Here is a 112,141-nt window from a genome sequence, read left to right as displayed (position 1 = left end):
TGATCCACCTGCTCATAAACAGGCGGGCGGCCATATTGGGCAAAGCGGCGGTTGTCGTCGCTGCGGATGACGATCTGGCCACCGTAATCCATCACCTCGCGGTCATCGTCGAAGCTGCGCTCGACGCGGACATCGTCAGGGTAGGTGAATTGCGGCTGATCGCGCAGACGGCGGCCCTGATATTGATCGATGGATTCGATGCGGATATCCGGGCGCGGACGGTTGCCGTAATAGTCCTGTTGAGCCTGAGCATCGCTTTCGGGGATAGCGTAGCGATCCTGGTCATCGGCCTGCTGACGCAGACGGCGCAACTGATCTTCGGACATGCCACGACGCCAGTTATTATCCTTGTCGCTGTCGAGCACGGGCGCACCGCGATCCACCGGCAGGATGATAGTTTCATCGGTCTGCGACGGCTTGTCAGCCAAAGCCCGCAGACGCTGCAATTCCTTCGGCGTAAACGGTGCCTGTTCCTGCGGTGGCAATTGCGGACGCAATTGCTGATCACTCACGGCATTATCAGGCGCTCCCGGAGCTCCCTGAGCTCCCGGCCGACCGGGTTGTCCAGGCTGACCCGGCTGTCCATTCTGCCCGGCTTGACCACCCAGACCAGGAGCCCCGCCCTTTCCGCCTTGGCCAGGAAGACCACCTTGCTCACGAGACTGTGTGGCGTTCATTGGCGGCAACAGCGCCGGGCGAGGCTTACCAGCCTCATCATTGCCGGGACCGGGCGGTGGTGGCATTGGAGCATCGGCGCGTGGTGCGGCAGGCGTGCCAGGCTGAACGGGCGGTTGCGGCGCCTTCGGTGCGCCCGGCGCCTCGGCAGGCGGCTTCGGCCCACCCGGCAACGGCGGCTCGGCTACCGGAGGCGCTGGAGGCTTGCCTGCTGGCGGATTGCCCGAAGGGGGCTCAGCGGGCGCGTTAGGCGCAACCGGCTTTACTTGAGGTTCAGGTGTCGTTTTGGGTTCGGGCTTGGCTTGCGGTTCCGGTTCGGCTGGCCGTGGAGCTTGCGGCTTTTGGCCTTCCTGTGGTTGGCCTACCGGTGCTTGACCTACTGGGGCTTGACCTTCCGCTTGCGGATTTGGACGCTTCTGGCCTTCCGGGGCTTTTCCAGCCGGAACTTGTTCAGCCGGATTTTGAGCAGCAGGGTTCGCAACGGGCTTCTTGCCAGCCGGTCTCTGGTCTTCCGGTTTCACGGGCTGCGCTTCGCCCTTTGGCGTACCGGGCTGCGGCGTACCAGGCTGAGGTACGATGCTGCGATCACCAACGGGCGGCGTAGGTGCGCCTTTCGGCTCACCGGCAGGAGGCATAGGCGGCTGAGCTTCGTTCTTCTTCGGCTTCACCGGTTTTTCTTGCGGTTCAGCTGGAGGCTCAGCCATTTTCGGCGGCGGGGGAGCCTTTTGTGGCTCTATCGCTGGCTCCATCGGCTTTTCATGTTTTTTCTGCGGTGGCGGCTCAGCGGAAGGAGCTTCCATTGCTGCCGGAGGCTTTGGCCTGGTCTGTTGAGCAGGCGCTTCTTCTCGGGCAGGCGGCGGGGCTTCGTTGCGAGCGGGTGGCGCTTCAGGGCGTTTCTCTTCTTTCGGCGGTTTTGCGGCCTCAGGTGGGCGCTCCTCACCCGGCTTGCCTTCTTCCGGCGGCCCCTTCTTTTTCTGCTTCGGCAGCTCTTCCGGCGGCGGCTCGGCCTGGGCCATCAGCACGATCCCGTGACCGTCAAGTGTTGTGCCAGCCGACATAGCCCGCATCCGGCCGGCAATATCCTGGCCTTGTGCGAGAGTGTCGGAAGTATAAGAGACGGCAAAGGATGGTGCGGCAACGAGATTTGCAAGTGCAATCAGCACCGATGCCGTTATCCTGGATTGTACTGCCATGGGTTTTCCTCGCAGTTGAGGCATTTTGCCTCGTTGTTCTTGAATTCGATTCTTTAACGACGTGCTTTTACGCGCCGGATTCTAGGCAGGAAGATGGCTGGATTGGAATGAACGAAGGGTGAATAGCATGTTCACGATATGAGGCGGGGAGTGGCTAGCATTAGCAGTTGCAATTTCCGCAAAAACGGAAAAACTGGCGAAACGTTCCGGCGAAAATTCAAAGAAATGGCCGGCACCTGCGCCAGCGGGACATTCCCATCCCACATGGCAACCAACAGAGAGGATCTCATGCGTATCTCGACCCGTTTTCTGGCCGCCGCCTCCCTTACTGCCCTGTCATTGTTTGCCGGTGGCGCCATGGCTGAAGAAAAGCTCGTTATCGGTACGGAAGGCGCCTATCCGCCCTTCAACAGCCTGGAAGCCGACGGTTCGCTGACCGGTTTCGACATCGATATCGCCAAGGCGCTTTGCGAAGAAATGAAGGTGACATGCACCTTCAAGACCAATGATTGGGACGGTATCATCCCGGCCTTGCAGGCGAAGAAATTCGACGCCATCGTCGCGTCGATGTCGATCACCCCCGAGCGTCTGGAAAAGGTGGATTTCTCCAAGAAATACTACAATACTCCTCCAGCCATCGCCGTGCCGAAGGATTCGCCTGCCAAGAGCGTCGAAGACCTGAAGGGCAAGACCATCGGCGCGCAAACCTCCACATCCCATGCCAATTATGCCGAAAAGCATATGCCTGATTCGCAGCTGAAGCTTTACCCGACAGCCGACGAATACAAGCTGGACATCACCAATGGCCGTATCGATGCTGTCATCGACGATGTCGTGGTGCTGACGCAATGGATCAAAAGCGATGCGGGCACCTGCTGCAAGATCCTGACGCCACTGCCAATCGATCCTGTGATCAACGGCGAGGGTGCTGGCATTGCCGTTCGCAAGGGCGAAACCGCTCTGGCTGACCGCTTCACCAAGGCCATCGCCGCTATTCGCGCCAATGGCACCTACCAGAAGATCAATGCCAAATATTTCGATTTTGACGTTTACGGCGACAAATAAATCGGTTTAAGACGGCGTGATCCGGGCCTACCCGGATCACGCACAACAGACAAAACAAAAACATGCGGCAAAGACCGCAAGGGGAATTGGCTAAATGGGCGGACTTGCTTCCGCGCTCGACGCCTTCTGGGCGCTCGTTTCGCAGATTTTCGATCCCTTTTGCGGCAGCGCCGGGATCTTCACCTGGTTTGCATCCGGGACACTTCTGGCCTGCGGCGACGCGGGCTGGGGCGACGAAATCGGTTTCGGCTTCAAGGTAACAGTCACGCTGGCCGCAGCCACGCTGCCTTTCGGCCTGCTGATCGGCTTCCTGATGGCCCTTGCCACCCAAAGCAGCGAGCGCATGCTGCGCCAGGCCGCAGCAATCTACACGACGATCTTTCGCGGCCTGCCCGAACTCCTGACGCTGTTCATCGTCTATTACGGCTCACAGATCCTGATCCAAGCCGTCCTCGCCTCCATGGGCTTTGAGGAGCGGATTGAAATCAACGCCTTTTTCGCGGGCATGATCGCGCTGGCCCTGGTGTTTTCCTCCTATTGCGCCGAGGTGCTGCAATCGGCCTTCCGGGCCATTCCCTCCGGTCAATATGAGGCGGGCTTTGCCATCGGCCTGTCGCGCACCAAAACCATGTTGCTGGTGATCGTGCCTCAATTGATACGCATCGCCCTGCCCGGCATTGTCAATCTTTGGATGAACCTTTTGAAGGATACCGCGCTGGTCTCGGTCATCGGCCTTTCCGATATTATCCGCCAGACCGGTATTGCCGCCCGTGTCACCAAGGAAGCCTTCCTGTTTTATACGATTGCCTGTGCGCTTTATCTGGTGCTGGCAATCCTCTCCTCCATCGCCGTCGGCTATATCGAAAACTGGACGAAACAGTCGGGGGCGAACCGATGAGCCACAGCCTCGAACTGATCCCGCCGCGCCCTGCCCCGCCAAGACATGAGCATCGCGTTACCCCTGGCAGGGTGTTGGGCGGTTCCTTGCTGCTGGTCTGGGGATTGCTTGGCCTTGGCCTGCTGGCGATGATGATCGGCAATTGGGACCAGGAGAAATTCGTCAAATACGGCCCGCGTTTTCTTTCGGGCCTTGGGACGACGCTCAGCATCGTCGCCATCTCGATTGCCGCAGGCGCGGTCCTCTCTATCCCGATCGCCTTTGGGCGGATGTCGAAAAACCGTCTGGCCAATGCCGCGACCTATGCCTATGTCTATGTTTTTCGCGGTACGCCGCTGCTGGCGCAGGTGTTTCTGGTCTATTACGGCCTGGGCGGGTTCCGGGCAGAATTCGAGGCTGTCGGTCTCTGGTGGTTCTTCCGCGACGCCTGGTATTGCGGCTTGCTGGCATTGTCGCTGAACACGGCAGCCTATCAGGCAGAGATCCTGCGCGGCGCGATCCGCAGCGTTGGACGCGGCCAGCATGAAGGTGCCGCTTCGCTGGGCCTGCCGCGCACCGTCACCTTCTGGAAAATCATTCTGCCGCAGGCGCTGATCGTCGCGCTCCGGCCCTATGGCAATGAAATCATCCTGATGGTCAAGGGCTCGGCCATCCTGTCGATCATCACCGTTCTCGATATGATGGGCGAGACCCGCTACGCCTTCTCGCGCACCTTCGACTACCAGACCTATCTCTGGGCGGCGATCTTCTATCTCGCCATTGTCGAGATCCTGCGCCATGGCTGGGCCGCCATCGAGACACGGCTGACGCGCCATCTCAAACGATGATAAAATCTGGCAGCACTCAACGCAACATGCTGCTAACTATATGATTTTTATTTCGAAATACCGAATATGACAGTTTTGTTAAGCCTCGATTAAGCCTCGCATGGAACCATTCTTGTATCGGACGAACCGATGCGCGACGGGCAGGTGAACCTGTTCGCCGGGATCAGAATGGGAACGAAACGAGGTTGCCATGAACACTGACATCAGGAATGACGACACACATAAATCTGGCATGACTTCCGATATGGAAATGATGCTAAAGGGCTATGGCATGACCACAGCGCAAATTCTCTACCGCATGCCCGATCACCAAAACCTGCTGCAAACCTTCATCTGGCAGAATTACGATCTGGCCCCGGATTTTCCGGAAATGCGCGGCTTTCTGAAATTCTGGCAGGAAAAGCTGGATGGACCGCTGCATTCGGTACGCTATGTGCATCGCAAACTGATTGCCGCCAATGAATGGCGGGCGCTGAAAGGCGAATTCATCCTGCATTGACAGCCGATCACGGCGCGCACGCTGGCAATATTGCCAAACGCGCCATGAGCCGGTAGACCCTCACGCCAAACGCCTGTTCTTGGCGCCTCCCATTGACTTTCAATGCCGGGCCGAGATCATGCGACTGGATTGAAATTTACGCCAGAGCCTGAGGCGCCGGTCCGGTGCGCAGCGGCGTGATGTGAGGGTAACGCAATGGCGAAAATCGATGAAGAGAAGCTGTCCGAGGCTTATAACCGGGCCTTGGCGCTTGAAAAGGCAGGCGATATCGACGCTGCGGTGAAGGCCTATCACGAGGTTCTGGAAATCGACCCGGAAGACCATGGCGGCGCTGCCGTCCGCCTTGCCTCGCTTGGCCGTGGTGAGACGCCGCCGCGTGCCTCCGATGCCTATGTGGAAACGCTGTTCGACCAGCATGCCGAGGATTTCGAGGATATTCTCGTTGAGCAGCTTGGCTACGCCGTGCCGGTTATCGTGCGCCAGCGCTTGCAGGAACTGAAGCTTGGCCCGTTCAAGCGCCTGCTGGATCTCGGCTGCGGCACCGGCCTGACCGGCGGCACCCTGCGTGACATGGTGGACGACATCACCGGCATCGATCTTTCGGAAAACATGGTCGAGATCGCCCATGAGAAAGACCTTTACGACACGCTTTACGTGGCCGAAGTCGAGGACTTCCTGGAGGACAATGACGAGGATCTGTTCGACCTGATCACCGCCACCGATGTTCTGCCCTATCTCGGCGCGCTTGAGCCGCTGTTTTTCGGCGTGTCCGAAAATCTGATGCTGGGCGGCTATTTCATCTTCTCTTCGGAAACCATGGGCGAAGATGTCCCCTACAAGGTCGGCCCGCATCAGCGCTTCGTCCATGCCCAGACCTATATCCGCGAGCGGCTGGCCGCCACCGGCTTCGAGGTCATTGAAGTCACCGACATCAATGTGCGGATGCAGGATGGTGAGCCTTCGCCCGGCCATCTGGTTATCGCACAATTGAAAACCTTGAACTGATCGAAACCAAGCGAGGGCGAGATGACCGGACCAGATCTTCATCCGCCCTTGCCGCCCTACCGAACCGGCCATCTACCGGTCAGCGACGGCCACCGGATCTATTTCGAATGCAGCGGCAACCGTAAGGGCATCCCGGCCCTCATTCTGCATGGCGGCCCCGGTTCCGGCCTGTCAGAAACCACACGGCGATTCTTCGATCCCGCGCACTATAACATCGTCCAATTCGACCAGCGCCATTGCGGCCGCAGTCTTCCCTTTGCCGGCGATTCGGTGGTCGATCTCAGCACCAACACGCTGCCGCATCTGCTTGAGGATATCGAAGCCTTACGCCTCCATCTCGGCATTGAGCGCTGGTTGCTGATGGGTGGCTCCTGGGGGTCGACGCTGGCGCTCGCCTATGCCCAAGCGCACCGGGAGCAGGTTCTCGGCCTGTTGCTAACCATGGTCGTTACGACAAGTGCTGCCGAAATCGAATGGATCACCCGCGGCGTCGGACAGTTTTTTCCTGCAGAACATGCGCGCTTTCTCAGCCATCTTCCAGACGATCAACGAGACGGCGACCTTGCTACGGCCTATCACCGGCTGCTGATCAATCCTGACAAACAGATTCATGAAAAGGCCGCAAGTGCCTGGTGCGCATGGGAATCTGCCATTCTTGCCGTAAAGCCGGACTATAGTCCTCATCCCAGATGGTTGGATGCCCGGTTTCGGCTGTGTTTTGCCCGGCTCGTCACCCATTACTGGTCGCATCGTGCCTGGTTCGCTGACGGAGACATTCGTCAAGGAATCAAACTGTTGGACGGCATTCCTGCCATATTGATTCACGGTCGCCTCGATTTCGGCAGTCCGCTCAAGACCGCCTATGACCTGCATCAGGCCTGGCCGGGCAGTCGGTTGATTATTGTTGAGGATGGCGAACACAATATCAGCGTGCCGGGCATGACGGCTAAGGTCATCGAAACCCTGAAATTCCTTGCCCGCGAATTGAAAGCCTGAGCCATCACGCGGCCATCAGAAGATGGTTTCGCCCAAAAATACCTTTTCCTACAGGACGGGCTGCGATACCTCTTGCCGCACGCAATAAGCAAAGGAGTCTTAAAACATGGCCAAGGTGGCATTCATCGGATTGGGCGTCATGGGCTATCCCATGGCCGGACACCTGAAGGCGAAGGGCGGCCATGATGTGACGGTCTATAACCGCACCACGGCCAAGGCCGAAAGCTGGGTAGCCCAGTATGGCGGGGCGCTGGGGCTGACACCAGCCGAGGCTGCGAAGGGTGCTGATTTCGTCTTCACCTGCGTCGGCAATGACGATGATCTGCGTGCCGTCACCATTGGCGCCGATGGCGTTTTCGCTGGCATGAAAGCCGGTGCGATCTTGATCGACAATACCACCGCCTCAGCGGACGTGGCCCGTGAACTTTATGAGGCTGCGAAAGCCAAAGACCTCGGCTTCATCGATGCGCCAGTGTCTGGCGGCCAGGCTGGAGCGGAAAACGGTGTGCTGACGGTAATGTGCGGTGGAGACGAGCCGGTGTTCGAACAGGCCCGCCCGGTGATCGACGCCTATGCACGAATGATCGGACTGATGGGGCCAGCGGGTTCCGGCCAGTTGACCAAGATGATCAACCAGATCTGCATTGCCGGTATCGTGCAGGGGTTGGCTGAAGGCGTGCATTTCGGCAAGCGGGCCGGTCTCGACATCGAAAAAGTCATCGAGGTGATTGCCAAGGGCGCTGCTGGCTCCTGGCAGATGGAAAACCGCCACAAGACCATGGCCGTCGGCAAATATGATTTCGGCTTTGCCGTCGATTGGATGCGCAAGGATCTGGGCATCGTGCTGAACGAAGCCAAGACCAATGGTGCCACCCTGCCGCTTACAGCTCTCGTCGATCAGTTCTATGGGGACGTGCAGAAGCTTGGAGGCAATCGCTGGGACACATCATCCCTGCTGGCCCGGCTGGAAAAATAACAAGTTCGAGGGAGCCTGTCTGTCAGGCTCCCCAACCCTTATTCCTCACCCGATTTGTTATTATCGAGCATCATATAATCAAGCGGCAATTCGGTCGTGTATTTGATCTGCTCCATGGCGAAGGCAGAGGATACGTCGCGAATCTCGATCTTGGCGATCAGCCGCTTGTAAAAGGCATCATAGGCACCGATGTCAGGCACTACGACCCGCAGCAGATAATCGACGTCACCACTCATGCGATAGAATTCCACCACTTCGGGAAATTCCCCCACCACTTCGGAAAAGCGCTTCAGCCATTCAATCGAATGGGTATTGGTGCGCACCGAGACGAACACCGTCACCTTGGTATTGACCTTGACCGGATCAAGCAGCGCTACACGGCGCTTGATCACGCCATCTTCTTCCATCTTCTGGATACGCCGCCAACAGGGCGTAGTAGAAAGACCGACCTTCTTGGCGAGGTCAGCAACGGCAAGAGTGGAATCCTCCTGCAAAATACGCAGAATTTTACGGTCCAGACGATCCATGAGCGACACCATTGAAATTTTTTTCCGGTATAGCGCAATTTGGAGCAAACGAAAGCAAAATGCTTTCACCGCAGACAGTGATCCACTTGCTTTTTCAACACAGGTAGCAATTCCGCCTCAAACCACGGATTGCGGCGCAGCCAACCGCTGTTTCGCCAGCTGGGATGCGGCAGCGGCAAAATCTTCGGACCTGGACGGTTGGTAAAAAACGATTCGCGCCAGCTTTCCACCGTGGCATGCAAGGTTGGTTTTCGCAGGTCGCCCATATGCCAGCGTTGCGCATATTGGCCGATGGCAAGCACCAGTTCCACTTGAGGCATGACCTCCATGGCCGCTTCCCGCCAATGCGGCGCGCATTCGCGCCGGGGCGGCAGGTCGTAGCCGCTGGCGTCGTATCCCGGAAAGCAGAAACCCATCGGCAGGATGGCAAAGTTGCCGCTATCGTAAAACGCCTCTCGGTCCACGCCCAGCCATTGCCGCAGCCGATCGCCGGAGGCATCATTGAAAGGCAGTCCGGTTTCATGCACCCGCTTGCCCGGTGCCTGCCCGGCAATCAGAATGCGGGCTGTCGACGACAGGACAACAACGGGCCTGGGCTCATGCGGCAGGGCCGTTACCTGCGTCGGACAATCTCGACAGATCCGGCAGGCGTGAATGGCGGCGCGCAATCCTCGGAGATCCCTCGGCAAGCTCACGGTCAATTTTCGTCCTGCCTGCGGATAATATCATTGCGAGGATGCAGCCTTCGCCATTCTTCCGGTCGGTCGAACGCGCCTGCCCAAAGCCCCACTTTGTCGGCCTGGGCCTGCTTTTCCTCATTCTCATAGCCGCCCGCATTCAAAACAAGACCGGAGCGAACCATCTCGGCGCCGACATCGCGGCCCATGACATTACAGGTCACAAGAATACGGTCGTTGTCGATGCGGTCCGACCCCTGGCAGAGGACGCCAGCCTGAGCCATACGCTGGGCCAGACCGAATCGCGCCTGCGCACCGCAAAGCTGGACCACGCCATCCTCGCCCCGGCACCGCTGACCAATTTCGGGTGAATCAAGGCCTTTGAGTTGCAGGCGTTGACCATTTGTCACCAATGTTTCACCATCGGCAATCACGAAAGGGCCATCGAAAGACGGCACCTTGCGGGGCCAGAAGGCGGCGGCAATCATCGTGCCGATGACCAGGCAGACGAAGGCGGCAGCAATGATCCGATGCATGCGTGACACAATCTGGCCCTTTTCAATAACAGCCGGTATCCGAGAATGGCAAATAAAACCTTTCCAGAAAGTAACTCTTAAGACTTCATGGCTAGTCTGAGACGGACCGCGGAAAAAATGCAACCACATCATGGGTAACGGCGTTTCAAACTCTACTGACAAGAATATTGTCGACCTATCGCGTAGCCACCGCAACAAGGCGACGGCAAAAGCCTTGCGCGTGACCAGAGAACGCCTGCATTCCACCCATGGCGGCACACCGGCTTTCGAAAAAGACCTGCTGTCCATGCATACCCAGGCCAGCCTGCAGGGCGCGGCCATCACACCCTTCATCACGATATTGACCGCGGGCCTGACGGCCTACCTGTCGGGAAGCCCAATTTATATCCTCTGGGCGCTGCTGACGCTGAGCATTCACGCCCTGAACATTCTGCTCATCCGCAAGGCTGCCAAGCGCATTCCGGTCACCCATCGCCAGGAACATTGGCGCCATGTGCTGTTGGCCGGGCATCTGGCCATGGGATGCTGCTGGGCGGCCTTTACCTTCCAGACCTGCGATGCATGCGGCCCGACAAGCGACCTGCTGGTGAAAGGCTCCGTGCTGCTGGTGGTGCTCTGCACCACGGCCATGACCAATATACTGCTGCGTCAGGCCGTACTCTATGCGTTTACCCCACCGATCATTGCGCTTTCCGCCCAGGCGTTTTTCTCGCAGCGTGTCGATGACGCGACGCTGGCTTTGGCCTTTACCGTGTCCGTGCTGTTCTTCATCTATATCACCGGCAGGCTCTATGTCTCCAACCTCAAGCTGATATCCTTCCAGAGCGAGAAGGACGACCTGATCGCCGAGCTGGAAGTGGCCAAATCCATGTCGGATGAGGCCCGCCGCCGGGCGGAAGAAGCCAACATGGCAAAATCGCGTTTTCTCGCATCGATGTCGCATGAGTTGCGCACACCATTGAATGCCATTCTCGGCTTTTCCGAGGTCATGGCCCAGGAAGTGCTGGGACCGCTCAACAATCCGCTTTACCGGGAATATTCCGGCGATATTCACAGATCCGGCCAGCACCTGCTCAATCTGATCAACGAAATCCTCGATCTGTCCCGAATCGAGGCTGGAAAATACGATCTTTCGGAAGAATCGATCTCGTTGCTTGAAGTCGCCGAGGACTGCGTCGGCATGGTGCAATTGCGCGCCAAGGCCAAGGACATCAAGATATCCCAGCAATATGAGATCAACCTGCCCGCCCTTTGGGCCGATGAAAAAGCGCTTCGGCAAGTGGTGCTGAACCTCTTGTCAAATGCCGTGAAATTCACGCCGCCGGGCGGAGAAATCCTCGTCAAGGTCGGCTGGACAGTCGGCGGCGGGCAATATGTCTCCATCAAAGACAATGGTCCCGGCATCGCCGAAGAGGAAATCCCCGTGGTGCTCTCTGCCTTCGGCCAAGGCTCCATCGCCATCAAGAGCGCCGAACAGGGGACGGGCCTCGGCCTTCCCATCGTCCAGGCGATCCTTGCCAAGCATGGCGGCGAATTCAAGCTGAAATCAAAACTGCGCGAAGGGACGGAAGTGATTGCCATCCTGCCCGCCAAGCGCGTCCTGCAAACGATTCCCGCCGTACAGGGCACCCAGGCCGTGGAACCGAAGCGGCGTTATTTCGCCTGAACAAACGAGTTCTGACCCCTCACCGCTGCATATGGGGCCGACGTTTGCGCCCCAGTTTCCAACCATTTTTTTGCGCCCTGGCAAATTTCAGCCCGGCCCTTCGGCGAAACCGCCGAACTGGCGCAACATCGTGGGATAGGACCAACACGCCAAGCGGCACCATCCAGAAGCCAAGCACGGGTAGAAAGCCCAGGCAGCCGCCAACCACCAGAAGGCTGCCAACCGTGATCCGCCCGCCGCGAGACTGCGGGATCGGCAGGTTGAAACGCCCCAGATGCAGGCGGCCCTTCTCGGTATCCATATGATAGGTCTTGGTTTTCTTTTCCGTCACGGTCGTCCTTCAAGGCCGCTTGAGGCCAGTTTTCCCACAGACATCAGATGGGAAAGAGGGGAAAACAAAACAAGAGGCACTTTTTTTTCAAAAAGGGACTTGGCAAACCATCAAAGCCTGAGTAGAAGCCCACTCACACCAACGGACGCGGTTCACACCGCTTCAAACGGTACATTCCCTGGTAGCTCAGCGGTAGAGCATTCGACTGTTAATCGACAGGTCGCCGGTTCGAATCCGGCCCGGGGAGCCATATTCCAGCTGAATAGCTGACATTATAAAGCCGGATCATTTCTGATCCGGCTTTTTTTCTATCGAGTTCAAGCTGATTGGCTTAACGGCAAACAGTGGTGGTCTTGTAGACCCAGCGGCCATGATGACGGAACTTGACCTTTTTGGTCCGGCAGTTATCGCGGTAGGCGTGATGACGCCGCTCGAAATTGCGATGATGCGGACGGCGATCGTCACGGCTGTAGTAGCGATCAGGATTATGACCGCGATCATACACCATAACCCTGACATCATCCGCCAGAGACGGCGCAGCCGTTGCTGTGATGCTTCCCAGACCGATCAGACATGCGACCAAAAATTTCTTCATCTTCTATCTCCTGATGCGTTTCACTGGAAACGATGGCTGGAGATTAAGCGAACCAAGATGAACGCAATCTGATCCTGTTGTTCATGTTGAGGACGGGTATTTTCAGCGGTCACATGCCTCCGGTTACTCAGGCACCACGCATTCAAAAAATTGAAAAGGCCGACCTTTGTATTCGCGCTGCTCCGTCTCCGTAAGGCCGATCTTGCGCAGCACGGCCTGCGAGGCGGTATTGTCGATATGGGCAAAGGCGATGAAGGCGGTCCCGATGCCTTGCTCAAAGAACCAGTGCTTCAAACCATCAGCGATTTCCGTTGCAAAGCCCTTGCCCCATTCACTCTGGCAAATGGAATAGCCCAATTCGTAATGCCCACTGTCCTTCGACCATGAGAAACCGGCACGTCCGATGAAGCGGCCATCGTCGCGTGCAATCAGCTTGAGTTTGCCAATGCCGCCTGCCTCATAGTCATCCATCCAGCCATCGATGCGCTCAGCCGCATAGGGCAGGCTCCAGGGCGCTCCCGTGCTAACAAAGCGGCTGGTTTCCGGGGTGGAATGCAGGTCGGACAGCAATGTCTCGTCACCCGCCCGCCATGGGGTCAGCAAAAGCCGCTCCGTCTCGCAGACCAGCGGCATCTGATGGACACCGCCCGACACGGCCTGACGCACGCCGGTCGTGCCGGGAAAGGTCAGTGGCAGACCTTTCAATGATCGTACCGCCAGATAGGCCCAGGCCTCCGCCTCCATCGCATCACCATCAAGCGCCAGATCATCGGCATTGACGATATCAGCCCCTTCCCGCGCCGCCATGTCGTGCAAATCCGCCATGATAACCGCATTCAACCGGCCACCGCCGCAGATCACATAGGTCTTCGGCTTTTGCGGCAAATGCCTCGCGGAGGCGAAAATCGATACCGCCGCCACATGCGCCAGCGTGCGAGCACCATCTTCAAGGCTGATATCCCCAGCCTTGGGTGGAATGAAGTCATTGCGGTCCAGTGAGCGGCGCAGATTGGAGTTGAAAAAACCATGACCGAGATATCGATCCGCCAACGCCTTCACCACCCTGCCCTTGGCAGCAATCCCGCCTCCGGCATCGAAAGCAAGGCCGGTATGGGTCTCGACCCATTGGTCAATCAAGGTATTGCCGGGACCACTGTCAAAGGCTGCGATTTCGCCGTCAGCACCGATATAGGTCAGGTTGGAAATGCCGCCGATATTGACGAAACAGGCCGGAAGGCGTTCCGCTCCCAATCCGCCAGCCAGCGCGGCATGATAGGCAGGCACCAGCGGAGCGCCCTGCCCGCCACGCACCATATCGTTGGCTCGCATATCGTAGACAACATCAATACCGGTTTCGCGGGCCAGCAGCGCGCCATCGCCAAGCTGCACTGTCAAAGCCTGATCCGGCCTGTGCAGCACCGTCTGTCCATGAAAGCCGATGACATCGATATCGCGGGCGCGAAGCCCTTTCTGCATCAGGAAGGCCTTGACCGCCTCCGCATGACGCAGCGTCAACTCCCTCTCCAGCGCGGCCAGGCTTTCTGGGCGCTGACGGCGGTCGGTGATCGCCTTGGCATCCTCCAACCCCTGCTTCAGCCGCTGGCGAAATGCATCGTCATAGGCGACCGCCAGAAACGGGCCGCGCTCTACCAATGCCTCGCCATCCGTGGTGACAAGGGCAACATCGATTCCGTCCATGGAGGTGCCACTCATCAGGCCGATTGCTTGCAGCGTTTTGGTCACGACTCGATGTTCCTTTTGCGGGCGGTCAGAAAGAGCGTCATTGATGGCTGAAATTGATGCACTTTTCAAAAAACAATGATAAAGCCGCCTCGAATTCCAAATTCACAAGACCAAAGTCCGATACCAGAAGGCGTGACGATCATGTCCAAGTTCAAGTCCGATTTCCTCCGTACAATGCATGAGCGCGGTTTTATTCATCAGATTTCCGATGAAACCGGCCTCGATGACCTGTTGTCCAAGGAAACCGTGACCGCCTATATCGGCTATGATCCGACAGCATCGTCGCTTCATGCTGGCTCGCTCATTCAAATCATGATGTTGCACTGGTTTCAGGCAACCGGCCATCAGCCGATTTCCCTGATGGGTGGCGGCACTGGCATGGTGGGTGATCCATCCTTCAAGGAAGAAGCCCGCCAATTGATGACCGTAGACAAGATCGAGGACAATATTGCCTCGATCAAGCGCTGCTTCGCGCATTACCTCGATTACGATAACGGCCCCAAGGGCGGCGCGTTGATGCTGAACAACGCCGAATGGCTGCGTGGGCTGAACTACCTCGAATTCCTGCGCGACGTGGGCCGCCATTTCTCGGTCAACCGCATGCTGTCGTTTGATAGCGTCAAGACCCGCCTCGACCGCGAACAGTCCTTGTCCTTCCTGGAATTCAACTACATGATTCTCCAGGCCTATGATTATGTTGAGTTGAACAAGCGCTACGGCTGCCGCCTGCAAATGGGTGGCTCTGACCAATGGGGCAATATCATCAACGGTATTGACCTTGGCCACCGCATGGGCACACCACAGCTCTACGCACTGACCTCGCCGCTATTGACCACATCATCCGGTGCCAAGATGGGCAAATCGGCAACGGGCGCTGTGTGGCTGAATGCCGATCTACTGTCGGCCTATGAGTTCTGGCAATATTGGCGCAACACGGAAGATGCTGACGTCAGCCGCTTCCTGAAGCTCTACACAACGCTGCCAATGGATGAGATTTCCAAGCTGTCTGCGCTGGGCGGTGCGGAAATCAACGAGGTCAAGAAAATCCTCGCCACCGAAATCACCGCCATCCTGCACGGCCGCGCAGCCGCCGAGGAAGCGGCTGAAACCGCCCGCAAAACCTTTGAAGAAGGCGCACTGGCCGACAACCTGCCCTCCATCGAGGTCGCAAGCGCCGAGCTTGAATCCGGCATTGGCCTTCTGGCCCTGATCGTCAAAGCTGGCCTCGCCGCCTCCAACGGCGAAGCCCGCCGCCATGTGCAAGGCGGAGCCGTGAAGATCAATGATCAGAGCGTGTCAGATGAGCGCATGAGCATTGGGGCGGGTGAAGTGACGGCGGATGGGGTGATCAAGCTGTCATTGGGTAAGAAGAAGCATATTCTGGTGCGGCCGGTTTGAGGTAAGAACCTTCTGCACTTTGATTGGTGCAGAAGGCTTTTTAGCGTTGCGAAAATCGGGTTCAAAATTGATACTTTAACTGGAAATTTTGCGAAATCATTTATCCGCATTCCGTCAGAAGGTAATGGTTAAAGTGAACATGACTTCTGTAACAGGTAAGCTATTGAGACTGCAGCGGCAAAAAAACTGTGCATAATTCTTGATTTATGCACGATTGACGTTTTGGATAGAAGACAAGAGCATGGTTTAATGCAGACCTTCTTTTTCCCAATACAATGGTGGATTCCTGAATTCGATGCGGACGTATGCGGGGACGCCATACGGGTTCATAAACGCAAGTGGGACGTGTCGATTTTCGATCTTTACAGCTTGATTGCGCAAAACCATCCGACGCGCCTTCCGGCAGAGTTGCTTCACATATTTTTGCAGAACGTAAACCTGGAAATAGAAATACCCGCTTCCTCTGTTGAGCAGGCAATCGACAAAATGGATTGCTATCGAGCGATGCTGTATTTACGCGGCACAAGCCCGACGGTAGCTCCGTTCGGATGTAATATGTCCTTAAATGCCTATGCCGGCATCAATGACCGCTCATCAGACCGGCAAGCTGTCATGCATGAAGGCCTTCGCGAGGGCATCACGCATAAGACGGCAAGGGTTGAAATCTGGCCGCACCAGCTATCGTTTGCCTGCATCCAGGGTGCGCCTGGTGAGTTTGTTCGGAAAGTTGGGAGTGGGGTTGTAACAGGCGCTACGGAAGACCTTGAGCGGTGGCTTGAGTATGAAAGGAAAACTCCAGTACTACGAGCTGCTAGGAGGGCGTTGGTACAGGCTCCGCTAATGCCTGATCTATCCAGTTCAATTCTCCATTGTTGGCAGGGCATTGAAAGCCTATTTCCATCGATCAGTACCGAAATTACTTTTAGGACATCCCTCCTGCTAGCCGAGCTTCTGGAACCTCTTCGTCCGAGGCAAGAGACCTATGACACCTCTAAAAAAAGCTATGGAGACAGAAGCAAAATCGCCCATGGCTCGCAGCATCAATTCGGTATTGAGAAATGGTCCCGTGCATGGGTTTTGCTACGCGATGCAATACAGGCAATTCTCATAAACAGAGGCTTGCCTTCTGAAGAAGAGTTGACACGAAACCTGCTTGAAAGATGAGTGGATATGACATTCAAAGCACTTAAGCAAGAAGCAATCGTTCTGGGTGCCGTGATGGGCATATGCCTGATATTTATTCCATAATGGTACTTTTTATCTGATCGGTGTCCTGCAGGCTCGAATTGTGCTGCGTATAGCAGAAATTCTAGAATTACGATAGAATCAAAGGCTCAGGCTTCAAACCTAAAATCCAACCACAAAACTCAGTCGCAAATATCGAAGCTCAGCACTCTATATTTGCGACAGCAATTGCCTCCGTTCAGCCGACCAAAGAGATCACGGCCAGCCTTACTCGACACTCTTCCACTCTTCCTCAAACACCAAATCCTCCAGCGCAAGCCGCTTGCGCCACCCCTTCACCTGCAATTCCGGCTCGTCGTAAAGCTCGGCTACATGGCCAAGGCACAGCCAGCCCACAATCTCGATCCGGTCTGGAATATTGAGAATGGCGCGCAAATCGGCATCGTGAAAAATGCTGACCCAGCCGACGCCGATGCCTTCCGCGCGGGCGGCGAGCCAGAGGTTTTGGATGGCGCAGACGGTGGAATAGCTGTCCATGCGGGGGTTGTGGGTTCGGCCTAGCACTACAGGGCCTGCGCGGTCTGGATCGCAGGTGACGCAAATGCCGAGTGGGGCTTTGAGAATGCCTTCCAGCTTCAGATTGCGGTAGAGCGTGGCTTTTTCGCCCTCGAACAGGTGTGCTGCCTCGTCATTGGCCTTGGAGAAGGCTTGCCAGACGGCTTGTCGCCGTGCTGCGTCGCGCACCAGCACGAAGTTCCAGGGCTGCATGAAGCCAACGGAGGGGGCGTGGTGGGCGGCGGTGAGGATGCGCCAGAGCGTATCATTGTCGATTGGGTCGGGCAGAAATTCATCGCGCACGTCGCGGCGGGTCATGATGGCCCGGTAGACGGTGGCGCGTTCTTCGGCAGAAAAAGCCCCGGCGGAAACCAGAGCGTCGTTTGGCGTGTCTTGCATCGTTTGGTCCCCAACAATGCGCCTTTACGCGATTTTTCACGAATCGCGGTCCGGCAAAACGCGCCTGCCGTCCGCGCAAGCACCGTCTATCATGTCAGGCCGGTCTTCTGACTGGGCTTCATTTGGTTGCCGCACCTTCCCGGTTTTCACCAGTGGCAAAAGCAACAACCATCCACCTCACAGCGTTGGGCACGTTGCGGAATTTCACCGCATTCCCGATTCTCCCGCAAACATGGGGGCACCTGACAGAGGGCTGGTAATGATAGACTGCGGCGATGCTTAGGCGGTCGCCGGAAAATACCGCACATAGGCAAATTCCTGGCCGCCCGGCGACCAGCTTGGCACATTGATCGTCCCCTGCCCGCCAAACAGCTCAAACAGGGTTTCGACATTGCCGCCATCCATGTCCATCAGGCGCATACGCACATAGAGATCGCGTGGGTGGTCAAACACATCGGCGTCATAGGAAATGAACGCGACCTTGCGGTTATTGGGGCATGGATGGGGAAACCAGTCGCCCTGCTCGTCATCCGTCAGGCGCTGCACATCCGTGCCATCCGGGCGAATACGCCAGATCTGCATCGTGCCGCTGCGGCTGGAGTTGAAATAAATCCATTCCCCATCCGCCGACCAGTCCGGCCCATCATTGCGGCCCTCACCATGGGTCAGGCGCTGCTCGTCGCTGCCGTCAACCGAGATCGTATAAATATCGAAGACCTGATCGCGGATGCCGCAGTAACACACCCGTTGGCCATCCGGCGACCAGCCATGCCAGTAGGAGGGCAGGTTCTCGGTGATCTGGATCGGCGTGCCGCCTTCGGCTGGCAGGATGTAGAGGCAGGTTTTGCCGTGCTCCACCTTGTCGCAGATCGCCAGCCATTGGCCATCCGGCGAAAGCCCATGGTCATTGTTGCAGCGAGTGGCAAAGCCGGTGTCGATCTTCTCCGGCACCTTCTGCCCGACCAGAGGCAGGCGATACATCAACCCGTCATCGTTGAGGATCAGTGAAGCACCATCTCGCGACCAGTTCGGCGCCTCCACCAGCCGTTCCGTTTGCCAGAGAATGCGGCTCTGCCGGGTCTCGATATTGTAGATCTCCACAGAGCTTCGCATCAGCACTCTACCTATCTCGGAACCGATTGGTGATCGGATAGCGCCGGTCGCGGCCAAAGTTCTTCTTGGTGATCTTCACGCCCGGAGCCGACTGGCGGCGCTTGTATTCGGCCAGATAAAGCAGATGTTCAACACGATGCACGGTGGCGATATCATGGCCGCGGGCCAAAATCTCGTCCACCGACATTTCCTTTTCCACCAGGCATTCCAAGATGTCATCCAGCACCGGATAGGGCGGCAGGCTGTCCTGGTCCTTTTGGTCGGGGCGCAGTTCGGCGGACGGGGCCTTGGCGATGATGTTGGCCGGAATGACCTCGCCTGCCGGGCCAAGCGCGCCAATTGGCACATGGGCATTGCGCCAAGCCGACAGCGCATAGACCTGCATCTTGTAGAGGTCCTTGATCGGATTGAAGCCGCCGTTCATGTCGCCATAGAGCGTCGCATAGCCCACCGACATTTCCGATTTATTGCCTGTTGTCACCACCATCGAGCCGAACTTGTTCGATACCGCCATCAGGATGGTGCCGCGGGTGCGGCTTTGCAGGTTTTCCTCGGTAATGCCGCTTTCCGTGCCTTCAAACATATCGGCGAGGCTGGCAAGGAAGCCCTCCACCGGCTCTGAAATCGGCACGATGTCGTAATGGCAGCCGAGCGCCTTGGCGCAATCGGCAGCATCCTTGAAGCTTTCTTCGGATGTGTAGCGATAGGGTAGCATGATGGTGCGCACCCGCTCATGCCCCAGGGCATCGACGGCCATTGCCGCACAAATCGCCGAATCAATGCCGCCGGACAGGCCGAGCACCACGCTCTTGAAGCCGTTCTTGTTCACGTAATCGCGAAAGCCCAACATGCAGGCGCGATAATCAGCCTCTTCGCCCTCGGGAATAGCTGAGACCTCGCCGGGCGCACAGCGCCAGCCATCGGCTTCCCGCGTCCAGGTGGTCAGCACGATGCTTTCCTCGAACTGCGGCATCTGGAAGGCCAGCGTCTTATCCGCATTGAAGCAGAAGCTGGCACCATCAAACACCAGTTCGTCCTGGCCGCCAACCTGATTGGCGAAGACCAGCGGCAAGCCGCTTTCGATCACCTGCCGCAGAACGACCTGATACCGAACCTCAAGCTTACCGTGATAGTAGGGCGACCCATTGGGAACCAGTAGAATTTCCGCACCGCTTTCGGCCAGCGTCTCGCAAACGCCGAGATCGTTCCAGATCTCCTCGCAGATCGGCACACCCAGCCGCACGCCCCGGAAGTTCACCGGTCCCGGCATATCGCCTTCGACAAACACCCGCTTCTCATCGAATTCACCGTAATTGGGCAGATCGATCTTGTCGCGCAGACCGAGGATTTTGCCGCCGTCGATGATCGCCACCGAATTGTGCCGGCCTTTTTCACCCTGGCGTGGAAAGCCGACGATGACGCCCGGCCCGCCATCGGCGGTATCTGCGGCCAGTTCCTCCACAGCCGCCTTGCATGCCTGAAGAAAGGCGGGTTTCAGCACAAGATCTTCCGGCGGATAGCCGGAAATGAACAGTTCGGACAGCAAGAGAAGATCAGCCCCCAGCGAGGCCGCCTTGGCGCGGGCGGTGCGGGCAAGGCTTAGATTGCCTACCACATCGCCCACGGTCGGATTGAACTGGGCCACGGCGATGCGCAGCGTTTCGGGTCTTTGGACTGTGTCGCTCATGGCTCAAGGTTTAACCCGGCCATCGGTGGACTGCAACGGCCCAAAACACCCCGCTGAAACGAAAAATTGTGCGTTCCTGTTTCCTCAAAAGAGCATGGAGGGCGCGGCTCTATTTCGGGCAACAAACCGAGAAGATGGATTTTCGCCGCACGTCCCACCTGATATAATTGACAGCAAGGGTCATCTTGCTCGCGTGAATGCCAATCAAATATGCTTGAAACTATTTCGAAATATTCAAGTTCTCGAGGGTCCGCACCGTCCCTGATATCGGCAGGAGAATAACCAAAGACAGTTTGTTAAACAGGAATTTTTATTCCCATATATTTTATGGGACAAAGCACGTATGTTTTGAGCATGCTCGTTGCATCGGCATCGCAATGAAAATACAAGGTAGCACGATGATCTTGGATGAAGATTAACCGGAAGTTTCCTGGCTTACCGCTATTCTTGTTGCCATAGAGCGTTCACTAACAGTCTGTTCAAGAATTGCTGCTGGCCTGGCGAAAATGGTGATTTCGAGAACCGGAACGGAGCGTACTTAATGTACGTGAGTACCGGAAGCGCAGAAAGTGCCATTTGCAGACGGCCAGCGGCAATTCTTGGATAGACTGTAAGACAGCCGTCAAAAAACACCTATTGCTCTTTCGTCATTGTCGGGTTCAACACAGATGTTGTCATCTCCGCGTTCACAAATCTCATCCCCATCCCTTCTAAGCCGTGAGGCAATCGCTGCTCATCCGGCTTTTCCGGAAATCGAGCGGGAAATCGCCCGGCACCTGATCGGGATACATCTTAAGACACCGCGCCTTTCACGCCTCAAGGCCTGTCACCGCAAATGGTTGATGTCGCATTCCATGTATGCACTCGCCTTGCAACGTGTGCCAGAAGATCCTCTGTCGGGCCTGACGGCCTCTCGCTTCATGGACGTGGCTATGCAATTGGGCGCGGCAAGCCGCAATACCGCAGCGTCATTTCTGGCCGAACTGTCCGCCTATAAATTTATCGAGGAAATAGAAAACCCAGCCGATCGCCGAATGCGCATCCTGGTGCCAACGGCAGCAACCGAGGCCGCAATGATCTCCTGGTTTCTGGGCCATCTGGATTGCCTTGACCGGCTGGACGACGGAGGCCGCCGCGCGCTGGCTGATGCCAATCCGCTTATTTTCAGGATTGCTCAGCCGATGATTGCCCAGGCTTTGGTGGTGGACCCCGATTGGCGCATACCGCGTGAAACGATTGCTCCCTTTCTCAATTCGGATATGGGGGGCATGGTGCTGCACGGCATGATCAGCCAGATCCCGGATCATGCCGATGCCGATGGGCTCTATCGGCTGGGACCAATCAGCCTCGCCGCGCTTGGAGAGACCTATCTGATCTCGATCACCAACCTGAAGCGGATGTTCAAGAAGCCGCAGGAAGAAGAACTGCTGGGCTGGGAATTGCCGCGGCGGCGCGGCAATGTCTGGCTGTCACAGCGTTTTGTTGATGATTACTTCCATTGGCAATCGACCAAGTTCGAAGCCATCAACACTGCCTTTTGGAACGCTGCCGCACAGGTCAACGTTTTTACGCCGCATCAAACCGAACAAACGAGAGCTGAGTTGTCCCAAGCTGAAAAGGCCAGAGCGGACTTCAAAGTGTTTTCTTGATATTCCAGCGGTCGTGATACCAAAGCCACTGCTCGGGATATTCGCGCACCCAGCTCTCCACCTTGTCATTCAGCATTTGCGCGGTCGCCTGGACATTGACACGGCCTTGACCATCCTTGGGTATGTCCACCTTCGGTTCGATTTCCAGCCGGTAACGATTGCTGGGCAGACGGATACAGCGGGCCGGATAGATATCGCAGCCGAACTGTCGCACCAGCTTGGCCAGTAGCGGATTGGTGCGCACTTCGCTGCCGAAGAACGTCGTGGGCTGGCCCTTCTTGAACTTCTGATCGACCAGCACGCCGACCCCCTTGCCTGCTTCCAGCTGGCGGGCCAAATGAAAGGACGAACCGGCATGGGAGGGCACGAGATTGCCCATCCGCGCCCGGCGGAAATCGAACACCATCTCGGCAATATAGGGGTTATTGGGCGGGCGAAACAGCACCGTCACGTAAAGACCGAAGGCAGCGCCCGCCACCGGCAGCATTTCGAAATTGCCGGTATGGCCGGTAAAAACGATGAACGGGCGCGGATTTTTCAGCAGGTCCATAAAGATCGGAATGCCGGAAACCTCGACGCGGCCCTCTCCCAGCTTTTCCGGGTCGAAATCGAACAACTCGTCGAGAAACACATATTCGGCGATCTGCCGGCCCATATGTCCCCAGGCGGCCAGCGCGATGGTCTCGATTTCCGCCTCGGATTTTTCCGGAAAGGCATTGCGCAGATTGGTCAGCATCAACCGGTGGCGCTTCAGCTTCGGCCCGATAAACCGCACCAGCCGATCGGCACCATTCAAGGCAGTATCGGCAGGAAACAGTTTCAGCAGCGTCAGCAAGACCAGGATGAACTTGGCCACCAGCCATTGCGGAAATCTCCGCAGGCCCAGCACGACCTTTGTCAGAACCCGACGGAGCATGATCAATCCATTTTCAGGATGATTTTGCCAAAGATCTGGCGGCTTTCCATCCGGGTCAGCGCCACATCGATATCCTCAAACGTCACCTGCGTATCAATGACCGGATGAACGAGGCCACGAGCCATTTTCTGCATGGCATTGGCCATGTTTTCCATCCGGCAGCCAAACGAGCCGAGCAGTTTCAATTGCTGCTGGAACAACATCATCAGGTTCAGGTCGGTCGAAACGCCTGATGTCGAGCCACAGGTCACGAGGCGCCCGCCGCGCTTCATGCACAGCATGGAGCCAGCCCAGGTATCCTTGCCGACGTGCTCGAACACGACATCAACACCCTTCTTCTTGGTCAGCTTGCGCACCACGCCTTCAAACCGGTCCGTGCGGTAATTGATGACATGATCGGCGCCCAGCGCCCGCGCCCGTTCAATCTTGTCGTCCGAGCCGACGGTGGTGATCACGGTGCAGCCGATCTTCTTGGCCAACTGTATAGCCGCAGTACCGATGCCGGAGCCGCCAGCATGAACGAGAATGGTTTCACCCGGCTCGAGCTTGGCATTGTCGAATAGCATGTGTTCAACGGTGCCGAAGGTGACTGGCGCAAGCGCTGCGGCGATGGCATCGACGCCCGGAGGTGCCGGCACCAGCAGACGGGCCGGAATATTGATCTTTTCCTGAGCAAAGCCGTCGAGGTGGAAGCCATGCACACCGCCGACATGTTCGCAGAGATTGTCGCGGCCTTCACGGCAGGGCTTGCAGAGACCGCAGGTGCGTGCGCCGTAAACCGCCGCCAGCTGGCCGGGCAGGATATTGCCGACGCCGGGACCGATAGCCTCGACCACGCCGGAGGCTTCCGCACCGATCACCAGCGGCATCTTGCGCTTGGCAAACGCCATGCCGCGCCAACCCCAGACATCGATATGGTTCAGCGCCACCGCCTTGACCCGCAGCGTCACTTCACCGGGACCGGGCGCATCCGGCTCCGGCAGGTCGGTGATTTCAAGCTTACGGTCTTCGATCAATTGCAATGCGCGCATGGCTATCTTCCTTCGCCCGAGGGCTTATCTTCTTGTCTTTCCTGTCCCGGTGACGCCCGGGCCGGGTGAGGCCTTATCAGGCAGGTTCAAGGGTCATGACAAGGCTGGCATTCTGCCCACCAAAGCCGAAGCTGTTGGACAGCACAGCCGAAACCTGTGCGTCGCGCTTGACGTTCGGCACCACGTCCAGCTCCACGGTCGGATCGGGATTGGTATAGTTGATGGTCGGCGGCAGCGTTCCGGTCAGCATGGTCTGGATCGAAAACACCGCTTCGACCGCACCGGCCGCCGTCAGCGTATGGCCGATCATCGACTTGTTGGACGAGACCGGAATCTGGTCCTTCAAACGCTCACCAAACACCGACAGCATGGCACCATATTCCATCTTGTCGTTTTCCGGCGTCGATGTGCCATGCGCATTGATATAGCCAATGCCGTCATCGGAAAGACCGGCGTCATCAAGGGCTGCGCGGATGGTGGCAATGGCCGGGCCGCCGTCCGGCGAGGAACGGGTGCGGTGGAAATGGTCGGCCTTTTCGCCACAGCCCTTCATGATGCCAAGCACTTTGGCGCCACGGGCAATGGCGGCTTCGAGCGATTCCAGCACCAGCGTTGCCGCACCTTCGGCGATGACGAAACCGTCGCGATCCTTGCTGAAGGGCTTCGATGCCTTTTCCGGCGGATCGTTCTGGGTGGACAGCGCCGAAAGCAGCGCGAAGCGGATCAGCGCCTCGGCACCGACGGAACCATCGGTCGCCACCGTCAGCGCCCGGTCCGTGCGGCCCTGGCGGATGGCTTCAACGCCAAGCTGGATGGCTGTGGCGCCCGAAGCACAGGCCGTCGACAAGGTCACTGGCAGGCCGCGTGTGCCGAACCGGTCGGCAAGCCGCTCGGAAATCGAGCCGAACTGCACGGCCTCCAGAAACACCGGATCAGCCTCGGCACGCATGGCAGCCAGCAGCCGCTGATAGGCATGGCCCTCGGCGGTTTCGGCAGGCGCCCGTTCGGCAAGCGCAAAGCGATCATCCCATTCCGGCTCGACCGGAGGGGCAGCCAGAAACAACGGACCTTCGAAATCGCCGGACAGGCCAGCCTGGGCCAGCGCCTCGATGGTGGTTTCCCGTGCCATCGCATAGGAACGCTCTACGGCATTGATGGCCGGAATATCGATGAAGTCCACCGTGCCGCTGATGCGGGTATTGAGGCCCTCAGTCGGAAACCGGGTGATCTTGTGGATGCCGGATACGCCACCGGTCAGCTTTGCCCAATTGTCAGCAAGCCCTTGACCGAGTGAGGTGATGACGCCCATGCCGGTGACGGCGATGATCGGACGACCGAGATGATCCTTGAAACGGGACTCGAAACCGGATTGTGTCATATCTCTCTCCTCACGCCTCAGCCGACAGATGGGCCATGCCTTCGCCACGAACATACCCGACCGTGGTGACAATCGCCTGGCGTGCCGGTTTGGTCATCGCCGCTTCGCCGGTAGGATCGAAAGCCGGAACAATGGTTTTTCCATCAAGCGCCAGCGCCGCCAGCGCCAGCCCGAGCGGAAACTGCGCTTCCAGCCCGTGGCCTGTTATGCCAGCGAAACCGCGAATGACCGCACCTGGAAAGGCTTTTTCCAGCGCCGTCTTTTCCCGGGCGGAAATCTCATGCATGCCGCTCGCACCCGACAGGACCAGCGCATCTGCGCCAATATCCTTGCCGACAGAACCTGCCATGCGGTTCAAACGCTTTTCCAGCCCACCATTGGCCCGCTGGCCACGGTCGCCCTCGATGGCGTCAAGCACGGCGTAGATATGCGCGCCTCGCGCCTCAGCGTAAGCACGCTGTTCCAGAACAAGAAACGCGCCGACCGTGCCGAGAATCATGCCGCCGCCCTCGCCGGACTGGCGCTGCCAAAGTGGCTTCCAGGGGCCGGTCGTATGGGCCTGAATGCCCTCCACCAGCAGAAAAATATCATCACGATCAGCCACGAACGCGCCACCCACCAGCGAATGGGTGGATTGACCGGCGCGAATGCGCGCAAACGCGGTCTCGATGGCGGAAATCCCAGCGGCCTCTTCGCCCATAAAGGTGCGCGAGGACCCGGTGACCTTGTGGACGATGGAAATATTACCAGCCATCAGGTTGGAGAGCTGGGCCAGAAACAGGGTCGGGCGCAGCTCAGTCGTCAGCTTTTCATTGACCAGCTGGGCACGGTCATTGCGCTTCAGTCCTTCATTGACGATCAGCGTATCGACATTGATGTCACGCTCGCCGCCACCGGCTGCCACGATCATGTCCATCGTAGCGCAGGCCTGCACGTCGTCCTTCAGCCCGGCATCGTCGAGCGCCAGACCGGCGGCATAGACGCCGAGCCTCTGCCAGTTTTCCATCTGCCGCTGGTCGCCACGCTTGGCGATCTGGGTCGACCAATCGATCTGCGGCATCGGATGAATGGGGTAAGGCGCGAATTTTTCCACCTCGACCGGCGGCACGGCTGCCGTTCCAGCAGACAGAAGCGCAAGATGCGGCTCCTTGCCGGTTCCGTGGCAGCTGACAATGCCAATGCCGGTGATCACCACATCGTTGGGCGTCTTATGCATGTCTATAACCTCTTCAGCAATGCCGGGCGATCCGCGCCAGCACTGCGACATACCGTCCATTCCCAGGTCCGAGCCGGAAAGCTCCAAGGCCTGCAAGGGCCGCCATGCCCTACTCCGACAGACGGCTTTACGCAATAAGGCCGCGCACAAAAGCGGCGGCCTTATTGACGAAACTTTAAAGATCTCACTTAGAATCTGCCAGGTTCATATTGAACCAGACAGATTCTCACTCTCTTTGTTTGAGTTTGTCTTTTCAGGAAAACCGGTTTCCAAGTTTCCCTGATAAACTCTATTCCGCAGCAGCAATCGCCGCCATCAGGCCGATCTGCTCGGCGCGGGTGCGGACGATATCGCCCAGCGGCACTTCGTCAAAAGACATGGTGCGCAGCTTCAGCTGGCAATCCGCGACTTTCTTGCCAGCAGAGGTGATCTTCGCCTTGGTGACAGCAAAGCCTGACCCTTCGTGCTCCAGATGCGCCTCGATATCCAGAACTGCATTCGGTTCGACAAAGCTGCGCATCTTGGCACCGTCTACCGACATCAGGAATGGCATTGAGGCAAACTTCGTCACCGCCAGCACCAGCAGGCCCGACGCCTGCGCCATGGTTTCGATCAACAGAACGCCGGGCACCAAAGGCATGCCCGGAAAATGCCCCTCGAAGACGGGGCTATTTTCCGGCACCACCGATTGGGCTTTCAAGGTCAGGGCAGACAGATCCACCGTCTCGACCTTGTCGATCATCTGGAAATATTCCAGCAGCATTCAGCGATCCCCCGGCAATGGCAGTGACAGTCCTAAGCAGATCAAGGCTTGGCCTGAACGGATCAAGCCTTGGCGGCCCTGAGTTCGTCGATCTTGGAGCAGAGATTCTTCAGCACGAAATATTCTTCCGTGGAAACCTTGCCCTCGTTGACATCCTGGGTCCACTGTTCAAGCGGAATCTTGATGCCGAATTCCTTGTCGATCGCGAAAACGATGTCGAGGAAATCGAGGCTGTCGATTCCCAGGTCATCAATCGTATGGCTCTCAGGAGTGATGGTTTCCCGATCGATCTCGCTGGTCTCAGCAATAATGTCGGCAACTTTGTCAAATGTAGCGGTCACGCCAATTATCCTTCAGAATTTCAAATTCAGCGTCCCACATAGGCAAAACTCGGGCAAAAGCCAATGGCCTGTTTTGTGCGCCCCTAGCAAAAATGCAGACCTATTCCTCAAACCGCAATGGAATGACGGGCCTTACCGCTGGAAAAGTAGCAATCGAACGTGGCCGCAATGCTGCGGGCAAAGAGCCGCCCGGTTGGGGTCAGAGTAAAACACTCGCGGTCGATCCGGCATAGATCGTCACCGTTGGAAGCCGTGAATATCTTGGCTTCTGCGATCACATCCTCGGCGACATCTGGAAAAGCCTGGCGGATCTCGGCAAAGGAAAAGCCGAACTCGCACATGATCTGCTCGATGACGGCGGCACGCACCCGGTCATCGCCGGTCAGAGCAATGCCTCGTGTCGCGGCAAGCCCGTTTTCGCTGACAAGACGCTGATATTCTCCAGTCGCGGGCATGTTCTGTACATAGCCTTGTGGCAGTTGGCTGATCGAAGAGGCGCCAAGTCCGATCAAGGCATCGGCGCCGTCAGTCGTATAACCCTGGAAATTACGCCGCAGCCGTTTCTGCCGTGCCGCGACAGCCAGACTATCCTCGGGCAATGCAAAATGGTCGATGCCAATGGCATCATAGCCAGCCTCAACCAGCATGGCAGAGGCCCGCACCATCTGTTCATAGCGCATGACGATATCAGGCAAGGCGCTCTCGGGAATCAGCGTTTGATGCTTTTTCATCCAGGGGACATGAGCATAGCCGAATAACGCAATCCGATCCGGCTTCAACGACACGATATCAAGGACAGTTTTCTCCAGACTGTCGAGGGTCTGATAGGGAAGACCATAGAGAATATCGCAATTGACCGAGGTGGCGCCGCGCAGACGCACCTGTTCAACCACTGATTTAGTCTGTTCGAAGGTTTGGAGACGGTTGATCGCCTTCTGAACCACCGGGTCGAAATCCTGAACACCGAGGCTTGCCCGCGTCAAACCAATGGATGCAAGCGCATCATATCGAGCTTCGTCGAGATCGTTCGGGTCCATCTCCACGCTGATTTCCGCATCATCGGCAAATGTAAAATTTGCCCGGAGCCGGTCCATCAGCGCCACCATGTCCTGCGGACGCAGCATGGTGGGAGAGCCACCACCAAGATGCACAGCCGTCACCACCGCTTCGCGTCCAACGAGCCTGCCGGTATTTTCGACCTCGCTGAAAAGCGCGGTAAGATAAGCGGTTATCGGCTCATACTTTAGTGTATGTTTGGTATGGCAGGCGCAAAACCAGCAGAGCCTGTCGCAGTAGGGGATATGAATATAAAGTGAGATCGTCTGCCCCTGCCCCAACAGCGATAGCCACTGCGCATAATTGCCACAGTCAACACCGGTATGAAAATGCGGCGCCGTCGGATAACTCGTGTAGCGCGGAACGGCGGCGGCATATTTCGGAAGAAGCGCTTTGGCGGGCATGAACTGAGGCCTTGTCGAGTGGCGGTTGGACTGAACAAATAATCGGTTTCAACGGAACGGACTTTGACTTCGATCAATTTCTTGATAGTCTCGTTCAGGTAGAAACTCCTCATGGGAGCGCGACGGAAAATTCGGCGGCTTTAGATGCGTGTCTGCTGCATCACCGTTTCTGCGTGGCCTGTGTCGTTTTTGAACTTTTGTCGGCGCCCTACGGCGCGCAATTGCACAATGACGAACTGTTCGACCGAACCTGGGCGTCACAAGCACGCGCGACGCTACGTGTACGCGCGACTTCACATGTATGGGGCAGACAATGGACATGCATAGTCTTAAAAGCAGCACCAGCGGCGCGGAGACGCCTGCTGTTTGCAGTGAATGCGAAGCCAGGCATGGCGGAGTATGCGCCTCCCTTTCGATTCTTCAATTGATCGAGCTCAACCGTATCTCGACAAAGCGCCATATCGACGCGGGCGGCGAAGTGATCGGCCAGGGAGAGCAGATCTCCAGCTATAGCAATATCGTCAAGGGCGTGGTCAAGCTGTCGAAAATGATGGCGGATGGCCGCCAACAGATCGTTGGCCTGCAATTTGCCCCGGATTTCATGGGGCGCCCCTTCCTGAAGGAAAGCAGTTTGACAGCTGAGGCCGCGACCGACGCGGAAATCTGCGCCTTTCCCCGTGCTGTCATCGACCGGCTGGTGGCCGATGCCCCTGATTTCGAGCGAAAGCTGCACGAACAGTCCCTGAAGGAGCTGGATGAAGCGCGCGAATGGATGCTGACGCTGGGCCGCAAAACGGCGCAGGAAAAAGTGGCAAGCTTTCTCCATCTGATCGCCACCCATATCGACCCAATGCAGCCGTTCAGCAAAAGCTTCGACCTGCCGCTGTCGCGCGCCGATATTGCCGATTTCCTCGGCCTGACCATTGAAACCGTCAGCCGGCAGATGACCAAACTGCGCAAGGAGGGCATTATCGTCATCGAGAATAACCGCCATGTCATCGTGCCCGACCGTCGCAAGCTGCGCGAGGCGGCTGGCTCCGATTGAGCCGCCTATCGTTCTGTCATGACCCTGAAAATCCTGCGCTACCCTCATCCGCTTCTGGCGAAACCTTGCCAGACCGTAACGGCGTTTGACGACAGGCTGACCAGTTTTGCCGATGCATTATACGATGCAATGCGCGCCGCACCCGGCGTCGGCATTACCGCTGCGCATGTGGGCGAGCTGATGCGTCTGGTCATCCTCGATCTGCCCGAATTGGGTGGACGGCGTGATTACGTCAATCCTGAAATCCTCTCCTTTTCTGAAAACACTCTGGAGCATGATGAAGGGAGCGTCTGCATGCCGGGCGTGACCGAGACCGTGACACGGCCGCGCCAGATTACCCTTCGCTACCAGTCGCTGGACGGCACGGTTCGCGAGGAAGAGCTTCAGGACTTCGCTGCCATCTGCATGCAGCATGAAATCGATCAGCTCGACGGCGTGTTCTGGATCCAGCGGCTTTCCCGCCTGAAACGCGATCGGTTGCTGAAGAAATGGCAAAAGTCCGCATTGTCCCAAACATGATCGTCACAGGCGGCGTCTGACACTCGGATGGCCTGCACTCCCCAGCCTACCGGGGATGATATGAACCAAATCAATCCTGAAACGTTTATCCAAAAGAAAAAACCAGGAGAACGTGTGATGATTTATGCCAAGCATGGAAACGCTGCATCCACCGAAGACGAATTGCGGGACCTGGAAGCGCGCGATATCAACGACGGCTGGCCTTATTCCGACACACCGGCAGCTGCCTCGGACGCGCCGGAAAATCGTCCTTACGGAGAAACCGCTGGCAATTTCGACCGTGATACCAATGGTGGATACCGTATTGAGGAAGTCGATGCCTCTGGAAAAGAAGAGGCGCTAAAGGATAGTTTGAGCCCCGCCACCATCGGTCGTGAAGACAGCGACGACATCGAAAGCCGCATTGCCGAGCGGTTCGAGGCAGTCGACGACATGGTGCTCGACAATATCGAAATCAGCGTCGATGGCCATACGGCAACCCTGAGCGGCATGGTTGATACCAACGAAGAACTGCGGATGGCGGCGCGTTTGGCACTCAGCGTTCCCGGTGTTCGTCATGTCATCAACGAGATCGAAGCCATGGGGGTCGATGCCCATCAGCCCGATGAGGACTGATGGTGCTTGTTATGCGAGGGTCGAAAGCGCTCTTACATGATCGTAAGAGCGGCTTACGGCCCTATACGGGGCGACAGGCCCAAGCTGCCGCCGAGGTCGAACGCCAGCGCCACATAAAAGAAGAAGCCGTCCTTCTGTTGTTTTGACGAAAAATCGGTTGGTACGATTGTGTTCGGATTGACGATATATGCGGCACCGGCGTTGATAACGCCCCTGTTGAACAGTCCCGTTCTTGCATGCACATCAAACATGAATGTGTCCTTCGACTGCCGCTGATCAAGTCCTGCCATGACCCGCCGGGCGTTTGTTTCATATTGCGCGCGTTCCTCGCTAAGAGCGATGTAGTGGATGGACGCGCCAATTGTGGTGAGCGGATTCTCCGGCAGAAAGCCCGAATATTCGAGGCCGGCATAGGCTTCCCACGGATAGGCCTGACCTTCACCGAGCGTGTGGAAAACACCGCCATAGAATGCCAGGTTCTTCGGAACCGGACCGCCGTTAGGATCGCTCCAGAGGACTTTTCGGACCTGCCCATACAGACCGTTGGTGCCATTCTTGTGGGTGATGACAGTCGGCGAAGCGGAGCTGAATGTCGGGTTGCCTGGCCCGTCGTCGTAAAGTGCATCATTATAGGCGGCTGAGCGGCGATAGGCACCAATCTCGAATTTTAGAGGACGAGGGGTATCTATGAAACTCTCTGCATGAATGATGTTGGCGACCGCAATATACCCATCGGTACTGCCCTTTTCCCAATCCCAACCATCACCGTCCAGCCAGTTGTCAGTATTGTTTTCAACGATACCGAAGCCTGCCGTTGTGTTGGGCGTCATTTTATATGCCGCCCGCGCACCCCAAACGGCAAGCCCCGCCTCAGGCAGATGGAGGGTTGCCCCTTGTGTGGAGTTGACGCAGGCGGGACCGTCGCAGAACCCCCTGGTCATGAAATTTTCAACAAGCCCCATACGACCAGCCTCGATCAGGAGCCGATCATCGAAAAAATCCGCCTGGAATGTTAAGCGAGTGAGATCCGTGTCTGACTTGTCGCGAACGGGCCCAACGAAGACATTCGCGTAGCCACCGACATTGTGAGCCGGAAAATTAAACGTTTCCGTCAGCCTTAATCGAAAATCAGGCGACAGATGACCAGTCGCATCAAAGATTAACCCGCCATAAGCCGTCGAGCTGAATCCATATGTCGGGGAACTCTGGTAAATGTTGAAATAGTCCAACCGGAGGTCAATTCCGTTATCATGCAGAGCTTTTCCAACGGACGCCAAAGGGCCTTCGTAAACCGGATCGGGAAGGTTTCCCAGGGCAGATGAAGGCACATCGGCAACCAAAGCAGGCTGGGCCGCCACTGGGACGGCAATTCCAAACAGCACGATGAACCACAATGTACAGAACAGTTTTGCTGCATGAATATTGTATTCGAGCCCTCTCTGCGTCGCCAGACTGGCGACGGCACACGTCCTCTTTCCCTGCTTCAAGGCATCCTCCTCCTCTGGTAGATGGAGCGCGCGGCCTCCTACCGCGCGCTTCGGCTCAGTCAATTGACCGAGCCGTTCGATCAGGCCTGTCTTCCTCCAAACACCGGCCCGACAAAGAATGGTCCCCAAAACATTGGGGAAAGGCGCAAGCCCATCAAATGCCGCCCAAATCTCGATTGCAGACTCGACCCCTGTCGTTCCACGCGATCCAAAGCCGGGACAGCCCAAGCCTGTAACGAGGCCAGGTCAGCGTCGCGACAGGAGGCAGATTGAAGGGCAGTTGTTTGGCCATATCGCTAAAGGTTTTCAGCGCATAACGGAGCGATGCCGAAAAAGATGTGACATGAGCCCGATCTTCCTCCGTAAAAGATTGCTCTTTGCCCGAGATAAAATTGGTAAGGGAGATCGCCGTCATCCCCATGACATGCCAGTCATTGATGATTTCCACCTGATCAGATTGCAACACCATCATGGCTCAACGCTGCTTGTTGAATACTGACCGGTACGCTTTTGCGGTGGACTGTAAAAGTCACGGCAGGATACACATGCGATGTAACCATCAACTGACGAACACAAGCGCAATTTACCCTCAATTTTATTGGAACGCGTGGTGAGTGCATGCCTCAGACAACAGTCTGGAAAAACACCAATAAAAAAGCGCTTCCGGTTTCCCGGAAGCGCTGAAAAATTCAGAAAATAGAGAGAGTTAAAGCAGACCGGTTCAATTGCAACCAGGTGGACCCTAGCGCCATTGCTTCGGGTCGGTGGGGTTTTGGCAGCCATAAGGCGGCAGCATGGTGCTAAAATTGGCTTGCAGCTTGGCGCAGCCCCATTTGTTGAACGGATCCGGCAGGCGGCTGTTGATGTCAATACCGACTTCCTGATACGGGGTTTCCGTATTGGTGACATAGGTATACCAGCGCGAGCCGAAGAGCACGATGGCGGCGATTGCCATGATCAATATCAGGCGCAGCAGGCGTTTCATTCATTCATCCTTGTTGTTTCGGTAGAGTGGCTCAGCCAGCGAAAAGCATTACCCAGCCGATATAGAGCCCGTTGGCAACCAACAGGCAGAACACTGCAAACGATCCTAAGTCCTTCGCATTGCGGGCGACGATCGAAAATTCCGGTGAAATCCGGTCGATCACGTCTTCGATTGCGGTATTTAGAGCCTCGACGGAAAAAAGCACCAGCATCAACAACAAAAAGCCGAGATAATAGACAGGTGCAGCGCCCCTCAGCGCAAGCAGCAGCAGGCCAGCTCCGAACGCCAGCACTTCATGGCGAAACGCGGCCTCGCGCCACAAGCGGCGCGCGCCCTGCATGGAATAGCGAGTGGCAGCAAAAAGATGGGCAAACCCGGTCTTTTTCTCAAAGGGGGCGGGTTTATCGTCTTCTAAACTCATGTTTGATGCCGTCTCAATACCAGGCTTTTCAACAGAAGATGCCTCAATGGGTGCCAACATTGGTCACGCCGGCCTGTTCGAAGGTCGCCATGCCCGTATGGCAGACCGCAGCCGCCTTGACGATGCCAGCGGCAAGGGCCGCACCCGTCCCCTCGCCCAGACGCATGCCAAGCGCCAGAAGCGGCGTCTTGCCCAGCTTGTCGATCGCCTTCAAATGCCCTGGCTCCGCCGAGACATGGCCGATCAGGCAATGGTCGAGCGCCGAGGGATTAGCAGCTTTCAGCAGGGCAGCGGCAGCCGTCGCCACATAGCCATCGATCAGCACCGGAATACGCTCCATTCGCGCTGCAAGAATGGCACCTGCCATGGCGGCGATTTCGCGTCCTCCCAGGCGGCGCATCACTTCCAGCGGATCAGAAAGGTGATCGCGGTGAAACTCAACCGCCTGCTTGACCACAGCAATCTTGCGCTCCAGCATTTCTCCTTGCGAGCCGGTGCCAGGCCCGACCCAGTCCTCGGCCGAACCGCCGTAAAGCGCCAGGTTGATTGCTGCGGCAATGGTCGTATTGCCAATCCCCATTTCGCCAAGGCACAGCAGATCCGTGCCACCGGCGATCGCTTCCATGCCGAAGGCCATGGTGGCCGCACAATCACGCTCCGACAGAGCCGGCTCGACGGTAATATCGCCAGTCGGATAATCCAGCGCCAGATCGAAAATCTTCAATCCGAGATCGTGGGCAACGCAGATCTGGTTGATCGCCGCCCCACCAGCTGCAAAATTCTCCACCATCTGCTGGGTAACGGAGGACGGAAACGGCGTGATACCATGCCTGGCTACGCCGTGATTGCCAGCAAAGATCGCCACCAGTGGACGGTTCACCGCTGGCGCACGGCCACTCCAGGCGGCAAGCCACATGGCGATTTCTTCCAACCGGCCAAGCGAGCCCGGCGGCTTGGTCAATTGACGGTCGCGGTCGCGGGCCGCCACTAGCGCCTGGCTGTCAGGCCCTGGCAAATCGCGCAGCAGCACTCGGAAATCGTCAAACGGCAGGCCGGTTACACTCATCAGGCAGGCTTTCTTGTCTTTTATTCAGGCGGATTTGGCGCCTTTCTTAATGCATAAATTCCCAAATCGGAATCGATTCGCACAAAATTTTATCAATGAGCGAAAAAACCCTGATCTACCTGTTTTCACAAACATGACGAGAAAACGATTTTGCGGAAAACGCGACCAACAGAACCAACCGTCCAGCCTTCGCGGCGGCTGGCAAATACCGATAGGCAAACTATATATCAAACCATGAAAAGAGCCGGATTCGGCACGGTTTCCCTCCAGGAAACTCGGGCAAATTCTCAGATATAAAAAGTGGACGACGTTGATGACCCTGACTGCATTTGTCGATGATCTCGCCCGTTCGCTCGGCTTCCTCAGTCGTCTGCCAATAGCGTCGCGGTTTTTCCAAAACCATTCCGGCGAAATGAGCCGCACGCCCCGCGCCTTTCCGCTGGCCGGTGCGGTCATTGCAGCCCCGGCGGGCTTGTTGCTCGCCTTAATGCTGGGCCTCGGCGCCAGCAGTTTGGTCGCCGCTTTTGCCGCAATTGGTTTGCAAGTCCTGCTGACCGGCGCCCTGCATGAGGACGGTTTTGCTGACACAGCCGATGGCCTCGGGGGTGCCAGCCGCGAAAGAGCGCTGGACATCATGAAGGACAGCCGGGTGGGAACGTTTGGGGTCTTGGCCCTGGTTTTTGGCGTTGGTCTGCGGGTCGCGGCGCTGGCTTCGCTGGTCAACAGCCTCTCTCCCATCCACGTTGCTCTGGTGATGATCGGCATAGCCGCCGTCAGCCGGGCGCTGATGGTTTGGCATTGGCATGCCCTGCCCCCGGCAAAACCCGATGGCGTCGCCGCATCACTTGGCAGGCCGGAGGATAACACCCTGTATACAGCCCTGTTCCTCGGCTTGGCCGTCGCGGTTGTCACCATCGCGCCGGTTACCTCTTTTCATCCGCTGGCGGTCATGCTTGTCGCAAGTGGCGCGGCGGCCTTCGCGTCCAATCGGCTGGTCTCGCACAGGCTAGGCGGCCAGACTGGCGATACCATAGGCGCTACCCAACAGATTTGTGAAATCACCGCGCTGGCCAGTATCGCCATGGCCTTGTAGGACATCAGCATGACAAACGCTCAAGCCTCTTCGCCCTGCGCCACCTCGCCTTGCATTGGCATCTGCACTCTGGACGAGACCAGTGCCTTCTGCCTGGGTTGCGGGCGCAGCCTGGACGATATCGCCAATTGGTCGCGCTATAGCGAACGGCAACGGACAGAAATCATGCTGAGCTTGCGAGGGTCTCTGCCGGTAGAACAGGATTAGACCATGAAGCTCGGTGGGTTTGGCATTGTCATCGGCATCCTGCTCGCAGGAACTGCGGTTTTGATCATCAACCGCGATAGCGGCCAGAGCTTCGGCATGGATAATGATGACTTCGCCCGTGTCGTTACCCTTCTTCCATTTGCGCTCATGCTTTCGGCAGGCATTGTCGCCAGCCGCCACAACCTGGGCCAGAACCTGCGATTTGCCGCCGCCTGGGTGCTCATCGCGCTGATCCTCGTCACCGGCTATATCTACCGTAACGATGCGGCTTCCGTCGCAGACCGGGTGCTGGCGGGACTGGTTCCCGGCCGCGCCGTCGTCACCACGACCGGCGATGGCCAGAGCCAACTCGTTTTGCAAAGAGGCTCCTCCGGACATTTTTCGGCAACTGTCAGCATTAACGGTGTCGATATCCCGATGATGATCGATACCGGAGCCAGCGCCGTAGTGCTGCGGGCCGAAGATGCCGCCAGCATCGGCATCAATGTTGATGACCTGAACTATAGCGTCACCGTCAGCACCGCCAATGGCGAGGCCCTGACCTCCCCCTTGCGCCTACGGCAGGTGGCCATTGGCCCCGTAATCCGGGAAAATGTCCGCGCCCTGATCACCCAGCCGGGCCGAATGGACGGCAGCCTGCTTGGTATGAGTTTTCTCTCGACGCTAGACAGCATCCAGATCCGCGGCGACGAACTGCGCCTCACGGACTAGGTGTTTGATCCCGGACTTTAATGGTGCATTATTTTCCCTCGAATGGAAGGAAGCACTATGGGCCAGGTTCTACACGGTCGCGCCACAACGACAGAGGCAATCCGTCGAGCAATACAAAATAGTCAAGAGAGCCTGAGAGCGCGCTCAAAGCGGTATGGGATCAACCCGAAGACCGTTGCCAAGTGGAAGAAGCGCACATCGGTTGCCGATTTGGCGACCGGGCCGAAGGAACCGCATTCGACAGTCTTGAGCCTCGAGGAGGAGGCCGTGATTGTCGCCTTCCGCAGGCACACGCTTCTACCTTTGGATGATTGCCTTTATGCCCTTCAGCCAACAATCCCGCATCTGACGCGCTCGTCCTTACATCGATGCCTACAGCGCCATGACATTTCACGACTGCCGGAAGTCGAGGGCGACAAGGAGCCAAAAAAGAAGTTCGAGAGTTACCCCATTGGCTACTTTCACATCGATATCGCTGAAGTCCAGACCGCTGAGGGCAAGCTCTATCTGTTTGTGGCCATTGATAGAACGTCCAAGTTTGCCTTCGTCGAGCTTTACGCCAAAGCCGGAAAGATGAATGCAGCCCAATTCCTGCGCAATCTGGTCAAGGCTGTGCCCTATGCCATCCATACGGTTCTGACGGACAACGGCATTCAGTTCACCAATCGGGCCTGCGATCTCTACGCCTTCCATCACATCTTCGACCGGGTCTGTGACGAGAACGGCATTGAGCATCGTCTGACCAAGCTGAAGCACCCATGGACCAATGGGCAGGTCGAGCGGATGAACCGGACGATCAAGGAAGCGACCGTCAAGCGTTTCTACTACGACGATCACGACCAACTCAAAAGGCATCTCGCCGACTTCATTGATGCCTATAATTTCGGGCGAAGGCTCAAGACCCTAAAAGGCCTCACGCCCTACGAATTCATTTGTAAACGATGGACTTTGGAGCCGGATCGTTTCATCATTGATCCGATCCATCAAATGCCGGGACTAAACACATTGACCTTGCCCCACTGAACTAATCCATTTTGAAGTAAGCTCTGTCCCATTGAGAGGACCAGAGAATGAAGCGCAACCGTTTCACAGACGAGCAGATTATCGGGATATTGAAGGAGCATGAGGCAGGCACGCCGGTCTCGGAGCTTTGCCGCAAGCACGGCGTCAGCGATGCCAGCATCTATAAATGGAAGGCCAAATTCGGCGGAATGGAAGTTTCCGAAGCCAAGCGGCTGAAGACGCTGGAGGACGAAAACACGAAGCTGAAAAGGCTCCTGGCAGATGCGATGCTCGACAATTCGGCTTTGAAAGACCTTTTGGGAAAGAAGTGGTGACGCCCGCAGCAAAGCGGAAAGCTGTCGCTCATCTGATGGATCACCACCAGATGAGCGAACGGCGGGCGTGTAAAGCCATCGGCTTTTGCCGGATGACGATCCGTTACGAGACCAGGCGCTGCGATGACTATGACCTTCGCGAGCGGATGAAGGCGCTGGCGCATGAACGCCGCCGCTTTGGATATCGACGACTTCATGTGCTGCTCAGGCGTGAGGGTCACCTTGTGAACCATAAGCGGCTCTTCCGGCTCTATCGGGAAGAGAAGCTGACGGTGCGCAAGCGCGGCGGTCGGAAACGGGCGATAGGCACACGAGCACCGATGCTGATCCCGCTTGCCGCCAATGACCGCTGGTCCCTCGACTTCGTGTCGGATCAGTTCACCGATGGGCGCAGGTTCCGGGTGCTGACCGTCGTCGATGATTGCACCAGAGAATGCCTTGGCCTCGTCGCCGATACGTCTCTTTCTGGCCTGCGGGTTGCCCGTGAACTGGAGCGGATCATCGAGGGACGAGGCAAGCCGAAGATGATCGTCAGTGACAATGGCAGCGAATTCACCAGCAACGCGATCCTGCAATGGACGGATCGGACGAAGGTCGATTGGCATTACATCGCACCCGGCAAACCGATCCAGAACGCCTTCATCGAAAGCTTCAATGGGCGGCTGCGCGACGAGTTCTTGAATGAAACGCTCTTCTCGTCACTGAACCATGCTCGAGCAGGGCTTTCAAACTGGCGAGGCGACTACAACGATCATCGACCACACTCTGGTCTAGGCTGGCTGACACCGGCCGAGTTCGCTCAGACCATCAACCCGCGACGTGATGCGGTGCTGCGCAGCCGAAATGGCTCCGCACCGCAACCCGCCGCTACCGCCCCGAATACAGCAACCCAAAACCACTGGAGCGAACTCAAAACTGGATAAAACTTGGGGGCAAGGTCACCCCAGCCTAAAGCCGGGTTCTTGGTGCAGTCGAGACGAGTGCAATATGCTGTAAAGGTGTTGGAATCATTACGATTGATGTCCCACGTAAAAGATGCTCGTATCTACAAAAAACAATAACTTAGAAACTCGGTGTCCCACGCATTATCATCCACAAAACGCCGACGATATTCACGTTATCGGAAAATTTCTTTTTTTTATCTAGAATAAATATTCACCACACATTAAAATGATGAATGCGGACACTGTCCGCAAGCGGTGGAACTGACGGATTATCTGACCTCCGCCAGACATCCATCAACAGCCCGCGCCTCAACCGCATGGTAGAAATTGCTGTTTAAAACCGATCCATCTTCGTGGCCCAGCCCAAAAAGCCCCCCTCACATTGTAAACAAGATTGCGTTGTAGCCGAAAAGAATCGAATCGATCAGCCTCAACTAACGTCCTCGCTTGGCGAGAAGATCATATTGAAATGAAGCTCGAAACAGCTCATTAATAATTGAGCCCAGACTTAACTCAGCATCACTGCAAGACAACAGTAAAAGCGGAAGCCAGATGAAAAAAGAAGAAAATATCGAATATATTCTTGCAGAATTTGAAAAAAATAAAAAAGAAATTGAAAATCTTCGGTCAAGGCTTGAAGAAAATCAAAATAATTTATCCATCTTAAAATCAAGATTTGAAAGAAATATACTTGATATCTTGAAAAAACCAATTATTTTTTGTGTGGACACAATCAGATTTGGTCCGGCGCCTCATCTATTTGACAAAAAATGGTATAAACAAAATTACTCTGATGTGGAGTTTTCTGGCCTCAATCCTTGGTTTCACTTCAAGAAACACGGTGAAAAAGAAGGTCGCGATCCGAACGTACTGTTTTCAACGCGTTATTATCTCGAATCTTACCCAGACGTTAAGCAGAAGGCAATTTCTCCCCTCACTCACTACATGAAATTTGGGTCAAAGGAGAACCGTAAGCCCCATTCGTTCTTCGATGGCGGCTGGTATCTCGACAAAAACCCTGATGTAAAGGAACGTGGTGTCAACCCCCTTCTTCACTTCTTGACGCACGGGATCAACGAAGGCCGGATGCCAAACGGTATGTTTGATTCAGAATGGTATCTAAAGCTTCGGCCAGACGTGGCCGCGGCAAACATTTCGGCAATAAAGCATTACGTATATTACGGCATTAAAGAAGGCCAAGCGTGGCAGCCGCCAGCAAACTCGCGCCCAGACAGATACATTAACCTCAACGCTGAAAAAAACGCATACTTTATTTCACCCGAGCGCGCCCCTTACACATATATTCCTTTGCGTCCTAGCCATTCAGTGAAGCAGTTTATGCAAGCCCATTCGGACGCCACAAAATTCAGCGTTGTTGTTCCTGTATACAACACCCCCGAAGGACTATTGGACAAAGCATATGAAAGCGTCAACTCTCAGTGGTACGGCAACTGGGAACTAATATTCGTAAACGATCAGAGCACCGACGCGCGCGTGCCTGCTGATTTAGAGCGACTTAGCAAAAAGGATTCACGTGTACGAGTAATTGACACACCATCAAATAGTGGAATTGCTGGAGCAACGAATTTCGCAATCTCGGCAGCGAACGGGAACTATCTGGTGTTCCTCGACCATGATGATGAGCTCACCAGCGATTGCTTATACGAGTTAGCCAAACGAATTCACGAAACAAAAGCAGACTTTATTTACTCTGATGAAGACAAAATTGACGAACATGGTAATTTCGTACAGCCGTTCTTCAAGCCAGACTGGTCGCCCGACACGCTGATGGCAACAATGTACACCTGCCACGTTTCATGCGTGAAACGTTCATTGGCGATTAGCGTTGGACCGCTTGATTCCGCATTAGATGGTGCCCAAGACTGGGATTTCGTTCTAAAGGTGACCGAGAAGGCTTCAAGAATTGAGCACATTGCGAAAGTTCTCTACCATTGGCGGATAATTCCAAATTCTACAGCTGCAGATCTAAATGCGAAACCCAAAGCCGTCGAAAGAGGACGAACGGCACGGAGCAATGCTCTTCGAAGAAGAAATCATTTGGCACTGATGCAGCCTGTGGAAGACCTCCCCAATCATTATGCGCCAGTTTACAGCCCCAAGCCTGGCACACGAGTGTCTATTATTATACCCACAAAAAACAACTTCAGGTATATTTCAAAATGCATATCTAGCATCATGGATAATACAGTTTATAAAAAATATGAGATAATCATAATAGACAATGGTTCATCAGAAGAGATAACCCTTAACTACCTTGATGACCTAAGAAAAAATGACGCAGTAACTGTATTGATACACGACAAACCATTCAATTTTTCTGAACTTTGCAATCTTGGAGCATCCAAAGCCACCGGTGATGTTTATATATTTCTGAATGATGATACGGAAGTACTAAACAATAATTGGCTAGAACCTCTAGTTGGCCAAGCGCAAGTGGAGCACACCGGAGCCGTAGGTGCAAAACTTATATATGGCTCAGAAAACTCGATACAACATAATGGCGTATTGAATATCCACCCAGGACCCAGTCATGCTTTCTTAAGGCAGGACCCCAAATTTCCTGGTTATTTTGGTCGCGCAGTGCTGCCATATAACTGGATCGCCGTCACCGGCGCTTTGACGGCGATCGAGAAATCCAAATTCTGGCATGTAGGAGGTTTTGATGAAAACTTCCCGGTCGCCTACAACGATGTTGATTTGTGCTACCGATTAACAAAGGCTGGCTGGCACAATGTCAACCTCCCGTTTGTTCAGGTCATACACCATGAATCCGTTTCTCGCGGCAATGACCACGAGAAACCGGAGAAATTGGAGAGATTAAAGCAAGAGAAGCACAACCTTGATTGTAAGCATCCGTATTTCTTCCAGCGTGACCCGTACTACAACGTGAACCTTCATCCGGTAGACATACAATTCGATTTGTCAACAAAATGGAGACAGTTTTGAAATAAAACCCGCGATGTAAGAAACGTTAAACGTCTAAGGCAGGAGAATGAAATTTTGAACGAGCGGCGCGACATCTATAATGAATACAAAAAATTGCAGCACAAAATAGATGCTGTTACGTTTGATTTCTTTGATACTCTATTTGTGCGTCCTCTTCGCGACCCTGAGGATCTATTCGATGGTATTGGCCAAAAGTGCCAAATAGAGAATTTTAGGGAACTTAGGCAGAATGCGCAGAGGCTTGGTTTCAAAAAAATGCACACCGAGAACAGAAAAGAAATTCTGTTCGATGATATATACTCGTGTTTTGACTTGCCGCTTATCATCAAGCAAAAAGCAAGTAATGTAGAGATAGAACTGGAGGAGATGCTCCTATATCCAAACAAGGAAATTGTAGACTTTTATAATTTTTGTCGAAAGACGAAAAAAGTAGCCATTATTTCGGATATGTATTTGCCAAAAGAATTTTTTGAAAAAATCTTGATACGTCACAATTTAGACTTCGATGAAATCTTTGTCTCCTCAGAACTGAATTCAACCAAACGCGACGACGGTGAACTTTTTTTGATGGCAGCGCAAACACTAGGAATTGAACCTAGTCGTATCTTGCACATAGGCGATAATCTTAGATCAGATGTCGAGCGCGCCATGGAGAAATCGTTGAATACATTTCACTATGTCGAGTTACGCGACGAGCCCAAGACCCCTGCGCCGTTTTCTGAGTCGCTTGCGTTCTCTCTTTACAGAACTGCGGAGTGTGATTTCGAAGATAATTTTGAGGCTATTGGATTTAAGTATGGCGGTCCGGCGCTATCCGCTTTCCTTAGTTTTCTAGAAATAGAAACCAGAAAAGATAAAATTGAAAAACTCTTATTTATTTCCCGTGATGGTTATATATTAAATGAAGTTGGCAAAGATATTTTTGAGAAAAGCGCGATAAAAACCGATTATTTCAGGGGTTCGATAACAGCCTTTAACATGAGCGCTATAACGGTCGAAAATTTTGACGACTTCTTACCGTTTTTGGTGTCGGGATGTTTTGGACTTAGCACACATGAAATTCTAGAGCGTATAGATGTCGAATGCCCATCTCCCGAGGTTTTTAATGATATTGGTCTTGGCGATGATGTGCCTGTTACTGAGGAAAATCTGGCCCAGGTTCTAGACTTTTTGATCTCATTTAAGTGGTCAATAATTAATCGTGCTGCGGAAAATCGAAAGGCGCTCTTCAACTACCTTTTATCTCTCGACGTCAAGCGAGGAATGAAGCTTGGGTTGGTTGATGTCGGCTGGTCGGGTACAACTCTCGAAGCGTTTTCACGCGCCTTGAAAGGCCTCTTTGATGTCGAATTAACCGGATACTTTTTGTGTCTTGTGGATACGCCTGAGCGAATAGAACGCAGCAAAACTTTGCGGATGAAGAGTCTACTGAATGGCGAGGTCATTACTCAAAGCCAACTACAAACAATATACGAAAATCGCGTAATTGCGGAACTAATGTTTACTGCTCCCCATGCGTCTGTAATAGGTTATGAATATGATTATTCAAAAACGGAAGTTAATTTTGTCGTTGATAATGGCCGCTCATTAACCGAAGTTCGGAACTTTGCGAGCCCGTCGCTGAGGCGCGGCATGGCAAAGTTTAACAAACAGTATCGTGAACTTCATCAAAAGCTTGGGTTGACAATTCCACCAAAGGATGCAGTTAGGCCTTTTATAGAATATCTGGCAAGATCACCCCAAGAGCAATTATCGGAATTTCAGGACGTCAAAAATTTTGACGTCTGGGGAACCTCCAAGAATTTTGATTTATTTGCGACAAGTAGCGCAAGTGATTCTAAGCATGACCTACGAGAACATCGGCAGCCCTAATTGTTTAGGGCGCTCTGCTAGAATGAAATAATTAGCGAATTGCAGCATTTACGCAATTCTGACGTGCTCTCGCTGTTCTAAAATCGCGGAGCACGTCAAGCGCTTTAGGCAATCTCCATATTCCAAAATTTCCTTACAACATGTTGATATAGCTTTATATCCAGGCGGACACTCTCACGAATAACGTCGTTTACCTGAATGGAGTCAATAAACTCTCGTTCGACCATATCTGGGCTGACATTTTCTCTGACGTACGAAAGGGGTAATCCGAAAAATCGGCTGAACGACTTAAAGGTTTCCCGAGGGCGCTCCGCCAATCCAATGAATGAAAAATGAGAATCAATATTTGAGATTGCCTTCTCAAGGTGTTCTTCCGTAACAGGCGAATCTTTATCCAGCCCAGAAATTGACCTCGTGTAATAATTGTCGAATTCTAAACGTCTTACGCTACTTAAAGCTTCTAATATATTGGACGCCTGCAACATTTCTGCATCTTCCTGCACGTATTTCTTATAGAAATACAGCGATGAAACGAAATCATATGGATTTCGTAAAACAGTGAAGTACTTCGCTTGGCGCGCGAAGTGATTGTGGATGCCATAGGTGGTATGCCCGAATATCACGTCCACGCAATCCATTGAGGATGACGAGAGATTATTTATGATAGTGAAGTTATCGTGGTAAAGGGGCAAGATAAAAAGCGCGCCCTGATGCTCCCCAAGCGCAGTGCGAAGGCTAGTTCCGCCTGTTTTCGGCATATGTAGAACGATCTTTAGGGGTAGCGATGATTCTGTAGAGCGATCTTTATACCGGAAATACTTACGTGCTATAATTTGCCCCCGAACACGTATCTCAAGCAGCAGAGCCTGTTCGTTATCACGTGCGCTTGGCCCTACATCACACAGAGCGTTCCAACCAACGGCGGCCCAACCAACTCCCAACGCCTCCTCAACATCGCGCCTGCCGATAAAGCTCTGAATTTGAAGTTTCGCCCCATTTAGACAGATTTCAAACTCCTCGCGGTGACCTTGAAAGGCCACCCATCCTTGAAACTCAACAATCGGCCAAATTAGAGCGTCCTGAGTAGTGTCTATCCAACCCTGAGCGGACCACCCGTTCACTCTATAACTCAAAATGTTTGCCATTTTGCCCCCCCTAAAACAAAAATTCCAACGTGCTTCACGCTACGAAACATTGATACTCTTTTAATTACAACCCCTAAAGCCTGATAGATAGCTCGCTACCCACCGTTTGCATTTTTTCATTTTAAAATCTATTGAGTTCCCTCACGTTTCGAGGCAACACCGTTTCTCCCTCTCGACCTCCGAAAAATCTCTTTTTTGCCCTATCGGCCTGCTAGGCGACGGTTTCGAACTTGCACATTGATCATGTATGCGACTTAGCGGTCGCCGCCGAATGGGAGGTAGCGAGAATCGAGGACCTAATAAATGCAACGGTTCCTAGTGTTTACTTATGTTAAGCCTTCATCTAAATACCTCGCGGATTTGCCCGAACAATATGGTTTCCTTGGCGGAGAAGACTGTGGAATTGATTACTAAGCATATATTGGAAATGAAAAGGCGGATCGACGCACAACATTATGTTGAGGCATCCGAATACATATTACAAACAATCGATCGATATAAATTTTCAGATTCGAATATTAGTGATTTTATTCACGAGTTCGTGACAAAATCTATTGAGGTTAGAGATCAAGGAAATCATCAATCTTCGTTAGAGATGATGATTTATGTCTGGGAAAGACACAAAAATTTCAATTTATGCTTGGAGATACTAGTTGTCCTTGTTAGCCTGAAAAAAGATTGCCAGAGATTTTTAGATTTTTCAAAAACCATACCTTCTGGTTTTGCGAAAAATCCTCACATTTCTCTATTTCTAGCAGGCGGCTCGTTTCTTGCTGGAGATTTACGCCGTTCAACCGATTTTCTACAAAATGTTACACTAGAAACCGTCCGAAATATTCCGTCATTTGCAATTTTTAGGCAGCAGCTCCTTTTTAAGTTAAGCGGAGCAGTCTCTGAACTATTGCTGCAGATCTCAACGGCCACAAACGATTCATGTACGCATGATATGTCGCACATGCTTCAGGTAAATCGATTCGCGATTTATCTAAAGGGTATAGAGGACTTCTCTGCCTTCGAGTTCGCGCTCATTTCGGGCATTCTTTATCCTGCGGCAGACGTTAAGATCCCAATAAATCTGATTGGCGATATTGCCGCGGAATTCAGCAGACAGGCTCCTGATGACGAGAGAAACGTTATACTCTTTCGCCTTTTAGTTGCGTTCAAGATTATCGAAAAAGCAAATTATCTTGGGGAGCTTTGGGTTGATTCTAAATTCTCTGATAATCCTGATTTCGTAAAACAGCTATTCAAATTGTCCGAATTTGATGGCATGGAAAAATGGCGGCCCATTGCCGTTAGATTGGCAAGTGAGCTTGTTGGGCTTGATAATACTGAAGGGCATTGGCGACACCAAAATTCAGATGTTCAGTTCAAAGAGTTAAGCGCCAGGATATTGTTCTTGAAAAGCGCTCCGGATAGCGATTTTCAACGGCTGAATTTGCTGCCGAAAGCGCGCGCCGCCTTTAATGTTAACTCTACCGATCAAGAGCATGTGTTTATTGGAATGTTCGGACAGTGCAGGTTTTCGAACCATGTTTTTCCGTTGCTCATGGACAAACTAGCTAGCGAGACAGAAGCCCATGAAAACCGAGGAATGAAATTTTCTTACGGTATCGCGACTTGGGACAAAGGTGGCTCAAGGGGCCTATTCGATCCGGACTCAATTCATTTCCTACTGCCGCACCTTCCAATCGAGATTCATGACGCTGTCTTGCAGCTTGGATGTCAATCAGTGGGAGAAGTGCGGCGCTATCTTCCTAATTTAATCAATTTCTGCGCTAGCTTGGCAGCGGCCGAGAGCGACATAACCACTGACTATTTAAAAAGCAAGCTTTCCACCGATTTTAAGATCGATATATGGAATGACAGCCAATTCAAGTCACTAATCGGTCAACGTGTTTCGGATAGATTTTCTGGTAATTTCCACCTGGTTAATCAAGCTAGGATGTGGAACCGAATAGCCGCGCTACGTGAATTGGCAAAAAACGCCGAGAGCGAGAAAACAGTACCGATAACTCGTTACCTTATTTTGCGATCTGATTTGGTTTTCAGCGGCACCTCGTTACTTTCAAACCTATTCAATTTGACGAACGGCAGTCGGGATAACTTTTTAATCGGCGACCATGACCCACACGCTAACTTCATCGAGGGACTGGGCGACCGCATTATGCTGTGTGACAGGCAAGCGTTTGCGCGAATTACGTCGGGACAGGAACTGTTCTTGAATGTCATCGACGCACCCGACTCGATGAAACCATATATGAGTCGCTGCCATGCACATCAGTTCTTGGAGACCATCCTTTTCGAGCAAGATACACGCTTGATCAGAGTGCCTTGGGACGAAACTCGTCATGAAATTTACCGGGGTCGACTGACAATGCAGCAGATTCTCCCTCATCTGGTCCTTGACCTTAACTCGGACAGCAAGTCCTTGGACCATCTCCGCGCATTTGTGTGAAATTTAGAGAGGTATCATGTCGTTGATAAGCTATCCGTCCGGCGAGACGTCATTTCGGGCACGAATTATCGCGCACAGGGGATTTTGGCTTGAAGCCTCAGAGAAAAACAGCTTGTCTGCTTTCGTTCGTGCGTTGACGCATGGATTCGGCATTGAAACTGATGTGCGGGATTTAGATGGTGAATTAGTTATCTCACACGATCCTCCCCGATCACGCGATAAGCCTATGAGTTTTTCAACTTTTCTGGAGATCTATAAATCCATCGGTACAGACGGCTGGCTAGCGCTAAACATAAAATCGGACGGACTTTCCAATTTAGTCGATGATTTTTTAAAAAAACATGAGATCGAAAACGCTTTTGTGTTTGATATGTCTGTCCCTGACATGCGACATTACATGAATTCGAAGATGAATGTATTTACACGAATGAGCGATATTGAACCTATCGCCTGTTGTGTTGAGCAGTGCGCGGGCGTCTGGCTTGATAGCTTCGATGAACCTTACACGAAGAGCAGTGTCATTGATAAGATAGCGGCCGAGGGTCGCTTGGCTGCGATAGTCTCTCCTGAACTTCACAAAAGAAACCATCTTGACGCTTGGTCTGATTGGGCATCGTCGTTTAATCTCAGCGAGAACGGCCGTTTGATGCTCTGCACCGATTTTCCTTCCAAGGCTCTGGAGTATTTTGGAGATAAAAATGATTAAAGCCGTATTGTTTGATATGGATGGAGTGTTGATCGATGCCAAAGACTGGCACTACGACGCTTTAAATCGAGCATTGTCGCTGTTTGGTATGCCTATTGAAAGAGACGCTCACCTAAGTACATACGATGGCTTACCAACGAAGCGCAAACTGGAAATCCTTAGTAAAACGCGAAGGCTTCCTAAACGGCTTCACCCGTTTATAAATTCATTAAAGCAGGATTTTACTGCGGAAATCGCTTACTCGAAATGTAAGCCAAACTTTTTGCACCAACGCGCTTTATCTTGCTTGAAATCGGAAGGTTTTAAACTTGCCGTCTGCTCTAATTCAATAAGGGCATCAGTTGACTTGATGATGAAGTTGTCAAAATTGGATATGTATTTAGACTTTTTCCTATCGAATGAAGACGTGAAACACGCCAAGCCAGACCCAGAGATATACGTCAAGGCTATAGAGCGAATGGGGTTGGCGCCTCATGAGGTTCTGATAGTTGAAGATAATGAGCACGGCTTAGCTGCTGCCCGAGCATCAGGGGCCCATGTGATGGCAGTAGCTGATGTGTCTGACGTATATTACGAGGCTATCAAACAAAAAATTTCGGCGTTGGCGGCCTAGTCGAGGGCAAGAGGATGAAACAGAAAATGCAAATTTTGATACCTATAGCTGCAACTTCGCCTTTTTTCGATCAGGAAGAATTCTACTTCCCCAAGCCATTAGTCGATCTTGGCGGAAAGACAATGATTGAGCATTCAATTAATGCTCTCCGCTCCGAGTTCGGCGACGCAAAATTTGTATTCCTAGTTCGGCAGGAAGACATCGATAGGTTTTCTATCGATACGGTAATCAAGCTTCGCGCCGGCAACGAAGTTGTTGTTATCCCGGTCAGCAGCGAAACAGAAGGTGCACTTTGTACATGTTTATTAGCGGTAGACCACCTGGATTTAGAGGCCCCAATTCTAATTGCTAATGGCGACCAAGTGATTACATCGCCAATTGCTGGGCTATTCGATGAAGTAAAAAGGAAAAATGCCGTAGCTGGGGTTGTGACTTTTCCTTCTGTGCATCCGCGTTGGTCTTATGTGCGGATCGGTGAAGATGGCTGCATTTCTCAATCCGCCGAAAAGAGAGTTATCAGCGAAAATGCAATTTCCGGCTTGTATTACTATGAAAGCGCCCAGTTATTTATCGATGCCGCCATGAACTCGATTAGGTGCGAAGACCGACATGATGGAAAATACTTTATCTCCTCCACGTTAAACCAAATAATTATCGAAGGGAAATCAATTGCGAATTTCTCTATTGCTGCCAAACATTATCATAGCTTCTACACGCCTGAAAAATACAAAGAGTATGTTGAAAAGTTTTATGGCCGCACCACCGAAAAACAAGAGGTTGTTCTCGTAGTTCCAGGCGCTGGTGAAGGAAGCCGGTTCGCAAAAGACGGGTGGCTTAAACCGAAGCCGTTTATTGACGTCGGCGGCAAACCAATGATCGAGCGTGTTTTAGAAAATGTTCGCCCGCGAAACAGCAAGGTAGTAGCACTTCTACGCTCTGATCATATTGAGAAAAATGTGTCCATCGTTGATCGGATCGGTAGAGTTGCAAGCGTACAGTCTGTCGAAAAGCTCACCGAGGGAACACTGTGCACCGTTATGTTGGCGAGAAAGCATTTTAGTGATTCCGACATTATAATAGTCGCTAACTCTGACCAGTTAATTGATTTTTCTGTCGATGACTTCGTCGATGACTGCGTAAACAGAAATCTGGATGGTTCTATCTTGGTGTTTAAAGATCCAGAATTGAATCCAAAATGGTCATTTGCAAAATTAAATGAACATGGTCTCGTGGAGGAAGTAGCCGAGAAGAAAGCAATTTCAGAATATGCTACGGTTGGAGTTTACTTATTTAGGCGCGCGGATGCATTGATTAAGGCGACCGTGGACATGATCGCTAATAATGATAGAATAAACAACGAATTCTACACATGCCCTGTATATAACTATATGATTGATGAGGGCGCTCGTATTGGAATATACGAGGTAGAAAAAGAAGCTATGCATGGGCTCGGAACACCGGAGGACATGAGGGAATTTTTCGCTCTTAAAGGGATGCCAAATTCAAAAGATGAGCCGCTTCAATGAAGTCGATCATCCCCTTAGCCGGTCCTGGGTTTGTCAACCCTGACGGATCAGTTAAATCAGAAACGATTGTTGACGGATTACCCCTTCTCAGGCGTGCTCTTGAAAGCCGCCATTGGTGGTCCTCCGGATTGATAACTGATAAAGACCTAATATTCATCCTTCGCGATGACCCTCAAAGTCACCGCTTTCACCAAGAAAAGCTAGCTGTTTGGTACCCTTTGTGTAGATGCGTGTTTTTATCTCACTACACCAAGGGGGCGGCTTTTTCAGTTTTAGGAGCGTGCGGCCTTCTGGAAAACTTGAGTGAAACGATTTGCTTCGATCTGGCGGACATATTATTTCAGTTTGATCAGAATCCAACGAATTATATTGACAAAGAAGGCATCGGCGCCCTTGCTTTAACATTTTATTCAAATAAGGAGATATATTCCTATTTGCGTCGAGATGAGAATAACCGGGTAGTTGAGGCTGCAGAGAAGAGAGTTATTTCTAACGAAGCTTCCGCAGGGGTATACTTCTTTAAGTCGATTTCAGTTTACTTAAAGGCACTTGCGATGGTTCTAGAATCGGGAGACCGATTTACTCATCGAGGACTTCATTTCATTTGTCCCGTTTTTAACGGCGTATTATCCCAGGGGCTTTCTGTCGAAGCAGTAAATGTGGATAATGTGCAGGACATTAAATTATAACACATAGGCCGAGGAGTCGCGTCCTCGGTCTATTTTGTGTCAATGCTGCTTTTTTCCCATCCACCACTTCATAAATAGCACTTCTGCCCCACGCGGACCCAGATAAGCCAGCGCAGCAATGAGCCCCGTCGAAATCGGTTGCCCGAGACCGAGCCACCCAGCTAGGCCTTCACCAATCAACGCCATGCCGATGGCGATCGGCAGTTCCCACAACAGTTCGGGGCCGAGGGGACCGCGGTGGGCACGGCGAACCTCCTGTACATGCCACATTGCCCGGCCGATAATGGCGCCGATGATGGTTGTTCCGGCGCCGCCGAACCAGGCGGTCAGCACCTCGGCCACCGTTGAAATCTTCTCAGACATCCCCTGCCCCTCTATTGTTCTCCGGGTGCCAGACCGGTGGTGTTAAGCGCAGGGCCCCTGGTCCGATTGGCGCTCTTGCAATCGAGCGGTGCCAGCCGCTTGGCAGCCTATTGTTGACATTGCACCTCGGTGGCGTTGCCACTTTTCCGTCTGTCACGTCCCGCCCCTTTGCAGTGCATTGATGGTATCTGCCTTCGCCGCATTTGTGGCGCGGCAATCGGCCAGCGCCTTTCGGTCTCTACCCCACAGCCGATTCAGCCGTCCGATCTGTGCCATCAGGAATGAACACAGGTGCATCGCAATCAGCCATGATGCTGGCCGAGACGCTTGGTTTGCGATCAGCGGTTGGTTGCGCCGATGGCGTTGAGAGCGTTTCGCACCCTGTCAGGCATAGCAGAGCAGGCAGGAGCGGCACTCGCCCCAGCAGCAGCATTCGGTTTCGCATTATCCTTTTCCCTTTCCTCGGCAAGCGCTGCCTCAAGTCCTGCGACCTGCCCAACATGAGCGGCCATCGTGGCGACCAAGGCCGCATCGGCGGCATTGATTTGTTTCTGTTGAGCCTCGATTTTGGCGAGCTGAAGCAAGTCGGCCTTACGTTGGGCTTCGGCCCATTGCTGGCGGATCTCATTCCGGCCAGCTTCTTTCAGCGATGACGCCCAGCGATGCAGGCCTAACCCGGCGATAAGGACGGCAGCAATCAAGCCGATGCCGCGCCAGTCGAGCTTTTCGTGGAGCGCCTTGAGGGCACTCCAGGCAGTCAGGGCGATTGCAATCATCGGCAATCACCCTTGCGAGCGCGGTCATCAGCCGGTTGCCAGCCAACCGGTGGCTGGGGCTTCATCATCCCCGCAGGTCCATCGCGCCAGGTGTTGATCAGGATCTTGGCAAGCCCCAACAATCCTACGATTTTCAAGGAAACCGCCTCGCTGAAAAATGGCGTCCAGTCGAACAGCGCCAGCGCCGGGATCGCAGCAATGAGCGTGTTGATGATGTTATGGAGGAGATTGGTGTTCATGCCGCCCCCACCAACGCCGCATAGAATTTCCGGCCATAGCCTGCAACAACGCTGGCGCTTTCCGTGCCGTTGATAATGCGGCGGGCATCCACCCAATGCGTCTTAGTGCCATGGAAGAAATCATCTAGCTTGACGCCGGTGAACAGGCCTTCACTCATGCCCACAAACATCACCTTCAGGGCAATGTCCTCACGCATCGCCAAGGACGGATTGGCGATGAGGTCAACGTCGATTGCGCCGCCGAGCTTGATATAATTGTCCTTGTGGGTAAGCTGGACATAGCCACGTCCAAGCCAACTCTTGCCATCGGCTCCAATCCGCCAATAAGCCGACTTGACCCACCGCATCGTGCCTTTCGCCCAAGAGCGATCCAGAATGGCGATAGCCTGCTCATCCGAAGCCGCTCTCGTTTCACGAACTGGCTGCATGGTCTGTGCTGTTTCGTGAAACGCCGTGCCAAGCATATAGGCCAACCACCGCAGATCGGTCATTGTGCTGGCCTGCCAGGCGTCGAGAATGGCCGAGATGCCATTCACCTGATTTTGCGTCAGCGCACCGCCGAACAACGACGAGCGCACCGCCGCGAAGAATTTCGCGCGATCCATAATATTCATCCTTTTTTGTGATTTCTTGGCTGCAATGCTCTCGCAGCCCTTTGCAAATTAGTTCGCTATTAGCGTCGATCTGGACGATCTGGCGTAAATTCGCCTAAAACCCCGCAGCCCACACCCACAGGCTATCGAGTTGCTCACCGGAAATGCCGAGCAAGACCGCCAGTTCGTCAATGGCAGGATTGGAGCGCTCAAAGCTGACCGCCTCGGTAATCTCGATGCGCAGATCGGCAGCCGCCTGTTTGTCGTCCACGGCATCGACCAGCGCCAGAACATCCGCCTTGCTGACATCGATGCGAGAAGCCGCCAGCCAGAACTGACGCGGCGTCAGCGTCGGCATCACCACCACGGGTTCGATAGGTGGTGGCTGGAATTCAACCACAGCCCCGTCGATCAGTTTGCGCAGGGAGGGAAAGCCCAGCAGCTCTTGCCACTGCGCCTGGCTGATCTCCACTGCCGCCTCCGGAATCAGGCAGTCGAGGTTTGGCTGATGGCCAGTAACCTCGCCGGCATCATCATAGACAGGCAGTTGCCGGGCGCCATGCACCGCCTCTTCGTAAAATGCCTTAGCGAACCCCTCGCCGTCGATCATCGCATATATCGCCATTTCAAATCCCTATCGCTATCCAATGGACGACCGTGCCAAAGTGCCCGCTCACTGCGCCACCCGACGAAATCACCCGAGATCGGATGTTAAAACCAGTATTGCTAAGCTGTGAGACGGTGATCGAGAGTGCATCCCCTGAACTCAAGATATGATTTGCCACGGGCGCGACAGCCCAACATGCAGACGGAAACGAGAGCGGAAACGGCTGCGTATAATCGCTGTAGCTGCCGTTTGACGAAACGCCCCACTGGATCAGTGGACCGCCGGGGATCTTCTGATAACCCGTCGCTGAGAGCTGACGCCCCGATCCATAATCCGTCCAGATCCGACCGATATCCGTTGCGTCCACCTGACCTCTCAGGCCGTCAGCACTCCAACCGATATAGATTTTGTTTGTGGTCTGTCCGGCCCCGCCGCTCTGTTGGACAGGCGTAAACCCCAAGGCCGCCTGCGCGCCGAGCTTTGCCCGCCTGGCAGCCGGATCGCTCTCGACATAACTGTTTGTCCAAATATTCCCCATCGGTGTGGCATTGACTTGTGCCAACAATCCCGACCCATCGTCAGCCCATCCGACTTTGACCACATTAACGCTGCTCTGCCCGGTTCCACCACCCTGCTGGACAGCCCCCAAGGTCGCACGCGCCGCAGCGGCATCAGCATCATCCAGAAGCGTGCGGGCAAAGGCAGTCAGTGCGGCCAGCCCCATTTGCCCCGATCCGGTAAAATAGCCCAACCGATCGGCAAGGCCTTGAAGTCCACCGAGCGCTTCGAGATTGCCGGAATTGCCCAGCAGATCGATCAGCTGCCGGGCCTGCGCCGAGATCCGCGACCCGTCGCCCTGATAGCGCAGCCGGTAGGCCGTGCCATTCAGCGTTCCGCCCCGCCAGGGCTGGGCCAGTGTTAGCGCCGTGTCGCCGGTGACCGCGCCGACAATCCCGCAATAGCCATCGGCAAACAGCAGATCCCCTTCTGCAAAGCCCGCCGTTGACCAGGCTGTACCGGATCCGGTGACGGCCGTTGCACCTGCGGCAACAGAGATCGTGCCTGCCCTGTAATCACTGCGCAGCGCCATCGGCATTCTCCCGCTCACTCGTGGTGGTCAAAGCCTTCAGTTCGGCTTGCAGCTGGTCGCGCTCGGCTATGACCTCAGCCAAGGTCTGGGCCAGCGCCAGATTGCGCTGCTTCAGAAAGTCGGCCTGGGCGGACAGTTCGCGATAGGCGACATCGGGGTGAATGTTTATGGTCATGATAGGCCTTTCGGTGGGAATGGAAGATATAGAGAGACAGTCCCGCCTCACGGCAGCGCCACGCCGAAGACGTAGTAGCGAAGACCAATGATGACGGCGGGATCGTTGACGGTCTCGGTGCGCACCCCGCCGCCGCTTTGATTGTAGTAAGCGACGTAAAGCGGGTTGCCCCGGAAGGTGTAGAAGGTCGCGCCCGTGTCCGTGTATTGGACATAGCTGGTGTCGCCGGTGAAGGTCGGAGATCCCCAGCTGTCGTTATAGGTGCGGTATTTGCCAAGCCTTGGCGTGCGCACGAATTTGGTGGTGTTGATCGATAGCGAGCCGCCCTCAACCGTGCCGCTGCCGTGGACCGTGCACCATTTGATAAAGGTGAACATGCCGCTGGCATCGTAGCTGATCGTATTGGCCTGATTGCCGGTGGTGATCGACAGATAGCCTTCCTTGACGATTTGCAGGGCTGGCCATCGGCTATCGATGACGATATCGCCAAAGCCCGGCGATGCCCCTGCCCCAGGCCGCAGGAATTGCACGACCTGCTGACCGTTCTGATCGAATTGCCGCAGCACATTGTTGGCACCGCTGGTGGCACTGGCCGGCGCCTCGGCAAAGACAATCACCCGCGCCCGGCAGGCCCCGTTCGGATTGGAGAACTCGACGGTATTGCCATTGGCCCGAAACGTCGCGCCGAACGGCCCATTGTTGGGATGGCACGGAAAATAGATCGACTGGCCGGATGCATAGAAATGGCATTCGATGATCGTGTCGGTGGGCAGCGCCATGCCGCAGTCGAAATAGCTCGTTCCCTTTGGAACAGCGATATCGGCGGCGGCAATCACCTTGGCCGGGATCTGCGATGAGCTGAATGCCAACTGGCTGCCCGTCGCCGTATTCACATCGAAGCCCGGCTTGCTGACCCTGAGATCAGTCGAGCTGATGATGATTTGCGGCTGGCCTGACACTGCCGCTTGCGGCGTGCCGTTCTGGATGGCCGTCTCATCGCCCGGCAATTGCCAGACGACCAGCTTGTCGGTGCCTGATAGCCAGATCGAGCTTTCGGTCGGCTTGACCGTTGCCCCAAAATATCCCGTGAAGGTATAGGTGGCATTGGCAGAGGCCCAGCCCATCAGATAGGCCCCGCCGTCGCCGAGCTTCCAGACCTGCGTTCGGTCATTGGTCCCGAAATACATCTCCAGCATCTGCATATGGGTATAAAACCCATTGGCATCGACCCGCTTGCGATCATAGAGCGGCAGGTCATAGATCAGGCCGGTAAAATAGGACTTCTTATAGATGTCCTGGTACCCGCCATCGCCATTGCCGGAACTCCACCAGGTCCAGGACGAGGCGGACGGATAGTAGCCGCGGGGCGACGTTCCGGTCGCCCCGGTGCGGATGGCGTTGACCTTGCAGTCTGCCGCCCATTTGGACGAATAGTAAAACTTCGATATCTCGGCATCCGAGGTGGTTGCCGGATCGAAGCTTGCCTTGGTGATCTTGATGCAGGCCGTGCCGGTATAGTCGAGGCCAATAAGGGTTTTGGTCATGACGAAATCACAATCGTGCCTGCGTTAAGGGAAATCACCATCTTGCCGTTCGAGCTGCGGATCTCACCGGCTGTCACCGTGCCGATATTGGCGACATTCATCCGCACGGCGGCACCATCGACGACGAACGGATTGTTGAGATTGCCACCGGCAACGACGACGAATTGCCCGGCCTCGACCACGAACCGGCTGGGCAGGTTCGCATCATTGGGGACATCGAGATACCAGGCGGCACTGCGCCAATTGCCATTGCCGCCCTGTCGCGCTTCTGCACCGATACGGGCATAGCCAGCCGGCCCGCCCATGGCCGACATGCGAAAATTGGCGGTGGAGACATCGCCACTGGCCGAGGCCGCCGTCAGCGAGGTCAGTGCCGTGGCAATCGATGAGACATTTCCATTGGTGGTGGCGACACTGGCTTGCAGGGTCGAGACGGCGGTGGCGGTATTCTGGAGCCCTGTTTTGGTATCAGCCAGCGAGGCGGTCAGTGTATCGACGCGGCTGGATAGGGCGGTATCGGCTGCCGCCAACGCATCGGCCCGTGATGACAAGCTGGATGATGACGACGCTAGCGAGGCGGTCAAGGTATCGATGCGCTTTGAAAGAGCTGTATCGGCACTACCAAGCGCGGTGATCTGCGAGGTAAAGCTGGCCGTGACGCTGTTAAAGCTGGCGGTCAGCGTCTCGACCCGGCTTGCCGTGGCGGCATTGGCTGAGGCCACCACATCAACGGCAAGGTTCCAATCCGCCGTGATGCCATCGGCCACCGCCCTGATCTGCTGGCGCAATTGCTGACGGGCATAAGCCGTTCCCAGATCAAGCCCTGCAATGCGCGCATCCAGCTCTTCCAGCGTTGCCTGCACATCGCGCAGGCCAGAGCCGATCCAGTCCTGATAGCTGGCGAGATCATCGTCCAGGCCCGACAGGCCGACTGCGCCCTCATACGGATCATAATCGGCCCCAGCCAGAAACCGCACATCATGCGTCAGCACATCGATCCAGTCGCCCCATTCGGTGGTGCGATTGGAATAAGGCACGAACCGGCCCCGCGCCTGATAGAGCGAGGCCGACAGGAACGTGCCGTTCAAAATCCATTCAAACGGGGCGGCATAGGCGGTGGCATTGCTATCAAACACCACCATTTGGCTCGCCTTCAGGCGCACTTGCACCCAGACATTGGCCACGTCATCCTGATCAGGCGCGCAGATCACCTTGATGGACGGACGCCGGGCATTGCCATTGGCGTCAAAGATCGTCGCCGGTTCGGCCTTCCAGCCGTACATAGGTTGCGCAACAGGCACCCCGCTGGACACACTGCCGGTGACCGGTGGTTTATAATCTTTGCCCTGGTTCCAGCTGTAATCGGTCGGATCGACCTCCGTGATATCGAGGACAACATCAAGGTTTGGCTGATCGAGAACGCCATCGACCCGAAACCGCTTCTCAACATAGCCATTACGGTTGCTGGATGTGGCGACAATGTCCCCCGGCTCCAATGCCCCGAACTTTGGCGGCATAGAAATGGTGTGACGGCGGGCGCGACGAGCCTCCTTCAAGGCCGATTGCATCAGCCGCTGTACCTGGGCAACGTAGGGCACGAAGTCGAGGCTGACATCCGACAGCAGACGACGGTTGCCGTCTTCCACCTCATAATCGCCGTTATAGAGCGGCGGGGCTTCCGTCATGTTCCAGGCGTCATCCGGCGATGGGTAGGAGGCGGAAATCCCGTTGACGGTATCGGATAGGCCAAAGAACGGCGTAAAGCTCTGCTCTTCCGTGGACAGAATATCAGCGTCGGTAAAGGTCATGACCGGTTCATCCGACACGCCGATAAACGGCTTATAGGTGCCGCCGATCTCGGCAAGCCGACCGTTGCAAGCGGTCAATATCGCTTGCGCCGCATCCTGGATGGCCGCACTGACCTGCACCTCAGCACCAGAGCGATAGGTGGCCTCCATGCCATCAGCACCTTCGATCAGGGTGCGGCATTTGCCGATCTGGGCAATCCAGTGGCTGGCAGGCAAGCGCCGTTCGGTGACGGTCTGGAGGCCATAGAGCCATTGACCGTTCCAGCGGATACCGCGCATCAGGGCATAGAGCTGGACAACAGGCAGCCGGTCGCCATCGCCGCCCCAGGTCGAGGCGTCGCTCCAGCGCTGCGGGCCATTGCCGCCGACAGAACTATCCTTGGAGGGATCATAAAGCCGCATACCATCCAGCACGAACTTGAAGGACGGAAAGCCGGAAAACAGCTCCTGGTTCACGCGCGAGGTGGCAATCACATAGGCAACGCCATGGCCGACACGGGTACTCTCATAAGGGCGGGCCGTGGACGAGACCCGGTTGACTAGAAAGCTATCGGCTTCAGTCTGCGTGCCATCGTAAAATTTGAGCCAGAGGTAATCGGTGTTGCCCTTGCGGTAATCGACAACCGGCCAACCGTATTCGGCATGCGGATGATCGAAATCGATCTCGCAGGCCACACCATTGACCACTGCCACCAGCAGCGACTTGATCGGTGCATCGGCCAGCGCAATGACCTGCGTGACATAGGCATTCGGCGTCTTGCCCGCATTGCCCCAGGTATTGGCATAAACCAGAGAACCAGCCGTCGCCGTCATCCCGAAGATGATCGAGCGCGGCACGGTGCCACCGGACTGCAATTGCCCATTGACGGCAAAGTTTGCGGTCGAGGCCTTGTTCTTGCCCGCCACAGCCGAGGCCAGATAGTTCAAGCCAACGCCGACCGCCGCCTTCAGCAGCGTCGAGCCGATAACGCCCATACCGCCGATAAAGGTCGAGACCGCGCCAAGCGCCGACGCCACGCCGCTGACAATGGCGGCGATGCCAGAAAAGATTGCCATGGATGGGATACCCTTAGATGGGTTTGATAAAATGCGTCTCAGCGGGCGTATAACCGCGCCGCGCGTAGAGGCTCGACACATCGTTGGTGGCAAGCGCCGCCATGCCGATGGAGATGCAGCCGATGGATTTGGCCCATGCCTCATAGGCATCGAGCATGATAAGGCCGGAGCGACCCCGCGCCTGCGGTGCGATAAACCACACCGTTTCCTTGGCCACCAGACCAGCCCCGAAGGGATGATCAAAGGCCGATGCGAGCAACAGGCCACACACGATGCCATCGCGTTCCAGTAGCAACGCACATGCCATCGGATTGTCGAGGTGCAGCCGGTAGAGCGCATCGGCCTGCGCCGCTTCGAACCGGAAGGCATAGTTCGCCGCCGCATGACTGTCCCGCAGCAAGGCGATGACGGCAAACCGGTCGGCAATCGTGCCGGACCTAACCATTTTTAGCCAAAGCCTTGGCCAGGAAATCCGCCATGCTGTTTGCCTTTGACGTGGTAATCTTGCCCTGTGTCTGTCCCCAGAACAGTTCCCAATCGCCAACCACCGCCGCATCCTGATAGAAATTATCGGTGGAGCTGCGCAGCTTCTGGCTGGCATCCGACCGGGTGTCGGGATTGGAGCGGGTGATTTCCTGCATATGCGAGGCGCAGGTCAGCGTGACCGCACCGGTATCGCCTTCGGCTGGGGTCTTGATCTCTATCGTGTCGACAAAGCCCAGGAACCGCAGTTCTGCCGGAGACACCAGCTTGCGGGTTTGCGGGGAAAACAGGCCGCGATAGATTTCCACGCGGGCCTGTTTGCAATCGTAGAGCCGCACGGCCTGCGCCACCATATCGTCAATCTGGGACATGGTAATGGTAACGTTCTGCGCCTCTAGCGTCGAGACCAGCGGGATTTCTGTGATGCTGATCAATGTGCCAGAGCCGTAAAAGCTCCTGACATCAGCATTGCCCGTGTCGGGGTGGACCACCTCGGCAGAGACATTGCCGACATCCGACCAGAAGCCGACCGCAGCCGGATTTCCGCTGGTTCGGTCACGCGCGACAATCCAGAGAAAATCACGCGCCACCAATTGCCGTGCCGCAAGCGCGTTGGTGATTGCAGCAGGATATAAGCGCATCAGCGCACCTCGATAGCTTGGAAAGACACAGAGCCGCGCCCGGTGGACGCATCGGCTTCAGAGGAAATCGACCCCGGCACGATCATCATCGTGCAGGAGGGCCGCAGCAGCGTGACCGCAGACCCCGAAACGGTTCCCGGCCACAAATGCGGGCGAAGCTCAAATGCACCCGCAATACCGGAAGAATTGGCAACCGCACCCTCGACAACGCGGTAAAGCCCGCTGCCTGCAATCTGGATCATATCACCAACCGAGATCACGTATCCCGCACCCAGCCCGGAGAGCGTCACGCTCTTATTGTCACCGCCAATGGCAGACAGCACCACGCCATTCTCCGGCACAGGCTTGCCGGTCGGATAGGCAATGGGCCGCGACCGAGACAGGGAATATCCCCGGAAGTATTGCAGCCCGCCTTCCAGCGCCTCGATCCGCGCCCGCCATGCGTCCAGATCATTCGGCTTCAACTGCTTGGTCTGATAGGCCGCCGACCACAGCGGCGACCCGAGATCCTTGATGTAAGTCACCCCACCAGCGGTGCGCGATTGCTCCTGTCGAAACAGCGGTTCGAACTTGGTGGCCCAGCCGGGGAAATCCGCGAGCAGGTCGATGGGATAGACGATGGTCATACCTTCACCCCCCTTGCCCGCGCATCGCGCACCGCAGTGATGATTTGGGCTGGCAAGGTCTTTTGCAGCTTATTCATCGCCTGCTCTTGTCGCGCCACCGCTTCAACAGAAGCCCCGCGATTGTCGATCACCGGATTAATGCTGATCTGCACCGAGCTGGATTTGCTGGCAGCCGCCCTGGACAGATCCGGCATGCGTGGCGCACTTGGCCCAACATAGCCGCCGCTGGAATAGCCCTTCAGCCGCTTGCGCATGGCGTCCAGGCCAGCCGGTCCACCAGCCTTTCGAACGGCATCCGCATCAAAGACATACTCGCCTTTATGCACGACGCCCGCAGGTTCATATTTACCACCTGCCCCGGTATAGCCGCCATCAGCAAAGCCAATCGCCTTGGCAAAGCCGGTCAACCAACCACCGCTACCGGTCGCGGACGATCCGCCGAACATGCCGTCAAAGGCACTGTTCAAGGCGAGTTCGCCCAGCTTCTTAAGAACGCCGGATAGCGCATCGCTAAAGCTCTCCGCCCCCATGATCACATCCGAGAATGCGGATTTGGCGGTATCGTAGAACTCTTGTGCTGCCTGTTGCGACCGCTGTTGGGCTTCCTCGACCTTGCGCAGGATATCGGCCTGCTCGGCATAAGCTTCTGACGCAGCTTTGATTTTGGCGATCTGGTCGGGGGTTAGTTCGACCGTGCGCCAGTTCTCATCATTGTTGCGCCGCGCTTCTTCACGAACATCCTGGAGCGCCTGCTGTTCGAGATCGAGCGACATCCGACGCGCTTCCTGCTGACGGTAGGATTGCCCGACGACTGCCTGCTCTTCGACGAGGGCCGCCGTCCGATCCCGGATCGACTGGATATCCATGTCGAGCCGGTCATCTGCTGTCGCTCTCGGCGCGGCGGTCGTTTTGCCGGAATCGGAGCGCCGCTCATCCGCTTTGACCTCCGCAATTGCCAAGGATGTGATTTTATCATCAGGCAAAACCCCGCCCGTTTTAGCGAGATCCGCCTTGATTTTAGACCTCTTGCCTTCAATAGCCAGCTGCTCTTTCGAGAGCGCGTTCTGGCGTTGTGCCTCATCAGCGTAGGCCTTGCCGATCCGAAGCATCTCCTCGCCCTGTTGGCGCGATTGCGCATATTGCTTGTATCCGGCAACCTGTTCTGGAGACATGACCTTTGCAGCCTGGACGGCGGCGAGATCGCTTGCTGTTTGTTGTGCAGCGACGCTGATCGTCGTCAGTTTCTTGAGGATTGGGTCTATCGCGTCTGCGATCTGCTGAAAATTGTAGTCCGCAGTCGCCATCTTAGCCAGAGATTGCCGCGCATCGTCGGCCGAAACAGAGCCGGTCTTAATGCCGTCACGCAACCGCTCAAGTTCGGTCGCTTGCTCAGGCGTGATCAGGTTGGATTCACGCATTTTAGCAAAATACGATAGGAGGTTGATCGTCTCGTCACTGGTGCTTTTAAGAGACGAGGCCGCTACTTTGGCTTCCTGCGCCAACTGGTTTTCCTTAACGGCATTGTAGCTTTGGCGCGCCTTATCAACCTTTTCGGCCGATTCTTCGGCCGCCTCTCCGACACGCTTCAAACGCTCGGAAAACCGGTCAGCAGCTTGGCCTGCCTCACCCGATCCACTCGCAAACAGTGCAAGCGCACCCACAACCGTGCCGCCGATGATCAGACCAAGCGGACCGGCCGCCGCCCCGATGCCGCTGATGGCGGTCGCAATGCCGGCCATGGACGATGCAGCCCGCAGCGCCGCGACCAGCCGAAAAACTGCCGCTGTGGCCAGGCCAAGATTGGCGATCATCAAAGCAATCGACCGGCCAACCAGAGCGGCGGCAATGACAGAGGCGAGCTTCAGCACGACATCGGCCGTCTGCTCGAAATTATCCGCCAGAGCATTCAATCCAGCCACCATGCGCTGGGATGCGCCGAGGCTTTCATCCGTCTGGCCAATATAACGGGTGAAAGCATTGTTCACCTTGGTCACACCCTGTTCAATCGTCTGGGTGGCATTGGCCGCCATCCCCTGAATGGTTGGCAATCCCTTCAGGAACGACTGAAAGAATTCCTGGTTGGACACTTTGCCATCGTTGACCAATTGTTTGAGCTTACTGACAGAACCGCCCGCAGCGCTGAGGCCGTTGGCAACGGCGATCAGGATCGGTCGCGCCCCTTCGTTGACTGAGTTGAATTCTTCGGCCTGGACGCGGGTCGAGCCGAGGAGCTGGCCGAGCTGCGTCAGCGTGCCTTGCGCTTCGGTGGCAGACTTGCCCTCGATCTTCAAAGCCGTGCCGACACCATCGGTGAACTTCAGCAGATCGGCCTGAGACGCACCAAGCGCATCGCCGGATTGCGCCGCCTTGCCGAACAGGTCGGCCATCGCGCCAATGGGCGCTGCATTGCGCTGGGCAGAGTTGTAAATCTGATCGAGAACAGCGACCTGACTGACGCCAACAACACCGGCAACCGCCAGGCTGTTCTTGGCGCTAGTCCAGGCGTCGGCATAATGGATGACGGAATCCACTGTCAGCGCCGCCGAGATCCCCGCAATCGGCGTGATTAGCCCGCGCGCCATGGACGTACCAAGCGCCGAGAACCGGCCGTCCATTTTCTTCAGGCGGTTCTCAATGGCGCGCGCCTGCGAACTGGTCACATTCGCGGCCTTCTGCATTTCGCGCTGATATCCTTTGATATCAGCCGAAAGTTGCACTACGAGTTTTTCAACATCGGTCGCCACTAAGGTTACACTCCCTTTCCCCAAGCATGATCATGAGGAGAATTTTTATGAAATGGGTTGCAATGAGCGTGATAATGCTTGCCGGTCCCTGTCAGGCGGCGGAACAATTCAAAGTCGACCTTAGCAAGGAGGAGATTTTTAAAGCGGCAGACGTCACAACTTTGTCTGAGCTTGCAGTGGGTGAGATTGGCTTTGCCGAGGGCATTTTTTGCGTAAAAGACAATGCCCTATACATTCTAGGGAACGCCCGGCTTCAAGCAAGTAAGTCAGATTACACGGTTAATTACCGATTCAAGAGAGAGCCTGGCGGTACATTTCAGATGAATTTATTGTTCGGCGAAAAGGCCTCAGACAAGTCAGCCAAAAAGCGCGTTGCACAACTTATGGCGTTCGGTTCCGACTCGGCATTGTGTAAAGTGGCCGAACTTAGCGGACAAGATATGCTTCCGATCTCAAGTGTGAACGATTTTAAAACCGCAGGCGAGCTGCTGCGGTCAAACTAGCTCTCTTGCTCAAGCCAATCCCACAGATCATCCTTTTCCTTCTCCGAAAGCGCCCCTTCATCTTCCGGCACGTTCGCGGCCATCCAGCCGTCGAGAGCGGAAAAATACTGAAAGAGCGACATGGCGCGGACTTGCTGGGGTGAAAACCCGATAGCCGCGCCATTGCCGTAAATCGCGGCAAATCTCAACTTTCCGTTGGGAAGGTCGTCGAGGGCATTGCCCCCTTTTGATTTGCCGCGTCTGGCTCCCCCGGCTTTTCATCCGGTGCTCCGACGATGCCGGCAGTGAGGATCGCCTGGGCAAACAGCAGATTTTCAGCGGGCGGGCGTGCCTCAACCCATTTGCGCACCAAGGTGAGCGCCTCGACCGGAGACTTGCCGCCGCCGATCAGCCCGAACCGGATCACATGGGCGATGTCCCCCACGCGCCAGGTGCTGGTCTGAAGCCGGTCGAGGATTACATACGGCCCGGCATCGCAGGCCTCTTGCAATCCTTCCAGTTCGCCCCAGCCGAGGCGGAAAGTGTAATCACCATCCGCCCAGGTCAATGTCAGCTCGGCATTTCTCATTTCTGGGCGACCACGCGGGTCATCTTACCGTCGCTCTGCATCGAGATGCTGGCCGTGGCGCGCTTGCCGTTGTCGCCAGCACCTTCGAACTTCTCGACATGCATGCGGCCGGTCCATGTGATGGTTTTGGCCGGGAACTCCCATTCGACCTTGACCGGAATGCTGTCGATGTCTTCCCAGGCATCGAGCCAGGTCTCGACGCTTTCCTGCGCCAGAACCCCCTCGCCTGAGATCGACATAGAGAGCGACGAGGCATCACGGCCCACCCAATCGACGGTATCGGGATCATCGCAGTCAGGGATAGAGCTTTCTTCCAGACCCTTGTCGAGAGAGACCGACCGCTGGGTAAAGCCGCAAGGCGCGGAATAGACGATAGGGGTGGCGGAATTTCCGAGCAGAACACGGATCTTCCCGCCACGCATAGTGGTTGCTTGTGCCATGATGGCCTCCTGATTTTGGAAAAGTGTCAATGATTTTCGATAGCGGCCCGGAAGGTCAACGCGATATGCGTGGTCAGTCCGTCCGGGTCGCGCAGATCGCGTCGGCTATCCAGTTCGAGATAGACAAGCGCATTGTCATTAAGGGAAAGCGTATCACCGGACAGCGCCGCGACGATTGCCCTGGCAATCCGCCGCCCCTCGGCATAGCCAGGATCGTCCGACCAGACGCTCAACTGGATGAACAGGTCGGACAGGTCCAGCCCATCGGCATCCTCGGGCAGTTCCTGGGTTGGGCCGAAGGACACATAGGGCAGGCTCACACCTTGCGGCACCCGGTCATAGAGGCGGCCGGCAATCAAGGCCGTCACGGCCGCGTCAGCTTTCAGGCAGGTGACAATCGCCACCTGCAATTCATGGGCCGCATCTTCGCTCATGAGGTGGCTACCTTTCGGGCTGCGGTCCGGATGGCTTTGCGCACCACCCGCTTGGCTGACTTTTTGCTGGCCCGCCAGGATACATAGAAGAATGGTCGCGCCCTGGTGCCGGGGTTTTCTGATCCGGCATACATGCCGCCGTTCTTGTGGGGTGCCGTGCCAAATTCCACCCAGCGGGCATAATAGGCCTCGGTGCTGCCGGCATAGATGGTGATGGAGAGATCATTGCCCATCTGCGATTTGACCGCGGCGACAATCCCCGCCCCTTTCGGCACCTTGCCCCAGGTCCAGCCGATGCTATCGCGAAGCGTGCCGTCTTCGACCGCGACCAGGTTCTTCATCATGGCAACGACGCCATCGGCCGCCGCTTCCATACCGGCTTTGATTTCAGCCTTGGCCAGGTCTGGCAGGCGTTTGATTTTCCGGTCCAGTTTGGCAAGATTGAGGAGCTTGCTCATCCAGCCACCCCGCCACTCTGGCAGAGGAAGTCGATCCAGCGTCGGTCGCTGTCGGTCCATTCGCCCTGGGTGATATCCCTGACATTGAAGGTGAGTTTCGTATCGAGATCGCGAATGCGCCAATCGGTTTCGACCTCCCTCGCCTCACTGCAATCGCGCACAAAAATCACCTGCGAATGCTCGCCTTGCAGCCGATCCGCCATCACAGTCTCGCCACCGCGAAGATGGACAAAACCCGCTCGGCAACGATAGCGCTCAACCCATGATGCGACGGTGACACCATCGCCCCGGTCGATCTCTTCGCGCTGCTCGAAGACAATCAAGCGCTTCAGGTCACCCGTCGATCTCTTCCGCGCCATCGGACCCTCCTACAGTTTCGCGCGGCGGCTTGGGCAGCTCCACCGCCTTCCCGGCCGCCACGGCCCGTTCGCCGCAGCGTTTCAGCACCGTCACTTCCATGCCTGCCTGATAAGCAATCGTGGTGGCGCGGACGGGTTTGAAGTCAAAATCTTCCAGGAACCGCACCCGCATCACGCACCCCTCCGCCAATTGACCAGCAACCGGTCGAAGTCGGTCACCACATCCGCCGCGCTGCTTTCCGGCTTGCCGTAAATCTCAGCCACGCGCATGATGATGCCGAGGCGAAGATCAAAGGGCAGCTCGACAAACCCGACCTCATAGGTGACGGTCACAGGCGCGCCGCGATGCGCCTGCGGCCAGGATCGGACAGGAACCAGGCCGAGCGTCAGCCCATCGGATTTGAGCCGATACAGCGCGGGATCGAGGACAATTTCCCCACCATCCGGTGATGTATAGGTGATGATGGGCTTACTTCCTGGTTTCACCGGTCCATCCGGCAGACGCTCCAGATCGGCCCAGCTATCGCATTGCGCCACCAGGGTTTTCGGGGAGACCGACAGATTGCAGGTCTGCTCGACAACCGCGACGACTTCCTCGATCATCATTTGCAGGATGGCGTCATCATGGGCGGTATCGATGCCACACCGCTCTTTGACGGTCGCGACCGTGACCGGCAGATCGGCCGCCTTCGCCGTGACTGTCGCGGCATACCAGCTCACGTGCCACCGCCTTGCGCCGACTTGGTCGCCGCTGCCAGCGCTGCAACGGTTGCCGCATGCTTGGTGCGCAGGGTGTCCAGTTCGGCTTTCTGGGCGCGCAGCACCATGTTTTCGGAGCGAAGCTTGGCAAGCTCCCCGCCCCGCTCATCCTCGACAAACTCAGCAAGGCCTGCCTCGACCAGGCGGCGCGCTTCCGGCATCTCGTAGCGGTCGGTTACATCGCCACGGTGCAGAACAAAGTTTGCTCCGGCAACGCCGGTCAGCATTTTGATTTTCATGGCTGTTCTCCAATCAGGAAACCGGTCGGCGCTGATTGCGCCGACCGAGACCAGGCGCGATCAGGCCGCCGTCTTCATCGCCTTGATGGCGTTGGCGTCGCCCAGCTCGCCGTCAAAACGGATCAGGCCGGCAATGCCGACCTTCGGCCAGAAGCGTTCGCGCAGCACGCCGATGACGGGCGAACCGACCTTGCGGACATAGTATTTGGAGAAGTCACCAAACAGCGCGATGCGCTTGTCGGCCGTCACTTCATCCATGTGCTGGTTGATCGAATAGGCGCGACCGTTGAAGCTGGCCGGCGTTCCCTTCTGCACATCCCCCTGCTGCCAGAGGTAATTGCCGTTGCCATCCTTCAGTTTGCGGGTGGCCAGCAGGAACTTGTCATGGAACATGTACCGGCATTTGGGCGAGCCTCGATAAGCAGGATCGATAGAATGCTCCAGTTCGAGGATGTTGTCGAAGGTGAAGGCATCCTTGGCCGCCGTAGTCACGCCGAGGCCCGCAGCATTCACCACGCCGTTCGGCTGGTTCTGACCAGTTCCCGATGTCAGCTTGCGGTTGCCGATCCGGCCGAGGCGCTCACCGATCATGCCGCCGAGCAGCGATTCCATGTTGAACAGCGAGTCGGCATCCAGCTCGAAGGACCATTTGATGAAGGGCGTGGCATAGACATAGGCGTTCAGCACCTTCTGCCCGAACTCGACATCGCCGCTGCCGTCTTCCAGGAGATCGGCCGCCTCGGCCAGGGGATCGGCCTCGTTGTCGGTATCATCAACGGTCGGCACCAGCATTTCGTTGCCTTTGGACGTGGTGATCACCGTGCAGATGTTTTCGTCATAGAGCGGCCCCCAGGCTTTCATCGCCTGGATGATCGTGGCTTCCAGCTCGACCGGCACGGTATAGCCACCGGCAACGGCACTGGTCGTCACCTGATCGCGGGTCTCAAACGAGGCAACGCCGCGCTGCAGCACCGCGCGCTCTTCCTTGGTCAGATCGGACGGACTGACACCGCAGACCACCTTGGCAAACACGCTGCGATATTCGACCTTGCCACCCTGGGGCAGATCGTCGCCGCGCATCTCCGGGGTGTCGCGCAACGGGCGCTGTTTGGCGCGGCGCTCTTCATCGCGCTTTTCCAGCTCGATCAGCTTTTCTTCCCGGTCGAGGATACCTTGCAGCCGATCATATTCGGCCATCGCCGTATCATGGGCGCTTTCCAGTTCTTTGGACCGAACCTCATCGGTGTCAGGCGTGATCGCCTCCAGCCGTTCGCGGGCCTCGGTGACAAGGCGCGCCTGCTTTTCGCGCAATTCTTTCAGTCTTTGCGACATAGTCATGCTCCTGATTGTGGGGATGGTGGGATGGTGGGGACGCGGGGTTAAGCCCGTCGCGTCAGGTCGAGGCCGATTTTCAGGCGCAGGCGTGTGGCCAGTCCATGAGAACGGGTTTCGGTTCCACGGGCGTGTTCAAGCGACCGCAGGGCAATGGAGGTGCCGGCATAGGCCGGGATAGAGACGATGGAGACTTCGAACAGATTGAGATCAGTCAGCGTCCGGCGTGGCATGGATCTGGAAAAATCCCATTCCTCGCCAACCGCCTCGAAGCCGAACGACATGCCGGAGACATCGCCCCGGGCAATCAGCGTGCGGACATCGCGTCCGACCGTGGTATCGGGAAGATCGATCTCGACAGCCAGGCCCTTGGCATCCTCCGACAGCCGCAGCGTTCCCGCCCGGTTGCGACCCAGCACATGGGCCGTGTCATGGTCGTAGAAGGCGCGGATATCATCAGACCGCAGCGACCGGGCAAAAGCGCCCGGTGCAATGCTTTCCTCGAACACTCCGGCGATGGCGGTGACATCGCCAAAATTGGCGGCATAGCCGGCCACCGTCATTCGCTCGCCATCGCCCCGCGCTTCCACCGGCAGCACCAGCGAGCGGCGCTCACGCTCACCCGATTTCGGTTTCGGTGTCATCGGTCATCTGCCTTTCTGTGTCTGCTGCGGGATCGTTGAGCGGCGGTTCGCCATTCTCGCCCATCGCGTTTGTGTCGTTGGCACTTGTGTCGATGGCACTGCCGATGGCGACGGTTGCGCCCTGGATGTAGAGTTGGTCGGCAGCCGGGTTCGGATCGCGTGGACGGCCTTCAATCTCCCGGCCCTCGTTCGGGGTCAGCAGCGCCGAGTTGACGCCGGTTGCCAACGCCTCCAACCGGCTCTTGAAGTCACCGCGCATCAGGCCGTCGAGGTTATGGCGGACATAACGGCGGGTATTCATCCGCCCAAAAATCTTCAGGTTCATTTCCCCTTCCATCGCCGTCGCCCATTGGCTGACCAGATGCTTGACCAGATAGAGGTCGTTCTGCTCGACATTGGAGAAGGTTGCCCGGCTCAAGTCCTGAAGGAAGTTCGGCGGGATCTGATAGGCGCGGGCAATCTCTTGCACCTGGTAAAGCCGCGCCTCGGTCATCTGCCCCTTGGCCGGGTCGTAACCCACTTGGGTGAGTTTGTAGCCGACCGGCAACTGGATCAGCGGAAGCTGATCGTCTCGCGCCGCTTTCACCGCCCGCTTGATATCTTCTCGCGCCCGCTGCATGGCCTTGTCATTGGCAGGCATCGGCCCTTCCAGCGCCAAGGGCGGAACGCCGCCGCCTGCAAAGAAGTTCGAGGCATAGTCGTTCATGGCCAGCGCCAACTGGATGGCCTTTTCCGCCATGGCAATCGGGCCGCGATGCTGGACCAGATTACGCTTCAGCATATAGGGGATGTCGATCACGTCGGTGGCTGGATATTCCCTGCCCTCGAAACTGTAGAACAGCCGCCCGCCACGCCGCCTGATCGAACAGCTGCCGGGATCAATCGGCCAAAGCGCCTCGATGCCAGCACCCTTGCGCTCGATCCAGGCCAGCCCCCGCCCGCCGGTAAACACCTGTTCCCAGAAGAAGCGCCGGAACTTTGAGGTGTCCATTTCGTCATTCGGGTTTTCTTCCAGAACGACAGCCAGCTTGCCGCCGAGCCGCACCGGTCCCCGTTCGCCCGTCCGGTAGACATGCAGCGGAAGTGTTGCGAGGGTCCGCGACAGAAACGATACCGCGGCCTGCACAGCCGGGACTTTCAGGGCCGTTTCGATATTGACCGTGGGCAGTGCGCCGCCGCCAAGCCCGAAGAACTCCATAAAATTGGTGGCGCTGACCGGCACGGTTTCGCTTTCGAGTGACGTCGAACGCCGCTCGGCCTTGCCCTTCTTGGATGCCATCAGGCCACCCCTTTATTGATGTATGGAGTAATCCGGGTCATCCCATGGGGATGCCTGGGAGGCGCGGACACGGCACATCGCCATGCCCATCGACATGGCCAAAGACACCATGCCGTCAATGCGGCCAAAGGCATGTTCCTTGTCGAACATCCGATGGCCGGTGCGGTTTTCTGCAAAGACGGTGCTGGCCGCGCAACTGTCCAGCATCGGGTTCGGGTCGATCTCGATGCGCGTCTCATAGAGCGCGTTCTCGAGCTTGTTGATGCTATGCGGCATCCAGAGATAGATGTCCTGCTCACCATCCGGTGCGTCAGGATCGCGCTCCAGCACCCGGCGCTGGAAGCCCTGCGGGTGGATGGTCAGCGGTAGGGAAACACCCTGGTCCTCCAAATGCTCGGACAATTGCTCCAACCCGTACTGGTCGGCGCCGATCTCAGTCGGTTCGAACTTTGCGCAGATCTCGGCCAGGGCTTCAGCCAACCACGGATATTTGAGCCGCTGGCCGGGCACCGCCTCGATAAAACCCTGGTCACGCCAGAGGTCATAGGGGGCCTGGTCGGTATTGGCCCGATCCTCCAGCGTATCGGCAGGTGTCCAGAACCATGTCTTTGACGCAAACCGCTCGGCATCCTTGGTACTGTCGAGAACCCAGGTCAGGGTCAGCGCGGTAAAGTCCCGGGTGCGCGACAGGTCGAGGCCGCCATAGCACGGAAAACCTCGCTCTATCAGCCAGTCGAGATCGAGATCCTTCTGGCAGGCCATCCAGGCCTCGCGCTTGATCGCCGCATTGACCGATTGCGTCCATTCGCAAAAGTGCAGCCGGGCAATGCCGTTTCGTTTGCCGGGCATCATCCGCGCCTGGTCAACGACCCCATGCAGATAATCTGTGGTGATCGTCACATCCAGCAGCGGGTTTGCCTTCACCCAGCAGGACGGATCGTTTTCCCAATCATCGCCCTCATCGAGCGAGCAGACAAAGGCGAATGTCGTGTCGTCCTGGACGATGCCCGCCGCGACATTGACCGCATGCTGATGCTCTTCCCAGCAAATCGATTTGCGGTCGGAGCCGGAATTGGTCGCCATCACCAGCAACGGCTGTTTGCGGAATTTAAAACCGCGCTCCAGCATTTCGATGACATCGCGGTTGGGATGTTCATGCACCTCATCGCACAGCGCACAAGACGGGCGCGGACCCGATTGCGCCTTGTCGGCTGAGATCGGTTTGAAGAACCGCTTGTCGCCACCCTTGCTGATGTACGTCAGCTGCCAGACCGGGTTTTCCCCCGAGGTGGTAATCCGCCTCATCAGTTCCGGCGACTGGTCGCGCATGGCAACCGCATCGCGAAACAGCACCTGCGCCTGGTCTTTCTTGGCCGCCGCCGCATAGATCTCGGCACGGGGTTCGCCGTCAGCCACCATCATGCAGATGCCGATCCCGGCCAGCAATGGCGATTTGCCGTTGCCCTTGCCCTCTTCGTCATAGAAGCGCCGGAACCGACGCAAGCCGGTATCGGCCCATTTCCAGCCGAACAGCGAACCGACCCGGAAGGCCTGGCTCGGATGCAGCCGAAACCGCCGTCCCTCGAATTGCCCGCCATTCAGCCGCAGCTTAGATCCGAACCACTTGATCCGCTTGTTCGAGGTCTCCAGATCCCAGACCAGGCCACGGGTCGGGCCGTCGATCAGATCGCGCAGGTGACGACGGCAGGCATTGCGAACATGGGGACCGGCAACAATATCGCCGCGCACCACATCCGCCGCCCAGGCAGTCACCGGATCGTCGTCATAGCTGACATCCGGGATCTCGACATCAATCGAATCCATCATCGGTCGGAAACTCAAATCCAAGCTGGCCGGTCGCCTGCAAGCCACGCTCAGCAGACGGCGTCATGCCGAAATCACTCGCCAACGCCCGGATCTGCCGCCACGTCTCATTCAACTGGCTGACTTCCGGGCGGCTCTTCAACTGGGTGCCGTTGCGCGTCTGGCTCTCATAGGTTTCCCCACCTTCACGAACATCAAGCCGCAACCGCTCATGACGGGCTATCGTCCAGCAGAGCTGTTCGAACATGTAAACGTTGACGTCATTCAGTCGGTTCTTGCGCGGATCACACAGCGGCGGCGCGATCCGATCCCAGATAGCCCGCACATCGAACGGCAGGTCATCCGGCCGCAGCTCCCGCGCCATAGCCGCCGCCCGCGCTTCGAAATTTGCCCCCTGCCCGTCTTCCGGCTTGAGGGGAACCACGTTTTCAGAAGATGGTTTGCGGCCCTTCATTTACAGGCTCTCTCATATATTGGCAGTGCGCTAGGACGCACCCAGTGGTCGTTTGAAAAGCCCGCAGAACAACTAATCCACGATCAATCCACTTGATCGAACTGGATAAAAAAATTATCAGAATTTGACGAGGCTCTTAAATATCCTTGAGCGTATATAAAGGTATGACTAAACGAATGCTCAACTTAAACCATGGTCTAGATCCCAACGGAAACCCCCACTCTAAGTTCGTGCAAACAGCAATTGAACGACATACGGTCTTCAAAGAATCTGAGAAAAAACCTCACCCATATCGATGGATTGCAGTCACATCTCAAAATTTTGCGAAATCCTTTAACGCTTTCAGTGAAGCCACGTCGGACCCAATCCGTATTAAACAAAAAGAAAACAACGACGAAATTGTAGCCCTTCTTGCAGACCTATCTTACAGGTCGGCAGAGCTTTTCGAGTTCTTCGATAAAATTGTTCACGCAATTCCTCTGCGAAACTCGAAGGAAGCGAGAGAGAAAAAGAATAATTATCGTTCCGCAGTCAATAAAGCTTCGGATGACTGGGTTATTCTATGCAATTCATTAAAACATAACGCAAACACACTTGCAAATGTAGAATTTTTTTATCCAAAAGAAAATCATATAATCAAGGGTTTTCGGCTACTTCAACCAGCACGCGGCAGTGAGGTACAAGTCAACAAAGATTATCATAAAAAGGGAGAACGGGAGCGAAGCTATATCGTCGCATTGCACCAGTTAGTATTTGCCGTCATGAAATGTGAACACCTTGCAGCGGAGCTTCTCACATGGACTTACGGCGATAACGACGCTGCTGATTACAGCCATGATTTGAAATATGAGATTGGCAACTCATTAAAGAAGTTAGCAAATCAACGCATTTTCGCATTTCCAGAACAGCCAACCATGTTTAATGGCTTTGTTTTGAGAGATGAAACGATGACTTTATGTCGCATGCAAGCTATTCGAATCAACGCTGACGCCGACGTTACAGTTCGCTTCAAAACTGATGGATTTACCAAGACTTACCCCATCTAGGGAATGCAGAGTGCCGTGAAGCGGATCAGGTTGGCTTTTTCCCTCCAATTTCCGCTCGCTGCACACGAATGACTGACGCCGGTGCGCGGTCGAGAGGGGGTTAGAGGCTAACCCACCCCCTACCCCCGATTGGCCGGGTGGCGGGGGTCGATGGGCCAGCCATCCATGCCAGTCGCGGTCGAGAAGCCCCGATGCTCTTCGGCTTGCTTGGTTGCATCGTGGTGCGTCTTGCAAAGGCTTTGGAAAGGCCCGCCCCAAAACTTCTCGGGGTTGCCGCTATGGCGCTCCATATGGTCGCAGACGGTAGCGACGGTGATGCGGCCTTGCAGCCTGCACATCCGGCATAGCGGCTCGATAGCCAACTGATGCTTGCGTATCTTGCGCCACCGGGCAAGACCGTACCAGCCTCGCCACGCCCGCGCCTCATCAGATCTACGATCACCCATATCCTTAAAACAAAAAAGGCGACCCTCTGGCCGCCTCATCATCGTTCATTTGGTCATAGCTTACGCACTGGCCCTGAATCGCATCGCCTATTGGCTTGGATCAAGGCGAGGCCGGGGGAGAACATCAATCCCTTGGGAGCATCAGACGCCCCGGTCATCTCGTTTGGAAAGGCACAGTTCGCCTCTCCACATTTCAAGCGATAATCTCAGTCAGAAATGAAGTCAATCCCCATCGTGATTTCACTCATACCGCCGAACATCGGCACCTCAACGACCACCTGTCCACGCTTCGACAGCACCTTACGCACCGTCACCACGAACTCAGCAAACGGGCCAGAGCGGATCGTCACCTGCCTGCCCAACACATCCGGCATCGGCGGAACGTCGCGCTCATCCATATGTTTTCTTTCCGCTTTCTTGGCCGAGAGCATCAGTTGGCGCATCAATGGTTCGGGCATCAGGTGCGGCTTGCCATCCTTGCCCATCAACCCGCGAAGCTTGGATGCAACCATCAACCCGACGAAGGCTTCATTGTCCGGAATGACCTGCACGAACAGGTATCCCCGAAAAACGGCGCGCTGGATTTCCACAGCTTGCTTACCCCGCCGAGGCGGCCATTTATGCCGCTCACACGGGCACCAGCATTCAATTCCCTGCTGTTCGAGCGAATCGCGAATCCCCTGCTCCATGCCGCTCTTGCAGCTCGCCACCACCCACCGGGCCAACCGCTCAAACTCAGGTCGGTCGCGCCGCGCCATAGCAACCTGTCGCTGGCGCTTGGCCTCGATAGCGTTGATGTAAGCCAGCCTAGACAAGCCATCATCCGAGACGCCATCCAGAAGTTTCCCGTTATGCTGCATCATGGTTGCGTCCCTCGCTCAGGCTGGTTTGGAAATGGTCGAGTGCCGCCTCGACCGCCGCGTCGAGATCGGGCTGATCCGGGTCAATGGGCGGAAAATAGTTCCAGTCGCGCAGGCCTTCGACGAACATCCAGCCACGGCGTTCGTGCAGGCGCTTCCAGGCCGCAAACAGCGCACTGCTGCTTTCGACCCGCTCGAAGCTGGCAACCAGCGGCAGCAGGTCCACCGAGGTGACGAACGGCTCATTGCGGCGGGCAAGGTCGCGCATCCGGCTCACCAGCGGCCAGCCGTGTTCCCGGCGCTTTTCCCACACCAGGGCCTCCCGGCTGATCGCGCCAGAAGCCAGCCGCCGATTATCGAACGCCGTGAACACGAACTGGCCTGTCGGCTCGCAAAGCAGCGTTTCCAAGCGCCGCCCCATCCAGAGCTTGCCACACACCTTGGCAGTGGCATGGGTTTGGGCCGCTGGAGCAACCTCAGGCATCTTTTCCCAAGCCCGGTCTCGCAGGAACACAGCGGCGAAGGTGAACGTGCCTTTGCCGATCCACTGGATGTAGGCCGGTGTTTTCTCGATGCAGGCCGCTCGCTGATCTGCCGTCAGGGCAAACCACGCCTTCCTCGCAGCCGTGTCGCTGCTCTTGTCGTAATTCGGCCAAGTCGGATACCAACGCTTGAAGGCGAGATCGATCTTTCGCAATTCCTCTCTCGAAAATTCCCCCCGCCCCGCGCCTGCGGTGGGAGAGTTGTTTGGAGAGTTAGCTGGAAGAATCTTATCTTGGTGGAGCTGCTCCACCACCTTTGTGGAACCATTTCCACCACCTTCGGGCGCCATTTCCACCACCTTTTCCGCGCAAGGCGGTGGAGCTGCTCCACCACCTTCCGGCAAAATCTCGTCCTCAAAAGGTGGTGTATCTCCTCCACCAGCTTGCGAATTTGCGACAGAACTCCCAGCAGCATGACCAGCCAGATCGCGGCCCGGCCAGCGCGCGATATACTCGTTTCGCTTCCATTTTTGACCGCGAAAGCCGTGCTGGGTGACTTCGATCCAGCCCGCCTGTTCTGCCAAATCCAGATGCTTCAGGATTGTTTTCTTATCCAGGCCGGACAGCTCGACCAGTTCTGAAACCGGCGGATAGCAAGAGCCGCCCGTGGCATCCATCTTCAGGCCGAGCGTATGCAGCACCAGCCGCGTGATCGGCGGCAGGCCGGATTTGGCAACGGCATGACGCCACGACCATGCCCGCGACGTTGCGCCGTGATCAGGCTCCATCATGCCGCACCGCCTTTGCGCGCCACGCCCAGCATCGCTGCTCTGGCCGCACCAATGGTCAGCAACACGCTATCGCGCCAGCAACCCTGCCCGCTCCGCGTGGAATTGATCGCTGCAAACTCGGCATCGAGATAATCGACACCGGCCAGAAATCCGGCTGTCCGCAACACCATGCGGATCGAGGCATGGTCGCGGTAAATGACACCCTGCGGCACCCGCAGCAGCCAATTGGCCCGCTCCGCGTCCGTCTGGCAATCGCAAAGCTGCTCTACGATTGGAAGTAGCCCGCTCATCCTTCACCCCCGCCGCGCAACCACGCCTCGTAATCGCCAAACAGCGATAGCCAGGCCGCTCTGACGCGGTCATCCTCATTGATCTGTTTTTTGCTGGTGATGCCGAGGCGGTCCTTCAAAGCCGCGTCGGCAGTGTCTTTGTCGTCAACCACGCACCCGCCGCCGGTCTCGCTCAGAAACCGATGGAAGGCGGCGTGGGACAGCAGAATGGAGGCCTGCGCCGCGTGGTTTGGCTTGTTGTGGCGGGCCGCTGGCTGGCTATTGTGCGTCGCCAGCTCACCCCGCAGATCGCGCACGGCAATTGCTGCCCGATCCACAAGACGAAGAAACAGGCGCAAATGATCGAGCGCCCCACAGATCAGGTCACGTTCATCATGCAAGGCGGTCGGATGAATGGTGGCAATATGCACTTGCTCGCCCATCAGCCGATGCACGACCAGACGCATGCCGCCCCGGTCCGCTTCCAGCGTCCAGACATCATCATTCAGACGCTCAGCCGACCCCTTGAGCCGGTTCACCGTCGAGACCTCACGTTGGCGGTTCACATCGTGCATGATGCGGCCACCTTGTTCGCTGAGGAAATAAGGGAAAGCCCGGCAGAACCGGGCTTGGGAAACTTGACTGACGCATAACCGGCCATCAGTTCGCCCTCATCAGACGATCAAGATAGGCTTGCCCCAGACCGGTCAGCAGCACCGTCTTCTGATCCTCGCGGATCAGCACATAGCCGCAGGCACGGCAATCATTCGCCAACTGCCGGTCAGGGCCATCAGGCACGATCAGTCGACCACCATGGATTTTGAGCTTGCGCAGGAAGCCCCGAGCCCGCGCACTCAAGGGCCGTTCGAACAGCGGGGTAAAAGTTGCATCGATCATGGCTGATCTCCCACAACCCGAAGGCCGAATTTTTCCCCGCCCCGCGCTTTCACACCGGCAAGCGCCTTGCGGAACACACCAATCTTAGCTTCGAGCGCAGCCGCATCCCGGTCCATTTTGGTGGCTTCCGCCGGGGTCGCAACGAGATCGGAGAAGGCAATGGCCGCACCGGAAAAAAGATCACCAGCCTGCTGCATCATATCAGCATAGGCAAGGATGGCGCTTTGCTCGAGAGCACGGTCGCCTTCCGGGTCCGTCAACCGCCGACCGCTCAATTCCGCCATAGCCGAGGTGACCAGAGGCAGGCCGCATTCGCTCTCCAGGGCATAGACAACCGAAATCGGCATCAGGTCCGTATCACGCGGATTGTTCATCCGGCCGATATGGCTGGGGGAGACAGACGAGATCTCCGACGCCCGATCGATGCCGCCAGCCAGCCTAATCAGGTCACGTTGCGCCGCTTTGATGCGATGAAACCAAGCGCTTGCTTGCATAAGGCAAAACCTTTCCCGCGCCGGGAAATCTCCGGCGTTTTTCCCGTGGTGGGAATTGATCAAAAATGTGAGGAATGGGCCGTCAGATACTCAGGGAGGCCCGCATGCAAAACGATGACGATCCGCGCGAAGGCAGCCGCCAAATGGCCAGGAGAAGCCTGTTGGATAGACAAGCAAAAAGATTATCCAAGTCATCAACTGGATTTCCGTTTGCTGAGGCAAATTTCAAGAAATTGAATGGCAGTTACACGCTGGTCTGTGCCGCGTTCAATGTCCCGGGCCAAATCGATGCTGGGATCACGTTGACCGGACAGTACACGTGACAATGTACTCGGCGCGCGCCCGATACGGAGCGCAAAGCTCGACAACCTCTCACCGGATTCGTCCAAATACGTCCTAAAAGCATCCATGCAACATTACTTGCCAAATAGGCAATTTTTAGTCAAGAGCTATTTTGCCTATTTGGCTATGGCGCTGGAGCTTCAAACTGAGCATTTTTGCCATATGGACAAACAATACCCTAACAGACTGAATACGCTCCGAGAAGAACGGGGTATGACAATCGAGCAAGTAGCGGAAGCGACTGGCTTATCGACGTCATATGTGTCGAGGCTGGAGAATGGAGACCGCAACCTGTCGGTCAAAAATCTCAACCTCTTTGCGCACGCTTTGGGTGTCGAGCCTCAAGAAATTCTAATTAAGAGCAATGAACCGAAAGCGAATGTTGTAGCGGTGATGGGGCGCATTGGTGCTGGAGCCGAAATTTCGCCAGATGAAGAGCAGGTACCACCTGACGGCCTACATGAAGTCGAGACACCTTTCCCCATTCCCGACGATGCCCTGGCCTTCGAGGTCAGCGGCGATTCAATGTGGCCGCGATATGATGATGGCGACATTATAATTTGCTGGTCTCAGAGCATCATCCCAGAAGACGTACTTGGCTGGGAAGCCGCCGTCAGAACGCGGGATGGCCGTCGATATCTCAAGCGCGTCCACAAAGGTGCAGAAGCCGGAACTTATGACCTCGAAAGCCACAACGCACCACCCATAAGAGGGGTCGAGTTGGTGTGGGTCGCCTCCATTCAGTCGGTCATCAGAAGCGGTCAATGGAAAAGGGCAGCACCATCTGAGCGCCACAGGCGCATACGCAAGATGATCTCAGGGCGGTAGCAAGACATCGCACGTAATGAAAAGGCCCAGATGTTTCTGGGCTTTCTTGTATTTTTTATAAATTTGCCAAATAGACAAATTTGAGCTTGACGAATATTGCCTATTTGGCAATATTGCATTCACCATCAATTCGATGGTGGCATATTTAAGCCGTGCGGCTTGAGTGCATCAAACAGCAGGCAAAGATGAATCGGATGTAACGCGGGACGACACTCAGCCCGCGAACGCCGATCTGCGCCCGCTTTGCAGTCCCAGCGACAAGGAGCACTGAAATTGGCATTTATTAAAGACATCAACCGGCCAGTTGACCGTGAATTACTGAATATGATCGGAGATGGCGTAACGCCAGCCGAGATCGCAAAGTCTGTCCCCTGCTCTATCGATTCAGTTCGCGGCTGGCTTCGCCGGCTTGGATGCACCCACAATCGCAAGGGATTGTGGTTTCTGCCAAATGAAGCGTCCAAGAAGCCACAACAGGACAGCCGCCTCGCCCAGAAGCGACAGGTTGAGGTCCGCAAAGGCGTTCTGCAAGAACAGTTTCCATTTATTCGCACCCACATCACGATTAGGGACGATGGCAGCCGCATCACCCTTCCTGACCTCTCCATGCTGGCCGTTGCACGCGCCGAGCGCGACAGAAGGGAACGCTGTAGCGCGATGGCTTTCAATATCTCACACCCACAGCCGCAGGAGAAACAGAATGCGAAAGGCTGATCAGACTTTGGGGACACCACCCGCCAGAAAGCGTGCCAGCGAGCATGCCATGGCCGCTGCCTTGAAGGCCGCCCGACGCGCAGGCCTCATGGTAGACCGCCTGCTTATCCAGGACGGCACGGTTGAGATACGATTTGCCAGCAGCGTTGAGAGCGATGCCGAACCAGCCTCTCTTGACCTTAAAGAATGGTAGGATGTCATGAAAGTCAGCTATCCCGGCCTTATCAAGGAAGATCTGCCTTCTGGCAATGTTCGTTACCGCGTCCGGGTGATTGGCAACCCGAAACAGCGGATTCGCATTTTTTGCCTGCCAGGCGATGAAGACTTCAGCCGCCAATATACGCTTGCCCGCTATGGAGAACAGCCCGTGCCTTTGAAGAAGGCATCCGAGGTGGTCAAGCCCAGGTCTATTGGCTGGCTGGTGCACAGTTATTTTGAATATATGGAGCAAAGGGTAAAGGCCCGCCTCTCCAGCGCAAAAACGCTGAAGAAGAAACGAAACCTGCTGGCCCGGCTGATAGAGGATCCAGACCGGATCATGCTCATCCCGCAACCAAAGCTGATAGAAATGCAGGATAAAATGGCCAGTACGCCCGCCCAAGCGGACGCCTTCATCGAAGCTATCAGCGTCATGTATGAGTGGGCAATCAAGCGAGGCCACCTCAAAACCAATCCAGCTAAGGGAATTGACCGGATCTATAAAAAAGGCGACGGGGCAACGCCCTGGAAATCAGCCGATGTGAAACGCTTCTTTGCCAACCACAAGCCGGGTTCCAAGCCTTTCATTGCAATGTCCATTCTCCTTTGGACGGGTTGTCGCATCGAAGACCTGACATTCCTTGGCCCAAGGCATGAGTGCATTCTGGACGGGCTGGAAGCGCTGCGATGGGTGCCCGCAAAGAAGGGCTCATCCGAAGTGACCATTCCCCTGCTCAAGCCCTTAAAAGCCGCCATCCATAGCCAGGCCATCATTGCAGAGACCTACATCGTTGCACGTGGCAACAAACCCTTTGCCAGCGGTGATTCCATGTCGGCCATGTTCAAGCGCTGGTGCATTGACGCCGGCCTTAACCACCTTTCCGCTCATGGTGTGCGTAAAGGCCTGGCCGAGTTGCTGGCAGAACAGGGATGCAGCCAATATGAAATCACGGCCATTCTCGGCCACTCAGAAGCCAAAACTAGTGAGGTTTATACCCGCCGCGTGGAGCGATGGAAGCTCGCGCAGCAGGCGATGGACCGGCTTGATGTATCCGAGGCTTGGCGGTAACTTCCTACCTAATACGGATCCGCACTTACTCAACCCTCTAGCGCAAACTTGCGCGCCAAACGCTCAAGTATTAGGCCGAAACATACACTGCCTATAGCAAAACCAATGAGATATTGTTTATCAACATACTCAGTCGGATAACCTAGATAGTACGCCGATCTTACCCATTCAACCGCCTGAAAAACAGGATTCCATGAACACCAATATAGAGCCTGCTGTGGAAATGTATGGAGATAAATAGGCGCACCTGAAGTCAAATAAAATATTACCATTGAAAACCCATAAATCATTGGAAAAATGGGAACAATTGCAGAAATAACGCTCGCCGTTATTCCGAATCCAATTGATAAAATCACGGTAAAGAAGAAGGCAGTCAACGCCTCAGATGGGTAGGCCGGGACAGGATTAGTTCCTGTAAAAACCAAATAAAAACATATCAGCATAAACGCAATAACTATACCAATAAATTCAAGAAATGCACGGGCCAACACTATATCAAGCAGGCGCACAACAGGAAAAGCCATCATAGATTTATTTGCAACCAATGATATAGACATAAAGCGAGAAACATACATAAATGTCATAACGGGCAGCAGACCCGTCGCAAAGAACAACTGAAGATCATCGCCGAATTCAGAGGTTTTTCCAGTTACGTGATAGACACCCAGAAGCAAAAGAATATGCGCTACCGGAAATAGCGGTACAATCAAGAACCCTAAACCGTGGTTGAAGTAACGGCTTCGAATGTCGCGCATGATCACCGCGTGCATAACATTGAACTTTTCATTCAACGCGTGCTTGACCGTAATTTCAGAAGAAGCGTCTTTTTTCCTTAGGGCTCGAGCGGAAGTTTCTGTCACGGTCGCTTTCCAATTTTTCAATTGTCGATTTATAAATCAAAAATCCGGCTTTTCCGAGTCCGCGGCGTCGAACAACCTAAGTGCAAACGCAACCACGCCGCAACCAAGATTTATATATCTTGGGGTAGAGCGCTGGAAGCCTGCACAATAAGCAATGGTCCGGCTTGATGTGTCCCACGCATAGCTTTGACGTGGGACACATCAAAACTTAACCTGTTGAACAAAAAAGAAAAACCCGGCCTAAAGCCGGGTTCTTGGTGCGGTCGAGAAGACTCGAACTTCCACGGGTTGCCCCACAGCGACCTCAACGCTGCGCGTCTACCAATTCCGCCACGACCGCATCGTGGTAGAGTGCCGACTTGCGTCGACGGGCTGCATCTAGCAAATGCATCGGGGGTACACAAGGGCGGCTTGCAACATTTTTATGAAATCGCTCCACAGCATTGAATTGTCTGTTGAAAACTCGCTCCAGCCGGGCCAAATGCAGGGTGAAATGCGGCGCGCTGCTGGAATGACCCTTATAAGCAGAATGAACCACATAAGATTGAGTCATTGGAGATCACCGCTCATGCTCCCTTGCCGGTATAATCAAGGCGAGAAGGCGCGCACATCTTCTCCTTAACCTTGTCTGATTCGCGCCAAAGTTGAAAGTCAGAATATGCGCCCGTTTAACGACGGTGCCGTTTCACCATTGCATAATTCTTTCAGCCGAAGTCGGCGTAGAGAAAATTATGCAACAAACTTAAAGTGTTATACTGCCGCCCCATACAGGAGGTGCGGCGCTATAAACCAACCACACAATGGCGACCGCCAATTGTGCCCTTAAGGATAGCGTCTCATGCTTCGTTCCGATCTCGACAAGTCCATGCTTGCCAGCCCTGGCAAGGCGCCGATCCGGTGGCGGGTCAGCGACGGACTTGTTGGCTATGAGGATGCGTTGCGCGTGATGGAGAAGGAAGTGGCAGCGATTGCCGATGGCACCACCGACGAGCTGATCTGGCTGCTGGAACATCCGCCGATCTACACGGCAGGCACAAGTGCCGATCCGAAGGATTTGATCGACACGCAGCGCTTTCCTGTTTTTGCCACCGGACGTGGTGGTGAATATACCTATCACGGACCGGGCCAGCGTGTCGTCTATGTCATGCTGGATTTGAAGCGTCGCCGCCAGGACGTACGAGCCTATGTCGCCGCCCTGGAAGACGTTATTATCAAAACACTGGATATGATGAATATTCGCGGCGAGCGGCGAGAAGATCGGGTCGGAGTCTGGGTTCGCCGGCCAGATAAGGCACCTCTACCGGACGGTAGCGTTACTGAAGACAAGATCGCCGCTCTCGGCATTCGTCTGCGACGCTGGGTCAGTTTTCACGGCCTGTCTTTAAATGTCGAGCCAGACCTGTCTCATTTCAGCGGTATCGTACCCTGTGGCATCTCTGCCTATGGCGTCACCAGCCTTGTCGATCTCGGTCTGCCTGTGACGATGAACGATGTGGATATTCATCTCAAAGAAGCATTTGAAACGGTGTTCGGCCCGACAGTGGCCGACCAGCATATAAAGCCACGGTAATTGGCGCCTGAAAGGCACCCATTATCGGCTAGACCGCTGCTCCAAATCGCCAATCCTGCGATGCAGGATTTCGATCATGCTGCCGGTTTCCTGATACATATGGGTCAAACGATCAAGCTCGCGGCGCATGACCAGAAGCATGTCATCATCGGCATCGCCGCCATTGTCCTCTTCGTCTGGCCCGCGCCCGTTGCCTGTCATCAGCCATTGGCGGCAAACGCCAAGACTATCGGCAACCAATCCAAGACTTCTGGCATCGGCTTCACTGCGATCCGCCTCCCATGAGCGCAATTTCGCAACCGGCACGCCCGCGATCGAGGCCAAATCGGCGAGATCCATGCCTGCGCAATCCCGCGCAGTTGCAAGTCGCCCGCCCAAGGTATCGTCATTCACATTCAGTAGCCGGTTAATATCGTAAAGCCCCATAATACGATCTCCGTGAAAAAACGCCGATGATTCCCAGCCACCCGACATCCCTTGACCGCCTCTCGCCAAAGGCCCACGCCTTCGACAAATTTTTTACCCGCATGATTGCCAGCTTAAAATAGATCCAGATCGAAATCCGTCTGCCGCGCATCCGGGTTAAAAATACGCGCCCATCGGATTGCCACGCCGTTGAACCGTTTAAAACCGCAACAGAAATGTTCGCCGTCTCAATTGGTTCCACGCCGCAGAAAAAAATTATCCTGACGTCGCAAATTACGAAAATTGAAACTGTGCCGCAATGGCGCCTCACGACAAAATTCGTTTTCACGACTGTCATATTTAAATACCAGCCAGCAGACTCTCGGCAAAACGCTCGGTAATTCGAAATTATTCCTTGAAAAAGACAATATTTTTCAAGAGGAAAGCAATGGATTGAATTCCATGGAGTACGCTGATCGAACCCGACGTATCCTTATTGGCTTCTGTCGACAGGACTTAAGGGCGCGTTAACGAACCAAATAAGCGACGATCCAAAATGATCCATTTTTATTCCAATGGAAATTGACTGTCTTTTTTTGAGGCAGCCAAGCCAGGGCGAATCGACACGAACCAACAGACAACTGCAACGCTTTTCTGTTTGGATTATTTTTTTGAATGATGGTGCGCGCGATAAGCCGCTTCACACTTTTCGGGCCGATGGCTTCTGCCAAGCATCGGCTTATCCGAAAACCGCGCCACACTTTTCGGGCGGATGCTATTCAGCCGCCTTCGGCAGATCCGGAACAGGATCGGACAGCGTCTCCACCAGTGGCTCCAGCTCGTAGGAATAGCCCTCTAGCATGGAATAGGCGCGCTCGATGGCGTCGATCTGGGTTTCGGCATTCTTGATCGCTTCGGCAATCGACTGGGTGCGGGCGCGCAACATAGAGCCGAGCACATCGGTTTCAGGTCGCCGGCCAATACGATCCACATGCTTGCGGATACGGGTGCGGTGACGCTCCAGTTCCAGAATATGAAACCGGGCTTTGAGGATATCGTCCGTCAACTTGCGGCGCAGGCCCGCGACCGGATCGAAACTGCCGGGCTCGCGCTCGTCGAGAATCATGTCGTTAATCAGCGATTCCAGCACCATCAAGCCCTTCAGGTCGGCAACATCGGCCAATTGCGGATCATAACCGGTATCGTCATAGACCTTGCGGCGGACCGGGTCCTTCAAGAGATCGTAGGACGTGGTGATCCGGCCAAACTCATCCGGGTCACCGCCGGCGTCCGGATGGGCGCTCTTGGCCTTCTTGCGATACGCCGCCTTGACCGCTGCCTCATCGGCATCGCGCTCCAAACCCAGCATGACATAAGGATCGATCACAAAGGCACCTGTCTAGAATTCCAACCGGCCCGGCAAAGCGGGCAGACGTTTCGCATGCTGTAACACAGGCTCATCCGCCTCGCTTACATCGCGCATAAGTTTACCGCAGGCCGGGGCGAAAATGTGAAAAGAAATGGTCTATCCCCAAACAGATTGTCTGAGATGCCATAAACAGCGCTTTCACCAGCCCTGGAATTTGCGCAGATCCGGCCACAGATAAGCCATCGACACGCAAACCTTGGAAAGGCCGCATTTTACCCGCCGCAGCCACATTTTCCAGTCGCGCGAATGAATTGCCTGTTATAAAAGGGCGGCAAAATTCTCACTCCCAGTGCAAGAGAGAGCCATGACGATCCCGAATTCCCTCCCGATCACCCCGGAACTGGTTGCCTCCCACGGCCTGAAGCCGGAGGAATATGACCGGATTCTGCAATTGATCGGACGGGAGCCGACATTTACCGAGCTTGGTATTTTCTCGGCCATGTGGAACGAACATTGTTCCTACAAGTCCTCCAAGCGCTGGCTGCGCACCCTGCCCACCACGGGCGCGCGCGTTATTCAAGGCCCCGGCGAAAATGCAGGCGTGGTCGATATCGATGACGGCGATTGCGTGGTCTTCAAGATGGAAAGCCACAACCACCCTTCTTATATCGAACCTTATCAAGGTGCTGCGACCGGTGTCGGCGGCATTCTGCGCGACGTTTTCACCATGGGCGCGCGTCCGATTGCCGCCATGAACGCGTTGCGCTTCGGCGCACCGGATCATCCGAAAACACGGCATCTCGTCTCCGGCGTCGTGGCCGGTGTTGGCGGCTATGGCAATGCCTTTGGCGTTCCCACCGTGGGCGGCGAAGTGGAATTCGACGAGCGCTATAACGGCAATATCCTGGTCAACGCCTTTGCCGCTGGCCTTGCAAAGTCGGATGCGATCTTCCTGTCCGAGGCCAAGGGCGTCGGCCTGCCGGTCGTCTATCTCGGTGCCAAGACTGGCCGCGATGGCGTGGGTGGCGCGACCATGGCATCAGCGGAATTCGACGAATCCATCGAGGAAAAACGCCCGACCGTACAGGTCGGCGACCCCTTCACCGAAAAATGCCTGCTGGAAGCCTGCCTTGAACTGATGAAGACCGGTGCGGTCATCGCCATTCAGGACATGGGCGCCGCAGGTCTCACCTGTTCGGCGGTGGAAATGGGTGCCAAGGGCGATCTCGGCATCGAGCTTGACCTCGACACCGTGCCGGTGCGCGAAGAAAACATGACCGCCTATGAAATGATGCTCTCGGAAAGCCAGGAGCGCATGCTGATGGTGCTGGAGCCATCCAAGGAAGAGGTCGCCAAGGCGATCTTCGTCAAATGGGGCCTAGACTTTGCCATTGTCGGCAAAACCACCGATGACCTGCGCTTCCGCATTCTGCATCAGGGCGAGGAAGTCGCCAATCTGCCAATCAAGGATCTCGGCGATCATGCACCCGAATATGACCGCCCATGGCGCGAATCAGACAAGCGCGGCCCCCTGCCCGCCAATCTGGTGGACGAGCCAGCCGATTACCGCGCCGCTATTCTGTCGCTGGTCGGTTCGGCCAACCAGTCCAGCCGCCGCTGGGTTTACGAGCAGTATGACACGCTGATTCAGGGCAATTCGCTTCAGCTTCCCGGCGGCGACGCGGGCGTAGTGCGGGTGGAAAACCACCCGACCAAAGCGCTGGCCTTCTCCTCGGATGTCACGCCGCGTTATGTGGAGGCCGACCCATTCGAAGGTGGCAAGCAGGCCGTGGCCGAATGCTGGCGCAACATCACCGCAACCGGTGCCGAGCCGCTGGCCGCGACCGACAATCTCAATTTCGGCAATCCGGAAAAGCCTGAGATCATGGGGCAATTGGTGGAGGCCATCAAGGGCATTGGCGAAGCCTGCCGGGCACTGGATTTCCCGATCGTCTCGGGCAATGTTTCTCTGTATAACGAGACCAATGGCGTCGCGATCCTGCCGACCCCGACCATTGCTGGCGTCGGCCTTCTGCCTGACTGGAGCCGGATGGCGAAAATCGGCGGCGCCCAGGACGGCGATCATGTCCTGCTGATCGGCACCGATGGCACGCATCTCGGCAGCACGATCTATCTGCGTGACCTTCTTGGCCGCACCGACGGCCCGGCGCCCGAAGTGGACCTGCATGCCGAGCGCCGCAATGGCGACTTTATCCGGTCCGCGATCCGCAACGGCCAAGTCACCGCCTGCCATGACATTTCCTCCGGTGGTCTGGGGATTGCTCTGGCCGAAATGGCCATGGCCTCGGCCAAGGGTCTTACCATCGACTTGTCGGAAAGCCGCGGTCCAGCCCATGCTCTGCTGTTTGGCGAAGACCAGGCTCGCTATGTCGTGACGGTTCCGGCTGATCTGGCCAATTTCATCTGCGCCAATGCCGAAGGTGCGGGCGTACCGTTCCGCCGTCTTGGCAAGGTTGGTGGCGATGCACTTGTCATCGACGGTGTGTGTACAATCGCTGTAGAGGAATTGCGCAACACGCATGAATCGTGGTTCCCTAATTTCATGGATGGCAAGGCTGAAACCCTGGCCGCCGCGCAGTAAAACCAGGCGCGCAAAAAGATCAGAATGGGAGCAGAACCATGGCTATGAAGCCCGGCGATATCGAAGACATGATCAAAGCGGGTATTCCCGGTGCCAAGGTCGTCATCCGCGATCTGGCGGGCGATGGCGATCACTACGCCGCTGAAGTCGTGGCCGAAGCCTTTCGCGGCAAGTCGCGCGTACAGCAGCACCAGATGGTCTACGATGCCCTGAAAGGCAATATGGGCGGGGTGCTGCATGCGCTCGCCCTGCAAACCTCCATCCCCGAAGCCTGACGGTATCACATCATCATGAGCAACCCGATTACCTCGTTTTTCTCCTCACTGATCAAATCGGTGAAAGCTGAAATGTCCGACCGGAAGAAATACAAACAGGCCAAGCTGCAACGCTTGAATGCGCCGGCGTCCGACAAGAAGGTCGAGCCGACGCGGGCAAATAACCGCAACAAGGCTGCCCGTCAGGCCCGGCGCGTGACCCGCAACCGGGGCTGATGACCGTCTGTTTCCGTTTTGACTTTTGAAATTTCGGCAAAATGCGCCTATATAGGCAATGGAATACTGCGGCCTTGACCCGCATGTGAAAGGATAAATCCATGAGCGGTGTAAACGAATTCATTGATAATGCTGTAAAAAGCAATGATGTCGTGCTTTTCATGAAGGGCACGCCCCAGTTTCCGCAATGCGGATTTTCGGGCCAGGTCGTACAGATGCTCGATTATCTCGGCATCGACTACAAGGGCATCAATGTGCTCGCCGACCAGGAAATTCGCGAAGGCATCAAGACCTATTCCAACTGGCCGACCATTCCGCAGCTTTATGTGAAGGGCGAATTCATCGGCGGATGCGATATCGTCCGGGAAATGTTCCAGGCCGGCGAATTGCAGTCTCATCTCGAGGAAAAGGGCATTGCCGTTCGCGGCGCCGCCTGACGCGAACTGGATAAAGCCCGGTGGTATTCCGGGCTTGTCCCCATCGACCCCTTTGCGCATATTGCGGTGCGGCAAATTTGACGCACACAGCGGTCAGCTACAAGCCTATCGACAGCACGGCTCTCATAATCGATTCCGATTGAGGGATTAATGCAGTATCTGATAAGGGCGTCGCGCCTTGCGACGCCTTTTGATTTTCCAGGACATGTTTTCCCATGACAGCTCCCATTCGTTCCGCTCCAGCTGCCTTGCAAGGCATGAGCAAGCTGGAATTCGTCTTTCTCTGCGCCGCATTGATGGCAATGAACGCGTTGGCGATCGACATCATGCTTCCTGCCTTGCAGCAGATCGGCGAAGCCCTCAATGTCGTCAATGAAAATCACCGGCAATATGTCGTGACGTCATACCTGATCGGGTTTGGCTGCGCGCAATTGATCTATGGCCCGCTGTCGGATCGGTTCGGGCGGCGCACGCCGATGTTGATCGGTCTCATCGTCTATGTTCTGGCAGCACTGGCCATCACCATTGTGCCAAGCTTCGCCGGATTGCTGATCCTGCGCTTCATCCAGGGTGCCGGCTCGGCTGGAACCCGGGTGATCACCATTTCCATCGTGCGCGATGTCTACGGCGGACGCCAGATGGCGGAGGTGATGTCGCTGATCATGATGGTTTTCATGATTATCCCGGTCGTCGCCCCCGGAACCGGTCAGATCATCATGTTCTTCGGCAACTGGCACCTGATCTTCCTGTTCATTGCTGTTGGCGGCATTCTCACCAGCATCTGGATGCAGATGCGGCTACCGGAAACACTCGATCCGGAAAATCGACGGGAATTCACCCCCAAAGTCATCCTCCAGGGCTTCAAGATCGTCCTGACCAACCGCATTGCCCTGTTCTACACTCTGGCAAGCACCTTCATCTTTGGGGCGCTGTTCGGCTTCATCAACTCTGCTCAACAGATCTACATGGGCATTTATGGTCTGGGCGTCTGGTTTCCATTCGCCTTTGCTGCCGTGGCGATTTTCATGGCGCTGTCGTCCTATGTCAATTCGAAGCTGGTGGGCCGGATTGGCATGCGGCGCCTGTCTCATGGCTCGCTTCTCGGATTCATCGCCATCAATGCCCTTTGGCTGCTGGCCGAAACCTTCGGGCCAACACCATTGCCCTTCGTGGTGTTCATGACGTTCTTTGCCGTCTCAATGTTCCAGTTTGGGTGGATCGGCGGCAATTTCCAGACGCTTGCCATCGAACCGCTCGGCCATGTCGCCGGAACGGCCTCCTCGGTCCTCGGCTTCATTTCCACCGTCGGCGGCTCGGTTCTTGGCGCCATAGTCGGTCAGGCCTTCGATGGAACATCCCGCCCGCTGGTCGCAGGCTACTTCTTCCTGGGTGTGATAGGGTTGGTCTTCGTACTGATTGCCGAAAAAGGCAAGCTGTTTCAGCCGCATAACCCCAAGGTCTGACAATCGGATATCCGAACAAGAAAGCCACGGCAGGTCACCTGCCGTGGCTTTTTTTATTGGATAAGCCGAGACTTCAAACGTTGAAAATCTTTTCCCGCAATTCGCTCCAGCTCTCCTTGTCGGGGGCAATCAGCAGGCCGCCGCTGGTGTGGTGCGGCAGGTAGGCAGAGCCATCGAACCTTGCGGCATAGGCGCCTGCCTCCTGGGCCATCAGCGTGCCAGCCAGGTGATCCCAAGGCATTAGCTTGTTATACATGGCAAAATGCATATGGCCCTGGCAGAGAATGCGGTATTCGTGGGCAGCACAGCGATAGCTGGTGAACAGCCGCACCTCAGCCAGATTGATGAGCAGCTTGCGGCGCGCCTCCAGCTCGAAAAAGCCGACATTGGCAATGCCGATCATCTGGGCAAGATCGGGTGCCGGGCGCACCTCCATCTTTTCCTGGTTGCCATCGGGTTTGCAGAGCCAGGCGCCACTGCCTTTTTCAACGATTGCCCAGTCGTTGCCCATCGGGTCGTAAATCAGGCCCGCAACGGTTTCGCCCTGACGTACGACGCTGAGCATGACCCCGAACAGCGGCAGGCCGGCCGCAAAATTAAAGGTACCGTCGATGGGATCGACTACCACGGCCAACTCCGCATCCGCCAGCTTGTCCAGCAGGGCCGGATCAGCGGCAACCGCTTCCTCGCCGATGAACACAGCATCGGGCATCAACTCCTTGATACGGCTGTGGATCAACCGCTCCGCTGCTTCATCGGCCTCGGTGACCAGATCGATGGCCTCGGTTTTCATCCGCACATCGCCTTCGCCCAGATTGCGAAAACGCGGCAGGATTTCCGTGACTGCCGCTTCCTGCAGAAGATTGGCAAGGGCTGCAATGTCGATATCGGCCATGTCTGTTCCTTTTAGAGTTTGTCAGTCTTATCGCGCCTGGATCACTTCGCGTAGAACCATCTCCCAGCTGTCGCGATCCGGTGCCGTCAGGATGCCACCGGTGGTGTCACCGGGAAGATAGGGGCTGCCATCGAACCGGGCAGTCACCCCGCCCGCTTCCTGATGGATCAGCACACCGGCCAGATGGTCCCAGGGCATCAATTTATAATGGCCGATGAAATGGACCTTACCGGTGGCAACCAGCCAATATTCATAGGCCGAACAATTGAAGGCAAACGCCATCTTTGTCTTGGTGAGATTACCGGCAATGCGGCGCTTTTCCTCACCCTTCAATTCATTGATGGAAATCGTTCCCACCATGGACGAGAGATCGCATGGGGCAGCCACCTTGACCGGAACGCGCTCGCCATCGGCACGCAAAAACTGCGCACCGGCACCGCGGGAGGCCACCAGCGTATCGCCAAGTACCGATTCGTGGATAATCCCCGCCACAGTCTCACCGCGCACCACAACGGCGAGATTGGTGGCATGCAAAGGCAGGCCAGCCTGAAAATTGAACGTTCCGTCGACCGGATCGATGACGAATGCCAGCTCCGCATCCCTCAACGCGTCGATCACGCCTGGATTGGTTTCGCATGCCTCCTCACCGACGATCAAGGCACCGGGCCAGCGGGCCAGAAAAGCATCCGTCATCTGCTTTTCCGACAGAAGATCGGCCTCTGTGACGAGATCGATAGAGGATTTCTTTTCGGAAATATCGGAAACACCGAGACGGCGAAAACGAGGCACGATCTGGCTGGCGGCGGCGTCCTTGACGATTTGCAGGACGGCGTCGATATCACGATCTTGAAACACGGGAGGCACTTTCTTGAGGCTGGTGAAATGTCAAAAACTCGATGCGCCCGCCTTATGACGGCTTCGTGACAACCAGCCCGGAAAAGTCAAAAAGTGCCGGATCAAGCAGATGCGAGGGGTTCACATGCGACAATGCCCTCAGCATCGCATCCTTGCGGCCCGGCATTTTGGCTTCGATTCCAGCCAGCATGTCCTTCATGGCATTGCGCTGTAAACCGTCCTGCGAGCCGCAGAGATCGCAGGGAATGATTGGAAATTGCATGGCGGCAGCGAATTTGGCGAGGTCGTCTTCCGCCGCATAGGCCAGCGGCCGCAGCACGAAGAGATCGCCCTCATCATTTAGCAACTTGGCCGGCATAGCCGCCAACCGGCCACCATGGAAAAAATTCATGAAGAAGGTTTCGAGAATGTCTTCGCGGTGATGGCCGAGCACCAGAGCGTCACAGCCTTCTTCGCGGGCGATGCGGTAGAGATTACCGCGCCGCAGCCGCGAGCAGAGCGAACAATAGGTGCCGCCCGCCGGGACCTTTTCCTTGACGATGGAATAAGTATCTCGATATTCGATGCGATGCGGCATGCCGATGGATTTCAGGTAATCCGGCAGGACATGCTTGGGAAAATTCGGTTGCCCCTGATCGAGATTGCAGGCGATCAGCTCGACGGGCAGCAGGCCGCGCCATTTCAAATCCATCAGCAACGCCAGCAGACCATAGCTGTCCTTGCCGCCGGAAAGCCCAATCAGCCAGCGCTTCTGGCCGTTCAGCATGCCGAAATCGTCCATTGCCTGGCGCACTTGGCGCAGCAACCGCTTGCGTAGCTTGTTGAAGGATACCGATTGTGGTGCGGCACTAAACAGGGGATGGCGAACATTCTCCTGCGCGTCTTCGGCCTCATCGGCCTCGGTGCGTTCCGTCGCGCTTCCCGCAAATGCAAGGTTCATGTTCGGATGCGCCCCTGTCCGCTAATTTGGCTAATACCGTCGATCCGTGAATTGCCGCCAATGCCTATCGGACGGATTTTCTCTTACGATCTTCCCTTACTGGCGCATCAGCTCGGCAAATTCAACCTCGCGGGCCATCATCAGCCGGTCACGCGCCCGCAGGATCGCATCCGAATGGCCAGGATGACACATGACAACGGCGTCACGCGGCGCATGGCTGCGAAAATAGCGAAGCGCATCGGCAAAACCGTTCGGCTTGCCGCGCTCGTAAAAACCGGTCAGCGGTCCCTTGATCGTATAGCCCGCCGCCTGCATTTCCGTGTTGAAACCGCGTGCCATGCGCTGCACCAGGCTGATCTTGGCGCGCTGGGCAAGGCTTGTCGCCAGCCGCGCATCCGGCTCACCGCGCAACCATGGGCTGTTGCCGCGCGGGCTGATCAGCAAATCGCGGCGCGCCACCAGCCATTCCCGCACAACCGGCAGAAAATGAATGTGTTGATGGCCGTCGATATAATCAGGCACGCGGCCAATCACATCGATAAAAGCGTTGAGCTGCGCATCCAGCTCGCGTTGCAGCTTGCCCTTGTCGACACCGCCCATGAAGGACTGGGTCAGACGGCGTCGGAAAGAACACATGGGCTGTACCCCGCTCAAAGGCAGGAAATTGGTCAGCGTCAGGTGCAGGCCGATGGCGCCGCCACATCTGTCGATCACGGGCAGCAACAGAGAAGCCTCGTCGCGCCAATCGGCAAACACGGTCATGCAGCCGGTGCCACGCACCTTGCCTTCGCTGAGGAGCGTCCTGATTGCCTGATTGACGCCCGGCGACAGGCCATAGCCATCGGCAACGATGCATAGCGGCGCCGCATTGATTTTCATATCCGAGATCACGTTCAAGACTTGTCCCACTCCTGCAGGCCTTTTGCCCGCTATATCATAGTCACGGCATGAATGCGCGCCGAACTTTATGCCTATCGACCCTGCATTCTCCAGGCATCGCTTTTCACCGAAAAGCAAAAACCGTTCTCACATCAATTTCCAAAAACCGACCAGCCGGTCCGGGTTGCCAGCAGTTCGAGCGCTTCCGATCCAAGCGCCGAATTGCCGACTTTGTTCAATCCCGGAGACCACACTGCAATAGAGGCCTTGCCCGGCGCTATCGCCAGGATGCCGCCGCCCACGCCGCTCTTGCCGGGCAGGCCGACATGATAGGCAAAATCCCCCGAGCCATCATAATGGCCGCAGGTCAGCATCAAGGCGTTGATGCGCCGCGCCCGCTTCGGCGAGACCACGGAAAAGCCACTAAGCGGATTTGTACCCCGGTTGGCAAGATACAGACCCGCATGGGAGAGTTGCACACAGCTCATCGCCAGCGCGCATTGATGGAAATAAACGCCCAGCACCATTTCCACGGCATGGTGCAGATTACCAAAACCGCTCATGAAATTGGCCAGCGCGAAATTACGGTAGCCAGTCGTCTGCTCAGACTGCGCCACCTTTCGGTCGATGGTGATACTGTCGTCATCGGCCAGGAACTGCATGAAGCGCAGGAACTCACCGATGGCCTCGCGCGGCTTGTGTCCGGCCAGCACCATATCCGTCACAACGATTGCGCCCGCATTGATGAAGGGGTTGCGCGGAATGCCATGCTCGTGCTCCAGCTGAACGATGGAGTTGAAGGACGAACCGGAAGGCTCGCGCCCGACCCGCTTCCACACACCCTCACCCGTTTTTCCAAGCGCCAGCGTCAGCATGAACACCTTGGAAATGCTCTGAATCGAAAATGGTATTGCCGCATCGCCCGCAGTGAAGGTCTGGCCGTCGACGGTGGTGATGGCGATGCCGAATTGCTTCGGATCAATCGTCGCAAGCTCGGGAATATAGTCCGCGACCTTGCCTTCCCCAAGTCGGGGCTGCATCTCACCGACAATGTCGTCAACAATTGCCTGCAAATCCATCTGGTTTCCCCATGCCGAGCTGTTGCTCATCCCGGCAGATGCATGACAGTCACGTTTTTCGTGCAGAAGCCGACAGTCATCATTATCGAATTTTGCTGCGCTGCAAACAGAAAAAGCCGCCCGTAAAGGCGGCTTTCTCGAATTTCAGATCGAAATCAACGCGAGTAGAATTCGACGACCAGCTGCGGTTCCATGATAACAGCGTAAGGAACATCCGACAGAGTTGGTACACGAACGAAGGTCGCAACCATCTTGTTGTGATCAACTTCGATGTAATCGGGAACGTCACGTTCTGCGAGCTGCGTAGCTTCCAGAACGATGGCCAGCTGCTTGGACTTCTGACGCACTTCAATAACGTCGCCAGCCTTGCAACGGTAAGAACCGATGTTGACCTTGACGCCATTGACCGAAACGTGGCCGTGGTTGACGAACTGACGGGCAGCAAACACAGTCGGCACGAACTTGGCGCGGTAGACGATGGCGTCCAGACGCGATTCCAGCAGGCCGATCAGGTTTTCGGAAGTATCGCCCTTGCGACGGTTGGCTTCGTCGTAGGTCGCGCGGAACTGCTTTTCACGCAGGTCGCCGTAGTAGCCCTTCAGCTTCTGCTTGGCGCGCAGCTGCACACCGAAGTCGGAAAGCTTGCCCTTGCGGCGCTGACCGTGCTGGCCGGGGCCGTATTCGCGACGGTTAACCGGGGACTTCGGGCGGCCCCAGATATTTTCGCCCATACGGCGGTCAATTTTGTACTTGGAAGATGCGCGCTTGCTCATCGTATTTCCTCTTGTTGTTATTGGGCCTTTTAGAACCCATTTTGGGAAACACGCCCTCCTCTGGATCGCCTTTCGGCTTTCCTGACAGGCGACTCACACCTAAAAAAGCGGAGCCTCCACGGGACATGTCGTAAAAACACCGGGCGTTTCCACCCGGCGTTGGAGGGGTCTCTACGCAGAGCCATTATAAATGTCAAGCACTCGGCCTTGAAACGGCGCGAAGCCCGCCACATTTACGCAATAATCAGCAGTTCCGGGCCCCTCTGACGCGAGTGCCGGATACCCGTGATGTCGGAACTGCAACAAAAACCCTCCGGCAAAGGAATCCCTTTATGGATTTTCTTTGGGTTGATTTTATGGGCAAGCCAACATGGATGTGGCTTTTCTTCCTTGCAGTCGTTCTTTTCCTCCTCGTTCTCGATCTTGGTGTTCTGCATAAGAACAGCAAAGAGATCGGCATGGCCGAAAGCTTTGCTTTCTCGGCCTTCTATATCACTCTGGGCGTGCTGTTTGGCGGCTGGATATGGTGGCAATCAGGTCCGCAGGCCGGGCTTGAATACCTGACGGGCTTTGTCATCGAAAAAAGCCTGGCGATGGACAATATCTTCGTCATCGCGATGATCTTCGGCTATTTCGCCATCCCTCGCGCCTATCAGCACCGGGTGCTGCTCTATGGTATTCTCGGCGTCATCATCCTGCGCGGCATCATGATTGCGGCGGGCGCGGCCATTGTCGAAAGCTACCACTGGGTTCTGTATTTCTTCGCCGCCTTCCTGGTGTTTACCGGCGTCAAAATGCTGCTATCAGCCGATAGCGAATATGATGTCGCCAACAACCCGGCTTTGAAGCTGGCGCGGCGCTACCTGCCTGTCACCGACAAGCTGGAAGGCGACCGTTTCGTGGTGCGTAAGCAAGACGAAACAACTGGCAAGCTGAAAACCTACATCACGCCGCTGCTTCTCGCGCTGATCATGGTGGAATTCGTTGACCTGGTGTTTGCGGTTGACTCGATCCCGGCGATTTTTGCGATCACCACGGATCCCTATATCGTCTACACCTCGAACATCTTCGCCATCCTCGGCTTGCGCGCCCTGTATTTCGCGCTGTCCGCCCTTATCCACCGCTTCGCTTATCTGAAATATGCGTTGTCGGTCGTTCTGATCTTCATCGGCTCGAAGATCTTTCTTGCCGACATGCTGGGTATCGCCAAGATCCCGCCGCTGCTGTCGCTAACCATCACGCTGGCTATCCTGGCGGCTGGTATCGTCGGATCGCTGTGGGCGACCCGCAAGGACGCAAAAAAGGATGTTATCGAAGGGTAACCTTCTCTCCAGCCAAGACAAAAGAAGGGGCGGCTTTATAGGCCGCCCCTTTTCTGTGTCTGGATCTGTCGTGTCGTTTCCTTATGCAGGCTTAACGCAGAGCCGATCCACCATGGAAGCAACTTTCGGGGCAAGCTGACTGGACCTACTCACCTCGAGCGGCCGCCCTGCCCGTCTTTCGCGTGTCACCCATTCTGTCAGGGTTTCGGCATAGGTATGATCAACATAATGCAGCCCTGCGGGCGTAATCAGCACCTTCTTTCCGTCTGGAAGCGATTCCAGTGTTGCCAGCAATGCTGGAACGTCCCGGCAGGTCCCGACGCCGTTCAGCTTCAACTGGATCGACTCATCATTCTCATGATGGTCGATATGCAGTTTGCGGCGAAGGACCGGAATGATTTCCATAATCGAGAGAAACAGGCCGACCGCCACGCCCACCAGCAGATCCTGGACGACGACAAGACTGACCGTCGTGGCCCAGACCGCGACCGGCACCCAGCCGTGATGATCGAACAGGTGGCGCACATGCTGCAAGCTCACCAGTCGCCAGCCTGTCACCAAAAGCACCGCCGCCAGGGCAGTCAAAGGCACGACTCCCAGCAATTGCGGTAGAAGCGCCACCAGGGCCAGGATCCAGACTCCATGGAGAATAGTGGAACGACGTGTTGCAGCGCCTGCCTGGATATTGGCAGACGAGCGAACGATGACGCCGGTTACCGGCAGAGCGCCCAGCAGGCCGCACAGGCTGTTGCCGACGCCCTGCGCCACCAGTTCCTTGTTGAAACGGGTGCGCTCGCCGTCATGCATCCTATCGACAGCAGCAGCCGATAGCAGGGTTTCGGCGCTGGCAATCACCGCGATGATCAGCACGGTGGCGATCACTCCCGGTTGGGCAAGCCCGGCAAAGCTTTCCATCGTTGGTAAGCGAATGCCTTCCAGCAAGGTGGCCGGAACCTGGACACGGGCGATCGGCAGGTCGAGGCCGACCGCCAGCAAGGTTCCGGCGGCTACGCCGACCAATGCCCCCGGCACCAGCCGCAGCCGGGCTGGCCGCAATTTTTCCCAGCCAACCATGGCCAGCAAAGAAATCAAGCCAATAATGAGCGCCATACTGTGATTGCTCAGGCCGCCGCTGAACACCTTACCGATGGTCTCATCCATGGCAGCGACATTTTCAACACCACCGGCGGCGGGCTTGGCATCCATCAACACATGGACCTGGCCGAGAACGATCAGGATACCGATTCCCGCCAGCATGCCATGCACGACGGCAGGCGAAATGGCGCGAAACCAGGAGCCGAGCTTGAGATAACCGGCCAGGACTTGCAAAAACCCGGCGACGATCAGAACAGGCCCCAGAAGAACAAGTCCATATTCCTCAACGAAGCCGAAAACGATCACCGCAAGGCCTGCCGCCGGGCCGGAGACCTGCAAGGGTGAACCGGCGATGACGCCGATAACGATACCGCCGACAATGCCGGAGACGAGGCCCATCGCCACCGGCACACCGGAAGCGATGGCAATGCCGAGGCAAAGCGGGATGGCGACGAGAAAGACAACGATGGACGAGGCAATGTCCCGTGTCAGAGCAGAACTGGTTTTTTCCATCACCTCACTCCGCCGCCACCGCTACGAGAGGATCGGCCATGATATGCGGCGTGGCACGCCCGGAAACCGCCACTGGTAGCGCCTTTTCACCCTCGATCACCAGGAAGCGTTTCTCCGCGCCATCATAAACCTGCACCTCACCGGTCTCGATGTCGAAGAACCAGCCATGCAGGTTAATGTCATTGGTGGCGAGTTTGGCGGCGACCGAGGGGTGGGTCTTCAGGTGATCGATTTGAATGACCACATTTTCCATTGCCACAGCCCGCACCTTGTCCTTGTGCGGCAGATCATCAGGATAGGCCTCGCAGACGATGGAATAAGCGGCGTGGCTATGGCGCAACCAGGCGGCCACATTGGGCATCGGCGCCAGGAGTTCGTGATTGCACAGACCCTTCATGGCGCCGCAATCGGAATGGCCGCACACGACGATGTCACGCACGCCAAGCGCCACCACCGCATATTCGATGGCCGAGGAAACGCCGCCATTCATGGTCGAGAACGGCGGGACGATATTGCCCGCATTGCGGCATACGAACAGTTCGCCAGGGCCGGACTGGGTAATCACTTCCGGCATGACCCGGCTGTCGGCGCAGGAAATCATCAAGGCCTGGGGCTGCTGCCCTTCCCGGGCCAGTTTACGATAAAGACCCGAATGGGTCGGAAATACGTCTTCACGAAAACTCGAAACGCGCTTCAAAAAATCACTCATTGCAAAAATCCTCCTGATAAATAGCTGGCTAGATATTGATGCCGGGATGCATTGCATCCGTGTTGTGAGCTACGCGGATATGAAACAGCAATCCGGCTGGTTATCGTGCAAGGCTGGATCAAACGGATCCCTTTAACCATTCCCTGCCTACACAACCGAGAGTAATTTATTTGGAGGACGAAATTGTGATTTCTGTTGCCATGCAGCAAAAACATGGATCACTTTTCTGTTATTATTTCAAAAGTCTGTTTATCGAACGGTAAAAATTCAGGATTTTTTATATATGAATTACAACGATTTGAATTCTAGACTTGATAAAAATCATAGAAATTTAAAATATTGAAATTTTCAAATTTCGTTCAATTCCGCAAGTCCTTATTAAAGGAAAGCTGTTTTTCCGCGCCGCAATATTAAATCAAAATACTCTCTTAGGATGCATAGAGAAAAATAAATATTATGGCATTCTCTTAGTCTTGGCGAACAATAACGCGGCGGATGTCATGTCAAGGAACCGCGCGTCGACAGGGTCATTTCCGACAGTGTTTGCTTGAGTATTGTCCGCTGCCAATGGTGAAAGATAAAAATGCGGATGCATTACAAATGGGTTGAGCAAACCTGCGTCTTGTGAAACGCTTACATTTACAGGATCTCTTTTGCGTCAACAATGTCGTAAATTGAATACTGTAGAATTGCAGGTGCCGTAGGTCGGCATCGCATATCCTGCGGATGGGTAAAGCCCGACCCCGCCCCAAACCGTGGCCACCAACCATAGCCACAAACCGTGATGGACCGCCCGCATGCCCGATACAATTCTCGACCGTTTCCTGCGCTATGTCGTCATCGACACACAATCAGACCCCGAATCAACCAGCCAGCCCTCCACGGAAAAACAGAAGAACCTCGGCCATGTGCTGGTGAGTGAATTGCTGGCCATGGGCCTGTCCGACGCGCATCTGGATGAGCACGGCAATGTCTATGCCACCATTCCGGCCAATGTCGACAAGCCGGTTCCGGTGATCTGCTTCTGCTCGCATATGGATACGGCACCGGATTTCACCGGCACGAATGTGAAGCCCCAACTGCTGAAAAACTATCAGGGTGGGGATGTCGTTCTGTCCGGCGATACCAATCAAATCATCCGCGTTAGCGAAAATCCGCAGCTCAAGACGCAAATCGGCCATGACATTGTCACCACCGATGGCACCACGCTGCTGGGTGCAGACGACAAGGCCGGTATTGCCGAAATCATGACGGCGGCGCAGTTTATCATCGACAATCCGCACATCCGGCATGGCACCATTAAAATCCTTTTCACCACCGATGAGGAAATCGGGCGCGGGGCAGACAAGGTCGACCTGAAAAAGCTGGGCGCAGCTTTTGGCTACACCATGGATGGCAGCACGATCGGTGAGATCGAGAACGAGACATTTTCGGCGGATGGCGTGGACATCACCATTACCGGTGTTGCGATCCATCCCGGCACGGCCAAGGACCGGATGGAAAACGCTATCAAGATCGCCAGCGCCATCATTGCCCGGCTGCCGAAGGACCAGACCCCGGAAACCACTGAGGGCCGCCAGGGCTTCATTCACCCTACCGACATCAGCGGCTCCATGGATGAAGCTCACCTGAAATTCATCATCCGCGATTTCATCGATGCGGGACTGACGCAGAAGGAAGCACTGCTGGAAGAGATTACCCGCGATGTGATGCGCGACTATCCCGGCTCGACCTACACATTCGAGGTCAAGCAGCAGTATCGCAATATGAAAGTGGTACTCGACCAATATCCGATGGTGATGGATAATCTCGAGGAAGCGGTGCGCCGCGTCGGTCTTACTCCCGTGCTGCACAGCATTCGCGGCGGAACCGATGGCTCGCGCCTGTCCTTCATGGGGCTGCCCTGCCCCAACATCTATACTGGTGGTCATGCCTATCACTCGCCACTGGAATGGATAAGCGTTCAGGACATGGAAGTCGCCGTGAAAACCATTGTGGAACTGGCAAAGGTCTGGGAAGAACGGGCAGACTGACGCCCTATCGCATCGTACCGAAAACCGGTTTCGGTACGATGCTGGATCAAACCAGATTGTGGTCCCGCATCCATGCCTCAAGCGCCGGTGTCCAGACCACCGGCGGCCTGGGCGTTTTCCCCATGCTCCCTTCGCCCATGGCAAAGCCGTGACCGCCCTGCTCAAGTTCGACCAGATCGGCGGAAACACCGGCCTTGCGGCAAGCCGCCTGCATCATCCGGGAATGCTCGATATTGGCAACCGGATCGTCCTTGGCATGGGCCATAAAGACCGGCGGGCAAGTGGAACCAACATGGGTTTCCACCGACCAGGCCGCTACATCGGCATCGCTGGGATGTTTGCCGACCATCTCAACCCGGGTCCAGGTATGATTATAAGGAGCCTTCAGGGTAATCACCGGATAGGCCAGCAGGGTAAAATCCGGCCTTGCCGACAGTGTGTCGGCATTGTCGACCGGCGAATAGATCGGCTCGGCAAAGCGTGTCGATAGCATGCCCATCAAATGCCCACCGGCGGAAAATCCCATACTGCCAATTTTCTGAGGGTCGAGGCCAAGTGCATCACCCTGCGCCCGGATCAGCCGCAAGGCCCGCTGGGCATCCTGCAAGGGCGCGCGGGGACCGACAAACCAGCCTTCGCCCGGAAGACGGTAGGTGAGAATGAAAGCGGTGACGCCACGGGCGGCGAGCCATTGCGCGGCGGCCTCGCCCTCCTTGCGTTCCTCAACGAAATGATAACCGCCGCCGGGTGCAATCAGCACGGCTGTCCCATTTGAGGTTTGCGGACGGACCATCCGCAGGGTTGGCGTAGCAATCCGCAGCAATGCCGCCTTGTGAATGGTGCGTCGGCCAAGCCGAGGGCCACCACCGCCCGGCGCCCGGCCCGGCCAAAGCGGCACTTCACCGGGTGCAAGAGATGCGGCTTGGCCGGATGTCAGAAAACCCAGGAAACTCAAAGAAGCAAGGCTCAGGACATGCCTCCGTCGGAGGGCTAGGGAAAACTTGGTCATCAGCCCATCATGGGCAGCCATTGCGGCACAACTTGGCCAGTCAGCAAGGCTGCATGTTCAAAACCGTGGCATAAACTCTATTCCGCAGCACTGCGGCTATCCGGCATATCGGCTGCGTTCGGATCACCGGGCTTGGTTTCTGATTCCAGATCGGGGAAGGCCACGATGCGTTTCCCGGAAAAATCCGTATGCACCACGACCATGCCCTGCTCCTCGAAATATCCAAGCAGCCGGCGGGCGCGGCGAGCGGAATGGGTACCGTAAGCACGGGCGATCCGAAGATCGGAGGGGCAAGGCTCGGACCGGATGGCTGCCTTGGCGATCAGCAGGAAAACGCCCTGCAAGTCATCCGAAACCCGCGTTGATAAAGACAGCGCCTCCTGCCAGCGGTCAGAGGACGCGGTTTCTTCATCGACATCAGCCCTCGCCACGGCGACGCGGCGGCGAAATTCACCCATCGCCATCGGTGGACCGCCGACCCGGCGCATGCGGGCTCGAACCAGGAATTCCTGATAGAGAACAGAATCGGTGCGATAGGCCGCCTGCGGATCTTCGAGAATTTCAGCCAATACCGCCGCCATCCGCTCCTCGCGTTCCTCGGCGGTAATTTCCGGCTGTGACGATCTCTGTGGGGCGACATCCTCGACGCTTACCGGCGTTGCACGGGCCAGTTCGGCCAGAATATCGGTGGTCGGACGGGGGGCTGGCGGAGCACGGCGAACGAGCGGGCGGTTAAATTCTTCAGGATCCGGCGTGAAGATCAGATCTTCCACGTCCTGCGGCGCATCGGGCAAAGGCATCAGTTTCGGACTGGAGGAGCGCGCTGAGGTCTCCACATCACCAATCACGATCGGCAAGGGACGGCGTGACAGCGCCGGGCCAAGGGCGACGAAGTTGCCGCGCTTCAGGTCGCGGAACATTTCCGCCTGGCGGCGATCCATACCGAGAAGATCGGCTGCACGCGCCATATCGATATCGAGAAAGGTGCGGCCCATCAGGAAGTTGGAGGCTTCAGCTGCGACATTCTTGGCAAGCTTTGCCAGACGCTGCGTAGCGATCACACCTGCCAAGCCACGCTTTCGGCCACGGCACATCAGATTGGTCATGGCGCCCAGCGACAGCTTGCGGGCGTCTTCGGAGACATCACCGCCGACCGAGGGGGCAAACATCTGCGCCTCATCGACCACGACCAGAACCGGATACCAATACTCGCGCTCGGCATCAAACAGGCCGTTCAGAAACACACCGGCTGCGCGCATTTGCTGCTCAATATCCAACCCTTCCAGCGTCAGCACGCAGGAAACGCGGTGCTGGCGGATGCGGTTGGCAATCCCGATCAATTCGGCATCGCTACGCTCCCCGTCTACGACCAGATGGCCGTATTTTTCCGAGAGCGTCACAAAATCCCCTTCGGGATCGATGATGACCTGCTGCACCCATTGGGCAGATTGCTCCAATAGACGCCGCAGAAGATGCGATTTTCCGGAACCGGAATTGCCCTGAACAAGAAGACGGGTCGCCAATAGCTCCTCGATATCGAGCCTGGCAGGTTGGCCACCCGCCACTGTTCCCATATCGATCCCGACCTGCACCTTATATGTTCCCTCACGATGGAATGATGACGCGTTCCTGCACCGCGATGCGGCAACGCCGTTCAATCCGTATTTCCTAACAGATAGTAAAAGAAGATGCCTGTGTCTTCTCGCGGAAACCCACAGGCAATCGCGGCTGAAATCAATCCGGATCGTCCGCCAGAACTGGCGACACCAGCAGCTTGTCTATGCGCCGGCCATCCAGATCGACAACCTCGAATTTCCAGCCATTCTTGACGAAGCTTTCGCCTAGCGCCGGAATGCGTTTCAACTCATCCAGCACATAGCCTGCGACCGTGGTAAAATCCGGGTCGTCATCCACAGGCACACGGATATGCTCGATGAATTCGTCGATCGGTGTCCAGCCGGCCACCAGATAAGAACCGTCCTCGCGCATCAGCAGCGCCGGCTCTTCCTCGCCCTCTTCCTGGTAGGCACCGGTAATCGCCTCCAGAATATCGCCTGACGTGATAATGCCTTCGAAATGGCCGTATTCGTCATAGACCAGCACCATATGCAGAACCGTCTTGCGGATTGACTGGATGATATCGATGGCACCCGCCAGATCCGATACGATCGGCACATCGCTGATAATCGAGCGGATGTCGACCGTGCCGCCATTGGCCAAGGCATCGTAGAAGTTTTTCACCAGCATGACCCCGACGATTTCATCGGAATTGCCGTTGCGCACCGGCAGACGGGAATGCTGGCTTTCACGCAGAGCCTGGCGGATTTCCTCAATCGTGTCATCGACGCTGATCAGTTCGACATCACGGCGCGGCGTCATAAGACCCCGTGCAGTGCGGTCCGCCAGGCGCATGACGCCGGAAATCATCTGTGATTCTTCCGATTCGATGACACCAGCACTTTGTGCTTCGGCCAAGACCGTCTTGATTTCCTCATCCGTCACCGTGCCTGACGATGCGCCCTTCTGGCCGAGCAGCGACAGGACCGCCCGCCCCGAGCCGTCCAGCAGCCAGACCAGCGGCAGCGAAACCTTGGACAGGATCAGCATGGCACCCGCCATGCGCGAGGCGACCATTTCAGGGTTTCGCAGCGCGATCTGCTTGGGCACCAGTTCACCGACAATCAACGACAAATAGGTGATGCCAACCACGACGCAGCCGACGCCGAGCGTACTGGCCAGAGCCTCTGACATGCCTTGCAGCAAAAGCCACTGCGTCAATCGAGCACCGAGAGTGGCTCCCGAAAATGCGCCGGACAAAACGCCGACAAGGGTAATACCGATCTGCACGGTTGACAGAAAACGACCGGGATTTTCAGCCAACCGGATGGCAACGGCAGAACCGCGATGACCGGCTTCGGCCAGAACTCGCAGACGCGCCGGACGGGCGGAGACGACCGCCAGTTCGGACATTGCCAATACGCCGTTCAAGATAGTGAGCAGGACAACAATGACGATTTCGGCAAACAAGCTGTTTCAAATCTCTTAGGAGCCGCATGAATGGCGGCGGGATAAAATCTGTAGCACAAGTCACCGCCGCATTCCAAATGACTCGCGACAATTTCAATGGATGGTGCTTGGCCATAAAAATACGGTCGCCCGCTTTGCCGAAAAAGACAAATCGCACGGGAAGACAAAGCATATCGGTGCCCCAAAATCTCGATGCATCAGGGACTTAAAGTTTTTGCACCCTCTTGAGGGTGAGAATGCGCGAGCGTGTGGAGCATCGATATAAAGCGGCAATTGAACCGGACAAAAATTCAAGACGCCACCAAAAGCCAACATCAGAAGACATTCATACAATATTTGCCGCGAATAACTGACATTTATCAAGAAAAACAACCCTAGGATGAGCCCTGCAAAGACCAGGTTGCCTGCCTTCGCTTGAAAACGATGAAGCATTTTTGGTGTTTTTCCGATAATGACATCGCGCTTTCTGTGTCGTTGTAGCACTCTAGATTTTCCAGATATTGGTGTTCTTCAAGCAGGTCCGATTTTATAAAAATCGCAATAACACGTTGAATGCTCAATAGTTTTTATCTGGATAATTAAAGCCCACTTCTAAATAATTCAACGTTAGCGACTTAGCCTCGGCATCGCATTTCGCGTGAGACGAAATAACAAAAAAAATAGCTTGAAATCTTTAGATAGTTGACCCTCGCATGGCGTCCTATAAAGATCGCCGCAACACCGGACGGGTGCTGTTTAAAGTGTATCCACTTCCAAAATGATGAAACAACCTTGAATATCTACTGTTTTTAAGAACACCTATAGCCCTATGGGCGCGAAAGGTCTCGGAATGGCATTTTCCATTCGCGTTGATAAACTCATCCAGGCTCCGATCAGTCGCGTCTATAAAGCGTTTCTTGACGAGCAGGCTGTTGTACAATGGATGCAGAGGAAGGACTTTACCTGCCAACCGCTTCATTTCGATGGACGCGAAGGTGGCGGTTACAGGATTCGTTTTAGCAGCACCACGTCAGATTTAAGTTACGTGATGATTGGCGAATTCGATGAATTGGTCCTCAATGAGCGCATTCGCTACACAGAAAGAATGGATGACCCGTTCTGGACTGCGCGGGTCGAGACCGTCATCCAGCTGAAGCCGGCAGCAAGAGGAACGGACCTGTCAATCGTTCAATCCGGTATTCCGGATACGGTATCGCAAGAGGGAGTCCGACTGGCCTGGGACGAATGTCTGCGACAGCTTGCCTGCCTGGTCGAACAATTGACTGAGAGCCTCCACGCGCGAACGCGATAATTTATATTCTGGCTATTTCCGTAACAAACGTCAGCCTGCCGCCACGCGCAGGCCAAAACCCTGCATCAGTCGATGGGTGGAAAATACCGGCTGGCCTGACGTGAAGACCGCGAAATCGTAGTCGTCCGAATGCGCGCCCTCGTCCACAACAGGCACCAGACGCCGCGCCTGGCGGGCGATGGCTTCCGCAGGGTCAAGCCAATCCACCGGCCAGGGAGCCAGCTTGCGGAAGACATTGGCAAGAAACGGATAATGGGTACAGGCGAGCACGACGATATCGGTCTTCGCGCCTTGTTTTTCGATGAAACACGGCGCGATCTCGGCATTCAGCACTGCCTCTTCCACCGGCTCACCGCGAATATAGGCTTCAGCCAACCGGGCCAGATGTTGAGAGCCGACGAGGTTGACCTCGCACTGGCTGGCAAAGGACTGAATCAGATCGCGGGTATAGGCGCGTTTGACGGTGCCAGGGGTTGCCAGCACGGAAATCAGGCCAGACCGGCTACGCTCGGCGGCAGGCTTGATGGCGGGCACGGTGCCGATGAAGCGCATGCCGGGAAAGGCTTCGCGCAGCGCGGCACCCGCCAGCGTGAAGGCCGTGCTACAGGCAACGATCACCGCCTCAGGATCATATTGCGCCAGAAGAGAGGCAAACAAGGAGACGATCCGCGCTTTGAGCGGCTCCTCCTCCCAATTGCCATAGGGAAAACCAGCGTCGTCGGCGATGTAAATAAAGCCGCGCTCCGGCATCAGCACCCGGGCTTCACGCAGGACGGTCAAGCCGCCAATACCGGAATCAAACACCAGAATCGGCTTTAGTTTAGTCCTGATCTCGTTCATGCCCGCTACCATCAGCTTCGTCCCTCTCAATGCCGTCCACTGCGTCGCCCTCCAAAGGCGCTCCAGCGCCGCGCGGATTGCGGCGGGAGAACCGGTCGAGTGACGAGACCACGCCACGCATGACATTGATTTCCGGTGAAGTGAAACCACGTCGCGTCAGCACAGCACGCAGATTGTCGATCATTCGTGCCTTTTTGTGGATCGGCCGGAAATATCCCCTGGCATCAAGTGCATCCTCCATATGCTCGAACAGGCCGATAACTTCTTCCTTACTGGCAGGCAGTTGATCGACGCCCTGAAACGGCGTCTGGGTGACATCGTCCATGGTGGATTTCATCCACTCATAGGACATCAGCAGCACAGCCTGAGCGATGTTCAGCGACGCGAAAGCGGGATTGACCGGAAAGGTGACAATTTCATCGGCCAGAGCCACATCCTCATTCTTCAGGCCGGATTTTTCACGCCCAAAAAGAATTCCGGTTTTTTCACCAGCCAGAAACCGGGTTCGCAAAGTTGAGGCCGCCGTCACCGGCGAGGCAACAGGCTTGAAATTGTCCCGTTGGCGAGCCGTGGTCGCATAGACGAAATTCAGATCGGCCAGTGCTTCTTCCAGCGTATCGTAAAGCTTGGCACCATCGATGACATGATCGGCCTTGGATGCGGCGGACCGGGCTTTTTCCGAGGGCCAGCCGTCACGCGGATTGACCAGACGCAGCTCCGCCAGCCCGAAATTCGCCATGGCACGGGCCACCATGCCGATATTCTCGCCCAATTGGGGTTCCACCAGAATAATTGCCGGTCCCTCGGCGATAAGCTCGCGCTCGCTGTTTGTGCCTGCCATGGCGCCTTTCCTGCAATTATTCACTTAACCCTGCAAATTTACGCCTGCATGGGCATAAACAGCCCAAAATGCAAGAGGCGGAAGGCAAAGCGCGCTCAAGCTAAAATGAAGTCCACACGCGGCTTCCTGTTTGCCTTGGCTTGCGAGAATGCTATAGGCAACTCCGGTCATATGGACAGAGACGCGGCCGAATTAAAGCCGCCCTATCGATGAGGAAGACTTATGCAAAAGATCAAGGTTGCCAACCCGGTCGTCGATCTCGACGGCGATGAAATGACCCGTATCATCTGGCAGTTCATCAAGGAAAAGCTGATCCTTCCCTATCTCGATCTCGAGATTGAATACTACGACCTCTCGGTAGAAAACCGCGATGCAACCAATGACCAGGTGACGATCGATTCCGCCCACGCCATCAAAAAGCACGGCGTCGGCATCAAATGCGCCACCATCACGCCAGACGAAGCCCGCGTGAAGGAATTCAACCTGAAGGAAATGTGGAAAAGCCCGAACGGCACGATCCGCAACATCCTCGGCGGCGTTATTTTCCGCGAGCCGATCATCTGCAAAAACGTTCCCCGCCTCGTCCCCGGCTGGACCCAGCCGATCGTCGTCGGTCGTCACGCCTTCGGCGACCAGTATAAGGCAACCGACTTCAAATTCCCCGGCAAGGGCAAGCTGACCATCAAGTTCGTCGGCGAAGACGGCCAGGTGATCGAGAAGGACGTGTTCGACGCACCGTCCGCCGGTGTGGCCATGGCCATGTACAACCTGGATGATTCGATTCGCGACTTCGCCCGTGCTTCGATGAACTACGGCCTGATGCGCAAATGGCCGGTCTATCTGTCCACCAAGAACACCATTTTGAAGGCCTATGACGGTCGCTTCAAGGATATTTTCGAGGAAGTCTACCAGGCCGAATTCAAGGCTCAGTTCGACGCTGCGGGCATTACCTATGAGCATCGCCTGATCGACGACATGGTTGCCTCTGCACTGAAATGGTCCGGCGGCTATATCTGGGCCTGCAAGAACTATGACGGCGACGTCCAGTCGGACACGGTTGCGCAGGGCTTCGGCTCGCTCGGCCTGATGACCTCGGTTCTGCTGTCGCCGGATGGCCGCACGGTCGAAGCCGAAGCCGCGCACGGCACCGTGACCCGTCACTATCGTCAGCACCAGAAGGGCCAGGAAACCTCGACCAATTCCATCGCCTCGATCTTTGCCTGGACCCGTGGGCTCGCGCACCGCGCCAAGCTGGATGACAATGCCGAACTGGCCAAGTTCGCCCTCACCCTTGAAAAGGTTTGCGTCGACACTGTCGAAGCTGGCTACATGACCAAGGATCTGGCGCTGCTGATCGGTCCCGACCAGCCGTGGCTGTCGACCACCGCTTTCCTCGACAAGGTCGATGAAAATCTTCGGGCTGCCATGGCTGCCTGAGCCGTCAAACGCTTTGCAAAACCCGGCCACCGCGCCGGGTTTTCGCGTTATAGAGAGAGCCATTGAAAATGACTTTCCGTATTTTATTGTCGAATATCTTAAGCCTTTCACACATTTGGGATATTTGAAATTCTTGTCAGGCGAAGATCCGTGAACGTCTTTGCGCCTTCGTATTCTATGATTTTATGGGGAAGAGAGTACCATGACCGAGCAAGTCGTTTTATACACCAATCCCATGTCCAGAGGACGCATCGTTCGCTGGATGCTGGAGGAGATCGGCCAACCCTATCAGACCGAACTGGTCGCCTATGGTCCCGCGATGAAGGCGGCTGACTACACCACCATCAACCCGCTGGGCAAAGTCCCGGCTATCCGCCACGGCAAAACGGTGGTGACGGAAACGCCAGCCATTCTTGCCTATCTGGCCGATGCTTTTCCTGAGGCAGGCCTTGCCCCTGATCTTGGCAACCGCGGCAACTATTATCGCTGGCTATTCTTCACTGCAGGTCCGGTGGAAGCCGCCGTCATTGGCCAGGCCTGTGGCTTTGCCGTCCCCGATGAACGCCGCGGTATGGTTGGCTATGGCAGTATCGATACCATGATGGATGTGGTTGCTTCGGCAATTACCGCGGGCCCGTATATCGCTGGCGAAAGCTTTAGCGCTGCCGATCTTTATCTTGCATCGCATCTGTCCTTCTCGCTGAGGGTCAACAGCGTGCCAGCACGTCCGGTCTTTACCGATTACATTGCCCGGATGACCGATCGCGATGCCTACCGCCGTGCGAGCGAAATCGACGCCGAAGCCCAGGCAGCAGCCACCGCATGACCGTGAGTTTCAGATCCGATTGAACACATCGGACCTCTGATGAAAAAGAATTTGCCAAGCGCCCTCAAAGATGGCGCTTGGCATTCCCCTTACCAGCAATTTTCAACACATCACGATAGTTCAGGTACCGCCGCTGGTTTTGCACCGGTAAGCGCGATGACGGTCGCCATCCCCTCGTCCGGTTTCTGCGCCACGGCTTCCTCCGCAGCGCTCAAAACACAACGATCCCTTCCCTGATCCTTGGCACGATAAAGCGCTGCATCCGCCCGGAGAGACGCCGCATCAAGATCCGCGCCAGCTTTGACCACCTCATGCATGCCGATACTGATGGTCATGGTGATTGTCGCGTCACGCCAGGGTGTTGTGAGCCGGGCAACGGATTGCCGCAACCCATCGCAAA

General features: G+C 55.8%; 120 protein-coding genes, 2 tRNA genes, 1 pseudogene and 1 riboswitch (2 of these 124 only partly in view). Of the genes and pseudogenes, 46 read left to right on the top strand and 77 right to left on the bottom strand.

Annotated features, from left to right (window positions below):
* On the bottom strand, positions 1–1,868 hold the 5' portion of the coding sequence (locus tag AVCG78_RS05940) for an OmpA family protein (protein ID WP_071585094.1). 736 nt of this gene lie to the left of the window's left edge; only the first 1,868 of its 2,604 coding nucleotides appear in the window; its start codon is at positions 1,866–1,868; the stop codon falls past the left edge of the window.
* A gap of 288 nt (positions 1,869–2,156) precedes the next feature.
* Between AVCG78_RS05940 and AVCG78_RS05935 the strand changes: the two genes are divergently transcribed.
* The 7 genes from AVCG78_RS05935 to AVCG78_RS05905 all read left to right on the top strand — a co-directional run bounded on the left by AVCG78_RS05935 (position 2,157) and on the right by AVCG78_RS05905 (position 8,134).
* Positions 2,157–2,933 carry an ABC transporter substrate-binding protein gene (locus tag AVCG78_RS05935; RefSeq protein WP_071206765.1) on the top strand — a complete coding sequence of 259 codons (777 nt, stop codon included), beginning with the start codon at positions 2,157–2,159 and terminating at the stop codon, positions 2,931–2,933.
* 94 nt (positions 2,934–3,027) lie between these two features.
* Complete coding sequence (locus tag AVCG78_RS05930) at positions 3,028–3,831, top strand: ABC transporter permease (RefSeq protein WP_015915893.1); 804 nt, start codon at positions 3,028–3,030, stop codon at positions 3,829–3,831.
* Entirely contained in the window at positions 3,828–4,658 is an 831-nt protein-coding gene (locus tag AVCG78_RS05925; RefSeq protein ID WP_015915892.1) for an ABC transporter permease, read from the top strand. Before AVCG78_RS05930 ends, AVCG78_RS05925 begins: the two co-directional genes overlap by 4 nt.
* Positions 4,659–4,890: 232 nt before the next feature.
* Positions 4,891–5,157 carry an usg protein gene (locus tag AVCG78_RS05920; RefSeq protein ID WP_041696536.1) on the top strand — a complete coding sequence of 89 codons (267 nt, stop codon included), beginning with the start codon at positions 4,891–4,893 and terminating at the stop codon, positions 5,155–5,157.
* A gap of 195 nt (positions 5,158–5,352) precedes the next feature.
* The gene (locus tag AVCG78_RS05915) at positions 5,353–6,162 is read left to right on the top strand and encodes a methyltransferase domain-containing protein (protein ID WP_070150923.1); all 810 of its coding nucleotides are present in this window, start codon (positions 5,353–5,355) and stop codon (positions 6,160–6,162) included.
* A 21-nt stretch (positions 6,163–6,183) separates the two neighbouring features.
* Positions 6,184–7,158, top strand: coding sequence for a prolyl aminopeptidase (pip, locus tag AVCG78_RS05910; RefSeq protein ID WP_071206733.1), 975 nt, complete (start codon positions 6,184–6,186; stop codon positions 7,156–7,158).
* A gap of 106 nt (positions 7,159–7,264) precedes the next feature.
* Entirely contained in the window at positions 7,265–8,134 is an 870-nt protein-coding gene (locus AVCG78_RS05905; RefSeq protein ID WP_071206734.1) for an NAD(P)-dependent oxidoreductase, read from the top strand.
* Between the two features lie 38 nt (positions 8,135–8,172).
* On the opposite strand, the gene AVCG78_RS05900 is transcribed toward AVCG78_RS05905, so the two are convergent.
* The 3 genes from AVCG78_RS05900 to AVCG78_RS05890 form a co-directional block, all read right to left on the bottom strand.
* On the bottom strand, positions 8,173–8,661 hold the full coding sequence (locus tag AVCG78_RS05900) for an Lrp/AsnC family transcriptional regulator (RefSeq protein WP_071206766.1): 489 nt from the start codon (positions 8,659–8,661) through the stop codon (positions 8,173–8,175).
* Positions 8,662–8,726: 65 nt separating this feature from the next.
* Entirely contained in the window at positions 8,727–9,362 is a 636-nt protein-coding gene (locus tag AVCG78_RS05895; protein ID WP_081355479.1) for a uracil-DNA glycosylase family protein, read from the bottom strand.
* Entirely contained in the window at positions 9,359–9,874 is a 516-nt protein-coding gene (locus tag AVCG78_RS05890; RefSeq protein WP_071206735.1) for a thermonuclease family protein, read from the bottom strand. Before AVCG78_RS05890 ends, AVCG78_RS05895 begins: the two co-directional genes overlap by 4 nt.
* 130 nt (positions 9,875–10,004) lie before the next feature.
* Between AVCG78_RS05890 and AVCG78_RS05885 the strand changes: the two genes are divergently transcribed.
* Positions 10,005–11,540, top strand: coding sequence for a sensor histidine kinase (locus AVCG78_RS05885; RefSeq protein WP_071206736.1), 1,536 nt, complete (start codon positions 10,005–10,007; stop codon positions 11,538–11,540).
* Positions 11,541–11,559: 19 nt separating this feature from the next.
* On the opposite strand, the gene AVCG78_RS05880 is transcribed toward AVCG78_RS05885, so the two are convergent.
* Complete coding sequence (locus AVCG78_RS05880) at positions 11,560–11,871, bottom strand: hypothetical protein (RefSeq protein ID WP_139190284.1); 312 nt, start codon at positions 11,869–11,871, stop codon at positions 11,560–11,562.
* A 175-nt stretch (positions 11,872–12,046) separates the two neighbouring features.
* On the opposite strand from AVCG78_RS05880, the gene AVCG78_RS05875 reads away from it, so the two are divergent.
* Positions 12,047–12,121 (top strand) — tRNA-Asn (locus AVCG78_RS05875).
* An 81-nt stretch (positions 12,122–12,202) separates the two neighbouring features.
* Here AVCG78_RS05875 and AVCG78_RS05870 read toward each other — a convergent pair.
* From AVCG78_RS05870 to AVCG78_RS05860, 3 genes and pseudogenes are all read right to left on the bottom strand, one after another.
* Positions 12,203–12,466, bottom strand: coding sequence for a hypothetical protein (locus AVCG78_RS05870; protein WP_070164587.1), 264 nt, complete (start codon positions 12,464–12,466; stop codon positions 12,203–12,205).
* A 123-nt stretch (positions 12,467–12,589) separates the two neighbouring features.
* Complete coding sequence (locus AVCG78_RS05865; RefSeq protein ID WP_234665118.1) at positions 12,590–13,099, bottom strand: GNAT family N-acetyltransferase; 510 nt, start codon at positions 13,097–13,099, stop codon at positions 12,590–12,592.
* A 9-nt stretch (positions 13,100–13,108) separates the two neighbouring features.
* A pseudogene (locus tag AVCG78_RS05860) lies at positions 13,109–14,209 on the bottom strand (anhydro-N-acetylmuramic acid kinase); the annotation flags it as partial.
* Between the two features lie 141 nt (positions 14,210–14,350).
* On the opposite strand from AVCG78_RS05860, the gene tyrS reads away from it, so the two are divergent.
* Both tyrS and AVCG78_RS05850 read left to right on the top strand, forming a co-directional pair.
* Complete coding sequence (gene tyrS / locus AVCG78_RS05855) at positions 14,351–15,607, top strand: tyrosine--tRNA ligase (RefSeq protein ID WP_156582742.1); 1,257 nt, start codon at positions 14,351–14,353, stop codon at positions 15,605–15,607.
* Positions 15,608–15,856: 249 nt separating this feature from the next.
* Positions 15,857–16,771: a HEPN domain-containing protein gene (locus AVCG78_RS05850; protein WP_174089666.1), complete on the top strand. Its 915-nt coding sequence runs from the start codon at positions 15,857–15,859 to the stop codon at positions 16,769–16,771.
* Positions 16,772–17,059: 288 nt separating this feature from the next.
* On the opposite strand, the gene bluB is transcribed toward AVCG78_RS05850, so the two are convergent.
* From bluB to AVCG78_RS05835, 3 genes are all read right to left on the bottom strand, one after another.
* Complete coding sequence (gene bluB / locus AVCG78_RS05845) at positions 17,060–17,746, bottom strand: 5,6-dimethylbenzimidazole synthase (protein WP_071585093.1); 687 nt, start codon at positions 17,744–17,746, stop codon at positions 17,060–17,062.
* 80 nt (positions 17,747–17,826) lie between these two features.
* Positions 17,827–18,007, bottom strand: a riboswitch (cobalamin riboswitch).
* A gap of 18 nt (positions 18,008–18,025) precedes the next feature.
* Positions 18,026–18,859 (bottom strand): TolB family protein, encoded by an 834-nt coding sequence (locus AVCG78_RS05840; protein ID WP_071585227.1) that lies wholly within the window; start codon positions 18,857–18,859, stop codon positions 18,026–18,028.
* Positions 18,860–18,866: 7 nt separating this feature from the next.
* Positions 18,867–20,546, bottom strand: coding sequence for an NAD+ synthase (locus AVCG78_RS05835; RefSeq protein WP_071206738.1), 1,680 nt, complete (start codon positions 20,544–20,546; stop codon positions 18,867–18,869).
* An 842-nt stretch (positions 20,547–21,388) separates the two neighbouring features.
* Here AVCG78_RS05835 and AVCG78_RS05830 point away from each other — a divergent pair.
* On the top strand, positions 21,389–22,195 hold the full coding sequence (locus AVCG78_RS05830) for a hypothetical protein (protein WP_234665113.1): 807 nt from the start codon (positions 21,389–21,391) through the stop codon (positions 22,193–22,195).
* Here the strand turns inward: AVCG78_RS05830 and AVCG78_RS05825 are convergent.
* The 7 genes from AVCG78_RS05825 to hemN form a co-directional block, all read right to left on the bottom strand.
* Complete coding sequence (locus AVCG78_RS05825; protein WP_071206740.1) at positions 22,179–23,111, bottom strand: lipid A biosynthesis lauroyl acyltransferase; 933 nt, start codon at positions 23,109–23,111, stop codon at positions 22,179–22,181. The two genes, AVCG78_RS05830 and AVCG78_RS05825, sit on opposite strands and share 17 nt — an antisense overlap.
* Positions 23,112–23,113: 2 nt before the next feature.
* Positions 23,114–24,142: a zinc-binding dehydrogenase gene (locus AVCG78_RS05820; protein ID WP_071585092.1), complete on the bottom strand. Its 1,029-nt coding sequence runs from the start codon at positions 24,140–24,142 to the stop codon at positions 23,114–23,116.
* 76 nt (positions 24,143–24,218) lie between these two features.
* A complete protein-coding gene (locus tag AVCG78_RS05815; protein WP_071206742.1) occupies positions 24,219–25,520 on the bottom strand; it encodes a beta-ketoacyl-ACP synthase in 1,302 nt (433 codons plus the stop codon).
* A 10-nt stretch (positions 25,521–25,530) separates the two neighbouring features.
* Positions 25,531–26,736, bottom strand: coding sequence for a beta-ketoacyl-ACP synthase (locus tag AVCG78_RS05810; protein ID WP_071206743.1), 1,206 nt, complete (start codon positions 26,734–26,736; stop codon positions 25,531–25,533).
* Between the two features lie 289 nt (positions 26,737–27,025).
* Positions 27,026–27,499, bottom strand: a complete 474-nt coding sequence (locus AVCG78_RS05805; RefSeq protein WP_071206744.1) for a 3-hydroxyacyl-ACP dehydratase FabZ family protein — start codon at positions 27,497–27,499, stop codon at positions 27,026–27,028.
* Between the two features lie 62 nt (positions 27,500–27,561).
* The gene (locus AVCG78_RS05800) at positions 27,562–27,840 is read right to left on the bottom strand and encodes an acyl carrier protein (RefSeq protein WP_015915867.1); all 279 of its coding nucleotides are present in this window, start codon (positions 27,838–27,840) and stop codon (positions 27,562–27,564) included.
* A gap of 107 nt (positions 27,841–27,947) precedes the next feature.
* On the bottom strand, positions 27,948–29,300 hold the full coding sequence (gene hemN, locus AVCG78_RS05795; RefSeq protein WP_071585091.1) for an oxygen-independent coproporphyrinogen III oxidase: 1,353 nt from the start codon (positions 29,298–29,300) through the stop codon (positions 27,948–27,950).
* A gap of 11 nt (positions 29,301–29,311) precedes the next feature.
* Between hemN and AVCG78_RS05790 the strand changes: the two genes are divergently transcribed.
* From AVCG78_RS05790 to AVCG78_RS05775, 4 genes are all read left to right on the top strand, one after another.
* Positions 29,312–29,728: a hypothetical protein gene (locus AVCG78_RS05790; protein ID WP_174089664.1), complete on the top strand. Its 417-nt coding sequence runs from the start codon at positions 29,312–29,314 to the stop codon at positions 29,726–29,728.
* Positions 29,620–30,345 carry a Crp/Fnr family transcriptional regulator gene (locus AVCG78_RS05785; RefSeq protein WP_071585226.1) on the top strand — a complete coding sequence of 242 codons (726 nt, stop codon included), beginning with the start codon at positions 29,620–29,622 and terminating at the stop codon, positions 30,343–30,345. The genes AVCG78_RS05790 and AVCG78_RS05785 overlap by 109 nt, the downstream gene beginning before the upstream one ends.
* Before the next feature lie 18 nt (positions 30,346–30,363).
* Entirely contained in the window at positions 30,364–30,864 is a 501-nt protein-coding gene (locus AVCG78_RS05780) for a peptide deformylase (protein ID WP_071206747.1), read from the top strand.
* A 117-nt stretch (positions 30,865–30,981) separates the two neighbouring features.
* Positions 30,982–31,479 (top strand): BON domain-containing protein, encoded by a 498-nt coding sequence (locus AVCG78_RS05775; RefSeq protein ID WP_071206772.1) that lies wholly within the window; start codon positions 30,982–30,984, stop codon positions 31,477–31,479.
* A gap of 53 nt (positions 31,480–31,532) precedes the next feature.
* Here the strand turns inward: AVCG78_RS05775 and AVCG78_RS05770 are convergent, their stop codons facing one another.
* From AVCG78_RS05770 to cobT, 5 genes are all read right to left on the bottom strand, one after another.
* The gene (locus AVCG78_RS05770; protein ID WP_071585090.1) at positions 31,533–32,966 is read right to left on the bottom strand and encodes a carbohydrate porin; all 1,434 of its coding nucleotides are present in this window, start codon (positions 32,964–32,966) and stop codon (positions 31,533–31,535) included.
* Positions 32,967–33,120: 154 nt separating this feature from the next.
* Positions 33,121–33,438 (bottom strand): hypothetical protein, encoded by a 318-nt coding sequence (locus AVCG78_RS05765; RefSeq protein WP_071206749.1) that lies wholly within the window; start codon positions 33,436–33,438, stop codon positions 33,121–33,123.
* 270 nt (positions 33,439–33,708) lie between these two features.
* Positions 33,709–33,951, bottom strand: coding sequence for a hypothetical protein (locus AVCG78_RS05760; protein ID WP_015915860.1), 243 nt, complete (start codon positions 33,949–33,951; stop codon positions 33,709–33,711).
* 31 nt (positions 33,952–33,982) lie between these two features.
* Entirely contained in the window at positions 33,983–34,372 is a 390-nt protein-coding gene (locus AVCG78_RS05755) for a diacylglycerol kinase (RefSeq protein ID WP_071206751.1), read from the bottom strand.
* A 43-nt stretch (positions 34,373–34,415) separates the two neighbouring features.
* Positions 34,416–35,438 (bottom strand): nicotinate-nucleotide--dimethylbenzimidazole phosphoribosyltransferase, encoded by a 1,023-nt coding sequence (gene cobT / locus AVCG78_RS05750; RefSeq protein WP_071206752.1) that lies wholly within the window; start codon positions 35,436–35,438, stop codon positions 34,416–34,418.
* A 313-nt stretch (positions 35,439–35,751) separates the two neighbouring features.
* Between cobT and AVCG78_RS05745 the strand changes: the two genes are divergently transcribed.
* The 7 genes from AVCG78_RS05745 to AVCG78_RS05715 all read left to right on the top strand — a co-directional run bounded on the left by AVCG78_RS05745 (position 35,752) and on the right by AVCG78_RS05715 (position 44,569).
* On the top strand, positions 35,752–36,531 hold the full coding sequence (locus AVCG78_RS05745) for an adenosylcobinamide-GDP ribazoletransferase (RefSeq protein ID WP_071206753.1): 780 nt from the start codon (positions 35,752–35,754) through the stop codon (positions 36,529–36,531).
* Positions 36,532–36,540: 9 nt separating this feature from the next.
* Positions 36,541–36,738: a DUF1289 domain-containing protein gene (locus tag AVCG78_RS05740; RefSeq protein ID WP_081355477.1), complete on the top strand. Its 198-nt coding sequence runs from the start codon at positions 36,541–36,543 to the stop codon at positions 36,736–36,738.
* A gap of 3 nt (positions 36,739–36,741) precedes the next feature.
* Positions 36,742–37,449, top strand: a complete 708-nt coding sequence (locus tag AVCG78_RS05735) for a retropepsin-like aspartic protease family protein (protein ID WP_156582744.1) — start codon at positions 36,742–36,744, stop codon at positions 37,447–37,449.
* A 57-nt stretch (positions 37,450–37,506) separates the two neighbouring features.
* Entirely contained in the window at positions 37,507–38,472 is a 966-nt protein-coding gene (locus AVCG78_RS05730) for an IS481 family transposase (protein ID WP_235694955.1), read from the top strand.
* A 47-nt stretch (positions 38,473–38,519) separates the two neighbouring features.
* A protein-coding gene (locus AVCG78_RS05725) for an IS3 family transposase (RefSeq protein ID WP_156636673.1) occupies positions 38,520–39,709 on the top strand; the annotation gives its coding sequence in 2 pieces (ribosomal slippage) (positions 38,520–38,769 and positions 38,769–39,709; 1,191 coding nt in all).
* 573 nt (positions 39,710–40,282) lie between these two features.
* Positions 40,283–42,697 carry a glycosyltransferase family 2 protein gene (locus AVCG78_RS05720; protein WP_156601508.1) on the top strand — a complete coding sequence of 805 codons (2,415 nt, stop codon included), beginning with the start codon at positions 40,283–40,285 and terminating at the stop codon, positions 42,695–42,697.
* Positions 42,698–42,751: 54 nt separating this feature from the next.
* Complete coding sequence (locus tag AVCG78_RS05715; protein ID WP_081355494.1) at positions 42,752–44,569, top strand: HAD-IA family hydrolase; 1,818 nt, start codon at positions 42,752–42,754, stop codon at positions 44,567–44,569.
* Positions 44,570–44,673: 104 nt separating this feature from the next.
* Here the strand turns inward: AVCG78_RS05715 and AVCG78_RS05710 are convergent, their stop codons facing one another.
* Positions 44,674–45,714 carry a hypothetical protein gene (locus AVCG78_RS05710; protein ID WP_071205061.1) on the bottom strand — a complete coding sequence of 347 codons (1,041 nt, stop codon included), beginning with the start codon at positions 45,712–45,714 and terminating at the stop codon, positions 44,674–44,676.
* A gap of 397 nt (positions 45,715–46,111) precedes the next feature.
* Here AVCG78_RS05710 and AVCG78_RS05705 point away from each other — a divergent pair, with 397 nt between their 5' ends.
* From AVCG78_RS05705 to AVCG78_RS05685, 5 genes are read left to right on the top strand one after another with little or no spacing between them, the layout of a single operon-like run.
* Positions 46,112–48,172, top strand: a complete 2,061-nt coding sequence (locus tag AVCG78_RS05705; protein ID WP_071205062.1) for a hypothetical protein — start codon at positions 46,112–46,114, stop codon at positions 48,170–48,172.
* A gap of 16 nt (positions 48,173–48,188) precedes the next feature.
* Entirely contained in the window at positions 48,189–48,878 is a 690-nt protein-coding gene (locus AVCG78_RS05700) for a PI-PLC domain-containing protein (RefSeq protein ID WP_071205063.1), read from the top strand.
* Positions 48,871–49,491, top strand: a complete 621-nt coding sequence (locus AVCG78_RS05695; RefSeq protein ID WP_071205064.1) for an HAD family hydrolase — start codon at positions 48,871–48,873, stop codon at positions 49,489–49,491. Before AVCG78_RS05700 ends, AVCG78_RS05695 begins: the two co-directional genes overlap by 8 nt.
* A 14-nt stretch (positions 49,492–49,505) precedes the next feature.
* Positions 49,506–51,017 carry a glycosyltransferase family 2 protein gene (locus AVCG78_RS05690; protein WP_197434929.1) on the top strand — a complete coding sequence of 504 codons (1,512 nt, stop codon included), beginning with the start codon at positions 49,506–49,508 and terminating at the stop codon, positions 51,015–51,017.
* The gene (locus tag AVCG78_RS05685; RefSeq protein ID WP_071205065.1) at positions 51,014–51,706 is read left to right on the top strand and encodes a glycosyltransferase family protein; all 693 of its coding nucleotides are present in this window, start codon (positions 51,014–51,016) and stop codon (positions 51,704–51,706) included. The genes AVCG78_RS05690 and AVCG78_RS05685 overlap by 4 nt, the downstream gene beginning before the upstream one ends.
* 39 nt (positions 51,707–51,745) lie before the next feature.
* Here AVCG78_RS05685 and AVCG78_RS05680 read toward each other — a convergent pair whose 3' ends face one another.
* From AVCG78_RS05680 to AVCG78_RS05620, 13 genes are all read right to left on the bottom strand, one after another.
* Positions 51,746–52,069 carry a phage holin family protein gene (locus AVCG78_RS05680; RefSeq protein WP_071205066.1) on the bottom strand — a complete coding sequence of 108 codons (324 nt, stop codon included), beginning with the start codon at positions 52,067–52,069 and terminating at the stop codon, positions 51,746–51,748.
* Positions 52,070–52,407: 338 nt separating this feature from the next.
* Positions 52,408–52,845: a hypothetical protein gene (locus tag AVCG78_RS05675; protein WP_071205067.1), complete on the bottom strand. Its 438-nt coding sequence runs from the start codon at positions 52,843–52,845 to the stop codon at positions 52,408–52,410.
* Positions 52,842–53,084, bottom strand: a complete 243-nt coding sequence (locus AVCG78_RS05670) for a hypothetical protein (protein ID WP_071205068.1) — start codon at positions 53,082–53,084, stop codon at positions 52,842–52,844. Before AVCG78_RS05670 ends, AVCG78_RS05675 begins: the two co-directional genes overlap by 4 nt.
* Positions 53,081–53,689: a glycoside hydrolase family 19 protein gene (locus AVCG78_RS05665; protein WP_197434930.1), complete on the bottom strand. Its 609-nt coding sequence runs from the start codon at positions 53,687–53,689 to the stop codon at positions 53,081–53,083. Before AVCG78_RS05665 ends, AVCG78_RS05670 begins: the two co-directional genes overlap by 4 nt.
* 103 nt (positions 53,690–53,792) lie before the next feature.
* Entirely contained in the window at positions 53,793–54,302 is a 510-nt protein-coding gene (locus AVCG78_RS05660) for a hypothetical protein (RefSeq protein WP_071205070.1), read from the bottom strand.
* Position 54,303: 1 nt separating this feature from the next.
* Positions 54,304–55,374 carry a gp53-like domain-containing protein gene (locus AVCG78_RS05655; RefSeq protein ID WP_071205071.1) on the bottom strand — a complete coding sequence of 357 codons (1,071 nt, stop codon included), beginning with the start codon at positions 55,372–55,374 and terminating at the stop codon, positions 54,304–54,306.
* The gene (locus tag AVCG78_RS05650) at positions 55,358–55,549 is read right to left on the bottom strand and encodes a hypothetical protein (protein WP_071205072.1); all 192 of its coding nucleotides are present in this window, start codon (positions 55,547–55,549) and stop codon (positions 55,358–55,360) included. Before AVCG78_RS05650 ends, AVCG78_RS05655 begins: the two co-directional genes overlap by 17 nt.
* Positions 55,550–55,596: 47 nt before the next feature.
* The gene (locus AVCG78_RS05645; RefSeq protein ID WP_071205073.1) at positions 55,597–57,093 is read right to left on the bottom strand and encodes a hypothetical protein; all 1,497 of its coding nucleotides are present in this window, start codon (positions 57,091–57,093) and stop codon (positions 55,597–55,599) included.
* Positions 57,090–59,957 (bottom strand): phage tail protein, encoded by a 2,868-nt coding sequence (locus tag AVCG78_RS05640; protein ID WP_174089663.1) that lies wholly within the window; start codon positions 59,955–59,957, stop codon positions 57,090–57,092. The genes AVCG78_RS05645 and AVCG78_RS05640 overlap by 4 nt, the downstream gene beginning before the upstream one ends.
* Before the next feature lie 13 nt (positions 59,958–59,970).
* Positions 59,971–60,402, bottom strand: a complete 432-nt coding sequence (locus AVCG78_RS05635) for a GNAT family N-acetyltransferase (protein ID WP_071585251.1) — start codon at positions 60,400–60,402, stop codon at positions 59,971–59,973.
* A complete protein-coding gene (locus tag AVCG78_RS05630) occupies positions 60,395–61,081 on the bottom strand; it encodes a hypothetical protein (RefSeq protein WP_071585252.1) in 687 nt (228 codons plus the stop codon). The genes AVCG78_RS05635 and AVCG78_RS05630 overlap by 8 nt, the downstream gene beginning before the upstream one ends.
* The gene (locus AVCG78_RS05625; protein ID WP_071585253.1) at positions 61,081–61,707 is read right to left on the bottom strand and encodes a hypothetical protein; all 627 of its coding nucleotides are present in this window, start codon (positions 61,705–61,707) and stop codon (positions 61,081–61,083) included. The genes AVCG78_RS05630 and AVCG78_RS05625 overlap by 1 nt, the downstream gene beginning before the upstream one ends.
* Positions 61,704–64,385 (bottom strand): tape measure protein, encoded by a 2,682-nt coding sequence (locus AVCG78_RS05620; RefSeq protein WP_234665072.1) that lies wholly within the window; start codon positions 64,383–64,385, stop codon positions 61,704–61,706. Before AVCG78_RS05620 ends, AVCG78_RS05625 begins: the two co-directional genes overlap by 4 nt.
* 113 nt (positions 64,386–64,498) lie before the next feature.
* Between AVCG78_RS05620 and AVCG78_RS05615 the strand changes: the two genes are divergently transcribed.
* The gene (locus AVCG78_RS05615) at positions 64,499–64,954 is read left to right on the top strand and encodes a hypothetical protein (RefSeq protein WP_071204497.1); all 456 of its coding nucleotides are present in this window, start codon (positions 64,499–64,501) and stop codon (positions 64,952–64,954) included.
* Here the strand turns inward: AVCG78_RS05615 and AVCG78_RS05610 are convergent.
* Genes AVCG78_RS05610 through AVCG78_RS05545 form a run of 14 tightly spaced genes read right to left on the bottom strand, consistent with a single transcriptional unit; the run spans position 64,951 to position 73,744 of the window.
* Entirely contained in the window at positions 64,951–65,142 is a 192-nt protein-coding gene (locus tag AVCG78_RS05610; protein WP_071204496.1) for a hypothetical protein, read from the bottom strand. The genes AVCG78_RS05615 and AVCG78_RS05610 overlap by 4 nt on opposite strands.
* Positions 65,139–65,522, bottom strand: a complete 384-nt coding sequence (locus tag AVCG78_RS05605) for a gene transfer agent family protein (protein WP_071204495.1) — start codon at positions 65,520–65,522, stop codon at positions 65,139–65,141. Before AVCG78_RS05605 ends, AVCG78_RS05610 begins: the two co-directional genes overlap by 4 nt.
* Positions 65,519–65,962: a phage tail tube protein gene (locus AVCG78_RS05600; protein WP_070165021.1), complete on the bottom strand. Its 444-nt coding sequence runs from the start codon at positions 65,960–65,962 to the stop codon at positions 65,519–65,521. Before AVCG78_RS05600 ends, AVCG78_RS05605 begins: the two co-directional genes overlap by 4 nt.
* Before the next feature lie 26 nt (positions 65,963–65,988).
* A complete protein-coding gene (locus AVCG78_RS05595; RefSeq protein ID WP_071204494.1) occupies positions 65,989–66,396 on the bottom strand; it encodes a DUF3168 domain-containing protein in 408 nt (135 codons plus the stop codon).
* Positions 66,393–66,854 carry an HK97 gp10 family phage protein gene (locus AVCG78_RS05590; RefSeq protein ID WP_071204493.1) on the bottom strand — a complete coding sequence of 154 codons (462 nt, stop codon included), beginning with the start codon at positions 66,852–66,854 and terminating at the stop codon, positions 66,393–66,395. Before AVCG78_RS05590 ends, AVCG78_RS05595 begins: the two co-directional genes overlap by 4 nt.
* A complete protein-coding gene (locus tag AVCG78_RS05585) occupies positions 66,851–67,213 on the bottom strand; it encodes a phage head closure protein (protein WP_071204492.1) in 363 nt (120 codons plus the stop codon). The genes AVCG78_RS05590 and AVCG78_RS05585 overlap by 4 nt, the downstream gene beginning before the upstream one ends.
* A complete protein-coding gene (locus AVCG78_RS05580) occupies positions 67,188–67,385 on the bottom strand; it encodes a hypothetical protein (protein WP_071204491.1) in 198 nt (65 codons plus the stop codon). Before AVCG78_RS05580 ends, AVCG78_RS05585 begins: the two co-directional genes overlap by 26 nt.
* The gene (locus AVCG78_RS05575; protein WP_071204490.1) at positions 67,385–67,933 is read right to left on the bottom strand and encodes a head-tail connector protein; all 549 of its coding nucleotides are present in this window, start codon (positions 67,931–67,933) and stop codon (positions 67,385–67,387) included. The genes AVCG78_RS05580 and AVCG78_RS05575 overlap by 1 nt, the downstream gene beginning before the upstream one ends.
* Positions 67,930–68,211 carry a hypothetical protein gene (locus AVCG78_RS05570; protein WP_071585255.1) on the bottom strand — a complete coding sequence of 94 codons (282 nt, stop codon included), beginning with the start codon at positions 68,209–68,211 and terminating at the stop codon, positions 67,930–67,932. The genes AVCG78_RS05575 and AVCG78_RS05570 overlap by 4 nt, the downstream gene beginning before the upstream one ends.
* 60 nt (positions 68,212–68,271) lie before the next feature.
* Positions 68,272–69,543 carry a phage major capsid protein gene (locus tag AVCG78_RS05565; protein WP_071204488.1) on the bottom strand — a complete coding sequence of 424 codons (1,272 nt, stop codon included), beginning with the start codon at positions 69,541–69,543 and terminating at the stop codon, positions 68,272–68,274.
* Between the two features lie 47 nt (positions 69,544–69,590).
* Entirely contained in the window at positions 69,591–70,187 is a 597-nt protein-coding gene (locus AVCG78_RS05560; RefSeq protein WP_071204487.1) for an HK97 family phage prohead protease, read from the bottom strand.
* Positions 70,162–71,466, bottom strand: a complete 1,305-nt coding sequence (locus AVCG78_RS05555; RefSeq protein WP_071204486.1) for a phage portal protein — start codon at positions 71,464–71,466, stop codon at positions 70,162–70,164. Before AVCG78_RS05555 ends, AVCG78_RS05560 begins: the two co-directional genes overlap by 26 nt.
* Positions 71,467–71,478: 12 nt before the next feature.
* Positions 71,479–73,293 (bottom strand): terminase large subunit, encoded by a 1,815-nt coding sequence (locus AVCG78_RS05550; protein ID WP_071204485.1) that lies wholly within the window; start codon positions 73,291–73,293, stop codon positions 71,479–71,481.
* Positions 73,277–73,744, bottom strand: a complete 468-nt coding sequence (locus tag AVCG78_RS05545; protein WP_071204484.1) for a P27 family phage terminase small subunit — start codon at positions 73,742–73,744, stop codon at positions 73,277–73,279. Before AVCG78_RS05545 ends, AVCG78_RS05550 begins: the two co-directional genes overlap by 17 nt.
* Positions 73,745–73,920: 176 nt before the next feature.
* Here AVCG78_RS05545 and AVCG78_RS05540 point away from each other — a divergent pair, with 176 nt between their 5' ends.
* The gene (locus AVCG78_RS05540) at positions 73,921–74,790 is read left to right on the top strand and encodes a hypothetical protein (RefSeq protein WP_139191402.1); all 870 of its coding nucleotides are present in this window, start codon (positions 73,921–73,923) and stop codon (positions 74,788–74,790) included.
* Positions 74,791–74,909: 119 nt separating this feature from the next.
* Here the strand turns inward: AVCG78_RS05540 and AVCG78_RS05535 are convergent, their stop codons facing one another.
* From AVCG78_RS05535 to AVCG78_RS05505, 7 genes are all read right to left on the bottom strand, one after another.
* Positions 74,910–75,236, bottom strand: a complete 327-nt coding sequence (locus AVCG78_RS05535; protein WP_071204519.1) for a hypothetical protein — start codon at positions 75,234–75,236, stop codon at positions 74,910–74,912.
* Positions 75,237–75,442: 206 nt separating this feature from the next.
* Positions 75,443–76,099, bottom strand: coding sequence for a transcription termination/antitermination NusG family protein (locus tag AVCG78_RS05530; protein ID WP_071585256.1), 657 nt, complete (start codon positions 76,097–76,099; stop codon positions 75,443–75,445).
* Positions 76,086–77,369: a helix-turn-helix domain-containing protein gene (locus AVCG78_RS05525; protein WP_081355498.1), complete on the bottom strand. Its 1,284-nt coding sequence runs from the start codon at positions 77,367–77,369 to the stop codon at positions 76,086–76,088. The genes AVCG78_RS05530 and AVCG78_RS05525 overlap by 14 nt, the downstream gene beginning before the upstream one ends.
* Positions 77,366–77,659 carry a hypothetical protein gene (locus tag AVCG78_RS05520; protein WP_071204481.1) on the bottom strand — a complete coding sequence of 98 codons (294 nt, stop codon included), beginning with the start codon at positions 77,657–77,659 and terminating at the stop codon, positions 77,366–77,368. Before AVCG78_RS05520 ends, AVCG78_RS05525 begins: the two co-directional genes overlap by 4 nt.
* Positions 77,656–78,213, bottom strand: coding sequence for a hypothetical protein (locus tag AVCG78_RS05515; RefSeq protein WP_071204480.1), 558 nt, complete (start codon positions 78,211–78,213; stop codon positions 77,656–77,658). Before AVCG78_RS05515 ends, AVCG78_RS05520 begins: the two co-directional genes overlap by 4 nt.
* 85 nt (positions 78,214–78,298) lie before the next feature.
* A complete protein-coding gene (locus AVCG78_RS05510) occupies positions 78,299–78,535 on the bottom strand; it encodes a hypothetical protein (protein WP_071204479.1) in 237 nt (78 codons plus the stop codon).
* On the bottom strand, positions 78,532–79,029 hold the full coding sequence (locus AVCG78_RS05505; RefSeq protein WP_071585258.1) for a hypothetical protein: 498 nt from the start codon (positions 79,027–79,029) through the stop codon (positions 78,532–78,534). Before AVCG78_RS05505 ends, AVCG78_RS05510 begins: the two co-directional genes overlap by 4 nt.
* Positions 79,030–79,133: 104 nt before the next feature.
* Here AVCG78_RS05505 and AVCG78_RS05500 point away from each other — a divergent pair, with 104 nt between their 5' ends.
* From AVCG78_RS05500 to AVCG78_RS05480, 5 genes are all read left to right on the top strand, one after another.
* A complete protein-coding gene (locus tag AVCG78_RS05500; RefSeq protein WP_139191401.1) occupies positions 79,134–79,352 on the top strand; it encodes a hypothetical protein in 219 nt (72 codons plus the stop codon).
* Positions 79,353–79,437: 85 nt separating this feature from the next.
* Positions 79,438–80,199, top strand: a complete 762-nt coding sequence (locus tag AVCG78_RS05495) for an XRE family transcriptional regulator (RefSeq protein WP_234665073.1) — start codon at positions 79,438–79,440, stop codon at positions 80,197–80,199.
* 273 nt (positions 80,200–80,472) lie between these two features.
* The gene (locus AVCG78_RS05490) at positions 80,473–80,913 is read left to right on the top strand and encodes a hypothetical protein (RefSeq protein WP_071204476.1); all 441 of its coding nucleotides are present in this window, start codon (positions 80,473–80,475) and stop codon (positions 80,911–80,913) included.
* Positions 80,900–81,106, top strand: coding sequence for a hypothetical protein (locus tag AVCG78_RS05485; RefSeq protein ID WP_071204475.1), 207 nt, complete (start codon positions 80,900–80,902; stop codon positions 81,104–81,106). Before AVCG78_RS05490 ends, AVCG78_RS05485 begins: the two co-directional genes overlap by 14 nt.
* Before the next feature lie 6 nt (positions 81,107–81,112).
* On the top strand, positions 81,113–82,180 hold the full coding sequence (locus tag AVCG78_RS05480) for a tyrosine-type recombinase/integrase (RefSeq protein WP_234902108.1): 1,068 nt from the start codon (positions 81,113–81,115) through the stop codon (positions 82,178–82,180).
* A 29-nt stretch (positions 82,181–82,209) separates the two neighbouring features.
* On the opposite strand, the gene AVCG78_RS05475 is transcribed toward AVCG78_RS05480, so the two are convergent.
* Both AVCG78_RS05475 and AVCG78_RS05470 read right to left on the bottom strand, forming a co-directional pair.
* A complete protein-coding gene (locus tag AVCG78_RS05475; RefSeq protein WP_139191400.1) occupies positions 82,210–83,040 on the bottom strand; it encodes an ABC transporter permease in 831 nt (276 codons plus the stop codon).
* Positions 83,041–83,295: 255 nt separating this feature from the next.
* Positions 83,296–83,380: transfer RNA gene (locus AVCG78_RS05470), tRNA-Leu, on the bottom strand.
* A gap of 498 nt (positions 83,381–83,878) precedes the next feature.
* Here AVCG78_RS05470 and lipB point away from each other — a divergent pair.
* Positions 83,879–84,610, top strand: coding sequence for a lipoyl(octanoyl) transferase LipB (lipB, locus tag AVCG78_RS05465; protein WP_071204473.1), 732 nt, complete (start codon positions 83,879–83,881; stop codon positions 84,608–84,610).
* Between the two features lie 21 nt (positions 84,611–84,631).
* Here the strand turns inward: lipB and AVCG78_RS05460 are convergent, their stop codons facing one another.
* The 3 genes from AVCG78_RS05460 to AVCG78_RS05450 all read right to left on the bottom strand — a co-directional run bounded on the left by AVCG78_RS05460 (position 84,632) and on the right by AVCG78_RS05450 (position 86,384).
* Positions 84,632–85,036 carry a helix-turn-helix domain-containing protein gene (locus tag AVCG78_RS05460; RefSeq protein ID WP_071204472.1) on the bottom strand — a complete coding sequence of 135 codons (405 nt, stop codon included), beginning with the start codon at positions 85,034–85,036 and terminating at the stop codon, positions 84,632–84,634.
* Positions 85,037–85,542: 506 nt separating this feature from the next.
* Complete coding sequence (locus AVCG78_RS05455) at positions 85,543–85,746, bottom strand: hypothetical protein (protein WP_071204471.1); 204 nt, start codon at positions 85,744–85,746, stop codon at positions 85,543–85,545.
* 44 nt (positions 85,747–85,790) lie between these two features.
* Entirely contained in the window at positions 85,791–86,384 is a 594-nt protein-coding gene (locus AVCG78_RS05450) for a DnaJ domain-containing protein (protein WP_085946625.1), read from the bottom strand.
* A gap of 364 nt (positions 86,385–86,748) precedes the next feature.
* Between AVCG78_RS05450 and purL the strand changes: the two genes are divergently transcribed.
* The 5 genes from purL to AVCG78_RS05425 all read left to right on the top strand — a co-directional run bounded on the left by purL (position 86,749) and on the right by AVCG78_RS05425 (position 91,377).
* Positions 86,749–88,986 carry a phosphoribosylformylglycinamidine synthase subunit PurL gene (gene purL / locus AVCG78_RS05445; protein ID WP_156582644.1) on the top strand — a complete coding sequence of 746 codons (2,238 nt, stop codon included), beginning with the start codon at positions 86,749–86,751 and terminating at the stop codon, positions 88,984–88,986.
* Positions 88,987–89,024: 38 nt separating this feature from the next.
* Positions 89,025–89,261, top strand: coding sequence for a BolA/IbaG family iron-sulfur metabolism protein (locus AVCG78_RS05440; RefSeq protein ID WP_015915812.1), 237 nt, complete (start codon positions 89,025–89,027; stop codon positions 89,259–89,261).
* Positions 89,262–89,276: 15 nt separating this feature from the next.
* Positions 89,277–89,477, top strand: coding sequence for a hypothetical protein (locus tag AVCG78_RS05435; protein ID WP_071204469.1), 201 nt, complete (start codon positions 89,277–89,279; stop codon positions 89,475–89,477).
* A 101-nt stretch (positions 89,478–89,578) separates the two neighbouring features.
* Positions 89,579–89,914, top strand: coding sequence for a Grx4 family monothiol glutaredoxin (gene grxD, locus AVCG78_RS05430; protein ID WP_015915811.1), 336 nt, complete (start codon positions 89,579–89,581; stop codon positions 89,912–89,914).
* Between the two features lie 257 nt (positions 89,915–90,171).
* Entirely contained in the window at positions 90,172–91,377 is a 1,206-nt protein-coding gene (locus AVCG78_RS05425) for a multidrug effflux MFS transporter (RefSeq protein WP_015915810.1), read from the top strand.
* Positions 91,378–91,450: 73 nt separating this feature from the next.
* Here AVCG78_RS05425 and AVCG78_RS05420 read toward each other — a convergent pair whose 3' ends face one another.
* The 6 genes from AVCG78_RS05420 to rpsD all read right to left on the bottom strand — a co-directional run bounded on the left by AVCG78_RS05420 (position 91,451) and on the right by rpsD (position 96,798).
* Positions 91,451–92,272 (bottom strand): inositol monophosphatase family protein, encoded by an 822-nt coding sequence (locus tag AVCG78_RS05420; RefSeq protein WP_071204468.1) that lies wholly within the window; start codon positions 92,270–92,272, stop codon positions 91,451–91,453.
* A 27-nt stretch (positions 92,273–92,299) separates the two neighbouring features.
* Complete coding sequence (locus tag AVCG78_RS05415) at positions 92,300–93,136, bottom strand: inositol monophosphatase family protein (protein WP_081363330.1); 837 nt, start codon at positions 93,134–93,136, stop codon at positions 92,300–92,302.
* A gap of 43 nt (positions 93,137–93,179) precedes the next feature.
* Positions 93,180–94,067, bottom strand: a complete 888-nt coding sequence (gene ttcA / locus AVCG78_RS05410) for a tRNA 2-thiocytidine(32) synthetase TtcA (protein ID WP_071204466.1) — start codon at positions 94,065–94,067, stop codon at positions 93,180–93,182.
* Between the two features lie 96 nt (positions 94,068–94,163).
* Positions 94,164–94,958 carry a ChbG/HpnK family deacetylase gene (locus tag AVCG78_RS05405; RefSeq protein ID WP_234613862.1) on the bottom strand — a complete coding sequence of 265 codons (795 nt, stop codon included), beginning with the start codon at positions 94,956–94,958 and terminating at the stop codon, positions 94,164–94,166.
* Positions 94,959–95,098: 140 nt separating this feature from the next.
* Positions 95,099–96,025, bottom strand: a complete 927-nt coding sequence (locus AVCG78_RS05400) for a glutaminase (protein ID WP_015915805.1) — start codon at positions 96,023–96,025, stop codon at positions 95,099–95,101.
* 155 nt (positions 96,026–96,180) lie between these two features.
* A complete protein-coding gene (gene rpsD / locus AVCG78_RS05395; RefSeq protein WP_015915804.1) occupies positions 96,181–96,798 on the bottom strand; it encodes a 30S ribosomal protein S4 in 618 nt (205 codons plus the stop codon).
* A 332-nt stretch (positions 96,799–97,130) separates the two neighbouring features.
* Here rpsD and AVCG78_RS05390 point away from each other — a divergent pair, with 332 nt between their 5' ends.
* Positions 97,131–98,120 carry a TerC family protein gene (locus AVCG78_RS05390; protein WP_087727829.1) on the top strand — a complete coding sequence of 330 codons (990 nt, stop codon included), beginning with the start codon at positions 97,131–97,133 and terminating at the stop codon, positions 98,118–98,120.
* A gap of 81 nt (positions 98,121–98,201) precedes the next feature.
* On the opposite strand, the gene AVCG78_RS05385 is transcribed toward AVCG78_RS05390, so the two are convergent.
* Both AVCG78_RS05385 and AVCG78_RS05380 read right to left on the bottom strand, forming a co-directional pair.
* Positions 98,202–99,728, bottom strand: coding sequence for a SulP family inorganic anion transporter (locus AVCG78_RS05385; RefSeq protein ID WP_156582643.1), 1,527 nt, complete (start codon positions 99,726–99,728; stop codon positions 98,202–98,204).
* Between the two features lie 4 nt (positions 99,729–99,732).
* Positions 99,733–100,437, bottom strand: a complete 705-nt coding sequence (locus AVCG78_RS05380; protein WP_015915801.1) for a carbonic anhydrase — start codon at positions 100,435–100,437, stop codon at positions 99,733–99,735.
* Between the two features lie 797 nt (positions 100,438–101,234).
* Between AVCG78_RS05380 and pepT the strand changes: the two genes are divergently transcribed.
* Positions 101,235–102,470: a peptidase T gene (pepT, locus tag AVCG78_RS05375; protein WP_071204463.1), complete on the top strand. Its 1,236-nt coding sequence runs from the start codon at positions 101,235–101,237 to the stop codon at positions 102,468–102,470.
* Positions 102,471–102,516: 46 nt separating this feature from the next.
* Here the strand turns inward: pepT and AVCG78_RS05370 are convergent, their stop codons facing one another.
* The 3 genes from AVCG78_RS05370 to AVCG78_RS05360 all read right to left on the bottom strand — a co-directional run bounded on the left by AVCG78_RS05370 (position 102,517) and on the right by AVCG78_RS05360 (position 106,506).
* A complete protein-coding gene (locus AVCG78_RS05370) occupies positions 102,517–103,479 on the bottom strand; it encodes an alpha/beta hydrolase (protein ID WP_234644277.1) in 963 nt (320 codons plus the stop codon).
* A 77-nt stretch (positions 103,480–103,556) separates the two neighbouring features.
* Positions 103,557–105,071, bottom strand: coding sequence for an ATP-binding protein (locus tag AVCG78_RS05365; RefSeq protein ID WP_071204461.1), 1,515 nt, complete (start codon positions 105,069–105,071; stop codon positions 103,557–103,559).
* 142 nt (positions 105,072–105,213) lie between these two features.
* Positions 105,214–106,506, bottom strand: coding sequence for a hemolysin family protein (locus tag AVCG78_RS05360; protein ID WP_071204460.1), 1,293 nt, complete (start codon positions 106,504–106,506; stop codon positions 105,214–105,216).
* A gap of 829 nt (positions 106,507–107,335) precedes the next feature.
* Between AVCG78_RS05360 and AVCG78_RS05355 the strand changes: the two genes are divergently transcribed.
* Positions 107,336–107,797, top strand: coding sequence for an SRPBCC family protein (locus AVCG78_RS05355; protein ID WP_071204515.1), 462 nt, complete (start codon positions 107,336–107,338; stop codon positions 107,795–107,797).
* A gap of 30 nt (positions 107,798–107,827) precedes the next feature.
* Here AVCG78_RS05355 and murI read toward each other — a convergent pair whose 3' ends face one another.
* Together murI and AVCG78_RS05345 are read right to left on the bottom strand one after the other, a co-directional pair.
* Positions 107,828–108,637: a glutamate racemase gene (gene murI, locus AVCG78_RS05350; protein WP_071204459.1), complete on the bottom strand. Its 810-nt coding sequence runs from the start codon at positions 108,635–108,637 to the stop codon at positions 107,828–107,830.
* Positions 108,618–109,478, bottom strand: coding sequence for an RNA methyltransferase (locus AVCG78_RS05345; RefSeq protein ID WP_071585267.1), 861 nt, complete (start codon positions 109,476–109,478; stop codon positions 108,618–108,620). Before AVCG78_RS05345 ends, murI begins: the two co-directional genes overlap by 20 nt.
* A 222-nt stretch (positions 109,479–109,700) precedes the next feature.
* Here AVCG78_RS05345 and AVCG78_RS05340 point away from each other — a divergent pair, with 222 nt between their 5' ends.
* Both AVCG78_RS05340 and AVCG78_RS05335 read left to right on the top strand, forming a co-directional pair.
* On the top strand, positions 109,701–110,915 hold the full coding sequence (locus tag AVCG78_RS05340; RefSeq protein ID WP_015915793.1) for an NADP-dependent isocitrate dehydrogenase: 1,215 nt from the start codon (positions 109,701–109,703) through the stop codon (positions 110,913–110,915).
* Positions 110,916–111,117: 202 nt separating this feature from the next.
* Positions 111,118–111,741, top strand: coding sequence for a glutathione S-transferase family protein (locus AVCG78_RS05335; protein ID WP_071204457.1), 624 nt, complete (start codon positions 111,118–111,120; stop codon positions 111,739–111,741).
* Positions 111,742–111,851: 110 nt separating this feature from the next.
* On the opposite strand, the gene AVCG78_RS05330 is transcribed toward AVCG78_RS05335, so the two are convergent.
* Positions 111,852–112,141: the 3' end of a GGDEF domain-containing protein gene (locus AVCG78_RS05330; protein ID WP_174089661.1), read on the bottom strand. 880 nt of this gene lie beyond the right edge of the window; 290 of the gene's 1,170 nt are visible here — the last part of the coding sequence; the start codon falls outside the window, past its right edge; its stop codon occupies positions 111,852–111,854.

The sequence above is a fragment of the Gillisella vitis genome (assembly GCF_021559775.1).
Taxonomy (GTDB): domain Bacteria; phylum Pseudomonadota; class Alphaproteobacteria; order Rhizobiales; family Rhizobiaceae; genus Allorhizobium; species Allorhizobium ampelinum.
This window is presented reverse-complemented; position numbering and strand designations above follow the sequence as displayed.

Coding starts and splice junctions, on each gene's coding strand:
- grxD (WP_015915811.1), top strand. CDS start 89,579: ATGAGCGGTGTAAACGAATTCATTGATAATGCTGTAAAAAGCAATGAT.
- AVCG78_RS05755 (WP_071206751.1), bottom strand. CDS start 34,372: ATGAGTTTAGAAGACGATAAACCCGCCCCCTTTGAGAAAAAGACCGGG.
- hemN (WP_071585091.1), bottom strand. CDS start 29,300: ATGCCCGCCAAAGCGCTTCTTCCGAAATATGCCGCCGCCGTTCCGCGC.
- AVCG78_RS05730 (WP_235694955.1), top strand. CDS start 37,507: ATGGGCCAGGTTCTACACGGTCGCGCCACAACGACAGAGGCAATCCGT.
- AVCG78_RS05620 (WP_234665072.1), bottom strand. CDS start 64,385: ATGCAGAAGGCCGCGAATGTGACCAGTTCGCAGGCGCGCGCCATTGAG.
- AVCG78_RS05890 (WP_071206735.1), bottom strand. CDS start 9,874: ATGCATCGGATCATTGCTGCCGCCTTCGTCTGCCTGGTCATCGGCACG.
- AVCG78_RS05355 (WP_071204515.1), top strand. CDS start 107,336: ATGGCATTTTCCATTCGCGTTGATAAACTCATCCAGGCTCCGATCAGT.
- AVCG78_RS05740 (WP_081355477.1), top strand. CDS start 36,541: ATGACAAACGCTCAAGCCTCTTCGCCCTGCGCCACCTCGCCTTGCATT.
- AVCG78_RS05815 (WP_071206742.1), bottom strand. CDS start 25,520: ATGACACAATCCGGTTTCGAGTCCCGTTTCAAGGATCATCTCGGTCGT.
- AVCG78_RS05595 (WP_071204494.1), bottom strand. CDS start 66,396: ATGAGCGAAGATGCGGCCCATGAATTGCAGGTGGCGATTGTCACCTGC.
- AVCG78_RS05565 (WP_071204488.1), bottom strand. CDS start 69,543: ATGTCGCAAAGACTGAAAGAATTGCGCGAAAAGCAGGCGCGCCTTGTC.
- AVCG78_RS05670 (WP_071205068.1), bottom strand. CDS start 53,084: ATGAACACCAATCTCCTCCATAACATCATCAACACGCTCATTGCTGCG.
- AVCG78_RS05695 (WP_071205064.1), top strand. CDS start 48,871: ATGATTAAAGCCGTATTGTTTGATATGGATGGAGTGTTGATCGATGCC.
- AVCG78_RS05510 (WP_071204479.1), bottom strand. CDS start 78,535: ATGATCGATGCAACTTTTACCCCGCTGTTCGAACGGCCCTTGAGTGCG.
- AVCG78_RS05425 (WP_015915810.1), top strand. CDS start 90,172: ATGAGCAAGCTGGAATTCGTCTTTCTCTGCGCCGCATTGATGGCAATG.
- AVCG78_RS05765 (WP_071206749.1), bottom strand. CDS start 33,438: ATGATGGTGTTGCAATCTGATCAGGTGGAAATCATCAATGACTGGCAT.
- AVCG78_RS05935 (WP_071206765.1), top strand. CDS start 2,157: ATGCGTATCTCGACCCGTTTTCTGGCCGCCGCCTCCCTTACTGCCCTG.
- AVCG78_RS05540 (WP_139191402.1), top strand. CDS start 73,921: ATGCTCAACTTAAACCATGGTCTAGATCCCAACGGAAACCCCCACTCT.
- AVCG78_RS05555 (WP_071204486.1), bottom strand. CDS start 71,466: ATGGCATCCAAGAAGGGCAAGGCCGAGCGGCGTTCGACGTCACTCGAA.
- AVCG78_RS05420 (WP_071204468.1), bottom strand. CDS start 92,272: ATGGCCGATATCGACATTGCAGCCCTTGCCAATCTTCTGCAGGAAGCG.
- AVCG78_RS05550 (WP_071204485.1), bottom strand. CDS start 73,293: ATGATGGATTCGATTGATGTCGAGATCCCGGATGTCAGCTATGACGAC.
- AVCG78_RS05635 (WP_071585251.1), bottom strand. CDS start 60,402: ATGGTTAGGTCCGGCACGATTGCCGACCGGTTTGCCGTCATCGCCTTG.
- AVCG78_RS05870 (WP_070164587.1), bottom strand. CDS start 12,466: ATGAAGAAATTTTTGGTCGCATGTCTGATCGGTCTGGGAAGCATCACA.
- AVCG78_RS05685 (WP_071205065.1), top strand. CDS start 51,014: ATGAAGTCGATCATCCCCTTAGCCGGTCCTGGGTTTGTCAACCCTGAC.
- AVCG78_RS05645 (WP_071205073.1), bottom strand. CDS start 57,093: ATGACCAAAACCCTTATTGGCCTCGACTATACCGGCACGGCCTGCATC.
- AVCG78_RS05625 (WP_071585253.1), bottom strand. CDS start 61,707: ATGACCATCGTCTATCCCATCGACCTGCTCGCGGATTTCCCCGGCTGG.
- bluB (WP_071585093.1), bottom strand. CDS start 17,746: ATGCAAGACACGCCAAACGACGCTCTGGTTTCCGCCGGGGCTTTTTCT.
- AVCG78_RS05925 (WP_015915892.1), top strand. CDS start 3,828: ATGAGCCACAGCCTCGAACTGATCCCGCCGCGCCCTGCCCCGCCAAGA.
- AVCG78_RS05655 (WP_071205071.1), bottom strand. CDS start 55,374: ATGGCGCTGCGCAGTGATTACAGGGCAGGCACGATCTCTGTTGCCGCA.
- tyrS (WP_156582742.1), top strand. CDS start 14,351: ATGTCCAAGTTCAAGTCCGATTTCCTCCGTACAATGCATGAGCGCGGT.
- AVCG78_RS05345 (WP_071585267.1), bottom strand. CDS start 109,478: ATGGCAGGCACAAACAGCGAGCGCGAGCTTATCGCCGAGGGACCGGCA.
- AVCG78_RS05920 (WP_041696536.1), top strand. CDS start 4,891: ATGACTTCCGATATGGAAATGATGCTAAAGGGCTATGGCATGACCACA.
- AVCG78_RS05825 (WP_071206740.1), bottom strand. CDS start 23,111: ATGCTCCGTCGGGTTCTGACAAAGGTCGTGCTGGGCCTGCGGAGATTT.
- purL (WP_156582644.1), top strand. CDS start 86,749: ATGACGATCCCGAATTCCCTCCCGATCACCCCGGAACTGGTTGCCTCC.
- AVCG78_RS05515 (WP_071204480.1), bottom strand. CDS start 78,213: ATGCACGATGTGAACCGCCAACGTGAGGTCTCGACGGTGAACCGGCTC.
- AVCG78_RS05585 (WP_071204492.1), bottom strand. CDS start 67,213: ATGGCGCGGAAGAGATCGACGGGTGACCTGAAGCGCTTGATTGTCTTC.
- AVCG78_RS05380 (WP_015915801.1), bottom strand. CDS start 100,437: ATGAGTGATTTTTTGAAGCGCGTTTCGAGTTTTCGTGAAGACGTATTT.
- AVCG78_RS05785 (WP_071585226.1), top strand. CDS start 29,620: ATGCATAGTCTTAAAAGCAGCACCAGCGGCGCGGAGACGCCTGCTGTT.
- AVCG78_RS05640 (WP_174089663.1), bottom strand. CDS start 59,957: ATGGCAATCTTTTCTGGCATCGCCGCCATTGTCAGCGGCGTGGCGTCG.
- AVCG78_RS05580 (WP_071204491.1), bottom strand. CDS start 67,385: ATGCGGGTGCGGTTCCTGGAAGATTTTGACTTCAAACCCGTCCGCGCC.
- AVCG78_RS05680 (WP_071205066.1), bottom strand. CDS start 52,069: ATGTCTGAGAAGATTTCAACGGTGGCCGAGGTGCTGACCGCCTGGTTC.
- cobT (WP_071206752.1), bottom strand. CDS start 35,438: ATGAGTGTAACCGGCCTGCCGTTTGACGATTTCCGAGTGCTGCTGCGC.
- AVCG78_RS05530 (WP_071585256.1), bottom strand. CDS start 76,099: ATGATGCAGCATAACGGGAAACTTCTGGATGGCGTCTCGGATGATGGC.
- AVCG78_RS05480 (WP_234902108.1), top strand. CDS start 81,113: ATGAAAGTCAGCTATCCCGGCCTTATCAAGGAAGATCTGCCTTCTGGC.
- AVCG78_RS05460 (WP_071204472.1), bottom strand. CDS start 85,036: ATGGGGCTTTACGATATTAACCGGCTACTGAATGTGAATGACGATACC.
- ttcA (WP_071204466.1), bottom strand. CDS start 94,067: ATGAACCTTGCATTTGCGGGAAGCGCGACGGAACGCACCGAGGCCGAT.
- AVCG78_RS05535 (WP_071204519.1), bottom strand. CDS start 75,236: ATGGGTGATCGTAGATCTGATGAGGCGCGGGCGTGGCGAGGCTGGTAC.
- AVCG78_RS05335 (WP_071204457.1), top strand. CDS start 111,118: ATGACCGAGCAAGTCGTTTTATACACCAATCCCATGTCCAGAGGACGC.
- AVCG78_RS05660 (WP_071205070.1), bottom strand. CDS start 54,302: ATGGCGATATATGCGATGATCGACGGCGAGGGGTTCGCTAAGGCATTT.
- AVCG78_RS05440 (WP_015915812.1), top strand. CDS start 89,025: ATGGCTATGAAGCCCGGCGATATCGAAGACATGATCAAAGCGGGTATT.
- AVCG78_RS05570 (WP_071585255.1), bottom strand. CDS start 68,211: ATGAAAATCAAAATGCTGACCGGCGTTGCCGGAGCAAACTTTGTTCTG.
- AVCG78_RS05720 (WP_156601508.1), top strand. CDS start 40,283: ATGAAAAAAGAAGAAAATATCGAATATATTCTTGCAGAATTTGAAAAA.
- AVCG78_RS05905 (WP_071206734.1), top strand. CDS start 7,265: ATGGCCAAGGTGGCATTCATCGGATTGGGCGTCATGGGCTATCCCATG.
- AVCG78_RS05745 (WP_071206753.1), top strand. CDS start 35,752: ATGACCCTGACTGCATTTGTCGATGATCTCGCCCGTTCGCTCGGCTTC.
- AVCG78_RS05650 (WP_071205072.1), bottom strand. CDS start 55,549: ATGACCATAAACATTCACCCCGATGTCGCCTATCGCGAACTGTCCGCC.
- AVCG78_RS05495 (WP_234665073.1), top strand. CDS start 79,438: ATGCAACATTACTTGCCAAATAGGCAATTTTTAGTCAAGAGCTATTTT.
- AVCG78_RS05865 (WP_234665118.1), bottom strand. CDS start 13,099: ATGCCGCTGGTCTGCGAGACGGAGCGGCTTTTGCTGACCCCATGGCGG.
- AVCG78_RS05605 (WP_071204495.1), bottom strand. CDS start 65,522: ATGAGAAATGCCGAGCTGACATTGACCTGGGCGGATGGTGATTACACT.
- AVCG78_RS05760 (WP_015915860.1), bottom strand. CDS start 33,951: ATGAAACGCCTGCTGCGCCTGATATTGATCATGGCAATCGCCGCCATC.
- AVCG78_RS05340 (WP_015915793.1), top strand. CDS start 109,701: ATGCAAAAGATCAAGGTTGCCAACCCGGTCGTCGATCTCGACGGCGAT.
- AVCG78_RS05735 (WP_156582744.1), top strand. CDS start 36,742: ATGAAGCTCGGTGGGTTTGGCATTGTCATCGGCATCCTGCTCGCAGGA.
- AVCG78_RS05930 (WP_015915893.1), top strand. CDS start 3,028: ATGGGCGGACTTGCTTCCGCGCTCGACGCCTTCTGGGCGCTCGTTTCG.
- AVCG78_RS05525 (WP_081355498.1), bottom strand. CDS start 77,369: ATGATGGAGCCTGATCACGGCGCAACGTCGCGGGCATGGTCGTGGCGT.
- AVCG78_RS05775 (WP_071206772.1), top strand. CDS start 30,982: ATGATTTATGCCAAGCATGGAAACGCTGCATCCACCGAAGACGAATTG.
- murI (WP_071204459.1), bottom strand. CDS start 108,637: ATGAACGAGATCAGGACTAAACTAAAGCCGATTCTGGTGTTTGATTCC.
- AVCG78_RS05700 (WP_071205063.1), top strand. CDS start 48,189: ATGTCGTTGATAAGCTATCCGTCCGGCGAGACGTCATTTCGGGCACGA.
- AVCG78_RS05520 (WP_071204481.1), bottom strand. CDS start 77,659: ATGAGCGGGCTACTTCCAATCGTAGAGCAGCTTTGCGATTGCCAGACG.
- AVCG78_RS05590 (WP_071204493.1), bottom strand. CDS start 66,854: ATGAGCAAGCTCCTCAATCTTGCCAAACTGGACCGGAAAATCAAACGC.
- rpsD (WP_015915804.1), bottom strand. CDS start 96,798: ATGAGCAAGCGCGCATCTTCCAAGTACAAAATTGACCGCCGTATGGGC.
- AVCG78_RS05500 (WP_139191401.1), top strand. CDS start 79,134: ATGCAAAACGATGACGATCCGCGCGAAGGCAGCCGCCAAATGGCCAGG.
- lipB (WP_071204473.1), top strand. CDS start 83,879: ATGCTTCGTTCCGATCTCGACAAGTCCATGCTTGCCAGCCCTGGCAAG.
- pip (WP_071206733.1), top strand. CDS start 6,184: ATGACCGGACCAGATCTTCATCCGCCCTTGCCGCCCTACCGAACCGGC.
- AVCG78_RS05665 (WP_197434930.1), bottom strand. CDS start 53,689: ATGGATCGCGCGAAATTCTTCGCGGCGGTGCGCTCGTCGTTGTTCGGC.
- AVCG78_RS05630 (WP_071585252.1), bottom strand. CDS start 61,081: ATGCGCTTATATCCTGCTGCAATCACCAACGCGCTTGCGGCACGGCAA.
- AVCG78_RS05370 (WP_234644277.1), bottom strand. CDS start 103,479: ATGACCAAGTTTTCCCTAGCCCTCCGACGGAGGCATGTCCTGAGCCTT.
- AVCG78_RS05830 (WP_234665113.1), top strand. CDS start 21,389: ATGTCGCATTCCATGTATGCACTCGCCTTGCAACGTGTGCCAGAAGAT.
- AVCG78_RS05400 (WP_015915805.1), bottom strand. CDS start 96,025: ATGGATTTGCAGGCAATTGTTGACGACATTGTCGGTGAGATGCAGCCC.
- AVCG78_RS05780 (WP_071206747.1), top strand. CDS start 30,364: ATGACCCTGAAAATCCTGCGCTACCCTCATCCGCTTCTGGCGAAACCT.
- AVCG78_RS05615 (WP_071204497.1), top strand. CDS start 64,499: ATGAAATGGGTTGCAATGAGCGTGATAATGCTTGCCGGTCCCTGTCAG.
- AVCG78_RS05560 (WP_071204487.1), bottom strand. CDS start 70,187: ATGACACCGAAACCGAAATCGGGTGAGCGTGAGCGCCGCTCGCTGGTG.
- AVCG78_RS05545 (WP_071204484.1), bottom strand. CDS start 73,744: ATGAAGGGCCGCAAACCATCTTCTGAAAACGTGGTTCCCCTCAAGCCG.
- AVCG78_RS05915 (WP_070150923.1), top strand. CDS start 5,353: ATGGCGAAAATCGATGAAGAGAAGCTGTCCGAGGCTTATAACCGGGCC.
- AVCG78_RS05805 (WP_071206744.1), bottom strand. CDS start 27,499: ATGCTGCTGGAATATTTCCAGATGATCGACAAGGTCGAGACGGTGGAT.
- AVCG78_RS05690 (WP_197434929.1), top strand. CDS start 49,506: ATGAAACAGAAAATGCAAATTTTGATACCTATAGCTGCAACTTCGCCT.
- AVCG78_RS05450 (WP_085946625.1), bottom strand. CDS start 86,384: ATGCTGGGTTTGGAGCGCGATGCCGATGAGGCAGCGGTCAAGGCGGCG.
- AVCG78_RS05675 (WP_071205067.1), bottom strand. CDS start 52,845: ATGATTGCAATCGCCCTGACTGCCTGGAGTGCCCTCAAGGCGCTCCAC.
- AVCG78_RS05885 (WP_071206736.1), top strand. CDS start 10,005: ATGGGTAACGGCGTTTCAAACTCTACTGACAAGAATATTGTCGACCTA.
- AVCG78_RS05820 (WP_071585092.1), bottom strand. CDS start 24,142: ATGCGCGCATTGCAATTGATCGAAGACCGTAAGCTTGAAATCACCGAC.
- AVCG78_RS05835 (WP_071206738.1), bottom strand. CDS start 20,546: ATGAGCGACACAGTCCAAAGACCCGAAACGCTGCGCATCGCCGTGGCC.
- AVCG78_RS05710 (WP_071205061.1), bottom strand. CDS start 45,714: ATGGCAAACATTTTGAGTTATAGAGTGAACGGGTGGTCCGCTCAGGGT.
- AVCG78_RS05485 (WP_071204475.1), top strand. CDS start 80,900: ATGCGAAAGGCTGATCAGACTTTGGGGACACCACCCGCCAGAAAGCGT.
- AVCG78_RS05810 (WP_071206743.1), bottom strand. CDS start 26,736: ATGCATAAGACGCCCAACGATGTGGTGATCACCGGCATTGGCATTGTC.
- AVCG78_RS05900 (WP_071206766.1), bottom strand. CDS start 8,661: ATGGATCGTCTGGACCGTAAAATTCTGCGTATTTTGCAGGAGGATTCC.
- AVCG78_RS05850 (WP_174089666.1), top strand. CDS start 15,857: ATGCAGACCTTCTTTTTCCCAATACAATGGTGGATTCCTGAATTCGAT.
- AVCG78_RS05840 (WP_071585227.1), bottom strand. CDS start 18,859: ATGCGAAGCTCTGTGGAGATCTACAATATCGAGACCCGGCAGAGCCGC.
- pepT (WP_071204463.1), top strand. CDS start 101,235: ATGCCCGATACAATTCTCGACCGTTTCCTGCGCTATGTCGTCATCGAC.
- AVCG78_RS05505 (WP_071585258.1), bottom strand. CDS start 79,029: ATGCAAGCAAGCGCTTGGTTTCATCGCATCAAAGCGGCGCAACGTGAC.
- AVCG78_RS05385 (WP_156582643.1), bottom strand. CDS start 99,728: ATGGAAAAAACCAGTTCTGCTCTGACACGGGACATTGCCTCGTCCATC.
- AVCG78_RS05435 (WP_071204469.1), top strand. CDS start 89,277: ATGAGCAACCCGATTACCTCGTTTTTCTCCTCACTGATCAAATCGGTG.
- AVCG78_RS05600 (WP_070165021.1), bottom strand. CDS start 65,962: ATGGCACAAGCAACCACTATGCGTGGCGGGAAGATCCGTGTTCTGCTC.
- AVCG78_RS05390 (WP_087727829.1), top strand. CDS start 97,131: ATGGATTTTCTTTGGGTTGATTTTATGGGCAAGCCAACATGGATGTGG.